At 72.1% G+C, this 115,343-nt stretch carries 79 protein-coding genes, 1 pseudogene and 4 CRISPR repeat arrays (2 of these 84 running past the window's edge); of the genes and pseudogenes, 38 read left to right on the top strand and 42 right to left on the bottom strand.

Features of this window, described 5'->3' with window-relative positions:
- Together WMF31_RS30465 and WMF31_RS30460 are read left to right on the top strand one after the other, a co-directional pair.
- A protein-coding gene (locus WMF31_RS30465) for a protein kinase domain-containing protein (protein ID WP_436605311.1) crosses the window boundary here: on the top strand, positions 1 to 2,004 show its 3' portion. 72 nt of this gene lie to the left of the window's left edge; only the last 2,004 of its 2,076 coding nucleotides appear in the window; its start codon lies beyond the left edge, outside the window; its stop codon occupies positions 2,002 to 2,004.
- A gap of 75 nt (positions 2,005 to 2,079) precedes the next feature.
- Positions 2,080 to 3,348 (top strand): glycoside hydrolase family 113, encoded by a 1,269-nt coding sequence (locus WMF31_RS30460; RefSeq protein WP_436605310.1) that lies wholly within the window; start codon positions 2,080 to 2,082, stop codon positions 3,346 to 3,348.
- Here the strand turns inward: WMF31_RS30460 and WMF31_RS30455 are convergent.
- The 4 genes from WMF31_RS30455 to WMF31_RS30440 form a co-directional block, all read right to left on the bottom strand.
- Entirely contained in the window at positions 3,345 to 4,802 is a 1,458-nt protein-coding gene (locus WMF31_RS30455; RefSeq protein ID WP_436605309.1) for an ATP-binding protein, read from the bottom strand. The two genes, WMF31_RS30460 and WMF31_RS30455, sit on opposite strands and share 4 nt — an antisense overlap.
- Before the next feature lie 94 nt (positions 4,803 to 4,896).
- Positions 4,897 to 5,613: a hypothetical protein gene (locus WMF31_RS30450; protein WP_436605308.1), complete on the bottom strand. Its 717-nt coding sequence runs from the start codon at positions 5,611 to 5,613 to the stop codon at positions 4,897 to 4,899.
- Positions 5,613 to 6,692 carry a nucleotidyltransferase domain-containing protein gene (locus WMF31_RS30445; RefSeq protein WP_436605307.1) on the bottom strand — a complete coding sequence of 360 codons (1,080 nt, stop codon included), beginning with the start codon at positions 6,690 to 6,692 and terminating at the stop codon, positions 5,613 to 5,615. Before WMF31_RS30445 ends, WMF31_RS30450 begins: the two co-directional genes overlap by 1 nt.
- A gap of 28 nt (positions 6,693 to 6,720) precedes the next feature.
- A complete protein-coding gene (locus tag WMF31_RS30440; RefSeq protein WP_436605306.1) occupies positions 6,721 to 7,617 on the bottom strand; it encodes a hypothetical protein in 897 nt (298 codons plus the stop codon).
- 174 nt (positions 7,618 to 7,791) lie between these two features.
- Here WMF31_RS30440 and WMF31_RS30435 point away from each other — a divergent pair, with 174 nt between their 5' ends.
- The gene (locus tag WMF31_RS30435) at positions 7,792 to 8,892 is read left to right on the top strand and encodes a glycosyltransferase family 4 protein (protein WP_436605305.1); all 1,101 of its coding nucleotides are present in this window, start codon (positions 7,792 to 7,794) and stop codon (positions 8,890 to 8,892) included.
- 10 nt (positions 8,893 to 8,902) lie between these two features.
- Positions 8,903 to 10,096 carry a glycosyltransferase family 4 protein gene (locus WMF31_RS30430; RefSeq protein WP_436605304.1) on the top strand — a complete coding sequence of 398 codons (1,194 nt, stop codon included), beginning with the start codon at positions 8,903 to 8,905 and terminating at the stop codon, positions 10,094 to 10,096.
- Positions 10,097 to 10,281: 185 nt separating this feature from the next.
- Here the strand turns inward: WMF31_RS30430 and WMF31_RS30425 are convergent, their stop codons facing one another.
- Positions 10,282 to 11,415 carry a hypothetical protein gene (locus tag WMF31_RS30425; protein WP_436605303.1) on the bottom strand — a complete coding sequence of 378 codons (1,134 nt, stop codon included), beginning with the start codon at positions 11,413 to 11,415 and terminating at the stop codon, positions 10,282 to 10,284.
- A gap of 213 nt (positions 11,416 to 11,628) precedes the next feature.
- Between WMF31_RS30425 and WMF31_RS30420 the strand changes: the two genes are divergently transcribed.
- From WMF31_RS30420 to glgX, 4 genes are all read left to right on the top strand, one after another.
- On the top strand, positions 11,629 to 13,605 hold the full coding sequence (locus WMF31_RS30420) for an AAA-like domain-containing protein (RefSeq protein ID WP_436605302.1): 1,977 nt from the start codon (positions 11,629 to 11,631) through the stop codon (positions 13,603 to 13,605).
- Positions 13,596 to 15,857 carry an AAA-like domain-containing protein gene (locus tag WMF31_RS30415; RefSeq protein ID WP_436605301.1) on the top strand — a complete coding sequence of 754 codons (2,262 nt, stop codon included), beginning with the start codon at positions 13,596 to 13,598 and terminating at the stop codon, positions 15,855 to 15,857. Before WMF31_RS30420 ends, WMF31_RS30415 begins: the two co-directional genes overlap by 10 nt.
- A gap of 309 nt (positions 15,858 to 16,166) precedes the next feature.
- Positions 16,167 to 16,418 carry a hypothetical protein gene (locus WMF31_RS30410; protein ID WP_129346151.1) on the top strand — a complete coding sequence of 84 codons (252 nt, stop codon included), beginning with the start codon at positions 16,167 to 16,169 and terminating at the stop codon, positions 16,416 to 16,418.
- Between the two features lie 73 nt (positions 16,419 to 16,491).
- Positions 16,492 to 18,621 (top strand): glycogen debranching protein GlgX, encoded by a 2,130-nt coding sequence (gene glgX / locus WMF31_RS30405; RefSeq protein ID WP_436605300.1) that lies wholly within the window; start codon positions 16,492 to 16,494, stop codon positions 18,619 to 18,621.
- A gap of 29 nt (positions 18,622 to 18,650) precedes the next feature.
- Here the strand turns inward: glgX and WMF31_RS30400 are convergent, their stop codons facing one another.
- The 4 genes from WMF31_RS30400 to WMF31_RS30385 all read right to left on the bottom strand — a co-directional run bounded on the left by WMF31_RS30400 (position 18,651) and on the right by WMF31_RS30385 (position 26,207).
- Positions 18,651 to 19,970 (bottom strand): GNAT family N-acetyltransferase, encoded by a 1,320-nt coding sequence (locus WMF31_RS30400; RefSeq protein WP_436605299.1) that lies wholly within the window; start codon positions 19,968 to 19,970, stop codon positions 18,651 to 18,653.
- A gap of 5 nt (positions 19,971 to 19,975) precedes the next feature.
- Positions 19,976 to 20,875, bottom strand: a complete 900-nt coding sequence (locus tag WMF31_RS30395; RefSeq protein WP_436605298.1) for a serine/threonine-protein kinase — start codon at positions 20,873 to 20,875, stop codon at positions 19,976 to 19,978.
- Between the two features lie 165 nt (positions 20,876 to 21,040).
- Positions 21,041 to 22,816, bottom strand: coding sequence for a Rieske 2Fe-2S domain-containing protein (locus WMF31_RS30390; protein WP_436605297.1), 1,776 nt, complete (start codon positions 22,814 to 22,816; stop codon positions 21,041 to 21,043).
- Between the two features lie 214 nt (positions 22,817 to 23,030).
- The gene (locus WMF31_RS30385; protein WP_436605296.1) at positions 23,031 to 26,207 is read right to left on the bottom strand and encodes a beta-propeller domain-containing protein; all 3,177 of its coding nucleotides are present in this window, start codon (positions 26,205 to 26,207) and stop codon (positions 23,031 to 23,033) included.
- 294 nt (positions 26,208 to 26,501) lie between these two features.
- On the opposite strand from WMF31_RS30385, the gene WMF31_RS30380 reads away from it, so the two are divergent.
- The 3 genes from WMF31_RS30380 (at position 26,502) to WMF31_RS30370 (ending at position 29,905) form a co-directional block, all read left to right on the top strand.
- The gene (locus tag WMF31_RS30380; protein ID WP_436605295.1) at positions 26,502 to 28,484 is read left to right on the top strand and encodes a D-glucuronyl C5-epimerase family protein; all 1,983 of its coding nucleotides are present in this window, start codon (positions 26,502 to 26,504) and stop codon (positions 28,482 to 28,484) included.
- 129 nt (positions 28,485 to 28,613) lie between these two features.
- Complete coding sequence (locus WMF31_RS30375; RefSeq protein WP_436605294.1) at positions 28,614 to 29,003, top strand: tautomerase family protein; 390 nt, start codon at positions 28,614 to 28,616, stop codon at positions 29,001 to 29,003.
- Between the two features lie 194 nt (positions 29,004 to 29,197).
- A complete protein-coding gene (locus WMF31_RS30370) occupies positions 29,198 to 29,905 on the top strand; it encodes a DUF4336 domain-containing protein (RefSeq protein ID WP_436605293.1) in 708 nt (235 codons plus the stop codon).
- A 130-nt stretch (positions 29,906 to 30,035) separates the two neighbouring features.
- Here the strand turns inward: WMF31_RS30370 and WMF31_RS30365 are convergent, their stop codons facing one another.
- The 3 genes from WMF31_RS30365 to WMF31_RS30355 all read right to left on the bottom strand — a co-directional run bounded on the left by WMF31_RS30365 (position 30,036) and on the right by WMF31_RS30355 (position 35,586).
- Complete coding sequence (locus WMF31_RS30365; RefSeq protein ID WP_436605292.1) at positions 30,036 to 31,052, bottom strand: hypothetical protein; 1,017 nt, start codon at positions 31,050 to 31,052, stop codon at positions 30,036 to 30,038.
- Between the two features lie 540 nt (positions 31,053 to 31,592).
- Positions 31,593 to 32,561: a hypothetical protein gene (locus tag WMF31_RS30360; RefSeq protein WP_436605291.1), complete on the bottom strand. Its 969-nt coding sequence runs from the start codon at positions 32,559 to 32,561 to the stop codon at positions 31,593 to 31,595.
- A gap of 301 nt (positions 32,562 to 32,862) precedes the next feature.
- The gene (locus tag WMF31_RS30355; RefSeq protein ID WP_436605290.1) at positions 32,863 to 35,586 is read right to left on the bottom strand and encodes an RCC1 domain-containing protein; all 2,724 of its coding nucleotides are present in this window, start codon (positions 35,584 to 35,586) and stop codon (positions 32,863 to 32,865) included.
- 638 nt (positions 35,587 to 36,224) lie between these two features.
- Here WMF31_RS30355 and WMF31_RS30350 point away from each other — a divergent pair.
- Positions 36,225 to 36,635: a VOC family protein gene (locus tag WMF31_RS30350; RefSeq protein ID WP_165373060.1), complete on the top strand. Its 411-nt coding sequence runs from the start codon at positions 36,225 to 36,227 to the stop codon at positions 36,633 to 36,635.
- A gap of 30 nt (positions 36,636 to 36,665) precedes the next feature.
- Here the strand turns inward: WMF31_RS30350 and WMF31_RS30345 are convergent, their stop codons facing one another.
- Positions 36,666 to 37,124 carry a thioredoxin family protein gene (locus tag WMF31_RS30345; protein ID WP_436605289.1) on the bottom strand — a complete coding sequence of 153 codons (459 nt, stop codon included), beginning with the start codon at positions 37,122 to 37,124 and terminating at the stop codon, positions 36,666 to 36,668.
- A 119-nt stretch (positions 37,125 to 37,243) separates the two neighbouring features.
- Between WMF31_RS30345 and WMF31_RS30340 the strand changes: the two genes are divergently transcribed.
- Positions 37,244 to 37,513: a hypothetical protein gene (locus WMF31_RS30340; RefSeq protein WP_129346177.1), complete on the top strand. Its 270-nt coding sequence runs from the start codon at positions 37,244 to 37,246 to the stop codon at positions 37,511 to 37,513.
- Between the two features lie 95 nt (positions 37,514 to 37,608).
- Here WMF31_RS30340 and WMF31_RS30335 read toward each other — a convergent pair whose 3' ends face one another.
- From WMF31_RS30335 to WMF31_RS30325, 3 genes are all read right to left on the bottom strand, one after another.
- Entirely contained in the window at positions 37,609 to 38,067 is a 459-nt protein-coding gene (locus WMF31_RS30335) for an SRPBCC family protein (protein WP_436605288.1), read from the bottom strand.
- A gap of 846 nt (positions 38,068 to 38,913) precedes the next feature.
- Entirely contained in the window at positions 38,914 to 40,077 is a 1,164-nt protein-coding gene (locus WMF31_RS30330) for an IS481 family transposase (RefSeq protein ID WP_129346352.1), read from the bottom strand.
- Between the two features lie 555 nt (positions 40,078 to 40,632).
- A CRISPR array of direct repeats spans positions 40,633 to 41,763; the repeat unit is 36 nt; unit sequence CTCTCCGCCGCTGAAAGGCGGCGGCCCCATTGAAGC.
- An 18-nt stretch (positions 41,764 to 41,781) separates the two neighbouring features.
- A protein-coding gene (locus WMF31_RS30325) for an IS5 family transposase (RefSeq protein ID WP_129346188.1) occupies positions 41,782 to 42,584 on the bottom strand; the annotation gives its coding sequence in 2 pieces (ribosomal slippage) (positions 41,782 to 42,260 and positions 42,260 to 42,584; 804 coding nt in all).
- Positions 42,585 to 42,690: 106 nt separating this feature from the next.
- Positions 42,691 to 44,844: direct repeats of the CRISPR family, unit length 36 nt; unit sequence CTCTCCGCCGCTGAAAGGCGGCGGCCCCATTGAAGC.
- Between the two features lie 318 nt (positions 44,845 to 45,162).
- On the opposite strand from WMF31_RS30325, the gene WMF31_RS30320 reads away from it, so the two are divergent.
- The 3 genes from WMF31_RS30320 (at position 45,163) to WMF31_RS30310 (ending at position 49,363) form a co-directional block, all read left to right on the top strand.
- Positions 45,163 to 46,332: an IS4 family transposase gene (locus tag WMF31_RS30320; RefSeq protein ID WP_436606618.1), complete on the top strand. Its 1,170-nt coding sequence runs from the start codon at positions 45,163 to 45,165 to the stop codon at positions 46,330 to 46,332.
- A gap of 425 nt (positions 46,333 to 46,757) precedes the next feature.
- On the top strand, positions 46,758 to 47,927 hold the full coding sequence (locus WMF31_RS30315) for an IS4 family transposase (RefSeq protein ID WP_436606617.1): 1,170 nt from the start codon (positions 46,758 to 46,760) through the stop codon (positions 47,925 to 47,927).
- Positions 47,928 to 48,232: 305 nt separating this feature from the next.
- Entirely contained in the window at positions 48,233 to 49,363 is a 1,131-nt protein-coding gene (locus tag WMF31_RS30310) for an ISAs1 family transposase (RefSeq protein WP_436601070.1), read from the top strand.
- A gap of 67 nt (positions 49,364 to 49,430) precedes the next feature.
- Positions 49,431 to 50,195: direct repeats of the CRISPR family, unit length 36 nt; unit sequence CTCTCCGCCGCTGAAAGGCGGCGGCCCCATTGAAGC.
- A gap of 127 nt (positions 50,196 to 50,322) precedes the next feature.
- On the opposite strand, the gene WMF31_RS30305 is transcribed toward WMF31_RS30310, so the two are convergent.
- The 7 genes and pseudogenes from WMF31_RS30305 to WMF31_RS30275 form a co-directional block, all read right to left on the bottom strand.
- Complete coding sequence (locus WMF31_RS30305; protein WP_129348459.1) at positions 50,323 to 50,592, bottom strand: hypothetical protein; 270 nt, start codon at positions 50,590 to 50,592, stop codon at positions 50,323 to 50,325.
- Positions 50,589 to 51,425 carry an ExeA family protein gene (locus WMF31_RS30300; protein WP_129348457.1) on the bottom strand — a complete coding sequence of 279 codons (837 nt, stop codon included), beginning with the start codon at positions 51,423 to 51,425 and terminating at the stop codon, positions 50,589 to 50,591. The genes WMF31_RS30305 and WMF31_RS30300 overlap by 4 nt, the downstream gene beginning before the upstream one ends.
- An 86-nt stretch (positions 51,426 to 51,511) precedes the next feature.
- Positions 51,512 to 52,921: pseudogene (locus tag WMF31_RS30295) on the bottom strand (IS481 family transposase); the annotation flags it as partial.
- Positions 52,922 to 53,021: 100 nt separating this feature from the next.
- Entirely contained in the window at positions 53,022 to 53,711 is a 690-nt protein-coding gene (locus tag WMF31_RS30290) for a hypothetical protein (RefSeq protein WP_436605287.1), read from the bottom strand.
- A 113-nt stretch (positions 53,712 to 53,824) separates the two neighbouring features.
- Positions 53,825 to 54,232: direct repeats of the CRISPR family, unit length 36 nt; unit sequence CTCTCCGCCGCTGAAAGGCGGCGGCCCCATTGAAGC.
- A 482-nt stretch (positions 54,233 to 54,714) separates the two neighbouring features.
- Positions 54,715 to 56,439: a M16 family metallopeptidase gene (locus WMF31_RS30285; protein WP_436605286.1), complete on the bottom strand. Its 1,725-nt coding sequence runs from the start codon at positions 56,437 to 56,439 to the stop codon at positions 54,715 to 54,717.
- A 3-nt stretch (positions 56,440 to 56,442) separates the two neighbouring features.
- Positions 56,443 to 58,047: a M16 family metallopeptidase gene (locus tag WMF31_RS30280; RefSeq protein ID WP_436605285.1), complete on the bottom strand. Its 1,605-nt coding sequence runs from the start codon at positions 58,045 to 58,047 to the stop codon at positions 56,443 to 56,445.
- 96 nt (positions 58,048 to 58,143) lie between these two features.
- Entirely contained in the window at positions 58,144 to 60,537 is a 2,394-nt protein-coding gene (locus tag WMF31_RS30275; RefSeq protein ID WP_436605284.1) for a lysyl oxidase family protein, read from the bottom strand.
- A gap of 107 nt (positions 60,538 to 60,644) precedes the next feature.
- Here WMF31_RS30275 and WMF31_RS30270 point away from each other — a divergent pair, with 107 nt between their 5' ends.
- Positions 60,645 to 61,430 carry an SDR family NAD(P)-dependent oxidoreductase gene (locus WMF31_RS30270; protein ID WP_436605283.1) on the top strand — a complete coding sequence of 262 codons (786 nt, stop codon included), beginning with the start codon at positions 60,645 to 60,647 and terminating at the stop codon, positions 61,428 to 61,430.
- A 6-nt stretch (positions 61,431 to 61,436) separates the two neighbouring features.
- On the opposite strand, the gene WMF31_RS30265 is transcribed toward WMF31_RS30270, so the two are convergent.
- From WMF31_RS30265 to WMF31_RS30255, 3 genes are read right to left on the bottom strand one after another with little or no spacing between them, the layout of a single operon-like run.
- Positions 61,437 to 63,764, bottom strand: coding sequence for a di-heme oxidoredictase family protein (locus WMF31_RS30265; protein WP_436605282.1), 2,328 nt, complete (start codon positions 63,762 to 63,764; stop codon positions 61,437 to 61,439).
- A gap of 51 nt (positions 63,765 to 63,815) precedes the next feature.
- A complete protein-coding gene (locus WMF31_RS30260) occupies positions 63,816 to 65,396 on the bottom strand; it encodes a DUF1552 domain-containing protein (RefSeq protein ID WP_436605281.1) in 1,581 nt (526 codons plus the stop codon).
- Positions 65,397 to 65,448: 52 nt separating this feature from the next.
- Entirely contained in the window at positions 65,449 to 67,080 is a 1,632-nt protein-coding gene (locus tag WMF31_RS30255; protein WP_436605280.1) for a DUF1592 domain-containing protein, read from the bottom strand.
- Between the two features lie 126 nt (positions 67,081 to 67,206).
- Here WMF31_RS30255 and WMF31_RS30250 point away from each other — a divergent pair, with 126 nt between their 5' ends.
- Positions 67,207 to 68,067 carry a LamG domain-containing protein gene (locus tag WMF31_RS30250; protein WP_436605279.1) on the top strand — a complete coding sequence of 287 codons (861 nt, stop codon included), beginning with the start codon at positions 67,207 to 67,209 and terminating at the stop codon, positions 68,065 to 68,067.
- A 3-nt stretch (positions 68,068 to 68,070) separates the two neighbouring features.
- Here the strand turns inward: WMF31_RS30250 and WMF31_RS30245 are convergent, their stop codons facing one another.
- Genes WMF31_RS30245 through WMF31_RS30235 form a run of 3 tightly spaced genes read right to left on the bottom strand, consistent with a single transcriptional unit; the run spans position 68,071 to position 70,654 of the window.
- Complete coding sequence (locus tag WMF31_RS30245) at positions 68,071 to 69,078, bottom strand: hypothetical protein (protein ID WP_436605278.1); 1,008 nt, start codon at positions 69,076 to 69,078, stop codon at positions 68,071 to 68,073.
- 9 nt (positions 69,079 to 69,087) lie between these two features.
- Positions 69,088 to 70,035, bottom strand: a complete 948-nt coding sequence (locus WMF31_RS30240) for a hypothetical protein (protein WP_436605277.1) — start codon at positions 70,033 to 70,035, stop codon at positions 69,088 to 69,090.
- A complete protein-coding gene (locus WMF31_RS30235; protein WP_436605276.1) occupies positions 70,028 to 70,654 on the bottom strand; it encodes an RNA polymerase sigma factor in 627 nt (208 codons plus the stop codon). Before WMF31_RS30235 ends, WMF31_RS30240 begins: the two co-directional genes overlap by 8 nt.
- Positions 70,655 to 71,455: 801 nt before the next feature.
- Here WMF31_RS30235 and WMF31_RS30230 point away from each other — a divergent pair.
- From WMF31_RS30230 to WMF31_RS30200, 7 genes are all read left to right on the top strand, one after another.
- A complete protein-coding gene (locus WMF31_RS30230; protein WP_436605275.1) occupies positions 71,456 to 72,337 on the top strand; it encodes a hypothetical protein in 882 nt (293 codons plus the stop codon).
- 444 nt (positions 72,338 to 72,781) lie between these two features.
- Positions 72,782 to 73,264 carry a hypothetical protein gene (locus WMF31_RS30225; RefSeq protein WP_436605274.1) on the top strand — a complete coding sequence of 161 codons (483 nt, stop codon included), beginning with the start codon at positions 72,782 to 72,784 and terminating at the stop codon, positions 73,262 to 73,264.
- Positions 73,265 to 73,483: 219 nt separating this feature from the next.
- The gene (locus tag WMF31_RS30220) at positions 73,484 to 75,235 is read left to right on the top strand and encodes a sigma-54-dependent transcriptional regulator (RefSeq protein WP_436605273.1); all 1,752 of its coding nucleotides are present in this window, start codon (positions 73,484 to 73,486) and stop codon (positions 75,233 to 75,235) included.
- 144 nt (positions 75,236 to 75,379) lie between these two features.
- Entirely contained in the window at positions 75,380 to 79,483 is a 4,104-nt protein-coding gene (locus tag WMF31_RS30215; protein ID WP_436605272.1) for a TOMM system kinase/cyclase fusion protein, read from the top strand.
- A gap of 11 nt (positions 79,484 to 79,494) precedes the next feature.
- On the top strand, positions 79,495 to 80,340 hold the full coding sequence (locus WMF31_RS30210; protein WP_436605271.1) for a BMA_0021/BMA_0022 family TOMM bacteriocin: 846 nt from the start codon (positions 79,495 to 79,497) through the stop codon (positions 80,338 to 80,340).
- 25 nt (positions 80,341 to 80,365) lie between these two features.
- Positions 80,366 to 82,585 carry a TOMM precursor leader peptide-binding protein gene (locus WMF31_RS30205; protein WP_436605270.1) on the top strand — a complete coding sequence of 740 codons (2,220 nt, stop codon included), beginning with the start codon at positions 80,366 to 80,368 and terminating at the stop codon, positions 82,583 to 82,585.
- Between the two features lie 54 nt (positions 82,586 to 82,639).
- A complete protein-coding gene (locus WMF31_RS30200) occupies positions 82,640 to 83,821 on the top strand; it encodes an amidohydrolase family protein (protein ID WP_436605269.1) in 1,182 nt (393 codons plus the stop codon).
- Between the two features lie 13 nt (positions 83,822 to 83,834).
- Here WMF31_RS30200 and WMF31_RS30195 read toward each other — a convergent pair whose 3' ends face one another.
- The gene (locus tag WMF31_RS30195) at positions 83,835 to 84,659 is read right to left on the bottom strand and encodes a hypothetical protein (RefSeq protein WP_436605268.1); all 825 of its coding nucleotides are present in this window, start codon (positions 84,657 to 84,659) and stop codon (positions 83,835 to 83,837) included.
- 107 nt (positions 84,660 to 84,766) lie between these two features.
- Between WMF31_RS30195 and WMF31_RS30190 the strand changes: the two genes are divergently transcribed.
- The gene (locus WMF31_RS30190; protein ID WP_436605267.1) at positions 84,767 to 86,452 is read left to right on the top strand and encodes a hypothetical protein; all 1,686 of its coding nucleotides are present in this window, start codon (positions 84,767 to 84,769) and stop codon (positions 86,450 to 86,452) included.
- Positions 86,453 to 86,470: 18 nt separating this feature from the next.
- On the opposite strand, the gene WMF31_RS30185 is transcribed toward WMF31_RS30190, so the two are convergent.
- Positions 86,471 to 87,586, bottom strand: a complete 1,116-nt coding sequence (locus WMF31_RS30185) for a hypothetical protein (RefSeq protein ID WP_436605266.1) — start codon at positions 87,584 to 87,586, stop codon at positions 86,471 to 86,473.
- A 757-nt stretch (positions 87,587 to 88,343) separates the two neighbouring features.
- Between WMF31_RS30185 and WMF31_RS30180 the strand changes: the two genes are divergently transcribed.
- A complete protein-coding gene (locus WMF31_RS30180) occupies positions 88,344 to 89,234 on the top strand; it encodes an FG-GAP repeat domain-containing protein (RefSeq protein ID WP_436605265.1) in 891 nt (296 codons plus the stop codon).
- Between the two features lie 7 nt (positions 89,235 to 89,241).
- On the opposite strand, the gene WMF31_RS30175 is transcribed toward WMF31_RS30180, so the two are convergent.
- Positions 89,242 to 90,066 carry a GNAT family N-acetyltransferase gene (locus WMF31_RS30175; RefSeq protein WP_436605264.1) on the bottom strand — a complete coding sequence of 275 codons (825 nt, stop codon included), beginning with the start codon at positions 90,064 to 90,066 and terminating at the stop codon, positions 89,242 to 89,244.
- A 402-nt stretch (positions 90,067 to 90,468) separates the two neighbouring features.
- Here WMF31_RS30175 and WMF31_RS30170 point away from each other — a divergent pair, with 402 nt between their 5' ends.
- On the top strand, positions 90,469 to 90,801 hold the full coding sequence (locus WMF31_RS30170) for a GNAT family N-acetyltransferase (RefSeq protein ID WP_436605263.1): 333 nt from the start codon (positions 90,469 to 90,471) through the stop codon (positions 90,799 to 90,801).
- Between the two features lie 367 nt (positions 90,802 to 91,168).
- On the opposite strand, the gene WMF31_RS30165 is transcribed toward WMF31_RS30170, so the two are convergent.
- From WMF31_RS30165 to WMF31_RS30155, 3 genes are all read right to left on the bottom strand, one after another.
- Complete coding sequence (locus tag WMF31_RS30165; RefSeq protein ID WP_436605262.1) at positions 91,169 to 91,807, bottom strand: Uma2 family endonuclease; 639 nt, start codon at positions 91,805 to 91,807, stop codon at positions 91,169 to 91,171.
- A gap of 68 nt (positions 91,808 to 91,875) precedes the next feature.
- Positions 91,876 to 92,664 (bottom strand): hypothetical protein, encoded by a 789-nt coding sequence (locus WMF31_RS30160; protein WP_436605261.1) that lies wholly within the window; start codon positions 92,662 to 92,664, stop codon positions 91,876 to 91,878.
- The gene (locus WMF31_RS30155) at positions 92,661 to 93,989 is read right to left on the bottom strand and encodes an AAA family ATPase (RefSeq protein ID WP_436605260.1); all 1,329 of its coding nucleotides are present in this window, start codon (positions 93,987 to 93,989) and stop codon (positions 92,661 to 92,663) included. The genes WMF31_RS30160 and WMF31_RS30155 overlap by 4 nt, the downstream gene beginning before the upstream one ends.
- A gap of 176 nt (positions 93,990 to 94,165) precedes the next feature.
- On the opposite strand from WMF31_RS30155, the gene WMF31_RS30150 reads away from it, so the two are divergent.
- Both WMF31_RS30150 and WMF31_RS30145 read left to right on the top strand, forming a co-directional pair.
- A complete protein-coding gene (locus tag WMF31_RS30150) occupies positions 94,166 to 95,380 on the top strand; it encodes a DNA polymerase IV (RefSeq protein ID WP_436605259.1) in 1,215 nt (404 codons plus the stop codon).
- A gap of 210 nt (positions 95,381 to 95,590) precedes the next feature.
- On the top strand, positions 95,591 to 96,667 hold the full coding sequence (locus WMF31_RS30145) for a hypothetical protein (protein WP_436605258.1): 1,077 nt from the start codon (positions 95,591 to 95,593) through the stop codon (positions 96,665 to 96,667).
- Positions 96,668 to 97,083: 416 nt separating this feature from the next.
- Here the strand turns inward: WMF31_RS30145 and WMF31_RS30140 are convergent, their stop codons facing one another.
- Positions 97,084 to 98,421 carry a YeiH family protein gene (locus WMF31_RS30140; RefSeq protein ID WP_436605257.1) on the bottom strand — a complete coding sequence of 446 codons (1,338 nt, stop codon included), beginning with the start codon at positions 98,419 to 98,421 and terminating at the stop codon, positions 97,084 to 97,086.
- A 139-nt stretch (positions 98,422 to 98,560) separates the two neighbouring features.
- On the opposite strand from WMF31_RS30140, the gene WMF31_RS30135 reads away from it, so the two are divergent.
- Both WMF31_RS30135 and WMF31_RS30130 read left to right on the top strand, forming a co-directional pair.
- The gene (locus WMF31_RS30135) at positions 98,561 to 99,427 is read left to right on the top strand and encodes a HipA family kinase (RefSeq protein ID WP_436605256.1); all 867 of its coding nucleotides are present in this window, start codon (positions 98,561 to 98,563) and stop codon (positions 99,425 to 99,427) included.
- Entirely contained in the window at positions 99,408 to 99,830 is a 423-nt protein-coding gene (locus WMF31_RS30130; RefSeq protein WP_436605255.1) for a DUF3037 domain-containing protein, read from the top strand. Before WMF31_RS30135 ends, WMF31_RS30130 begins: the two co-directional genes overlap by 20 nt.
- Positions 99,831 to 99,922: 92 nt before the next feature.
- Here WMF31_RS30130 and WMF31_RS30125 read toward each other — a convergent pair whose 3' ends face one another.
- Positions 99,923 to 101,512 (bottom strand): FAD-dependent oxidoreductase, encoded by a 1,590-nt coding sequence (locus WMF31_RS30125; RefSeq protein ID WP_436605254.1) that lies wholly within the window; start codon positions 101,510 to 101,512, stop codon positions 99,923 to 99,925.
- Between the two features lie 238 nt (positions 101,513 to 101,750).
- Between WMF31_RS30125 and WMF31_RS30120 the strand changes: the two genes are divergently transcribed.
- Positions 101,751 to 102,464 carry a GNAT family N-acetyltransferase gene (locus WMF31_RS30120; protein WP_436605253.1) on the top strand — a complete coding sequence of 238 codons (714 nt, stop codon included), beginning with the start codon at positions 101,751 to 101,753 and terminating at the stop codon, positions 102,462 to 102,464.
- Between the two features lie 108 nt (positions 102,465 to 102,572).
- Here WMF31_RS30120 and ylqF read toward each other — a convergent pair whose 3' ends face one another.
- On the bottom strand, positions 102,573 to 103,454 hold the full coding sequence (ylqF, locus tag WMF31_RS30115; RefSeq protein WP_436605252.1) for a ribosome biogenesis GTPase YlqF: 882 nt from the start codon (positions 103,452 to 103,454) through the stop codon (positions 102,573 to 102,575).
- 136 nt (positions 103,455 to 103,590) lie between these two features.
- Here ylqF and WMF31_RS30110 point away from each other — a divergent pair, with 136 nt between their 5' ends.
- The 3 genes from WMF31_RS30110 to WMF31_RS30100 all read left to right on the top strand — a co-directional run bounded on the left by WMF31_RS30110 (position 103,591) and on the right by WMF31_RS30100 (position 106,094).
- Complete coding sequence (locus WMF31_RS30110; RefSeq protein ID WP_436605251.1) at positions 103,591 to 104,511, top strand: class I SAM-dependent methyltransferase; 921 nt, start codon at positions 103,591 to 103,593, stop codon at positions 104,509 to 104,511.
- Positions 104,512 to 104,711: 200 nt separating this feature from the next.
- Complete coding sequence (locus tag WMF31_RS30105) at positions 104,712 to 105,176, top strand: GNAT family N-acetyltransferase (protein WP_436605250.1); 465 nt, start codon at positions 104,712 to 104,714, stop codon at positions 105,174 to 105,176.
- Between the two features lie 39 nt (positions 105,177 to 105,215).
- On the top strand, positions 105,216 to 106,094 hold the full coding sequence (locus WMF31_RS30100; RefSeq protein WP_436605249.1) for an NAD(P)H-binding protein: 879 nt from the start codon (positions 105,216 to 105,218) through the stop codon (positions 106,092 to 106,094).
- Between the two features lie 171 nt (positions 106,095 to 106,265).
- On the opposite strand, the gene WMF31_RS30095 is transcribed toward WMF31_RS30100, so the two are convergent.
- The 3 genes from WMF31_RS30095 to WMF31_RS30085 form a co-directional block, all read right to left on the bottom strand.
- The gene (locus WMF31_RS30095; RefSeq protein ID WP_436605248.1) at positions 106,266 to 107,606 is read right to left on the bottom strand and encodes a non-reducing end alpha-L-arabinofuranosidase family hydrolase; all 1,341 of its coding nucleotides are present in this window, start codon (positions 107,604 to 107,606) and stop codon (positions 106,266 to 106,268) included.
- A gap of 239 nt (positions 107,607 to 107,845) precedes the next feature.
- On the bottom strand, positions 107,846 to 109,978 hold the full coding sequence (locus tag WMF31_RS30090; protein ID WP_436605247.1) for a substrate-binding domain-containing protein: 2,133 nt from the start codon (positions 109,976 to 109,978) through the stop codon (positions 107,846 to 107,848).
- Positions 109,979 to 110,348: 370 nt separating this feature from the next.
- Positions 110,349 to 110,918, bottom strand: a complete 570-nt coding sequence (locus tag WMF31_RS30085; RefSeq protein WP_436605246.1) for a hypothetical protein — start codon at positions 110,916 to 110,918, stop codon at positions 110,349 to 110,351.
- A gap of 460 nt (positions 110,919 to 111,378) precedes the next feature.
- Between WMF31_RS30085 and WMF31_RS30080 the strand changes: the two genes are divergently transcribed.
- The gene (locus tag WMF31_RS30080; protein ID WP_436605245.1) at positions 111,379 to 112,383 is read left to right on the top strand and encodes a response regulator; all 1,005 of its coding nucleotides are present in this window, start codon (positions 111,379 to 111,381) and stop codon (positions 112,381 to 112,383) included.
- A gap of 33 nt (positions 112,384 to 112,416) precedes the next feature.
- On the top strand, positions 112,417 to 115,125 hold the full coding sequence (locus WMF31_RS30075; protein WP_436605244.1) for an ATP-binding protein: 2,709 nt from the start codon (positions 112,417 to 112,419) through the stop codon (positions 115,123 to 115,125).
- Between the two features lie 22 nt (positions 115,126 to 115,147).
- Here the strand turns inward: WMF31_RS30075 and WMF31_RS30070 are convergent, their stop codons facing one another.
- On the bottom strand, positions 115,148 to 115,343 hold the final stretch of the coding sequence (locus tag WMF31_RS30070) for an ABC transporter substrate-binding protein (RefSeq protein WP_436605243.1). It continues 1,235 nt past the right edge of the window; 196 of the gene's 1,431 nt are visible here — the last part of the coding sequence; its start codon lies off the right edge, out of view; its stop codon occupies positions 115,148 to 115,150.

The following is a 115,343-nucleotide window of genomic DNA, read 5'->3' as shown; positions in this document are numbered from 1 at the left end:
CTCGTCGCCGGCAGGTACGCGGTGGAGACCCGGATCGGCGCCGGCGGCCTGGGCGTCGTCCAGCTCGCGAGCGATCTCCGGTCGGGCCGGCGCGTCGCGCTGAAGCGGGTGGATCCGAGGATCGCCGAGAACAAGCTCGCCGTCGAGCGGCTGCTCCGGGGCGCTCGCGCCGCGCGCTCGCTCTCGGGCAGGTACGTCGCGCGCATCCTCGACGTGGGGAGCCACCGCGGCGCGCCGTTCGTCGCCAGCGAGTACGTCGAGGGGAGCGATCTCACGAGCTACCTGAGGCGCCGCGGGCCGCTCCGGATCCGGGAGGCGGTGAAGTACCTGCTGCAGATCTGCGAGGCCGTCGCCGAGGCGCACGCGATCGGGATCCTCCACCGCGACATCAAGCCCGAGAACCTGATCCTCGGCTTCGGCGCGGACGGCGCGCCCAGCGTGAAGGTGCTCGATTTCGGCGTCTCGGCCGTGGCCTGCGGCCTCGAGAGCGAGGGGCCGAACGCCGCCTCGGGCGCCATGCGGAGCTCGCTGCTCTACATGGCGCCGGAGCAGATGCGGTCGGCGGGCGGCATCGACGAGCGCGCCGACCTCTGGTCGATCGGCGCGGTCGGGTACGCGCTCGTGTGCGGCGCGAGCCCGTTCGACGCGGAGACCGAGATCGACGTCTGTTCCCGGGTCCTGAACGAGCCGCCCGCGCGCGTCCCCCCGCACATCCAGCTCGGCGAGCTCGAGGCGGTGCTGGTACGCTGCCTCGAGAAGGACCCGGACGGGCGCTTCCCGGACGTCGCGAAGCTCGCGTTCGCCCTCGCGCGCTTCGGCGGCGACGCCGCGGAGGCCGCGGCCGAGCGCGTCTGGGAGGTGCTCCGGGCCGACGAGACCGTGCGTATGGCGAAGCCGAACCCCGACCCTGCCGCCGATGAGTGGGCGCCCGATACGCTGGCCGACCTGCCGAGGATGTCGCCGGACGAGCTCCTCCCGGCCGACCTCGAGTCGACGGCCAAGTGGGACGCGTCCACGATCAGCGGTAGCCATTCCGAGATCACGCTGGTGTCGCACGCGGGCGCGTCATGGGACGGCGGCGAGACCCTCCGGACGAGCCGCCCGCCCCCCGAGGTCGTGACGGTGAGCCCGCCGGAGCTGCCCAGCGAGCGCGCCGCGATGCAGCCGGGGCCGCGGGCGACAGGGGAGGAGCCGGGATCGCCGGCGGCAGAGGACGACCCGGCCGCTCCGCGCGATCGCGCGTCCACGCATCGCGTCAGCGCGCCCGCGGCGCCGCGCGTCACGCCGCCGCCCGAGGCGCGGGGGCCGGCCAGGACGGAGCGGCTCACGCGGGTGCGCCGCGCGCCGTCGCTGTGGGCGCCGCGGCTCGCGGTCGGGCTCGCCGCCGCCGGGTTGCTCGCGGGGATCGGCGGCGTGTGGCTCGTTCAGGCGGGGAACCTCGACGCCGGGGAGCCTGCGCTCCCTGCAACCAAGGGCGTGGCGGATCGCGCGCTCCACGCGGCGCGCTCCCTGGCCGCGACGGTGCGGCCGAGCGAGCCCGCCCCGCCCCCGCCGGAGGAGCCTGTCCAGGCCCCGCCTGCCGCCGCCGCGGGCTCGGCCGGCGCGCTGCCGGACGCGATGGCGCCGGGCGGGTTCCCCCACGAGGTGCGGCCCCCTCCGGGGCTCGCCGAGGCCGAGCGCGAGCGGTTGCGACGCGAGATCATCGAGCGCGAGCGGCAGTGGCGCGAGCGCCTCGAGCACGCGCGGCGGCAGCGTGACGAGCTCGCGCGCGCGCTGAAGCAGCGCGAGGAGGCCGAGCGCGCACAGCAGCAGCCGGAGCAGGACGCGGGCGCGCAGGGCAAGCCCGACGAGAGCGCGGACGCGCAGGACCCGTACGAGGAGAGCGCGGGCACGCAGGGCAAGCCCGGGGCGAGCGGCGGCGCGCAGGGCAAGCCCGAGGCGAGCGGCGGCGCGCAAAGCAAGCCCCAGGCGAGCGGCGGCGCGCAGCGCCCAAAGGCCGAGTGACGCGGCGCCTGGGCGCTGCGTCACGTCTGCGATCCCGCGCGCGGCTCGCCTGTGTATAACGCGCCCGTGCCAGCGATGAGTCGAGAGGGACGTGCGCTCGCCCGCGCGGCCGCCGCGGCGCTCGCCGTGACCGCGGCGGGGGTCTGTGGACCCGCGCGCGCCGCGCTGCCGGGCGCCGCGCCGCCGGGCATCGCGCCGCCGGGCGCCGCGCCGTCGATCGCGCCGGAGCACCTGCCCTACGGGGCGGCAGGGTGGGCCAGGTCGGGCTGGGGCGCCGTGCGCGGCGTGACGATCGGGCCGATCGAGAACCAGCGGCACCCGGGCCGCGGCTACGGCACCGCGGCGAGCGCGCGGGCGATGGATGAGGCGGTGGCCATGGGCGCGACCTGGGTCAGCCTGACGCCGTTCGGGCGCGTGTGGGACGGCAAGGGCACCGGCGTCGACCTCGTCTTCGAGGCGCCGTTCGAGGAGAACCGGCGCAACGTGCTCTCGGCGATCGCGCAGGCGCACGCGCGCGGGCTCAAGGTGCTGATCGTCCCGCACCTCTGGGTCGAGAGCGGCGAGTGGCGGGCGCTGATCGACCCGGGGGACGACGCCGGCTGGGCGCGCTGGGCCGCGTCGTACCGGAGATTCCTGCTCGCGTGGGCCGAGGTCGCGCGCGAGGGCGGCGCCGAGATGCTCAGCGTGGGCGTCGAGCTGCGGAGCTGGGTGACGACGCCGCGGGCCGAGAGCTTCCTTCCGATCATCGAGGCGGTGCGCCGCGTGTACCCGGGGCTGCTCACCTACTCGGCGAACTGGGACGACGTCGAGCACACGATGATCCTCGACGCCCTGGACCTCATCGGCATCAACGCGTTCTACCCGCTCGCGGAGCGGGAGGGCGCGTCGTTCGAGGAGCTCCTGCGCGGCGGGCGCGAGGTGGCGGCCGAGGTGGACGCGGTGGCGCGCGCGTGGGGCAAGCCGGTCCTGCTCACCGAGATCGGCTACACCACGCGGCGGGATCCCGCGGTGCGGCCGTGGGAGTGGCCCGACGGGATGAAGGACGTCGTCGTCGATCAGCGCGCGCAGGCCGAGGCCTACGCGGCGGTGATGGCGCCGTTCCTCGACGCGCGCACCTGCGCCGGGCTCTTCGTCTGGCGGCTCTACGCCGATCCGGACGACGTCTCGCAGGAGGCCGAGTGGGGCTTCTCGCCGCGGGGCAAGCTGGCCGAGCTCGTGCTGCGCGACGCCTTCACCGCCCGCTGGGCCGCCGACGGCCCCCGGCTGCCCGGCGACACGCTCGGCAGGCACCGCGCGCGCACGCCCGGGCTCCTCGGCTGGGAGCTCGACCCGGACGAGCTCTAGGGCCGCGCTGCTCTGGTGCAATAGCCGGTCTCGGTGACGGGGAGGCGGAGGGTGAAGGTCGAGCCCTCGCCGGGCGCGCTCGTCACCTCGATGCGCCCGCCGTGCGCCTCCGCGATGCGCTGCGCCGCCCACAGGCCGAGGCCGACCCCCGCGGCCACCTGGCGCGACGACGGCGCGCGAAAGTAGCGATCGAACAGCCGCGCGTGGTCCTCGGGCGCGATGCCGACGCCGCGGTCCGAGACCGCGATCGCGATCTCGGCGCCCTCGCGCGCGACGGTGACCTGCACGGCGCCGCCGCTCGGCGAGTACTTGATGGCGTTCGCGACCAGGTTGTTGAGCACCTGCCCGATCCGCAGCGGATCGCAGCGGAGCGGCACGGGCTCGTGGGGGAGCGACAGCGTGAGCTCGTGCGAGTCCGCCGTGGGGCGGTAGAGCTCCACGACCTCGCGGGCGAGCTCGCGCGCGTCCCGCTCCTCGTAGCGCAGCTCGAGCTCGCCGCCCTCGATCCGCGCGATGTCGATGAGATCCGTGAGCATGCGGTCGCAGCGCGCGACCTCCTGCCCGATGCGGGCGAACATCGGCCTGAGCCGCTCCTCGGGCGGGAGGGGCCGGTCGGGCTTCAGGCGGTCGACGGTGAGCTTCAGCGCGGTGAGCGGGTTGCGCAGATCGTGCGCGACGCTCGCGAGGACCCCGAGCTGCTTGCGGCGCTGCTCGGCCAGGGCGGCCGCCATCTCGTTGAACGCGACCGCGATCGCGCGCAGCTCGTCGAGCCCGCCTTGCGGCACGCGCTCGTCGTGCGAGCCCGCCCCGTAGCGATCGATCGCCGTGCGGATCGTGAGGAGCGGGCGGTAGATCTGCTTGCTCGCCTGCCACAGCGCGAGCAGGAGCCCGAGGAGCAGCATCGACGCCGACCCGATGCTCACGGCCTCCGAGCGCCTCTTCACCTCGTCGACGCGGACGCGGGCGACCCGCGCCTCGGCGAGCTTGGTCGAGAGCACCTCCTCGAGCGCGGCGTAGGCGTGATCGGCCTCATCCGCGGTCACGGGCGACGACTCGACCGGCGAGAGCGCCTGCCCGTCGGTGTGCGCCTGGTCCGCGCGCACGGCGAGGTAGTGCTCCACCTCGAGCTCGGCCTCCTGGAGGAGGTCGGCGTCCTCTCCGGAGACGGGGGCCGCGCGGAGGTCCTCGAGCCACCGCTCGAGCTTGGCCCTCGCCGCGTCGCGCGCGCGGGCGTGCTCCGGGTGCTGGGTCAGCGCCGCGCGGACGCTCTCGCGCTCGTGGATGAGGAGGTGGACCTCCAGCTCCATGATGGATCGCACCTCGCGGACCATGTCGGAGAGGCGCGTGACCTCCCGGTCCATGGTCGACGTGCTGAGCGTGAGGCCGCTCGCCGTCAGCAGCGACAGGACGGCGAGCGCCGCGGTGCTCGCGGCCGCCAGCGTCTTCAGCTTCATCGTGGCTTCCTTCGGTTCCGGCCCTCAGCGCGACGAACGCGCGAGGAGCGTAGCGCCTCGACGCCCGGGCGCCGTCCTCGCGAGGCGGACCGGCTCAGGCAGGAGGCGCCTCCGCCACGATCGGCGGCGAGAGCGCCGCGCTCGCGATCGCCATCTGCCGCTCCAGCTCCTCCGGCGTGGCCGGCGCCTCCAGGATCAGCGCCGCGTCGCCCGGGACGTGGGCGGCGACCCGCTGGAACGCGTGCGCCGCGCACTGGCTCAGGGCGTCGTGGCGGCTGCCCGCGTTCACCTCGCTCACGTGGAGCTGCCTCAGCCTCGGCCCGTGCTGCTTCACGAGGAAATGGGCCTCCGTCATCGTGCGATCGACCTGGTGCGCGTGGCCGATATCGAAGCAGAACGACGCCTCCGGCAGCGCCTCGAAGAACGCCTTCAGCTCCTCGACCGTGCGGCCGGTCCGCTTGCGCTTGTCCATGTTCTCGATGGCGAGCAGGCCCCCGAGCTGCCGCCACGCCGCGAGATCATGGACGGTGTCGGGGTGCAGGACGACCCGGAACCCGAGCGCGGCCACCTCCGCCATCGCGTCGGCGACGGCGCGCTCCTCCGCCGCGTCGAAGCGGCTCGGCGCGTGGAACGACACGTAGCGGTACCGCGAGAGGTCCAGCGAGCCGAGCAGCCGGAGCAGCGGCCTGAGCTCCGAGATGCGCAGCGCGGAGAGCTCCACCGCGGTCGCGGAGCTGCCTTCCAGCATCGCGAGCGCCCGCTCCACGTCGCTCAGCGCGAGCGCCCCTGTCGAGTACCCTATCGGTCGCATCAGAACACCCCGTACCGCTGGATGAGCTCGCGGAGCTCGTCGTCCTCCTTGAAGAAGAGCCGGTTGAGCCCGTCCTGGAACGCGCGCCCGATGTCGCGCACCCGCTTGAAGGTCGGATCGTGGCCCAGGTGGTCGTCGAGCGGTAGCTGCTTCAGCCGGCCGCGCTCCTCCTCGTTCGACAGGAGCGCGAGGAACGCGTCGTAGCTGTCGAACAGCGCGCGCGCAGTCTCCGCCGAGATCGAGGGCCGGAGCAGCACCTCGGCCAGGCTCTCCAGCGGGGTCACCCGGATGCGATCCCTCAGGAAGCGGACGAGCGCTGGCGTCGAGATGACGCCGTCGCCGGCCCACGCCGCCCGGTCCTTGCCGAACAGCTCGAAGCCGAAGCAGGTGATGAGCCCGCTGACGAAGATGAGCTTCCGCGACATCCTGAGCTTCGCGTTGCGCAGCGCCCAGCCCGAGCTCCGCTCCCGCTGCTTGTAGACGAAATCGACGGCGACCGTGCGCCAGTACCGGACGATGTCGTTCAAGAGGAACATCGGGATGATCTCGCGCTTGCTGCCATAGTGCAGCCCGCGATCGTCCTCCACGTAGCGCGAGAGCACGAGCCGGAGCACCCGCTCGTGCGCGTCCGGCTTGCCGATCGCGAGCGACTCCAGGAGCAGCAGGATGCGCTGGGTCGTGTTCTTGTTCGTGTCCTCCTGCCCGCCGATCTGGTGCAGGATCGGGTGGCTGAACGCCACGTTGCCGAACACGCCCGTCGGCCCCGGCTCGTGGAACTTCGCCTCCCTCAGGATCCTCGTGATGGCCTGGACCTGGCTGAAGTGCCCCTCGTCCGCCTGGCCGTCGATGAGCAGCGTCCAGTCGAGATCGCTGCCGGTCGTGTACTCGCCCCGCGCGAGCGAGCCGAAGACCACGACGCTCGTGTCGCACGGGATCTCCTCGCGGAGCAGCGCCGCGAGCCGCGCCCGGGTCTCCGCGGAGAGCCGCGCGGCCGCCTCGATGCTCGGCCACGCCCGCCCGGCCTTGTCCCCGAGCCGCTCGATGACGCCCCGCGCCGCTCTGCCTTGCTCACCCGTCATCGATCGCCCCCGCCGCGCCCGGCGCGCATCACGCTCCGCCGTCGCCTGGGAGCGAGATCCCGAACCACTGACTCACGAGGTCATGGTGCTCGGCGAGGCGCTCTCGGTAGTGGGGGATGCCCTCGAGCGCGGCCCGCTCGAAATCGACCCAGTACAGGCCGCCCGTCTTCTGCCCGACGATCACGTTGCCGAGCTTGACGTCGAGCGGCGCGACGCCGCGCGCGCGCATCGCCCGGAGGATCTCCTCGACGCGGCCGCAATAGGCGTCGCCGCCGCCCCGCGCGAACGCCTCGATCTCTCGCCGGTCGCGGTCCGGGTCGAACAGCTGCCCGAGCGGCGCGAGGTCGATGTCGAGCACCTTCTGGCCGCCCTCGGCGACCTTGTGCTGCAGCGTCTGGCCGCGCACGAAATCCATGAACAGCGTGCGCGTGGCGAGGTGGAGATCCCGGATCCTCGGGACGCCGGGGAGGTCGCGCAGGCGGAAGAGCGCCGCGGCCTCGTTGTAGAAGAACAGGCCGGCCAGGCTGAACAGGTGCGCGCTCAGCGCGGCGTTCCTCGGCTGGCCGACGAAGCGCTTGCGGACGCAGACGTAGCCCTTGCGCAGCACGACGTGCAGCCGGTAGCGAAGGCGCGGCATCTTCTCGCTGCGGCGGTTGAAGAAGGGGACGTCGGCCGGGTGGATGGCGAAGGCAAAGCCATCTTGATCGATCTCGGCGAGCACCCGGTCCCCCGGGCCGAGCTCCGCGACGGACGGGATCTCGCCCGGGGTCACGGCGTCGGGCACCGGCAGCGGGTGCTCGTCGAGCCGCCGCGCGAGGAGCGCCCGGAGCGTCTCGAGCCGCACGGTGAGCAGCCACCTCGCGGCGTCCATGCCTGGCACGCGGCGCAAACCCTGGTCGAGGGCGCGCCGAAGTTCAGGGGTCATGCTCGTTTAGTACCCGCTTCCGCGCGCCAAATCAAAAAGCGAGGTGGCGGTGAGGCGAGGTGGTAACGTGATCTCCGACCCCCGCGCGGCGCCCGCCGCGCGGGGGACACGGCAGCGTGGTTGACGGTGCCGTTTGGGCTTCAACAAGAGACCCGACTCGGGTAGCAAGCTTCCATGGGGATTTCTACGCTCCGGATCGTCCATGCGGTGAGCAGCCTGAACGGCGGAGGCATGGAGCACTTCGTGCTGCGCCTGGCCGAGGCGCAGCGGCGCCACGGCCACGACGCTTCCGTCCTCGCGTTGAACGGCGGGCCCCTCGAGGACCTGGCCCGGCAGCGGGCGCTGCCGGTCACGGTGCTGCGCGGGCGCGTGCTCGCGCGGGTCGCCCGGGCGTCGCTCGCCTTCGCGCGCCGGCGGCCGCACGTCATCCACGCGCACAACCCCACGTCGCTCCACTACGCCACGGTCGGCAAGCTGCTCACGCGGGCGCGGCTCGTCTTCACGGATCACGCCCAGACGCGCGGCATCATCCGTGTCCCTTCGCGCTTCGAGTGGCGCGAGGCGGACGCCGTCGTCGGCTGCTCGCAGGACACCGCGAACAAGAGCGGCGCCGTGGGCGTGGCCAGGAACATCTCTGTCATCCACAACGGGATCGACATCGCGCCGCCGCGGCGGACGCGCGACGAGGTGCGCGCCGAGCTCGGCCTCGGCGCGGGCGCGGAGCAGGGGGCGGCGGCCCCGTCCGTGGGGATCATGCCGGCGGCGTTCCATCCGGTGAAGGGGCACGACGTGCTGCTCCGGGCGCTCGCGCGGCTCAAGGAGCGCGGCGTCCCGGTCACGGTGCTCATCGTGGGCGACGGGGCCGAGCGCGACCGCATCCACGAGCTCGCGAGGGCGCTCGGGATCGACGGCGGGGAGGCGCGCTTCCTCGGGTTCCGCAAGGACGTGCCCGACCTGCTCCTCGCCGCCGACTTCTTCGTGTTGCCCTCGCGCGACGAGGGGCTGCCGCTCGCGGTGCTCGAGGCCATGGCGCGCGGCCTGCCGGTCGTGGTGACGCCGGTCGGCGGCGTGCCGGAGGTGGTGCGGAGCGAGGAGCACGGCCTGCTCGTCCCGGTGGACGATCCCGAGTCGCTCGCGGGCGCGATCGAGCGGCTCGCGCGCGATCCGGCGCTCGGGCGGCGGTTCGGCGAGGCGGGGCACGCGCGGGTCCGCGATGACTTCTCGTTCGAGGAGATGACGCGCAAGTACGAGCAGCTCTACTTCAGCCTCCTGTGACCGGCGCGCGATGAGAGTCCTCGTCTTCACGCATCATTATCCCTCTCAGCGGCGGCCGACGATGGCGCCGTACAGCTACCAGACGTACCGGGCGCTCGCGCGCCGCTGCGATCTCAGGCTGGTGGCCCCGACGCCGTGGTGGACGCGGGCGCGCGGGGCGCGCCACGAGATCCTCCGCGGCACGCGCGAGACGCACACGGGCATCGACGCGCTCTTCCCGACCTACTGGTCGATCCCGGGGCTGCCGGCCCTGCACGCGCGGGGGGTCCACGCGTCGCTCCGGGGCACGATGGCCGAGCTGCGCCGCGAGTTCCCCTACGACGTGATCCTGGCCGCGTGGGCCTACCCCGACACGGTCGCGGCGGAGCTGTTCGCGCGCGAGGCGGGGGTGCCGATCGTCACGACGGTGCTCGGCAGCGACATCAACGAGCAGCCGAGGAGCGCCGTGCTGCGGGCGCAGATCGCGCCGGCGCTCCGGCGCTGCGCCCGGGTCGTGGCGGTGAGCGGCGCGCTCGGCGACCGCCTCGTGGAGCTCGGGGTGCCGCGGGGGCGCGTCGTCGTGCAGCACAACGCGGTCGACGGCGAGCGGTTCGTGATCCGGGAGCGGGCCGCGCCGCGGCAGCGGTTCGGCGTCCCGGCGGACGCCAAGGTGGTGCTCTACGCCGGCTACCACGTGCCGGAGAAGGGGGTGGACGTCCTCGTGGAGGCGATGGCGCACCTCGACCGGACGGGCCGCCGCGATGTGCACCTCATGATGGTGGGCGGCGGCGAGCTGCTCGAGCCGCTGCGCGCGCGGGTGAGCGAGCTCGGCCTGTCGGGCCGCGTGCAGCTCTTCGGCTGGGTGTTGCCGGCGGAGATCCCGGACTACATGGCGGCGTGCGACGTGTTCTGTCTGCCGAGCCGCCGGGAGGGCTGTCCGAACGTGGTCCTGGAGGCGCTCGCCTCGGGCCGGCCCGTGGTGGCGAGCCGGGTGGGCGGCGTGCCGGAGCTCCTGCGGGAGGGGCAGGGGGGCAATGGCCTGCTGGTCCCGGCCGGCGATCCGGAGGCGCTCGCGGCCGCGCTGGTGCGCGCGCTGGAGACCGCGTGGGAGCCGGAGGCGCTGCGGGGCACGGTGGGGGCGCTCTCGTGGGATGTCGTTGGCAGGCGTTATCGGGCGCTCCTGGAGGAGGTGGTCGGCGCCTCGAACAGCTTGGGAAGCGCGTAGTTGCCCGGCCCGGAGCGGTTGCCCGGCCCGGGGAGGGGTGTTCGTGGAGAGCTTTCGAGGAGGAGAGGTGTCGTGCGCGGGCGCGTGGGGACGGGCCGTGTCTGAGCATACTCAGCCGAAGACTCGCCCGTTCAAGGGCGAGTCTTCGGCCATGCGAGTCCGGCGGGGCCCCGCGCGCGCCCGCGTCAGCTCGCGCAAGGCGGCGGCTTCAGCCGGTGATCCCGGTAATCCCCAGGGTCCCCCGTCTTCCCCTCCAGCGCCGCGAGCGCGATGTTGTACATCTCCCGCGCCGTCACGTAGTGGAGCACCCACTCCTTGCCATCGTTGTACCGGGTGGTGAGCTCCCGGTGCAACGCATGGCCCCCCGCGCCGAGCAAAGACTCCGCCTGGTCCTCCGGCGCCCCGTGCGCATAAACCTTCACGAACACCCACTCAGGCCGCCCCTCGATGTGAATGTTCTGATCCACCCACGTCTTCACCCGCTCCGGCGTCGGCGGATCGATCGCCTGGAGCGCCCCGTACTCCATCCGCACCCGCAGCCGGCTCCCGCGCCGCCTCAGCGCCAGCGCCAGCGGCCCCTCGATCATCAGGATCCTGTCCTCCAGCACCTCGCCAACCCTGGCCCGCTCTCCCACCGTATGGGCCCCCCGGCGCGCCAGGTTGCCCGTCGGCCAGTAAATCTGGTTCACGATGCCGTGCTGCGATTCGTCCGGAGCCGACGGGAACGTGTAGTCGGCGTAACAGCCCGTCTCGAAGAGGAGCGGCAGCTCCGCATCCACCCCGCAGTTGCTCGAGTCCCTCCCCGAGTTCGCCAGACACCAGTTGCCATGAATGAACCCGTAACGCATGCGTCCGTCCGCGCCGCGCGAGAAGTGCCCGTGCTTCCCCAGGATGTCGAGGTATCTGAGGATGTCCGCGCGCAGGTTCTCCAGCGTGTCGTTGTGATGATGCAGGTGCAGCTCCACCTCGCCGAAGCCGCGCCGCGTGAGGTCCGCCAGCGCGTCGAGCCAGCCCGGCGTGTACTGCTCCCCCGGAAAGAAGAAGCTGTGACGCGGAGGCCGGCCGTCCGCGTCGCGATACGCCCCGGCCATCTCCGGATACCGCTCTGACCACGCCCTCACGCGCGCGTCGCCGACCTCGGGTGTGGCGTTCTCCCACCCAGGCTCCCAGTGATCGCAGACCGCGAACAGGAGGTGCCGCGGGCCGCTCGGGCGTGGAGCGCGGGCGTTCTCGAGCCTCTGCCGGGCATAACCGCCAAGCCATTTGTGGATGTTCTTGCTCCTGAGATACTCGAGCTTCGCCTGGAGTGTTCCGATCATGGGCTCTCTCGACCGCAGCGCGCTCGACCGGCGGCTGTCACGGTGAGGCCGATACTAACCTGACCCCAGGGGCGCTGCTACCGCCCCTTGTGACCACGGGAAAAACACCGCTCGGCTCGCATCCCGGAAGCCGAGTCCCGTCTGACATGGGTGGTACGATCCCGAGCGGGCGAGGGGGGCGCTCCGGGCGCCTCTCTCCTCGAGAGAGGTTTCATGGACGGCTGGCTCATGGACGACCCAGGCAACCGGAGAGCGCTCGACGAGCTCGTCGAGGCGCTCCGGCCCGGCGCCGCGCTCGCGCTCGTCGGGGCGGGCAGCAGCGCGCGCGTGGGCTATCCCCTCTGGACCGGGCTCCTCGATCGCATGGCCGCGCGCATCGTCGAGGACGATCCGCTGGCGCAGCCCAAGATCGACGCGCTCGCCGCCGAGGCGGATCTGCTCTGGAAGGCGGAAGAGTACCGGCGATTGCTCGGGGCCGACAGGTACGCCGAGCTCCTGCGGGCGCTGTTCGGCCCGGAGGAGGCCGCCTTCGACGAGCTCCACCGCGATCTCGTGGCGCTGCCGTTCCGGCACGTGCTGACCACCAACTACGACGCCGTCCTCGAGCAGGCCCACGCCGCCGTCTTCCATCGATCCAGGGCGCTCGCGGTGTGCTGGAGCGAGGCCGCGAACCTGCGCGATCTCATCCAGCGCATCGGCGACGCGCAGTTCGGCCGGCGCTACGTCTACCTCCACGGCCGCTTCGACAACCCGGACAGCATCGTCCTCACCGAGCGCGACTACACCGAGCGCTACGTCCGGGCGAGCGACACCTGGCCCAGGCTCTTCGCGCTGCTCGCCGCCCAGCGGGTGGTGTCCATCGGCTTCTCGCTCTCCGATCTCGACCTCATGGGGATGTTCCGGGCCGTCAAGGCGCACATGGGGCCCGGCGAGCCGCGGCACTTCGCGATCCTGCCGCACGACGCCGAGAAGGAGACCGGGACGACGCGCCAGCGGCTGCAGGGCAAGTACGGCGTCCAGCCCGTCTTCTACCGGTGGTCCGAGCGCCACGAGGGGCTGCACGCGGTCGTCCGCGCGCTCAGGGCCGCGCTCGGGCCGGAGCGGCCGGCCGCCCCCGGGTCGTCGGCCCCGCCGCCCGGGCGCGCCTCCGCCCCCCCGCCGGCCGCGCTGGCGCCGACCGCGGGCTACGATCCCGACTGCTACGTCAAGCACGGCGACCTCGAGCGGCGCACGCTCGCCGGCCTCTCCGACGCCGGCAGCCCCGTGGTGCTGCTCGGCCCGGCGCGCTCCGGCAAGACCGCGGTGCTCCGCCACGTGCTCGACGCCGCCCTGCGCGACGACGCCGCCGCCGGCAAGCAGAGCCGCGCCGTCCTCGTCGAGCTCGCGGCGTTCGGGCCCGAGGCCCAGGACTCGTACGAGGACTTCCTCCACGAGCTCGCCTCGCGCGTCGTCGAGGGCGTCGAGGGCGACGACGCCTGGACCGCCGAGGCGTGGGCGCGCCCGCTCACGCCCGCGCGCCGGCTGTCGTGGCTGCTCAAGCACCACGTGCTGCACAGGGTCACCGGGCGGCTCATCCTCGCCATCGAGTCGGCCGACCAGCTCCCGCGCTTCAACTTCTGGGAGAACGTGCTCGGGCTGCTCCGCTCCTGGGCGCAGGAGAGCAACACCCCGCCCTGGGACCGGCTGCGCATCGCGATCGCGGTGTCGACCGAGCCGACGCTGCTCAAGGAGGAGATCCACCGCTCGCCGTTCTTCAACGCGGCGCTCCTCGTGCGGCTCGACGACCTCGGGGAAGCGCAGGTCCGCGAGCTCCAGGCGCTCTACCGGCTGCCGTGGACCGACGAGGAGCGGGCGCTGCTCACCGGCCTCGTCGGCGGCCACCCGTACCTGCTCCGCGTCGCGATGTACGAGGCGGCGCTGCACGGCGCCTCCGTCCGCGCGCTCGTCGAGGGCGCCGCGAGCGGCGGCGGCGTCTACGCGGACTTCCTCGGCCAGCTCCGCCGCAAGCTCAGCCCCGAGCTGCTCGAGGCGCTCTGCGGCCTGCTCGCGGACGGCGGCGCCGAGCTCCACCCGGACGTCGAGGACCGCCTGCGCGGCGCCGGCCTCCTGCGCGGCGGCCCCGGGGCGCACCAGATCCGGTATCCGCTCTACGAGGGCTACTTCCGCGGGGTGTGCGATCGATGCCTGTAGCCCCCGCGAGCGGCGCGCGCGCTCCCCGGCCGGACGGCGGCGCGCCTTCACGACCCGCGCCCGCGGGCAGCTTCCAGCCCGAGGGGCGCGGGATCGTCGACGCGTCGGGCGCGGGGCTCTACGTCGTGCGCGGCGCCGACGACGAGCTCTTCGAGCGGCTCTCCCGCGGCGAGCCGTGCCACGTGCTCGCCCCGCGGCAGATCGGCAAGTCGAGCCTGCGCGTGCGGACCCAGGAGCGGCTGCGCGCGGACGGCGTCCGCTGCGCCTCGATCGATCTCACCAGCATCGGCAGCGGCGCCAGCGCGGACGCGTGGTACTTCAGCGTCGCGTCCGCCGTCGCCGAGGAGCTCGCGATCGGGGACGACCTCGACGCCTTCTGGCGCCGGCACCGCCGCATGTCCGCGGTGCGCCGCTTCCGGCAGTTCCTTCACGATCTCGTCCTCGGCGAGGAGGGCCCCCCGGCGGTCCTCTTCCTCGACGAGATCGACGTCACCCTCTCGCTGCCCTTCTCGCGCGACGACCTCTTCGGCCTGATCCGCGCGACGCACCAGGCGCGGAGCGAGGGCCCGCGCTGGTCCCGGCTCACGTTCTGCCTCATCGGCGTGGCGGCGCCGCTCGATCTCGTGGCCGATCCGGAGCGCACGCCGTTCAACACCTCGCTCGCGGTGCGCCTCGACGACTTCACCCGCGACGAGGCGCACACGTTCCTCCCAGGCCTCGCGCGCGCCGGCGGCGATCCCGCGCCGCTGCTCGACGCGGTGCTCGACTGGACCGACGGCCACCCGGCGCTCACGCAGCGGCTCTGCTACTGGCTCACGCGCGAGGGCCCGGACGAGCGCGGCCTCCCGGCCGGCGAGCGCGTCGCGGCGCTCGTGCGGCGGCTGTTCCTGTCGAGCGGCCGCGTCGACGATCCCATCCTGCTCGACGCCGAGCGGCGCTTCGCGGGCGACCGGCCGGACGCCCGCATCCCGGTGATGCTCCACCTCTACCAGCGCCTGCTCGACGGCGAGCCCGTGCCCGTGGACGGCAACAACCCGCGCCAGCTCGGGCTGCGCATCGCGGGGCTCGCGGCCGAGCGGCGCGCGGGCGACGCCGCCGTGCTCCGCGTCCGGTGCCGCATCTTCGCCGAGGTGTTCAACCGCGCCTGGGTCGAGGAGAAGCTCGCCCGGCGCTTCCTCACGGAGCCGCTCCAGATCTGGAAGGACTCGGGCAAGAAGGACGACCACGTGCTCCGCGGCGGCACCCTGGAGATCGCGCTCGCCTGGGCGACCGGGCGCGACGACGTGACCCCGGACGAGCGCGACTTCCTGCAGGCGTCGCAGGCGGTGTGGAGCCGCGAGCAGCAGGGGAGGCAGCAGGCCGAGCTCGATCGGACCCAGCGCGAGCGCGCCGAGCAGCAGGTGCGCGCGCAGCGCCGCATGGTCTCGGTCCTCGCCGCGAGCGTGGCCCTCATGGCCGGGTCGCTCATCGTGGCGCTCGTCCTCTACCAGCGGCTGCAGCTCGCGCTGGAGGAGGAGAGCGCGCGGCGGGATCGGGACCAGCAGGTGATCGAGCGGCTGGAGCAGGGCAACGAGGCGCGCCTCGCGGCGCTGGAAGAGGCGCGGCGGCGGGCGGAGCAGGAGCTCGCCGAGGCGATCCGGGGCCGCGACGCGGCCGCGGCGCTCGCGCGGGAGCGGCGCTCCCAGGCGGACGCGGCGCAGCGCGCGGCGGAGGACGCGCGCAGGCGGGCGGGCCGGTCGGCCGGGCGCGCGCGGCGGGCGCAGCAGCTCGAGAGGGCCGCGACGAGGATGGCCGACGAGGCGGCGGCGCTCGAGGTCAAGGCGCACCACGCCGCGGCGGCGGCCGAGCTCGCCGCCCGGAAGCTGGAGGGCGCGCGCGCGGCGGCACACCAGGTGTCGATCCCGACCCAGCGCCCAGCGCAATCGGTGCTCGGCTCCGTGGAAGATGCGCTCAGGGCGGAACGCGCCGCCACGGCGCGGTTGCAGGACGAGCTGCGCCGGACGAGCGCCGAGGTCGACAGGCAACGAGCCGAGGTGGAGCGCCTCACGGGAATCACGGCGCAGCTCCAGGAGAAAACGGACCAGCTCACCCCAATGCGGAACGCGGCGCCGGAGCAGGCCGCGAGCGCTCGTGCGCCCGTCCGCTTGCCCCAAGGCGGAACATCGGCCACGGCCGATGGAGGCGAGCTCCTCCCCGACAGACCGCTTGATTCGCACAAGGACGGAATTACGCCTGACCAGGACCGGCGATGAGCCGCCCTGGACTGGAAATGGGCCCGCCCTGGACTGGAAATGGGCCCGCCCGGGACTGGAAATGAGGGCCACTGGCCGTCCGGCGTGTGCCGTGGGCCCGGGCGGATGCTGGCCCTCCGGACGGACCTGCGGACTGGTCCTGTGGGGGGACAGATCGCCCCACCTGTGGCGGCTTTGCGACGGCGCCTTTCCGGAGCCGTGGCGCCCTGTTGCGTCCGCGATGGGTGGTCGCGCTGGAGCTACTCTGGCATGATGCCTGCTCGTCGCGGTAGCGGACTGTAGGCATCACTGATATCGAAGGAGCCAGACATGATTTCAACCACGATGACGCCGACCGACGATCTGGTCTCCCACGCCTCGCGTAGGACCCCCCTCGATGCATCACCCTCCATGGCGGAGGCGTGCGAGCTAGCCCGGCGGCTTGCGGACACGATCGAACGCCTGCGGGTGTGCTCCCCCGATGGCGACCAGGCGGATACGCTCCGGGTCGCGGAGGGCATGGCGCGCAGCGTGGCGGACGCGGTGACCGACGTCATGCACAGCCGGCGCGCTCGCGCCTAGCGAGCGCAGCATCCCACATCGCTCACCTCTGGGGGCCGACGAGGGGGGGACCGCAGTCGGCCTGGAGTCCACCATGATCTACAAGCGCAAGGGGTTGCGACCGGGGGACCCGTACCCGCTCGGCGCGACGTGGGACGGCGTCGGGACGCAGTTCGCGCTCTACTCGGAGAACGCGGAGGCCGTCGAGCTGTGCCTCGTCGACGACGAGGGGAACGAGCAGCGCCTCCCGGTGCGACACCGCACCTCCTTCGTCTGGCACGTGTACGTGCCGGAGATCGGACCAGGCCAGAAGTACGCCTACCGCGTCCACGGGCCGTGGGCCCCGGAGCGGGGGCTGCGCTTCAACCCGCGGGTGCGCCTCCTCGACCCGTACGCGAAGGCGCTCGCCTCGCGAGTGCAGTGGGACGCCGACGCCTTCGCCCATCGCATCGACGAGCCGGACGGCGATCTCCTCGCGTCGGAGGGCGAGGCGCTCGGCGCTCCCCTCGGCGTCGTGGTCGATCCCTCCTTCGACTGGGGCAACGACCGGCGCCCGTGCATCCCGTTTCACCGCAGCGTCCTCTACGAGGCGCACGTCCGCGGCCTGACGATGCTGCACCCGGAGGTGCCGGAGGAGCTGCGCGGCACCTACCTGGGCGTCGCGCACCCGGCCATCCTCGGGTACCTGCGGTACCTGGGCATCACGGCCATCGAGCTCCTGCCCGTGCACGCGTTCGTGCACGAGAAGCTCCTGCTCGACAAGGGGCTCCGCAACTACTGGGGCTACCACACGATCGGCTTCTTCGCGCCGGAGGTCGGCTACCGGGCGGGCGCCGAGGTGGCCTCGGAGGTGCGGCAGTTCAAGGAGATGGTGAAGGCGCTCCACGCCGCCGGCATCGAGGTCATCCTCGACGTCGTCTACAACCACACGGCGGAGGGCAACCACCTGGGCCCGACGCTCAGCCTGCGCGGCATCGACAACCCGACGTACTACCGGCTCGTGCCCGGCAACGAGCGCTACTACTTCGATTACACCGGCACGGGGAACACCCTCAACGTGCGCCACCCGCAGGCGCTCCAGCTCATCATGGACTCGCTGCGGTACTGGGTCCTCGACATGCACGTCGACGGGTTCCGGTTCGACCTGGCGGCGGCGCTGGCGCGCGGCCTCCACGACGTCGACCAGCTCTCGAGCTTCTTCACCATCGTCCATCAGGACCCGGTGCTCAGCCAGGTGAAGCTCATCGCCGAGCCGTGGGACGTCGGCCCCGGCGGCTACCAGGTGGGCAACTTCCCGGTGCGCTGGGCGGAGTGGAACGGCCGCTACCGGGACACGCTGCGCGACTTCTGGCGCGGCTCCGGCGGCATCGCCTCGGACCTCGGGTTCCGGCTCACCGGGAGCAGCGACCTCTACGAGAACAGCGGGCGCAAGCCGTACACGAGCGTCAACTTCGTCACGTGCCACGACGGCTTCACCCTGGCCGACCTGGTCTCGTACAACCACAAGCACAACGAGGCCAACGGGGAGGGCGGCTGCGACGGCGCGGACGACAACCGATCCTGGAACTGCGGCGTCGAGGGCCCCACCGACGACCCCGAGATCCTCGCGCTGCGCGCCCGGCAGATGCGGAACATCATGGCGTCGCTCCTCTTCTCGCAGGGCACGCCCATGATCCTCCACGGCGACGAGCGGGGGCGCACGCAGCACGGAAACAACAACGGATACTGCCAGGACAGCCCGCTCACGTGGCAGCCGTGGGCCTGGGACGAGCCGGCGCGGGCGCTCCTCGAGTTCACGCGCAAGTGCATTCGCGTCCGGCACGAGCACCCCGCGCTCAGGCGCTCGACCTTCTTCAAGGGGCGGCCGATCCGCGGCGGCAAGACCTACGATATCCAGTGGTACCGCCTCGACGGCGAGCTGATGACCGACGAGGACTGGGCGAACCCGTGCACGCAGAGCCTGGGCGTGTTCCTGTCGGGAGAGGGGCTGGACGACGTGGACGAGGCCGGCGATCGCCTGGTCGACGACGATTTCATGCTGATGCTGAACGCGTCCCCGGAGGACCTCCCCTTCTGCCTGCCCTTCGGCGAAGATCCCAGGCCGTGGCAGCTCCTCGTCGACACGTCCGACGACCTCGCCACCGAGGCGCGGCGCGGCGGGGAGGCGACGCGGCTGAGCTCGCGCTCGCTCAAGCTCTTCCTCCGGAGCCGCCGCGTCGGCTGAGCGCCGCGCCCCGTCGCGCCTCGGCGCGCTCAGAACCCGTTGAAGGCGCCGAGGAACAGGGGAGGCCCGGAGAACGCGGCGTCGAGGAGCGCGGCCGCCTTGGCGCTGCCCACCACGAAGCCCTGGCTCAGGAGATCGCGCGCCGAGGCGGCCCCGAAATAGATCTGCGTGAGCCGCTCGATCGACAGCGAGAGCCGGTCTCCCGCCGCGCTGCCGGGCGTCGTCTGGACGCCGCGCGCGGCGAAGGTGACGTCGAAGGCGCGCGGCGCGTCGGTGAACACGGGATCCTCGACGTCGAGGCCGATGGTGCCCCGGACGCCGTGCCGCCTCGGCGAGGGGTGCAGCGCGAGCGCGGCGGCGACGTCGACGATGCGCCCCATCGCGCCGGCCGCCGTCAGGCCGAGGACGTTGCGGCGGCGCGTCACGGGCGCGGGCGGGCACAGGCCGGGGTGCCGCGACGCGCCGTCGACGAGGAGCGGCTCGTCGCGGACGCCCGGCTCGTCGAGCAGGGGCGCGCCCTGGCCGCGCGGGAGCATGAGCTCCACGACCTCGTACTGGTCGCCGAGCGCGCCGAGGAAGCCGATGAGCCCCCGGTACGCGCCGGGCGTCGGCGCGCGCAGCTCGCGGACGAGCAGGTGCTGGACGCCGTAGGCGTCGCCCTCCGGCACGTCGAAGAGCAGGTAGCCGGCGATCGCCTTGGAGCCGGGGTCGACGTAGACCGCGCCGCTGGAGGAGCGCTTGAACACGCGCACGTCCCACCAGTAGTCGCTCCTCTTGAGCTGCCCCGTCGTGTCGGCGCGCGCGAGATCGTAGGCCTGCTTGACGAGCGCCTCGTCCCGCGGGCGGGAGAAGGCGCGCACGTGGCGGCGCAGCACCGAGTCCGGGAGCCGATCGGGCGAGGTGCGCACGACGTCCCTGAGCTCGCAGACGCCGTAGCCGAACCTGCGGTAGAACGAGAGCCGGAAGGGGTGGAGCAGCGTGAGCGCCTCGCCGCGGCGGCGCATGCGGCGGAGGCTCTCGCGCACGAGCCGATCCGCGATGCCGCGGCGGCGGAACTCCGGCAGCACCGCGACCGAGGCGAGGCCCTGGAAGGGCACGTCCGCGCCCGCGAAGCTCATCGTCAGGTCGAGCGAGGTGGCGTGCCCGACGAGCTGACCGTCGGTCTCGGCGACGATCACGTTCTCGATGGCGAGGTGCGCGTGCTCGGTGAAATGACGCAGCCAGGCCTCCGGGTCGCCCGCCTGGAACGCGCGGTAGGCGACCGTGGCGAGCGTCCCCTCCTCGCCCTTGCGGGCGCTGCGGAACACGAGCTCGTGGTTCGACCGCCTCGGGATGCGGGCGCGCGCCATGAGGACTAGCCCGCCTCGCCGGGCGCGCGCGCCGGGACCGGCGCGCCGGCCGGCTGCCCGGAGGCCGCCCGGCGCAGCGCGTCCGCCATCTGCTCGGCCGTGTCGAAGCGGTCGGACGGCTTGCGGGACAGGGCCTTGATGAACCACGCGTCCACCGCAGGCGTGACGTCGGCGCGGCGCTGGCTCGGCAGCGGGAAGGTGCCGACCCGGATGGCCTCCAGCAAGGCCTCGAGCCCCCTCTGCTCGAACGGCGGAGCGCCGGTGAGCGCCTCGTACGCCATGACGGCCACGGACCAGAGATCCGAGCGGCCGTCGACCTCCTTCGGGTTGAAGAACTGCTCGGGGCTCATGTAAACGATGCTGCCGACGACCGCGCCCGTGGCCGTCAGCGTGGTCCCGTCCGGGTCGACCTCGCCCCTGGCCACGCCGAAATCGAGCAGCTTGACGCAGGGGCCCCCGCCGGCGTCGGCGAGGAAGACGTGCTCGGGCGTGATGTCCCGATGGATGATCCCGAGTCGGTGCGCCTCGGCGAGCCCCTTGCAGAGGCCCTCGACGAGGGCGGCCGTCTCCTCGAGCGAGAGGCGCCCGGCGCGCGCGAGCCGGTCGGACAGCCCCTCCCCGCGGAGCAGCTCCATCACGATGTACGGGAGGCCGTCGTCGGTGACGCCGTGCTCGTGGACCTCGGCGACGTGAGGGCTCTTGATCCTCGCCATGAGCGCGCCCTCGCGGTGAAACCGCGCGACCGCGGTCCGGTCGGTCGCGAGCCACGCCGAGATGAACTTGACGGCGACCTCCCTGTCGAGCCCGAGGTGGTGTGCCGTCCAGATGCTCCCGTCCCCCCCCATCCTGAGGAGGCTGACGAGCGTGAGGTGCGGCGCTACGTGGGATCCAGGCTCAAGCCGCATCGGTTGTCCGTAGCATGAAGGATCCTCTCCTGGCCACAAGGCGAGGCGCCGGGCGGCGCCTCGCGGCGAGCGTCGATGACGTCGTGGCATCGCCATCGCGCGCCTCGCGCGTGGCGCGCCTGTCACGCCGGCGCGCCGGCCCCACCTCGCGTGTCGTCGCGCGGCTCAATACAGCCCCTCGGGCGGCCGCCCATCGCACATGAACTTCCTCGCCACGGCCGCCATCCGGCGCACGCGGAGCTCCTGCCGGGCCGGCACGATCGTGGTGAGCAGCGCCTCCAGGTACGCGCCGTCGGGCGCGGGATCGGCCGCCTCCAGCCGGTGCAGCGCCTCGAGCGTCTTCACCGCGTGCGCCGTGGAGATCGGCCGGACCGCGGCGTCGAACGCGGCGAAGGGGGCGAGCTCGGCGTAGGCGCGGCGGCGGCCCTCGGGGTCGAGCTCCCGCGCGACGGCGATCGCCGCCCCGACGTCGCGCGCCGCGGCCGCCTGGAGCAGCGCGCCGCCCCCCGGCCGGGCGGGCGGCGCGGGCGGCACGGCGGCGTCCGCCTTGCGGAGCTTGCCCACGAAGGCGGCCGCGAGCACGGCGAGCTGCGCCGCCTCCCGCGGGAGCGCCTCGCGGCCGAGCGCGATGGCCGCCTCCGCGAACGTGACCGCGTGGGTGACGTCGAGCACCCCGACCTCCGCGTCGAGGCGCTGCTCCCAGGCCGCGTCGAAGCGCGCGAGGCGCACGGCCGCGGCGTGCCCGATCGCGCCGAGCAGCGCGAGCGGGGCCGCGCCGCGCGCGAGCCGGTCGACGGTCGCCTCGGCGGCCGAGCGCTCCCCGGCGAGCACCTCCGCCTCGAAGGCGGCGCGCTCCGCCGCGTCGAGCGGCGCCGCGCCAGCGCCCTCCGCCGCGGGGCGCTCCCCGGCGCGCGCGGGCAGCGAGAGCCCGGCGAGGCGCGCGAGCGCGGCGCGCGTGGCGGCGAAGGGGGGGAGGCTCGTGTCGACGGTGGCCCAGGCGAGGTGCACCGTGGAGGCGGCGAGGACCTCGTCGGCGGCGGCGGAGAACCGCCCGGCCAGCTCGAGCGCCTTCGCGAGGAAGATCGCGCCGTGCCCGTAGTCGTAGAGGTGCCGCGCGACGAACGGCATGAGCGCCCGGCGCGCGCCGGCGGCGCCGCGGACCTCGACGAGCTCGCGCATCCGCGCCTCGGCCTCGTCGCGCCGCTCGGCCGCGAGCGCCTCGCTCACCTTCGCGGGCTCGTCGTGCTCGAAGTCGGCGATGCGCGCGAGCGGCGAGCCGCCCCCGGCCCTGCCGGCGCCCTTGCCGCGCGGGCCGAGCCGCGCGGACGCCTGGCCGACCGCGTGGGCGGCGACCACGAACGCCTCCTCGGGGGGGACCCAGCCGCGCTCGATCCAGGCGCAGAGGTCCGCGAGCAGCGCGAGGCCGTGGTCGAAGCCGTGCTCGGCGCGCTCCGCCCCGTCCTTGGCGAGCACCTCGAAGGCGAGGTGGAGGGCGCCGAGCCCGCCCTCCGCGTGGTGGAGCGGGAGCGCGCCGAGCCGGAGGCCCTCGCGCAGGGCGCGCTCCGGCTCGTCGCGCAGGATCGCCTCGCGGAGGCCGGCGACGAGGCGCCGCACCTCGGCCGCGGTGTCGACGGCCCGGTTGAGCAGCACGCGCCCGCCGTCGACGCGGGTGGCGTAGCGCCGCACCGGCTCGCCGCCGAACGTGCACGCGCCCGAGGCGACGTCGAACTTCCAGTTGTGCCACGGGCAGGTCAGCACGCCGCCGCGCAGCGCCCCCTCCGAGAGCGGGTACCCCTGGTGGGGGCACCGATCGTCGAGCGCGTGCACCTCGCCGCCCCGGCGGACGCAGGCGAAGCGCCGCCCCTCGCCGTCCTTGCGCAGCACCGGCTGCTCCTCCGCAAATCCGGAGAGGGGCCCGAGATCGATCCAGTCCGATTTCATCGCTGCTCCGCGCGGCGGCGCACCCCGCTGCCTGGCGTGCGTCGCGCCCGCGCCGCGTAGGGTAGCCGAGAGCGGCGAGGGAAGCCTCCTCCGGGCGGGTCCACGGCTCGATATCGACGTTCCTGCCCTGGATCGGCGCGGGGGCCAAGGCGGCAGGACAGCGCGGCGCCGGGCGCCCGCGGCGCCCGGCGCGCATCAGCCCGCTGGGCGGCGCCTACTCGGCCGGGCCGAGGAGGTTCGACGCGTCGAGGTCGAGCTGGAAGAGGCCGAAGCGCCGCGCGGGCATGAGGACCTCGCCCCGGTCGATCAGGAAGTCGCCGTCCCACGACCAGAAGAAGGCCTGCGACGCGGGCCGCCGCGGGTCCTCGATGTCGACCATCAGCGTGCCGGCCTGCGACTTGAAGAACGCCCGCCGCGCGGCGGTGATGGGCCGCAGCGACATCACGTGGTCGATGGGCGTCTCCGAGAGCACGTCGAACCCGTTCGGGGTGCGCACGTACTCCGGCTGGAGGATCGCGAGCTTCCGGCCGGAGCCCAGGCTGCCGGGCCATCCGGCGTACGCCCAGACGGGGCCGTGCGTGAGGAGCGTCCTCCGGTGCTCGTCGACGGCGATGTTGCCGACGCTCTTGTCCGGGAACCGGTGGACGTTGTTCAGGTGCGCGGCCCCGTTGTGGAGCGTGATCCTCGCGAGCGCGGTCTCCATGAACTGGCTCCCCCACACCCGGTCGCGCGTGATGAGCTTCGCGCCCTTCACGTCGAGGACCTCGCCGGGCACGTTGATCGCGGGGCCGACGGCGGGCGCCGCCGGACGGGAGAGGTCGATGCGCCGGAAGAAATAGCGCGCATGGGGGCGCGGGTCGTCCGGCACCGTCGTCGGCTGCTTGACCGTGACGTACAGGTCGCCGTGCTGCGCCAGCGCGCTCACGCCCTCCTCGCCCGCCGGGAGCGTGATCGCGGGCGAGAGGCGGGGGTGATCGGGGTCCGAGAGATCGATGACGTGGATCGCCAGCTCCTCCGTCGCGCGGCTGCCCTGCTGATCACGACAGAACGTGGAGAGCTGGCCCTCGATCGCGGCCTCGTCGACGACGGGCGTGCAGACCACCTCGGCGCCGGGGCGCTTCACGCACTCGGCGAAGCCGCCGACGCAGTACTCCGGTCCGCCGTCGAGGGTCCTGCAGGAGCGACGCCCGACGATCTGCGTGCAATCGCCCGAGCTGGGGCAGGCGGGATGACGCGGGACGTACGTTTCGCACTGGGTCATCGGGCCGTGGTTGTCCCATGTCTCGCGGCGCCGCACGGCGGCGAGCGACCGGTTCGTGACATGGTACGACGGCATCTCGTAGCCGTCGCCCTGGGAGGCGAGCTCCGTCGTGACGAGCTGCCCCGCCGGCCGCGGGCGCGTCGGATCGGAGAGATCGAACACGCGGACCGTGGTCTCGAACACGGGCCAGCCCACGGCCCGTGTGGCCACGACGGCGAGCAGGTCGCCCACCTGGAAGTAGGACGCGTCCGGCGCCACCTCGAAGCTCGCCACCGGCGTCGCGATATCGGCGATGTCGGTCGCGGCGATCACCTCCGCCATGGCCGTCCTGTCCTGCTTCGGCACCCAGGCGTCCTCCTCGGGGCCCCGGATGCGCACGCGGTGATCGCCGTACGCGAAGACCTTGACGTAATCCGGCGCGAGGTAGAGCCGGCCGAGCCGCGCCGGGCTGTCGAGATCGGTCCGATCGTAGAGGCTCAGCTCCATGTCGGACAGGTTCGCGGCGACGGTCGGGCCGGCGGGGAACGCGCGGCGCACGGGCGACCCGTGGGGCATCACGCCGCGGCGGGTCACGGTCGTGCTCGAGAAGGTGAAGATCTGCACGGCCGACACCCAGGCCCGCCGTCCATTCTGCTGGCTCCATCCGGAGAACGGCAGCAGCACGAGCCCCGTCTCGGTCTCACCGCCCGGCGCCGTCACGCTCACCGCGTCGTCGAGCACGGTGAACGCCCGGTGATCCCAGCTGGCCTCCGACCAGTTCCAGTCGCCGTCGGCCCCGGCCACCTCGCGGCGCGTGATCAGCGGGCTCGGGTTGGTCAGGTCGGTGATGTCGTACAGGCTGACCGCGAGCTTGCGCCCGTTCTCGTCGTTCATGCCGATCCCGATCAGGCGGGTCGCACCCAGCACCGGCCGGAAGAAGTCGTTCCAGCCGGAGACGATGAACTCGCTCTTCTCCTCGACGTGCCCGTCCGGATCGATCGAGAACGCGTGGAACGGATCGGTGCGCTCGTAGGTGACCGCGAACGCCCGGTCGTCGAGGAAGACGGCGCCGAAGAGCGACTGGCCGGCGCCGAAGTCGTCCTGGTCGATGGGCGTGAGGCGGTGGCGATCGGAGGCGTCCCACGTCTGCAGGTAGCTCGATGACCCGTCGTTCCACTCCGGGCCCGAGAAGACGCGCAGCTGGTCATTGCGGAAGTCCATGTGGAATTGCGAGCGCACGTGCCGGGCCACGGAGACGGTATCACCCAGCGTCATGCTGCCGTCGAGCTCGGCGATATCCACGATGGATACCTTGCTGTTCTGCTCGTTCCACTCCATGGGGGCCTGCGCCACGAGCAGGACGTCCTGCTCCGCGTGGATCGCCGTGACGTAGCCGCCGAGGTCGAGCTGGCTGCGCTCGAGCAGCGCGCCCGTGGTCACGTCGAAGCTCGTGACGAAGGCCCGGTTGATCCAGCGGTGTTCGCCGTCCGTGTCCTCGCCCCAGCCGTTGTAGGACGCGGCCACGTAGAGGGCGTCCCGGTCCGCGCCGTTCGCGTACCGGCTGGTCGTGATCCGCCCGGGCACCTCGACCCGTGAAAGGAGCGTGGGCGCATGCCGGTTCGAGACGTCGAAGACGAGGACCGACCCCCCCTCGTCGCGCGACACGGCGAGGCTGCCGGGGGTGGCGCGCATACCGCCCCACCCGTTCATCAGCACGATCGCGCGGTCACCATCCACGTACATCTCGACCGGCGTCCCGGCGATGGGCGCCCGCGCGACCAGCGTCGGGGCTTCCAGGTCATGGATATCGATGACCTGCAGGCCGCGGTACGCGTTGAGGTTCAGGAGATGCCCGTCGCCGAGGACCCGGTAGATGTCGCCTTCCTCGAGCTCGCGCTCCTCCTCCTCTTCTTCTTCTTCTTCTTCCTCCTCCTCGCCATGGTAGTACGACGGATACCAGTCGTCCGCCGATACGAAGGACGTGCCGGAGAGGGCCTCGCCGCTCTCCGCCGTGTCCTCGAGCGTGTCTCCCTGGGCGCTGTCGCTCTCCGGGCCACTCGCGCCGGGCGCGCATCCTGGGGCGAGCACGAGGAGCGCCGCTCCGAGCCAGCATGGGAACGCCACGCCGCGTTCGAAGAATAAGAATCTCATACCACCTCCGTGTGTTGCATCGACTCCAGCCAAGTGGTGGAGCCTACATTCTATGGGGTACAGGCTACCCCTGGAACAAGGTGAAAGCGCCGTGAACGGCGAGCAAGCACGGGGCTCGCGATGCGCACAATCGCCGGCCATGTGGGCGGCTGGCGTCTCGATGGACGCATTTCTCCGCGCGCGCCACACGCCCTGGCCGAGCTCGCCGCGCGGGGAGGGCGGCGCCCCGTTCGCGCTTGCGGGGCCCAGGGGTTGCTGATACGCGTCGAAAGCGCTTCTTCCAGGGGACTTGCCATGCGTTCCGCGCGCGCTCTCTCCCTCTCGTCTCTGGCGATGCTCGCCGCGATCACCGGGGCCCTCACGACGGCCTGCGAGCGCCGCACGCCGGGCGAGGCGCCCGCCGCCGCGCAGTCATCCGCCGCGCCGTCCGCGGCCGAGAGCGCGAGTCGCAGGGCCCCGGGGGTGACGAAGATCGCCGCGCCCCGGGGCGACGGTCGCTTCGCCGCCCAGATCGCGGCGAACCTGTCCCGGGTGCCCGACCCGGCGATCCAGGTCCCCGAGGGCGGCGGCGCGGGCGCCGAGCTCGACAACGGCGTCTTCCGCGACCGCGTGATCGCCTTCGTCCGCCAGGTGGCCGCGGGCGGCGACAAGGTGAGCTGCGATCTGCCCCTCTCGTCAAAGCGCCCATTCCGTGCCGTCGTGTGGGGCTATCAGGACGGCAAGCAGATCGCGCGCGGCGAGGCGTCGGACGCGGGGCTGTGCGTGGCCTTGAAGGACGCGACCCGCCGCGCCGTGGCCGCGGCCGGCGGCGCGCGCGAGGCGCTCGCGGGCGCGCGGCTCGTCGTGGAGCTGCCGGACCACCACGAGGCGATGGTCGAGCACCAGGGCAAGGGCGTCGAGCTCACCCACGGCCTCGTGCCGGTCCGCGTCCTCGACAAGGCCCTCCTCCAGCGGCGCATCGAGGACGGCAAGCGCTATCTCCTGCGCGTCATCGATCCGGCGCACAAGGGGGTTCACAAGTACTACCACGCTCCCGTCGACCGGTTCGAGCCCGAGCTCCACACGATCTACAGCGCGTCCACGGCGTTCACGCTGCTGAAGCTCAACGCGTACAGGCCCGACGAGCGCCTCCTCCGCGCCGCGAAGGACGCCGCCGGCTTCATGATGCGCATGCAGAGCCACGAGCAGCGCGATCGCACGGCCGGCGCCTTCTTCTATGCGTTCGACCTGGAGCGGCAGCGCCCCGAGCGCCGGCTGGTGGTCGGCACGGCGTCGAAATCGATCTTCACCCTGCTCGAGCTGCACGCGCTGACGAAGGAGAAGAGGTACCTCGAGTCGGCCGTGCTCGCGGCCACCTGGCTCGTATCGATGCAGCGCCCGGACGGCAGCGTGCGCTCGGTCCTCACCGGGCAGGCGGGGGGCGCGTGGAAGGTCCAGGGGAAGGAGTCGATGCTCTACACCGGGCAGGTCCTCTCCGCGCTGTCGCGCACCTACCGGGCCACGAAGGACCGGAAGTTCCTCGACGCGGCGGCCCAGACCGCGGGGTACTTGCTCGGCAAGATCTCCACGAAGGGCTGTTATCTCGGCGACGACTACCGGAAGCCCAACCCGATCTCGAGCTCGTGGGCGGTGCTGTCGCTGCTCGACTTCGCCAGGGCGAGCGGCGAGGAGCGCTTCGAGCAGGCCGTCTTCCGCTGCGCCGATGATCTCCTCCGGCGGCAGTGGCGCCGGCCGGAGGACGTCTACCGCTATGGCCGCTGGCAAAGGTCGCTGTCGAGCAGCGGCAACGGGTGGCTCGCCGAGGTGATGTCGGAGGTGTACCTCTATTGCCGCGAGGAGGGCAGAGGCGGCTGCGCGCCGTACAAGGACGCGACGATCGCGGCCATCCGGCTGCTCCTGCAATACACCTACGGGCCGGACAACGCGTTCGTGGTCAAGAACCCGAAGGCGGCCGAAGGAGGGGTGTTCTGGAGCGTCCGGGACCGCTACGTGCGCACCGACTCGGTCTGCCACGCGATGAACGCGTACCTCAACCTGGTCGGCGAGCTGGGCGACGGCCCGCTGCTCGAGCTGCCCGAGCGGCCGCTCGCCGAGCGGATGGCGCTCGCCGCGGAGGCGGCGAGCGCGGCGGAGGCCGCCGGGGTCGCCGAGGACGAGCGCGAGGAGCGCGACGAGGCCGCCGCCGCGCAGCCGTCCGGGGGGCCCCCCGGGCCGCGGGGCGAGGACCCGGACGACGAGGAGTGGAGCGACAGGGGGCCGGCGGCGCGGCAGCCCTGAGGCGAGGGCGCCGCGCGGGGCGGGCGAACATCTCGGGTTGCGACCGTCGTGCCCGGCCGGTAGAAGCGGCGGGCGCCGAGGCGCGGCGGAGGCCTCGTTTCGAGCCGCTCTCACACCAGGAGAACCGTCATGTCTCAAGTGAAGATCTACGGGATCAAGGACAAGCTCAACCCCGTGAAGGAGAAGCTGTCGGGGGTGATCCACGCCTGCGTCATGGAAGCGCTGCAGTTCCCGGCGGACAAGCGGGCGCACCGCTTCTTCCCGATGGAGCGGGAGGACATGCTGGCGCCGGGCGGGCGCACCGACGCGTACACGATCATCGAGATCTCGATGATGACGGGGCGCAGCGTGGAGACGAAGAAGAAGCTCGTGCGGCTCCTGTTCGACCGGATCCGGGATGAGGTCGGCATCAGCCACCAGGACATCGAGATCTGCATCTCGGAGTCACCGCCCCACGACTGGGGGTTCCGCGGCATGCACGGCGACGAGGTCACGCTGAATTACAAGGTCAATATCTAGATCGGCGGTCACCCGCTTCGGATACGGGCCCACCTCGACGTTTTCGGTGCTCAGCGCACCTGAGCGCGCTCCCGTGCGGAGAGCGTCGATCTGGGCTCGCCTCCTGTCGATCGGAGCGCGAGGCGCGCGCCACGGGCGGCCGGCGGCCGTCGAGGTGCCTTGACGCCGCGGTCGGGCGCACCTTGCATGAGCGCATGCTCCGGGCGATCGCTGGCGACGTGTGGGCGTACGAGAGGGACCTCCGGCTGCCGGTCGGCTTCCTGCCGTCGCGCACGACGGTCGTGAGGCGGGCCGATGGCGGGATCATCATCCATTCGCCGCTCGCGTTCGACGACGCCACAGCCAGGGCGATCGACGCGCTCGGCGAGGTGCGCGCCCTCGTCGCCCCGAGCTGCCTCCATCACCTCTTCTTGAAGGCCGCGACCGAACGCTGGCCGCGCGCGAGCGTGCTCGGGGCGCCCGGGCTCGAGAAGAAGCTGTCTGGCCTTCGCTTCACCCCGCTGCCTCGGTCCGGCGTGGCGCCGGAGATCGGCGAGGATCTCGCCGTGCGCCTCGTGGAGGGCGCGCCGTACATCACGGAGCACGTGTTCCTGCACGCGCGCTCGCGGACGCTCCTCGTGACGGATCTCCTCTTCAACGTGCACGAGGTCCGCGGCTTCGGCATGAAGGTCTTCCTCTGGCTCGGCGGCGCTTGGAAGAAGACCGCGCAGGATCGCGTGTGGCGCGTGCTCATCAGGGATCGCGCCGCGACCTCGCGGAGCGTCGCCGACATCCTCGCGTGGGACTTCGAGCGCGTCGTCATCGCCCACGGCGATGTCATCGACAACGACGCGAAGGACCGGACGCGCGCGGCGCTCGCGTGGCTCGGCGGCGGGGCTGCCCCGCTCCCGCCGGCGGGATGAGCGCTCGCGGGAGATCTCGGCCGCTGGCGCGCGTGGTCTTCCGCCGGGTTTGCCTGGCTGCCCTCGTCCGCCATCCTCGTCCGCTCCGCCTGGTTCGAGGCCAGGGGGCAGCGTGCCGCGAGGGCGCCGCTCAGGATCGCGACGCGCTCGCCGGCCGGGGGCGGCCGGGCGCGCGGGGGCGAGCCCTCGCGCCCGGGGTCCTCGTCCCGAGCGCCTCGCGCACGGACGTGGCCGTGACGGCGCGCGCGATCCACCGATCGAGCTTCGCCGGGTCGGTGCAGGCCCGGATGCGCGCCTCGTCGTCCTGCGAGGGCGAGAGCCCGCGTGCTCGCAGCAGCGTCATCAGCGCTTCTTGCCGTCCCTCGGCCCGTCCCTTGGCCTCGCCCTCGGCCCGTCCCTTGGCCTCGCCCTCGGCCCGTCCCTTGGCCTCGCCCTCGGCGCGGCCCTTCTTCCGTCCCTGCGCTTCGAGAAAGAGGCGGAGCTTCCTGGCAGCGGGGGTTTCGGGGATCTTGTCGGGGTTCATCGAGGCCTCCCTGAGGAGCGCCAGCATGCGCTCGCTGAGCACGGACAGGATCGCACGCTGCTGCGCGCGTCGCAACGCGGGGGGCAGCCGCTCGGTCAGCTCGAACGCCCGCTCGACGACGGCGCGCGCCCTGGGCCCGTGGCGGTGCTGCATGGCCCACGCCGCGAAGAGCGCGAGCTCCGGGTGGCGCTCGTCGAGGAGCGCCTTGCTCTCGGCGGCGCCGAGGTGCAGCACGACCGGCTTGAGCTGGAGCACGGTGCCGAGGCGCGTGCGCACGCACGCCACGCGCTCGGCCCAGCGGGCGACGGCGCGGCGGGCGGTGATGACGAGCACGTCGCCGGCCACGCCGGTCTGATCGTGGAGCAGGCTGGCCGCGAGCGGCCATCGGCGGCGCTTGGCCGGGTCGACGCTGCGCTGCAGCTCGACCAGGACCCAGCGCCGCCGGCCCCCGCGGTAGACGAGATCCAGCCGCAGCTCGGCGGGCTTGACGAAGCGGAGCGTGGCGTCGGACGGCTTGAGGCTCCGCGGCAGCTTCACGCCGGTGAGCGTGGAGACGAGCGCGCCGAGCAGCCCGGGCTGCTCGCGCAACGCGACGATCAGGACCTCGTGCGACGTGCCCGGCACGACGCTGTGACTACGACGGGAGGAGGGGAGTCGGCCAGTTTTTTTTCTTCAACCTCATCGCGTGCGGACATGGCCTGTTGCGCCTCGCCGCATGCAGAAACCGAAATGGATGATGAGGTCTGCCCGGAATAGGGTGTTCCGGGCCCGGCGGAGTGTTCTCGTTTCCTGCCTTGTTCTGCATGTGGATACCTCCCTCGTGAACGGGGCGACCGTACGGGGACCGAGCGAGCACCCGACGCGTACGCGTAACTCCGCGTCCAGTCCTTGATTTTTCGGAGTCGTAGGCGCCGGCGGCGGAGTCGCATGCGCCGGCGGCGGAGTCGCATGCGCCGGCGGCGGAGTCGTATGCGCCGGCGGCGGAGTCGCATGCGCCGGCGGCGGAGTCGTGTGCGCCGGCGGCGGAGTCGCATGCGCCGGCGGAAATGTCCTCCCTGGCGCTGCCTCGGAAGGCCGAGGCGACCGCGGAGAGCACCATGGCGCCCGCAGAGGGCGCTGCGACGGCGACGACCCGCGAAGAGGGGCGGGCGCGGTGGAGACTCTTCAGGATCGCGACGCGCTCGCCGGCCGGGGGCGGCCGGGCGCGCGGGGGCGAGCCCTCGCGCCCGGGGCCCTCGTCCCGAGCGCCTCGCGCACGGACGTGGCCGTGGCGGCGCGCGCGATCCATCGATCGAGCCTCGCCGGGTCGGTGCAGGCCCGGATGCGCGCCTCGTCGTCCTGCGAGGGCGAGAGCCCGCGTGCTCGCAGCAGCGTCATCAGCGCTTCTTGCCGGCCCTCGGCGCGGCCCTTGGCCTCACCCTCGGCGCGGCCCTTCTTCCGTCCCTGCGCTTCGAGAAAGAGGCGGAGCTTCCTGGCAGCGGGGGTTTCGGGGATCTTGTCGGGGTTCATCGAGGCCTCCCTGAGGAGCGCCAGCATGCGCTCGCTGAGCACGGACAGGATCGCACGCTGCTGCGCGCGTCGCAACGCGGGGGGCAGCCGCTCGGTCAGCTCGAACGCCCGCTCGACGACGGCGCGCGCCCCGGGCCCGTGGCGGTGCTGCATGGCCCACGCCGCGAAGAGCGCGAGCTCCGGGTGGCGCTCGTCGAGGAGCGCCTTGCTCTCGGCGGCGCCGAGGTGCAGCACGACCGGCTTGAGCTGGAGCACGGTGCCGAGGCGCGTGCGCACGCACGCCACGCGCTCGGCCCAGCGGGCGACGGCGCGGCGGGCGGTGATGACGAGCACGTCGCCGGCCACGCCGGTCTGATCGTGGAGCAGGCTGGCGGCGAGCGGCCATCGGCGGCGCTTGGCCGGGTCGACGCTGCGCTGCAGCTCGACCAGGACCCAGCGCCGCCGGCCCCCGCGGTAGACGAGATCCAGCCGCAGCTCGGCGGCCTTGACGAAGCGGAGCGTGGCGTCGGACGGCTTGAGGCTCCGCGGCAGCTTCACGCCGGTGAGCGCGGAGACGAGCGCGCCGAGCAGCCCGGGCTGCTCGCGCAACGCGACGATCAGGACCTCGTGCGACGTGCCCGGCACGACGCTGTGACTACGACGGGAGGAGGGGAGTCGACCAGTTTTTTTCTTCAACCTCATCGCGCGCGGACATGGCCTGTTGCGCCTCGCCGCATGCAGAAACCGAAATGGGCGCCGGGGTCTGCCCGGAATATCTCTGGCGCGGGAAGTTGCCCCAGATCAGCAGAGAGACCGCCACGGCGCCAGGGCCGCCAAGAGGAGAGGGGAAGAGACGTCCCGGCATCTGGGCCTGCAGTCCCCCTGGCTTCTTGGCGCCTTTGGCGTCATGGCGGTTCGCTTCCCAGCCCGACTCCCCGCCGAAGAGCTAGTCCTCGAAGCCGAGATCGACGACCTTGAGGCTGTCGCCCATCTCGAAGTGATCATCGCCGCAATGGGGGGTGGCCCCGCCGCAGCCGGGGGAGCCGAGGCCGCCGCTCAGGTTCTCGCCCCAGCACTTGATCTGGTTCGTGTCGAGGAGCGCGCAGGTCACGGGGCTCGTGACGGAGGTCACGACGGCCCTGGCGGTGCGGCCGAAGCCCAGGTCGACCCTGGGAAGCAAGCTCCCCATCTGGCCGGTGCCGATGCCGCGCGGCGAGGTGTCGTGGAGGCCGAGCTGGCCCCTGTCGTTCCTCCCCCAGCACTTGATCGTGTCGTCGTCGAGCAAGGCGCACGTGTGATCCTCGCCGGCGGAGACGGCCTTGGCGGTGCGCCCAGGGCCCAGGTGAACCGTGGGGAGCATGCTCATGTCGTTGGGCCCGTCGCCCATGTCGTTCGTGTGGCCGAGGCCGAGCTGGCCGTAGCCGTTTTTCCCCCAGCACTTGACCGCGTTGTTGTCGAGCAGCGCGCAGGTGTGGTCGTACCCGGCAGAGATGGCCTTGGCGGTGCGCCCGTCGCCCAGAGGGACCGTCGGGAGGCTCGCGCCCATCTCGCCGAGGGCGTCTCCCCGGTCGCTCTCGTCACCGAGGCCGAGCTGGCCATGATTGTTCTCGCCCCAGCATTTGACCGTGTCGTCGTCGAGCAAGGCGCACGTGTGCCCCCCTCCGGCAGAGACGGCCTTGGCCGTGCGATCGGGGCCCAGATCGATGGCGTCGAGCGCGTCGCCCATCTCGCCCGAGCCGTCACCTCGATTGTCCTTGTCGCCGAGGCCGAGCTGGCCGCTACCGTTGAACCCCCAGCACTTGACCGAGCCGTCATCGAGCACGGCGCAGGCGTGGCCGTTGCCGACGGACGCGGACGTGACCGTGCGCTCCGCGCCCAGGTGGATGAAGTCGAGGCTGGCCATCTCGCCTGCGTTGTCGCCGAGGGTGGCCGCGTTGCCCGTGCCGAGGCTGCCGACGTAGTTGGCGCCCCAGCACGTGATGCCGGTCTGCGACGACGAGGGGAGCAGCTTGAGCGCGCAGGAGAAATGGCTCCCCGCCATCACGGAGGTCACGTCGCCGATGAGGGTGTTGGAGAGGTAAACGCCCATCTCGTAGGGCTGGTCGCCTCGGCTGACGTTGTCCTCCAGGCCGAGCTGGCCGCTCGCGTTGTATCCCCAGCACTTGACGCCGCCCGTCGTCAGGTGCGCGCAGGCGTGGTTCCTGCCCACGCTGAGCCCTTGCGCCGTCTGGCTGCCCGCGGGGGTGTAGGGGAGCGCGTTGCCCATCTCGCCGCTGTCGTCGCCGCGGCGGCCGTCGTCGGTGGGGATGCCGACGCCGAGCCTGCCGTCGTGATCGGAGCCCCAGCATTTGATCCACCGCTTGCCGGAGTCGATGACGCATGTGTGGTCGCCGCCGGCGACGATCGACAGGGGGATCAGCGGATCCTCGCTGTCGATGTCCGTCCCGACGTCGACGTACGGCAGCCCGTCACCCATGCTCGCGGCGGTGTGGCCTCGCTGGTTCCAGTCCTCGTAGCCGAGCTCTCCGCTCGAGTTGCTCCCCCAGCACTTGATCCGATCGTCGTCGAGCACGACGCACGTATGGTTGCCGCCGGCGGCGATCGCCTTCGCGGTGTGGTCCCCGGTGAGGGATAACCCCAGGTCGACGGTCGCGAGGGTGCTCATCTCATTGGCGTCATTGCCCCGCTCGTTGGTGTCGCCGAGCCCGAGCTCGCCCGCCTCGTTGCCCCCCCAGCACTTGACCTCGTCCGTGTCGAGGATGACGCACGTGTGATTGTAACCGGCGGTGATCGCCTTGGCGGTGCGGTCCAACCCCAGGTAGACGACCGGGAGGTCGTCGCCCATCTCGCCCGGCGCGTCGCCGCGGTCGGTGGTGTGAGCTGGGGAGCCGGGGTCGCCGGACATCAGGCCGAGGTTCCCGTCCTCGTTGTCGCCCCAGCACTTGACCTCGCCCGTGTTGAGCAGCGCGCACATGTGGTCGTTCGCGATCGCCACGCGCGTGGCGAAGAGGCCCGTGCCGAGATCGACGGCCGGGAGATCGTCGCCCATCTCGCTGGACCGGCTCCCCACGGTGGTCCAATACGGGAGGCCGCGGCCGAGGCCGAGCTTGCCGTAGTTGTTGCTCCCCCAGCACTTGAGCGCGTCGTCCTCGAGGAGGGCGCACGTGGCGTTGTGGCCGGCGAAGATGGCCTTCGCCGTGTGAGGCGCGCCGAGGCCGTTCGTCCCGAGGTCGACGGTCGGGAGGTTGTCGCCCATCTCGTACGGCTGATCGCCGATGTTCAAGTAGCTCTCGAGCTCGAGGCCGAGCTGGCCCGAGGAGTTGTAGCCCCAGCACTTGACCGTGTCGTCGTCGAGCAGGGCGCACGTGTGATCGCTGCCGGTCGCGATCGCCTTGGCCGTGCGCCCCGTCCCGAGGTTGACGAACGGGAGGTCATCGTAGGTCGTGGCCGCGGAGACGCCGCGGTCCAGCGTGTCGCCGAGCCCGAGCTGGCCGTAGGCGTTGTCTCCCCAGCATTTGACGAACCCCCCCTCGAAGATCGCGCAGGTGTGGCGCCCATCGGTGTCGACGCTGCCGGGCCCCAGGACCCGGAGCTCGGCCGGCGCGATGGACGTGAGCTCCCCGAGGTCCTCCGCCCCGTGGTCGGCGGTGCACGCGGCGACGAGGCTCACCGCGAGCGCGGCCCCGGGAGAGACAGGGCGGCGGCGCCTCCGAGAGGCGCGGTTCTTGTCGGTCAGATTCGGTTGTGCAGGGAGAGATGTCACAGAGCCGTCCTTTCGTGGCTCGCCGGTCGCAGCGAGCTTGTCGCCGAGGCGGTCAGAGCGCAACTCGGCTGCTGCCCGTCTGCCTCGCGGGTCGCGGGCGCCACGGACGCAACGCGCATACCAGCCAGCGCGGCGCGGCCAGCGCACCTGCCGGTGTTCGAACCCGGGGCGGCGAGCGCTGGCCGGCGCCAGGACCTGGGTTCGAGGCGCTCCGCGGCGCGCGATGGTCACGTGACATGTCACGGTCGCCGCGCGCGGAGGTCACGTGACATGTCACGGTCGCCGCGCGCGGAGGTCACGTGCCATGTCACGGTCGCCGCGCGCGGAGGTCACGTGCCATGTCACGGTCGCCGCGCGCCTTGCTCTCGGCGGCGCCGCGGTGGAGCGCGACCGGCTCGCGCTGGAGCGCCGTGCCGAGGCGCGCCCGCGCGCACGCCACGCGCGCGGCCCGGCGGGCCCTGGCGACGGCGCGGCGCGATCGGCTAGTCTCCGCCCTCGCGCGCCACCCCGTCCGGCACGGCGCGGTCGACAGAGGAGCTCCGCCCATGTTCAAACGCATCGCGCACGTGTGCCTGAACGTCCGAGATCTGCAGCGTTCGGTCGACTTCTACGGGAAGCTCGGGTTCACCATCAAGTTCCGCTTCACCCGCGGTGGCGCGCCGTTCGGGGCCTATCTCGAGATCGCCGACGGCAACTTCGTGGAGATGTTCGAGGACCGCACGCTCGGCGAGGTGGTGAACACCGGGATCGCCCATTTCTGCCTCGAGACCGAGGACATGGATGCCGTCATGGCCACGCTGAAGCGCCGCGGCGTGCCCTTCACGGAGAAGAAGCTCGGCTGCGACAACACCTACCAGATCTGGCTCACGGACCCGGACGGCAACCGGTTCGAGGTGCACCAGTACACGCCCGCCAGCACGCAACATACCGGCGGGGTGATCGAGGCGGACTGGTGATCTCGGCGCGCGCCTGATCCGGGATCGCGCTCAGGGGTGGCTCGCGCGCGCGGGCGGCTGCCCGGTGTGGCTCGCGATCCAGCGCTCCAGATCGGCGCGTGACGCCACGCCGGTGCGCCGGTCGAGCTCGCGTCCGCCGTGGAAGAGCAGGAACGTCGGCACCCCCTGGATGCGCCGACGCCCGGCCTCGGCGGGATCGGCGTCGGTGTCCAGCTTCAGGACCAGCATCTTGCCCGCGTGGTTGCGCCCCAGCGCGTCGACGATCGGCGCCACCGTGCGGCACGGGCCGCACCAGGTGGCCCAGCAATCGACCAGGATCGGAACGGGAGAGCTCGCGATCGCCTGAGCCAGCGCGGCCCCGTCCACCGGCTGCGGAGCGCCCGCCGTGTCGAGCTGGGCCTTGCAGCGGCCACAGCGGGGGCGATCCCGCACCCGCTCGTCCGCCACCCGGTTGATCGAGCCGCAGCGGCCGCAACGGTAGATAGCCATGCTCCTTCTCCTTGCTCTCGCCGCGCGCGCGGCGCTGCCCTGTCCATGAATCTTGGATCCGATGCTTATCCTGGCAACCAGGGGCTTTACACGCCGCCGTCGGGCTCCAGGGGCAAATCATGGAACCCACGAAGGAGCCCACGAAGATGTCCGAGCAGACCGAGCAGGCCAAGCCGCATGTCGGCGGCGAGCAGCAGGAGCCGGGGGCGCCGACGCGGCACCTGGAAGACGACGAGACCACGCAGGGCGCGAGCGACGTCGAGCAGATCGCCCGCCAGCAGGGCGTCTCGCAGCGGGGATACACGGCGGACGGTCCGCATAAGGACCGTCCGGCGCAGTTCGATCCGGCCCACCCGGGCGGGCGGCCCGAGGGCGATCCGCGCCGCTGACGAGGAGGGCAGGGGCCGCGGCGCGGGCGCGCGGGCATGGCGAGGCGGCGCGGGCGCGGGCGCGCGGGGCATGGCGAGGCGGCGCGCGGCGCGGGCTACTCCGCCGGGGCCTCGCACGCCCGCCGCGTCACCTCGTGGCGGTAGTCGAACATCCGCTCGAGCTTGCGGCGAACGAAGCGGGCGCCGCCGAGCCGGCCGATGGCGCCGAACGGGAGCTCGTACTCCACGTGATCGGTGAGGTAGCAGCCGCCCGCGCCGTCGGGGTCCATGCGGTGCGTGTGGACCCAGCGCCGGAACGGCCCGCTGCGCTGCGTGTCCTCGAACAGCCGACCCGGCTCGTAGCGCGTGTGCTCCGCGATCCAGCGCAGCGAGACGGGGCCCACCCGCGTCTCGACGATCGCGCGCGCGCCGACCTGGAGGCCGCCGGTCCTCTCCAGGACGCGCATCCGCTCCCAGGGCGGCGTGAGGCGCTCGAGCGCGTCGGGCTGCTCGTGGAAGGCGAAGACCCGCTCGGGGGGCGCGGCGATGCGCGTGCGCTTCTCGAAGATGGGCATCGCCGCGAGCATGGATCGCCGCGTGGGGGCGCGCCCGTGCGGCCCGGATCGGAGGCGGCGCGCTGGCAGGGCGTCGCGTGCCGGCTGACCGTTCGGGCCGGTGGCGCGTGGAGCTGTGTGGAGCTGGGTCGAGAGCGCGTCGGAGGGGCCCATCGGAGCGGCCACGCGGAGGGAGCCGATCGGAGCGGCCGTGCGGAGGCGCCGTGCGGAGGCGTTGTGCGCGACGAGCGCCGCGGCGTCGTCGGTCATGCGGTGTCCTCGGTCGTGCGGCGTCCCGGAGGGAGCAGGGGCACCCGCTCGACCTTCTGACCGGCGACGAGCGCCGGCGTGCTCGGCCGGCGTGCGATGGGCGCGCTCCCACGGGAATCGGGAGAGCAACGCCGAGGCGGTGAGGCACGGCGGGGGGCGTGGAATGGGGGGGCCCGGCGCGGGTGAGCGCGGAACCGGGGCGGAGGACGGGAGAGCCGGAGCGGAGGAGCGGATCCCCTGGCCGGCGGGCACATCCCCCGGCCCGGAGGGCGAACGCCCCGCGGAGGAGAAGGCCCGGGAGGCGGCGGGGGACCGCGGCGAGGTGGGGGATGAGTCCGGCGAGGTGGGGGATGAGTCCGGCGAGGTGGGGGATGTGTACGAGCGGAGCCCTGGTAACAGTTCTGACCGGGAGCAGCGGTGACACTTCCTTGAGCTACGGGCCCCTGCTCCGGGAGGACTGGGAACAGGGGCCGGATCCTCGTCGACGCGACACGCTCACCGCGCTCTCTCGGACCGCCAGGATCTATACACGAACCGCTTCCCGCGGTCTCGGTACACGCGAGCCTCTCCTCACGTTCCGGCGTGAGTGCGCGCAGGTCACCGTGCCTTGGCGAGCTGCAGCTCCTTGTTCTTCAAGGTGACCTGCGCGAGCAGAACCGGCCCGTAGTACAGCTCCCAGACGTCGTCGGCGATCGGAAGCAGCCCCACGGGTTCGTTGGCGATCAGCTTGGAAACGAAGGTGTTCGCGCCACCGAACTGAAGCCGACCCATGTCCCCCACGCGTCGCACGGCCATCGTGTCCGGATACTCCGGCGAGGAGGGCTTGCTCGGCATCGTCCGCCGCGACGGCGTGTAGCGCGAAGCCGGCGTCCTCTGGCCGAGCGCCTCGTGAGGCCGCTGGTCATTGTACTCGTGCCGGAAGCGGTCGAAGACGCGCTGCTGCGCCGCGAGCGTGGCTTCGGGCGGCGATGTCGCCTCCGCCTTCAGCGTCTTGTGCATGCGCTCGTGCCGGCCGTTCTGCTGCGGTTTGCCGGGCTCAATGCGCTCGGGAACCACGCCGAGCTTGATCCAGCTCACCGACAGCGCCGAGAGCCCTCCAATGCCCTGCGTGGCGAACGGCGGGCCGTTATCGGAGCGGATACGATTCGGCAGCCCAAACTCGCGGAACGCGCGCTCGAAGTGCGGCCGCACCGAGGCCTCGTCCGGCTTCGCTACGCCCTCGCATTTGAGCAAGTACCGCGACGCCTGGTCCGTCAACGTCAGCGGGTGGCACCGGGTCTTGTCGCCAAGCGCGAAATGCCCCTTGAAATCGGCGCACCATGTGTCATTAGGCTGCTCCGCTGGAGCCAGCGTCGACGGCATCGCTGACGTCGGCATCACCACGCGGCGCCGCCGGGGCCGGATCAGCCCGTGTTTCTTGAGCAGCTCGCCGATGGTGCTCGTCGCCGGCAGCCCCTCAAGGCCCATGCTCTCCAGCCGGGCGCGCAGCTTCTTCGGACCCCAGGTGGGTCGCTCCTTCCGCAGCTCGACCAGCGCGTTGACGATCGCCGCTGGCGTCGCATGCGGGAACGTGTGCGCCACGGGCCGCCGCTCCTCCAGACCACGAGGTCCGGCTTGCTCGTAACGCTCCACCCACTTGTACCCCGTCTTCCGGCTGATGCCGAACCGTCGGCACAGCTCCGCGAACGTCTCGTCCGACTCGTTGACCTGCGCGATGAACTGAAGCCTCTCGTCCACTGAACATGTCTCTTTCCAGGGCACCAGCGATCCTCCGTCGCCGACCCTCTACGACATGTGTCACCCAGGCTCCCGGTCCGTCCGGGTGCTACCCAGGCTCCCGGTCTGAACCGTTACCCAGGCCACCGGTCCGTACCATGAGTCCGGCGAGGCGGGGATGAGGTCGGGCGAGGCGGGGATGAGGTCGGGCGAGGTGGGGGATGCGCGAGCGGAGGCGGGGACGATGTGGTCCGAGGTGCAGGGCGAGCGCAGCCCGCCGGCGAGGGGGCGCAGGAGGTCGCATGGCGAGCGGCGGAGGCAAAGGAGAGGGCGGCAAGATCCCAGCGGAGAACGGAAGGGGCTGGGCAAGGAGAGGCGGAGGCATGTAGAAGGAGGAGGGCGGACCCGCCGCGAGCGGTGGAGTGACGCGAAAATCCCGGGGGGCGCTCGCAGAGCAGGTAGGTGTTTGAAATAATGTAGGAATTCGAGATGACGCGAGGGGTCGCGGGGTGCCCCCGGTCGCCGGAGCGGGGGGCGAAACGGGAACCTCTCGCAAACCGGGTTGTAAGTGTGCGAAATGTCTCGTAGGCTGCGAGACCTCTCTCCGCCGCTGAAAGGCGGCGGCCCCATTGAAGTTGGACAAGAACCGCGGGGCCAAGACGGGTAAGGTTGGCCTCTCCGCCGCTGAAAGGCGGCGGCCCCATTGAAGTAGAATCTTGCGCAGGTCGTCCGAGATGACGTGATTTGGGCTCTCCGCCGCTGAAAGGCGGCGGCCCCATTGAAGTTGCCTGATCCAGCAGGCGCCCGCGGGCGCGCACATCCTCTCCGCCGCTGAAAGGCGGCGGCCCCATTGAAGTACCGAAAGCGGCGAATCCCGGATCGACAGGGAGAGACCTCTCCGCCGCTGAAAGGCGGCGGCCCCATTGAAGTCGGACGAAGCGCCCGGTCGAGGCGTTGAACAGCGCGCTCTCCGCCGCTGAAAGGCGGCGGCCCCATTGAAGTATCGCTTGTAAAACGCCCCGAATCGACGCGCTTTCCCTCTCCGCCGCTGAAAGGCGGCGGCCCCATTGAAGTGATGGCCGCGCGGCCGCGCCACGCCTCCGGGATGCCCTCTCCGCCGCTGAAAGGCGGCGGCCCCATTGAAGTGTCATCGTCCACGTCACGCCACGGCTACCGAACCGCACCCTCTCCGCCGCTGAAAGGCGGCGGCCCCATTGAAGTGGTCTTTCGATCTCGATGGCGATACCCTCCAGATGGAGCTCTCCGCCGCTGAAAGGCGGCGGCCCCATTGAAGTTAAAAGTTGAGACGGGCCTCGAAGAGCCCGTTTCGGGAGCTCTCCGCCGCTGAAAGGCGGCGGCCCCATTGAAGTCCCATCTCTTCCTCCTATCGCGCATCGGCGCGCGCTCCCGCTCTCCGCCGCTGAAAGGCGGCGGCCCCATTGAAGAGATGCGGATGACGGCCACTGCTCCGCGCCGGTCGAACTCTCCGCCGCTGAAAGGCGGCGGCCCCATTGAAGATCGAGCGGCCGCGCCCACCCGCCCATGCGGCCAGCTCTCCGCCGCTGAAAGGCGGCGGCCCCATTGAAGCAAGATCTCGATAAACTCATCGTCGGCACCTCCGCTACTCTCCGCCGCTGAAAGGCGGCGGCCCCATTGAAGCCTTCGTCGCAGCGCGACGCGCCACCGACTCCGCCACTCTCCGCCGCTGAAAGGCGGCGGCCCCATTGAAGCTAGCGATTCTTAGAGCGCCTAACAAAACCCGGCCTGGATATGGCAGAGGCAGATCAGGCACACGGCGAGCTGGAGGAACGCTCGGTGAATATCGGCACGGCGTTCATACCGCACAGTCAAGCGCCGAAAGCGGCGGAGCCATGCGATCGTCCGTTCGACGACCCAGCGGTAACGGCCGAGCTTCTCCGACGACTCGATGCCCTTGCGAGCGATGCGGGGCACGATGTGGCGCAGATGGCAAGCCAAGCGCAGGGCCGGGTCGTCGTAGGCCTTATCGGCGTGCAGTTTCTTGGGGCGGCGCCGCGGTCGGCCGCAAGGCCGCGCGATCGTCGGTACCGCATCCACCATAGGCGTGAACATCTTCGAGTCATGGACGTTCGCCGGCGTCATCTCGACGGCGAGCGGGATACCATTCTGATCGACCAAAATGTGATATTTCGTGCCCGGCCGGCCGCGATCTGTGGGGTTCGGGCCAGTCTCTTCACCCCCCTTTTTGCCGGAACCAGCGAGGCATCCAGCGCAGCACGCTCCCAGTTGATCTTGTCGGCCCCGCCGAGCTCATCCAGCAATGCCTTGTGGAGCTGACCCCAGACGCCAGCCTGCTGCCAGTCGCGCAACCGGCGCCAGCACGTCATGCCGCTGCAGCCGAGCTCTTGCGGGAGATATTCCCAAGGAATCCCCGTTTTCAGCACGAACAAGATCCCCGTCAGGGCGATTCGATCAGGCGTGCGCGGCCGGCCGCCCTGCGGCTTCGGCTCCGCCTTCGGCAATAGAGGTTCGATTCGCTCCCAGAGTTCGTCCGGCACCAACAGCTTGCCCACGCGTGCAATCTAATGCGCGTACCGTTTGTCTCAAGCGAGCGGGCGCTCGAGCGAGGTCGGCGGGCTATTGTTAGGCGCTGTTATTCGTTGCATGTTGCCTCCCAGAACTCTCCGCCGCTGAAAGGCGGCGGCCCCATTGAAGCGTTGTCATGCTCCCTCTCAGAGCGCCTTCACGCTCTTCTCTCCGCCGCTGAAAGCCGGCGGCCCCATTGAAGCGTTGATCTCGATGAACCGGGCGATATTGATTCCTGGCGGCCTCTCCGCCGCTGAAAGGCGGCGGCCCCATTGAAGCCAGAACAGCTTCGTCGCCGAGCCCACCGGGGACGGGCTCTCCGCCGCTGAAAGGCGGCGGCCCCATTGAAGCCTCCAGGCGGGTTGCCACCCCATAGCGAACTGCCGCTCTCTCCGCCGCTGAAAGGCGGCGGCCCCATTGAAGCTTCTCGCTGCTCTTGCTGTTGCTCACGCCGCCAGGCCTCTCCGCCGCTGAAAGGCGGCGGCCCCATTGAAGCAGAAAGCGCGCTTATGTTGTGCTGCTTAAGGCCGCTCTCTCCGCCGCTGAAAGGCGGCGGCCCCATTGAAGCTCGGAGGCATCAAACACGCGGATCTGTCCGCCTCGACCCTCTCCGCCGCTGAAAGGCGGCGGCCCCATTGAAGCATCATCGACAAGACCACGGCGCAGGTCGCGATCATCGTCTCTCCGCCGCTGAAAGGCGGCGGCCCCATTGAAGCTCCGTGGACACCTGGATCAGTCTGCCGCTGTCGCGCAGCTCTCCGCCGCTGAAAGGCGGCGGCCCCATTGAAGCCGGTCGAGTTCACGTTCCGCGAGGACAGCGACCTCTACTCTCCGCCGCTGAAAGGCGGCGGCCCCATTGAAGCTAGTCATAACGCCGCCCTAACCCTCACGTCCACCCGCTCTCTCCGCCGCTGAAAGGCGGCGGCCCCATTGAAGCGCTGCGACTTCACCCTGTGTGCGTTCGACGCGTCGAACTCTCCGCCGCTGAAAGGCGGCGGCCCCATTGAAGCAACGCGCCGTCCTGCTCCACCCCGCACGAGATGTGCTCTCTCCGCCGCTGAAAGGCGGCGGCCCCATTGAAGCGATCGGCAGAGCTTCAACCGCTGGCTCGACGAGAGCCTCTCCGCCGCTGAAAGGCGGCGGCCCCATTGAAGCTACGGAGCGTCGATCCGCCAGCACGCGAACCGTCGATCTCTCCGCCGCTGAAAGGCGGCGGCCCCATTGAAGCGACATCATCCGCGACCGCTGGCTGGATGGCCTGGGTATCTCTCCGCCGCTGAAAGGCGGCGGCCCCATTGAAGCGCTAGGCCTTCTGGCGTCAGAGGCGTGACCAGCTCCTCTCCGCCGCTGAAAGGCGGCGGCCCCATTGAAGCCCCACCGATGGCGTCGCATCGGCGAGCTGTGCCAGCTCTCCGCCGCTGAAAGGCGGCGGCCCCATTGAAGCGTCGAGCCACGCGAGCGGCCCGTAGTTGCCATCGCCGTCTCTCCGCCGCTGAAAGGCGGCGGCCCCATTGAAGCAGCAACGCCGGATCAGTCACCGGCACCGCGGAGGGCTTGGCTCTCCGCCGCTGAAAGGCGGCGGCCCCATTGAAGCTGCCATGCTTGCGCTCGTCCCGCCTGGACAGAGCGCCTCTCCGCCGCTGAAAGGCGGCGGCCCCATTGAAGCGTTCACCGCGGCGGGCGGCTTGACTCTGGGAAACGCTCTCCGCCGCTGAAAGGCGGCGGCCCCATTGAAGCAGCCACTCCTCTTTCAGGACGAACATCTCCCCGCAGCTCTCCGCCGCTGAAAGGCGGCGGCCCCATTGAAGCCTCTCCCGTCGCCCACGCGCCGGCGCCGATGCCGAGCACTCTCCGCCGCTGAAAGGCGGCGGCCCCATTGAAGCTCCGGCGGCCGCTCCCCGGGTGGCGTCCACCCGAGATCTCTCCGCCGCTGAAAGGCGGCGGCCCCATTGAAGCGTCGAGCGGCACCACTACAGTGCGAGCTACCCAGCTCTCCGCCGCTGAAAGGCGGCGGCCCCATTGAAGCATGGCTCTGTCAGTCGCCCTGATCTGGCCCGACAGGGCGCTCTCCGCCGCTGAAAGGCGGCGGCCCCATTGAAGCCACGCTATAGCAGAACCGCATCGAGAAGCACACCGCGCTCTCCGCCGCTGAAAGGCGGCGGCCCCATTGAAGCTTGCAGCGCACGCCGCCCCGCGGGGCGTGCGTCGCGTCTCTCCGCCGCTGAAAGGCGGCGGCCCCATTGAAGCGTACACATGGAAGCCGTAGATCAGGCCCGCGCCTACCACTCTCCGCCGCCTGACAGATCCCCTCATTTTATACGGCAAATTCGTCGATTCCCGCGCCGCTGGCACACCGCTTCCACTGAGCACCAATGTGGGACAGTTGTTTGCATGGGCCCACGAGGCTCAGGTGTTTCGGGTGAGCCTACGACGAATACGTGAGAATCTGCGGTCGCTGGCCGGAATAGTATCAGTATGAGGCAATCGGCGGGCGTCGACGCGTGCACGGAAGGCAAGGCGAAGGGGAACTTGACGACGACGCGCTCGGAGGAGCGGTCGCATTCGATGAGGGCTCGCAGGCAACTCGAGCGCGTAGGGCTCAGCGCGAGTAGCATCGAGCGGTTCCTTCACGCCGCTGTGAAAGTCGACCTGCACGTCAAGACCGTGCTGTCCTTGTCGCTGGCAACCCTGGGCGTTCTGCACTCGGTCTCCCTTTGCATTCACGTGATCGGGCGAGGGATGGCGTGGGCAAGAGACGGTAGCCCCAAGCACGCGACCAAACAAGTTGATCGCCTGCTGAGTAACAACAATGTGTCCCCATGGCTTCTGTTCGACGCTCGGGTCCGCTTCGTGGTGGGGCCGCGAGAGGAGCTGCTGGTCGCTCTCGACTGGACGGAGTTTGATGTCGATGACCACGCCACGTTGGCGTTGTACTTGATCACTCGTCACGGGCGAGCAACGCCGCTTATTTGGAGGACGGTCAAGAAGTCGTCGTTGGCTGGCAAGCGCAACGCCTATGAAGACGAGGTCATTGAGCGGCTGCACGAGATTCTTCCGAAAGCAACTCGAGTAACACTCCTCGCGGACCGGGGCTTCGGCGACCAGGAGCGGTACGCACATCTCGGCAATCTGGGCTGGGACTACATCATTCGGTTCCGTGAGTGCATCATCGTCACCGATGCTGATGACACTGCGCGTCCTGCAGGCGAATGGCTCACATCTACCGGACGGGCAAAGATGCTGAAGAACGTCCGGGTCACGCAGGACAAGACGGCCATCGCGGCGGTCGTGCTCGTTCACGACAAGCGGATGAAGGAGCCATGGTGCCTCGCAACCAGCCGTGCCGACCTGACGGCGAGCCAGGTGACCAAGCTCTACGGCCGTCGCTTCTGCATCGAGGAGACGTTCCGCGACGTCAAGAACGTTCATTTTGGCATGGGTCTCTCCGCCACACATATTGGCGACACTGCCCGACGCGACCGACTTCTGCTTATAGCTGCCTTTGCGCACGTGCTCTTGACGCTCCTTGGGGAGGCAGGAGAACGGGCCGGCCTCGATCGCCTCCTGAAGACCAATACCGTGAAGCATCGAACCTTGTCGCTCTATAACCAGGGATGCTACTGGTACACAGCCATTCCCAACATGCGGGAAGAGCGGCTTGTTCAACTCATGACAGCGTACGGCGAGGTGCTCCGTGAGCACGCCGTAACCCGTGAAATTCTTGGGACTATATGAGGGGATGCATCAGCTCCGCCGCTGAAAGGCGGCGGCCCCATTGAAGCAAGGCGAGGAGCAGCGAGCGGGAGCGCGGCGGCACGCTCTCCGCCGCTGAAAGGCGGCGGCCCCATTGAAGCTGGAGGCGGCCTCCTCCAGGGCGCGCGCCGAGGCGCCCTGACAGATCCCCTCATTTTATACGGCAAATTCGTCGATTCCCGCGCCGCTGGCACACCGCTTCCACTGAGCACCAATGTGGGACAGTTGTTTGCATGGGCCCACGAGGCTCAGGTGTTTCGGGTGAGCCTACGACGAATACGTGAGAATCTGCGGTCGCTGGCCGGAATAGTATCAGTATGAGGCAATCGGCGGGCGTCGACGCGTGCACGGAAGGCAAGGCGAAGGGGAACTTGACGACGACGCGCTCGGAGGAGCGGTCGCATTCGATGAGGGCTCGCAGGCAACTCGAGCGCGTAGGGCTCAGCGCGAGTAGCATCGAGCGGTTCCTTCACGCCGCTGTGAAAGTCGACCTGCACGTCAAGACCGTGCTGTCCTTGTCGCTGGCAACCCTGGGCGTTCTGCACTCGGTCTCCCTTTGCATTCACGTGATCGGGCGAGGGATGGCGTGGGCAAGAGACGGTAGCCCCAAGCACGCGACCAAACAAGTTGATCGCCTGCTGAGTAACAACAATGTGTCCCCATGGCTTCTGTTCGACGCTTGGGTCCGCTTCGTGGTGGGGCCGCGAGAGGAGCTGCTGGTCGCTCTCGACTGGACGGAGTTTGATGTCGATGACCACGCCACGTTGGCGTTGTACTTGATCACTCGTCACGGGCGAGCAACGCCGCTTATTTGGAGGACGGTCAAGAAGTCGTCGTTGGCTGGCAAGCGCAACGCCTATGAAGACGAGGTCATTGAGCGGCTGCACGAGATTCTTCCGAAAGCAACTCGAGTAACACTCCTCGCGGACCGGGGCTTCGGCGACCAGGAGCGGTACGCACATCTCGGCAATCTGGGCTGGGACTACATCATTCGGTTCCGTGAGTGCATCATCGTCACCGATGCTGATGACACTGCGCGTCCTGCAGGCGAATGGCTCACATCTACCGGACGGGCAAAGATGCTGAAGAACGTCCGGGTCACGCAGGACAAGACGGCCATCGCGGCGGTCGTGCTCGTTCACGACAAGCGGATGAAGGAGCCATGGTGCCTCGCAACCAGCCGTGCCGACCTGACGGCGAGCCAGGTGACCAAGCTCTACGGCCGTCGCCTCTGCATCGAGGAGACGTTCCGCGACGTCAAGAACGTTCATTTTGGCATGGGTCTCTCCGCCACACATATTGGCGACACTGCCCGACGCGACCGACTTCTGCTTATAGCTGCCTTTGCGCACGTGCTCCTGACGCTCCTTGGGGAGGCAGGAGAACGGGCCGGCCTCGATCGCCTCCTGAAGACCAATACCGTGAAGCATCGAACCTTGTCGCTCTATAACCAGGGATGCTACTGGTACACAGCCATTCCCAACATGCGGGAAGAGCGGCTTGTTCAACTCATGACAGCGTACGGCGAGGTGCTCCGTGAGCACGCCGTAACCCGTGAAATTCTTGGGACTATATGAGGGGATGCATCAGGAGGCGCCCTCTCCGCCGCTGAAAGGCGGCGGCCCCATTGAAGCGGACCGACAAGCGTCCGGCCTTGCGCGAGATGCTCGCTCTCCGCCGCTGAAAGGCGGCGGCCCCATTGAAGCACCTCGAACTCCTCTACAGCTTCCTCCGTGATCCCCTCTCCGCCGCTGAAAGGCGGCGGCCCCCAGGGCGGGCGCATCAAAACTAACATAAAAACAATGACTTAAACTCGCTCGTGGCCGGCTGGTCGGGGCTGGCGGCCGAACACAGCGACATGTCGTGTGGCAGATCTCGGGGCATGGCACCGTTCATCGAGCACTTCGCATCGCTGCCCGACCCGCGCGTCGTCGGGCGATCTGACCACAAACTGCTGGACATCATTGCCATCGCTATCCTCGGCACGATCTGCGGGGCGGAGGGCTGGGACGACTTCGCCGACTTCGGTGAGTGCAAGCATGGCTGGCTGAAGACGTTTCTGGACCTGCCGGCAGGCATCCCGAGCGCTGATACGTTCCGTCGGGTCCTGAGCGCGCTCGACCCCGAGGCGTTCAGCGCTTGCTTCGTGGCCTGGATGCAGGCGCTGGTCGGCTCGCCCGACGGTAAGCTGGTGGCGATCGATGGCAAGACGGCTCGCCGATCGTTCGACCGTGCCGCCGAGCGCTCGCCGCTGCACCTGGTCAGCGCCTGGGTTCAGCAGAACAGCCTGACGCTCGGTCAGGTGGCGACCGACCCCGAGTCGAACGAGATCACGGCCATCCCGAAACTGCTCGGCATGCTGAATCTTCGAGGTGCCACGGTGACCATCGACGCCATGGGAACCCAGAAGGAAATTGCCCAGGGAATTGTCGACAGGGGAGCCGCCTATCTGCTCGCTCTCAAAGCGAATCAGACCAAGCTCTATGAGCAAGTCGCTCAGATCTTCTCCGAGGCCGGCACCGGCTTCTTTTCGCTTGTAAAGCACACGGTGCACGAGACGGTCGAAGAGGGACACGGGAGGCGTGAGCGGCGGCGCGTCTGGACCACGACGGACCTGAGCCGGATCACGGAGGCACCGAAGTGGCCGGGCCTGCGGAGCATCACGATGGTCGAACGGGAACGCCAGGCCGGCCCCGGCGGTGAGCTCACGTCCGAGAGGCACTATTTCATCAGCTCGAGCGCACGCACTGGAGCCAAAGCGATGGCATCGTTGATTCGTGCGCACTGGTCGATCGAAAATCGATGCCATTGGGTGCTCGATGTCGCATTCCGCGAGGATGAAAGCCGCGTTCGAGCCGGGCAGGAGAACATCGGGCTGCTGCGCAAGATTGCTCTCAATCTCCTGAAGCAAGACCAGACCACCAAGCGTGGGATTGCCGCAAAACGAAAGAAAGCTGGATGGAACCACGACTACCTGCTGCGCGTCCTCTCCGGAACCATTCCTCCAGGTTAGACGCGCCCGCCCTGCGGCGGCCCCATTGAAGCCAGATCAAGCCAGCCGACAAGCCGCCGTCCCGCGCCCTCTCCGCCGCTGAAAGGCGGCGGCCCCATTGAAGCAACGAGGGCACAAGCGCGAGGCCGGCCGATGCGCCGCTCTCCGCCGCTGAAAGGCGGCGGCCCCATTGAAGCAAAGTGGACCACTGCCGGACCTCCCCGAGGCCGAGGCCTCTCCGCCGCTGAAAGGCGGCGGCCCCATTGAAGCACCTTCGACGGCGTGACACGCCCGCTCGTGCGGTGGGCTCTCCGCCGCTGAAAGGCGGCGGCCCCATTGAAGCAAAGTCATCCGGTCGGTTGCGTGTGTCGTGTCGTACCTCTCCGCCGCTGAAAGGCGGCGGCCCCATTGAAGCGCCCAGGTGCTCGAGGAGCAGCTCATGGACGGTGTGGAGCTCTCCGCCGCTGAAAGGCGGCGGCCCCATTGAAGCGTAAACGAGACACCGCACCTGATGAATGGTCTCATGATCTCTCCGCCGCTGAAAGGCGGCGGCCCCATTGAAGCGTCGCGCTCTGGCGCGGCACTCCAGCCTTCAACAGCTCTCCGCCGCTGAAAGGCGGCGGCCCCATTGAAGCGTAAACTCCTCGCTCCCGCGCATGCGGGAGTTGACGTCACTCTCCGCCGCTGAAAGGCGGCGGCCCCATTGAAGCTTTTGCCAGAACACGCGGCGCGCCTGCAATTCACCCTCTCCGCCGCTGAAAGGCGGCGGCCCCATTGAAGCCCCGTGGCTTCCTCGAACGCGGACATGCGCGCCGGGCTCTCCGCCGCTGAAAGGCGGCGGCCCCATTGAAGCGCGGCCTCCACGGAGGCGTACCACGTATCGGCCCACTCGCTCTCCGCCTGAGCATAACCACGAGAATTGAGGGGCTCTTGCGCACGGAGCTTGAGGGACGCGGAGCGTCAAGCGGGTAGCTTGCGCGTCAGAAGGGGATGCCGTCATCGTCGGGTTGTTCGAGGACGCGGTGGACGGCCGAGCGGTAGGAGCGGATGGCGCCGCGGAGCGAGCGGATCTGGACGAGCAGATGGCGTGCCGCGCACAGCGTAGGCGGCTCCGTCGGCTCGGCGAGCGTGTCGAGGGTCGGGTGCTCGAGCCGGAGCGCGGTGGAGACGGCATCGAGCGCAGCGGAGAGCAGCCGCAGCTCCAGGAGCTCGCGCGCGGCGTAGAGCCTGCGGCGGACCGAGGGGCTCATCGCTTCTTCGTCGATGCTTTCGGGCGCTGGGGCGGAGAGAAGACCTCGAGGTAGAGCTTCTCGTCGAGCCGTGGCAGGCCGCGGTCGGCGCCGGCGGCGAGCAGCTCGTCGCAGAGGTTCATCAGGATGCGGTAGTTGCCAGCGGCGTGATCGACGAGGGTGGCCTTCAGCTCCGGGGTCATCAAGGCGAGGTTGCCGGCGGCCTCGAGGAGATGGTCGAGACAGGCGGTGAGATCGTCGCGGGAGGCGTAATCGAGGTGGAGGCGGCGGCGGATGCGGCTGCCGAGGGGCAAGAGCTCGGGGGTACGCAGCCGCTCGGGCAGGCGGCCGTCGCCGGCGAAGATGACGCAGAGCAGCTGGCGAGCGTCGAAGTCCTTGCTGGCGAGGATGCGCAGCTCGCAGAGCACCTGAGTGAGCGCCTCCTGCGCCTCATCGAGGATGAGCACGGGGCGGCTGCGCGTCGTGCTGATGTGCTCGCTCCAGCGCGTCCGCAGCGCCTTGAAGCCGCCCCAGCGGTTATGGGCGCTCAGGGGCACGCCGAAGAGCTCGCCGAGCTCACGATAGAAGTCGGGCACGCGGCTCTGCGGGTGCTCGATGGTCCCGACCGTCACGTCAGGCAAGGTGCCGAGGTGCTCACGCACGAGCCTGAGCGCGACGCTCTTGCCGGTGCCGGGGTCGCCGGTGACGAGCGCGAAGCCGCCGTCGGTGACGCCGCTCTCGACGCGCCGCAGGAAGGTGTGGACCTGTGGCGTGACGTGGAGCGCCTCGACGGGGAGGTCGGGTCGGAAGGGGTTGAAGATGAGACTGTAGAGGGACAGAATCTTCGAGGTCATGAGAGGGCCTCCTCCGTCGATTCAAGACAAGGATCTTGGTTCGCTGGGTCGAGCGCGGCGCCATCCTCGGGAGCGCCGTCCTGCCCGCCGTCGTCGAGCGCCAGGTACGCAGGCGGCAACCCGGTGGCGGCGTACTCGGCCATCAGCGCCTTGAGGTGCGGCGCGATCCCGGAGCGCCGCGGCGCCGGCGCGGGCTCGGAGAGCGCGCGGCGCGCGCGATCGGCGTTCTTGACCTTGTCGAGCGGCCGGAGCGTGGTGAGGTGAGCGCCGGTGCGCGGGTCGACCAGATCGACATGGCTGAGGTCCCAGCGCGCCACGCGAAGGCGGAGCCGGTTCAGGGTGCGATAGGCAGAGGGGACCTCGTAGCGCACGCCGCACGCCGTCACGGTCCCATCGCTTTTGCGCTGGGTACGCGTGATCTCCATGCGAAAGGCGCGGCGCAGCTCCTCGGAGCCAGGGCTGGGCCGGCCGACGTCGGGACCGCGAAGGTAGCGTTCCAGCGGCGCCTCCTTGAGCTCGCTATGGACAGCGCGGTGGTACTCCTGCTCGATCCATGCCTGGGTGGCCTGGTTGAGCAGGCTGAGGGTCAACCCCTCGACGCCCTCGAGCATGGCGAGCAGGCGCTTTTCGATCGGGCCCCAGAAGGACTCTTGTTTGCCGTTCTGGGCGGGCGTGCGGGGCATCGTGTTGAAGTTGACGATGCCGAGGCGCAAGAGCCCCTCCGTGGTCTCGGCGGCGACCATCTGCGAGCCGTTGTCGTCGAGCAGGGCGCGCGGCAGTCCTCGCTTCTGGATCCCCTGCGAGAGCGCATGCACCAGGGCTTGCGTGTTCTCCTTGTAGTACCACTGCCCGTGGCAGCAGACCCGCGAGGCATCGTCGAGTACGCCGAGCATGACCGGCTTCACCCACGCGCCGGACGGGTGGAGCACCTTGAGCGAGCCCTTGTGGAAGTCGAGGTGCCACAGCCCGTTGACATGCTCGACCTCGAAGGACCTGACCTCGCGGGGCACGTAGCCCTCGCCCCGGGCGATACGGGTCTGCCGCTTCTTCTTCGTCAGGCCCTGGTCCTTCATGAAGCGGCAGATCGTCGCGTAACCGGGGAGCTTCCCGAGCGATGGATCCTGCTTCGCGCTCGCACAGAGGTTGTCATAGTGGAGCTGGTAACTCCAGGTCTCGTGCTCGGCGTGCTGCTTGCCGAGCGCGGCGGCGAGAGCCGGCGTGACGCTCGGATGGGTGCCGGCGTGCTTGGGCACCTTGCGTGCGAGCGCCCGAAACGGGTCGAGCTCGCTGCGCGCGGCGTAGTACCACCGCTCGATCGTCTTGGCGGAGAAACAGACCGTCTCGCCGGTCGTCGGGTGATGCCAGGGGCGGCCGGAGAGCTCGGCGATGGTCTCGCCGAGCCGCCCCCGCACCGCCGGCGAGGCGAGCAGCGGTCCGATGATCGAAAGGCGCAGACGTGCCCATCGCACGCGCGCTGGCGTGTCTTCGTGGCTCATGGGTCCTCTCCGCGGGCAGGGTCATCTGTCCGTGCGCCGCGAGGGAAACCCTACGCCAACCTGCGAATCCCTTCATTTTACATCTTCTGCGTGCCCCTCATCAGGCCCCAGCGCTCCTCAGAAATCGTGCGCCGTCAGCGACAGACCCCGTGCTCAGCGGCGCCAGCAGCTTGAGCAGCGCCGTGACCTGCTCGACGGCGCTGCCGGTCAGCCGCTCGAGCAGCGAGCAGGGCAGTCTCGCCGCGTCCACGGGCGAGGCGAGCAGCCCGCGCAACGCCACGAACAGGCCCGTGACCGGCAACTCCGTCTGCCACCACCTCGACCACCGCCCGAGCGTCCGCGCCGGGACCTGCGTCGCCGGGGTCCGTCTCGGCGAGGCCTGCGCCGGCGCGACCTCTGCCGGCGGCACGTCTGCCGGCGGGACCTGCGCCGGCGGACACGCCGTCGTGCGCCGCAAAAGCGCGCTCGCGCTCGCGACGATGACGACCGCGCCGAGGTAGACGCGCCGGCCCAGAAAGACGACCGACGGCGGCGTGCGCCGCCGCCGGCACCCCTCCCGGCGGCAGCAGTAGCTGATCCTTCGCACCGGCGGCTCCGCGGTCGCCGCGATGAAGCAATCGCCGCGGGGCTTGCGGTCATAGTCGCTACGATCCAGCGGGCCGCCGCACCGCGGGCACCCCGCCCGCGCCACCTGCCGCGCGATCTCCTGGTCGATCTCCTGGAGGCATGAGAAAAATTTGTCCCCGAGGACAAAGGCGAGCCAGCATGCATCCTCTCCGGTCTTCCACACCCGGAGCGGGCCCTCTCGGACGACTTATGGCAAGTTTTCTGAGGGGGCTTCGTCTTTTGTTCCTCGGCAAACCTGATCGGAATCGAGCGAACGCCCCTCCATCTTGAAGGCGCTGCTCAGCCGCTGAAAGGCGGCGGCCCCATTGAAGCCTTCTCGACGAGCGCCTCGACAGCGCGTCGCTGCTCCGCTCTCCGCCGCTGAAAGGCGGCGGCCCCATTGAAGCTCGTCGGTGTGCACGTCCTCGTCGGTACCAAGCACCTCCCTCTCCGCCGCTGAAAGGCGGCGGCCCCATTGAAGCCACCGGTTCTCGAAGTTCGCGGCGGCCGGCGCCCTGTCGCCTCTCCGCCGCTGAAAGGCGGCGGCCCCATTGAAGCTCCTCCCCGAGGCTCCTAGACTCGAACCCACCGTCGGCCTCTCCGCCGCTGAAAGGCGGCGGCCCCATTGAAGCACATGCTCATGGACAGCAGCGGCGCCTTCATGCACCCCTCTCCGCCGCTGAAAGGCGGCGGCCCCATTGAATCACCTTCAATGCGGTGGTCGATGAAGACGGGCCGGACCCGCACCGACCCGCCTGCCACGAGCCCGGGCGGCAGCGGCCCGACACCCGCTTGATCGGTTGCGCGAGGCCGGTCGACAGCGCCGCCGCCTCCGCTCGATCAGTGTCGTCCTGAACGCCCGCGCGTACGGGCGATAGATGCCGGCGGTCGCGAGGGAATTGCCCTCAGGGCGTACTCGCTGCCGAGGAGGAGCAGCGTGCCCACGGCAGCGCTGGTGAGGTCGCTGGCGAGGCCGACGGGCTCGTTGCGCTCCTCGCTGGACGCGGCGCCCCACGTCGAGCGGCGCTGGGAGCAGATAGGTCGGGAGCGAGGCGACGCTGGCGGCGGCGCTGCCACCTCGCCGCCCGGCCCCCCGAACGCCCGGTCAGGCGCCGCCGCGCCCCCCCTGCGCTGCGGCTCCCGTGGTCCACGCCAGCACGCACAGGCAGGCGCGCGGCGCGGCGCGCCTACGGTGTCTTGGCCGCGGGCGGCTTGGCCTGCGGCTGCGCGGGCGCCGCGGGCGCCGCAGCCTTGTCGGCCTGCTGCGCAGGCCCCGCCGGCGCCGCCGCCTTGCCGGCCTGCTGCGCGGGCGCCGCGGGTGCGGCGGCCTTGCCCGCCTGCTGCGCGGGCGCCGCCGCCTTGCCCCGCTGGCCCGTCAGCGGCGGCCCCGCCGGCACCCCCGGCGCCTTCTGCACCGTGACCGGCCCGAGCCCCAGCGCCGTGAGCTGCTCCCCGACGGCCCCGGCGTCGCCCACCAGCACCACCCGGAGCTGCTCGGGCACCAGGTACTTCTGCGCCACCCGCTGCACGTCCGCGGGCGTGATCCGCTGGATCCTCGCCGGCCGCGTCGCGAACTCGTCGAGCGGCAGACCGTAGATCGCGAGGCCCGCCAGCGTCGACGCGGTCGCCCCCGCCGTCTCGAAGCGCGCCGGGAGCTGGCGGATGAGGTTCGCCTTCGCGTCCGCGAGCTCCTCCGGCGTGACCGGCTCCTTCCGGATCCGCTCGATCTCCGCCAGGATCTCCTTCACGGCCGGGCCCGTGTTCTCCCGCACGATGGCCCCGCCCGCCGAGAACGGCCCCGGCCCGTGGCGCATGTCGAAGCCCGAGCGCGCGCCGTACGTGTACGCGTGCTTCTCGCGCAGGTTCAGGTTGAGCCGGCTCGAGAACTGCCCGCCGAAGAGCGTGTTCATCACGAGCAGCGCGTCGTGGTCCTCCGTCGAGCGCGGCACGCCCGGCAGCGTCACCGTCACCGTCGACTGCGTGAGCCCGGGCCGGTCGACGATCACCACGCGCGGCGCGCCCGCGGCGAGCGCCGGCGGCGCGGCCGGCACCTCCGCCTTGGCCGGCGCGGGCGGCGCGCCCGCCGGGCCCTTCCAGGCGCCGAAGACCCGCTCCACCTCCTTCACCGCGTCGGCCCGGGTGATGTCCCCGGCCACCGCGATCGTCGTCAGCTCCGGCCGGAACTGCGCGGCGTGGAACTTCACCAGCGCCGCGCGCGTCACCCTCTTCAGCGCCGCCTCGGTCCCGAGCAGCGGCGCGCTGTACGGGTGGCCCTCGGGATACAGCGTCATCCCCTGCGCGATGGAGAGCAACGACGCGGGGCGGTCGTTCATCTCGGCCAGCCGCGTGATCCGGCGCGACCGCTCCCGCGCGATCTCCGCCGGGCTGAACGCCGGGTTCATGTACGCGTCGCCGAGCAGCGTCAGCAGCTCGCCGAACCGCGGCGTCACGCTCTGCCCCTGCACGCCGCCGCCGTCGAAGCCGACCCACGACGAGAAGCTCGCGCCGAGCTTGCCGAGCGCGTCGCTGAACTGCAGTGCATTGCGCGTCCTCGTGCCCTGCGCGAGCATCGCGCCCGCGAACGCCCCGACCCCCGGCGCGGCCTGGTCGGCGCCCCGGACCGTGGTCACCTCCACCGCCACGATCGGCAGCTCGTGCCGCTCCACCACGAGGACGCGGATCCCGTTCGCGAGCTTCGCCTCCTCGATCCGCGGCGGCACGAAGACCACCTCGGGCCCTGGCGGCGGCGGGGTCTTGCGGAACGCGTCCGTCGGCTCAGGGGCCGGCGCCGCGGCGGGGGGCGGCGCCGCGGGCGCCTTCGCGGGCGCCGCGGGCGGCGGCGGCGGGCTCGAGGAGCAGGCGGCGAGCGCCGCCGCGGCGAGGGAGACGGTGACGATTCGTTTCATGCGCATGGCTCAACCCCCCTTCGGCGCGGCCGCGCCGGCCGCAGGCTTCTCGATCGCGGGCTTCGCCCCCGCGGGCTCGTCGACCGCCGGCGCCGCCGCGGCCTTCCTGGCCGCGGGCGCCGGCGCCGCGGTCTGCTTCACGAGGCGCCCGGCCTTCGGGGCGCCGGGCTTCGGCGTGACGAGCGCGATCACGCGCCGGTCCCGGGGCAGCAAGCCCGCCACCGCCTTCTGCAGATCGGCGGCCGTGGCCCGCTCGTACCGGGCCACGTCCTTCGGGAAGTAGCCAGGATCGCCCGTGAGCTGGTTGTAATAGTTGATGGCGTTCGCGCGGGCCGTCACCCGCTCCATGCTGAAGACCAGGTCCGACAGGAGCTTCGCGCGCGCCCGCTCGTGCTCGTCCCTGGTCGGCGGCGCCTTGCGCAGCCGGTCGAGCTCGGCGTCGATGAGCCGGAGCGCCTGCTCGGGCGACTTGCCCTTCTTCAGCGTGGCGGTGATCTGGAAGGTGCTGGCGAGCTGGCTCGACTGCTGGCCCGCGTGGACGTCCTGCGCGATCTGGAGATCGTAGACCAGCTTCTTGTAGAGCCGGCTCGTCTTGCCCGACGCGAGGACGTTGGAGACCAGGTCGAGCTCGGCGTCGCCCGGCGCGAAGCCCGGCGGCGTCACCCAGCTCATCGTCACGCGGGGCAGCTCCACGTCCGCCTCGATCTCGAGGCGCTTCTCGGTCGCGAGATCGCCGGGGTCGGGCTTCGACACGACGGGCGGCGCCGCGCCCTTCGGGATCGGGCCGAAGTACTTCTCGACGAGCTCCTTCGTCCTCGCCCGGTCGATGTCGCCCGCGATGACGAGCGTCGCGTTGTTCGGCACGTAGAACGTCCTGAAGAAGGCCCGCACGTCCTCCATCTGCGCGGCGTCGAGGTCCTCGGGGGTGCCGATGGTGAGCAGGTGGTAGGGGTGGCCCTCCGGGAACAGCGCGGCGCGGAGGAACTGCGGCACGAGGCCGTAGGGCGCGTTCTCGTAGTTCTGCCGGCGCTCGTTCTTCACGACGCTGCGCTGGCTCGTGAACGTCTCGTCGTTGGCGTGATCGAGCAGCCACCCCATCCGGTCGCTCTCCAGCCAGAGCACGAGCGCGAGCTCGTTCGCGGGGACGGTCTCGAAGTAGTTCGTCCGGTCGGTGCTCGTGGTCCCGTTGCGGTCGCTCGCGCCGGCCCGCTCCAGGTACTTGAAGAACATGTCCTCGCCGACGTGCTTCGAGCCCTGGAACATGACGTGCTCGAACAGGTGCGCGAAGCCGTTCTTCCCCTTCGGCTCGTCCTTGGAGCCGACGTGGTACCAGAGGTTGACGGCCACGACGGGCGTGCGGCGATCCTCGTGCAGGACCACCTCGAGGCCGTTCTCCAGCGTGTACTTCTCGACCGGGATCATGACGCTCACGCTGCCCGTGGCCGGCGCCGCCGCGGCCTGCGCCGCCGCGGCGGGCGCCCCGGGCTGCGGCGCCGCGGCCGGGGGCGGCGCGGCGTAGGCGGGCAACGTCAGTCCGAGCGCGGCGACGATCGCGCTGGACAGGCACGAGAGCGCCCGGAGGCGCCTCCGTTCGGACGGATGGGTGGCTCGCATGCGCGCGGTTTTACCGCAGATCGCGCGGGGCGGAGCCAAAGTTCGCCGTGAAATGAAGCGTCGCCGCGCGCAGATCACCGCCGGCGGCGCGCGCCGTCAGTACAGGACGAAGATCCGGTACGGCCCGAAATCCACTGGAGTTCGACCACTCACGGTGACGGCGCCGAGGCTCCCTCCCGGTTGTTGCGTCTCGAGCGTGACGCTGGCCGCGTCGGGATCGTCCGCGCACCCGCTCTGCGGGGCGGAGCACCGCGGGCGCTGCGTGTGGCAGGCGTCGTCCGCGGCCCGGAGCCTCATCGGGAACTCCGACAGGCCGCACGAGGACAGCGTGACGGGGCGATCGGGGCAGAGGGGGACATAGTAGCTCTCCTCGGGGCTGCTCGCGCCGCACGGGGACGCCACGGGGATCGGCGCGCCGGTGGAGTCGCCGCGGAGCAGGCCTGTGCTCTCGATGATCCCCGCCGCGTCGCCGAGGCACGACGCGCGCTCGAGCTTGAGGCGCACCGTGCCGGTGGCCCCGGGGCGCACGGCCTTGACGACCACCGTGTAGCGCCCCGCCGGGAGCCTGGCCGCGAGGTTCGCGCCCGGCCTCGCGGCGCCGCAGGTGTCGCGCGCGCAGCGGAGCGGGACGCCGCCGCAGCCGTCGCCCTGGAGCAGCGCGAGCGCCGTGTCGAGATCGGACTCCAGCGTGCTCAGGTACACGACCTCCTCGGACGGCAGCGTGAAGCGGAAGAACACCTCGCCCCCCTCGCCCCCGCACGGCAGCGCCACGTCCGGCGCGTTCGCCGCCGTGATCTCCGCGGCGTAGTTCATCGAGCCCGTGAGCTCGCCCGGCGTCTCGCAGCGATCGGCGCCCCGGATCGGGGCGCAGCCGTCGTCCGGGATGCCGTTGCAGTTCTCGTCGGCGCCGTTGCCGCACACCTCGGTCCTCGGGGAGGCGCACGCCGGACGCGCGCAGCCGTTGTCCGCGATCCCGTCGCAGTCCTGGTCGACGAGATCCCCGCAGATCTCCGGCTCGGCCACGCACGGCGCGAACGCCGGGACGCGCACCGGCACCTCGACCACGTTGTCCGCGGTCGATCGCTCGGCGATGACGCCGATCGGGTTGACGGCGACGCGGAGGACGTAGTCCCCCTCGGGCACGTCCGTCACGTCGATCCACTGGCACGGCGTGCCGACCTCGTAGACGTCGGCCCACCCCGCGCTCAGGAAGTTGCACCCCGTGCTCCCCGGGCCCGGCGCGCCGGGCGGCGCCGGGGCGTCGGGGTCGAGCGGCGCCACGTCGAGCAGGCAGAACGCCTGCTTGTGGCCCTGCGCGACGACCTCCCCGTCCGCGCCGAGCAGCCGGTACTCGGTGAAATCCTTGAAGTGATAGTGCTGGTGGCACTGCGCGTACTCGAAGAGCGGGTTGTCGCGCTCGGGGCCGGCGTCGAGGTGGCCAGGCCCCGTGTTCTCGATGCGCCCCTCGAACTCGAGGAGGTGCCGCCGGCCGGGGCCCCCGACGCACCGCTCCAGGATCTCGCAGGCGTCCGCGGGGAACGTCCGGTAGGAGAACCGGAGCGTGTCGACGATGCGCCGCGCGCTCGGGCGCAGGTCGGGCAGCTTGCAGACGCCGTCCTCGCACGCGTGCCCGGCGGGGCAGCACGCGCCGCCGCACATCGCGCCGTCGCAGGCGGTGTAGTCGACCGGGAGGACGAGCGTGTTGTTGTCGTAGCGCGCCTCGGCGAAGGCCCTGTCCGGGTTGACGGTGATCTCGAGCGCGTAGCGCCCCGCGGGCACCCCGGTCACGTCGAGGGCGTTGCACACGGCGGTCCCGGGCTGCGCGACGTGCTCCCCGGGGGCGAGGCCCTGCGCGTCGCAGCCGAACCGGCCGCCGCGCATGGCGATGCAGCGCGCGTCGAGCGCGCCCTCGGCGAGCACCGCGTCGCCGCGCGTGAGGCGCGCGCGGAAGAAGCGCGGGACGACGTAGCTGCCCTCGCAGAAGTTCGGCGTGAACACGCCGCTCTCCGACGGCGCGCCGAGCGTGAACGACACGTCGCCCACGTTCTTCAGGGCGACGTCGAAGCGCAGGAGCATGCGCCGGCCGCTCCCGCCGACGCAGCCCTCGAGCGCCTCGCACGCGTCCGCGCCCACGTGGACCGCGGCGAACGTGACGGCCTCGGCGCCCGCGAGCGGCTCGAGCGCGAGGTCGGCCGAGACGCAGCGGCCGCGCAGGCACGCGGCCCCGGGGCTGCAGCACGCGGCGTCGCCGCAGGCGCGCGCGTCGTCGCAGGCCGCCGCGCAGCCCGAGGGCTCGCCCTCGGCGTCGATCTGGCACCGCGCGCCCCCGGGGCACACGAGGTCCGAGCCGGCGCACAGGACGTCCCCGGGGCGCCCGCCCCCTCCCGAGCCGCCCGCGCCCGAGGGGGGGCCGGCCAGCGTCCCGCAGCCGCCCGCGGCGACGGCCACGAGCCACGATCCCATCCACAGCGTCTCGGCCACGTTCTTCATGAGCACCTGATGCGGGGCGAGGGGCGCGCGCGCGCTCGCGCCCGTCGCGCGCGGGCGCCGATGCGGTTTTTTCTCGGTCCAACCGCGGAGCGTATACTCTCGCCGCCATGGCGTTCGTGGTCGTCATCACCGGTGCATCCAGCGGGATCGGTCGCTCGCTCGCGCTCGCCTGGGCGAAGCGCGGGGCGAGCGTGGTGCTGAGCGCGCGCGGGCAGGAGGCGCTCGAGCGCGTCGCCGCCGAGGTGCGCGCGGCGGGCGGCGACGCGCTCCCGGTGGCGGGGGACGTGACCGTCGAGGAGCACCGCGCGGCGCTGTGCGAGCGGGCGCTCGGCGCGTACGGCCGGCTGGACGTCCTGGTGAACAACGCCGGGCGCGGCTACTACGCGCCCACGCTGGAGATCGAGCCCGAGAAGCTCGAGGAGATCTACCGGCTCAACGTCGTCGCCCCGGTGCGGCTCGCGCAGCTCGCGATCGAGCCCCTCACGGCGGCGAAGGGCACCATCGTCATGGTCTCCTCGATCGCGGGGCTCGCGGTCGCGCCGAGGATAGGCCCGTACGCGTCGTCGAAGTTCGCGCTGGAGGCGCTCTCCATGACGCTCCGCGCCGAGCTCGCCTCGCGCGGCGTGCGCGTGCTCGTCGTGCGCCCGGGGCCGGTCGCGACGCCGTTCCACGAGCACGCGGTCGTGATCGACAACGACGTGGGGTACCGCCCGCCGGGCCACAAGGCGCAGAGCCCCGACGAGGTGGCCGGGAGGATCGTGCGCGCGGTCGACGCGGGCAGCGAGGTGCTGGAGACGAGCCTGTTCGTGAAGGCCGCGAGCCTCGCGGTCCGCGTGGCGCCCGGCCCGGCGCGCTGGTTCTCGAAGCGCATGGCGCGGCGCTCGGGGTTCTGAGCGAGCTCAGAGCGAGCGCAGGAAGGCGACGACGGCGTCGCGATCTTCCCTGGGGAGCGCCATGAAGCGCCGCTTCGGGGCCTCCGCCTCGCCGCCGTGCCACAGGATCGCCTCGACGACATCCCGCGCCCGGCCGTCGTGCAGGAGCTGGGTGTGGCCGTTCACGGCCTCGAGCAGCCCGATGCCCCACAGCGGCGGCGTTCGCCACTCGCTCGGCCCCGCCAGGTGATCGCTCGTCGACGTGTCCGCCAGCCCTTCCCCCAGGTCGTGCAGGAGCAGATCGGTGAACGGGTGGATGATCTGATCGCGCAGCTCGACGAACGGGTGATGGCTGCCCGTCTTCATCGTGGGGACATGGCAGCTCGCGCACCCTGCCTGGTTGAACAGCGCCTCGCCGCGCTGGACCGCCGGGTCCGCCGTGTCGCGGCGCGGCGGCACGCCGAGCATGCGCATGTAGGCCGAGAGCCGGTCGAGATCCTCGTCGGCGAGCTCCGGACCCGCGCCCGTGCCACCCTGGCAGCCCGCCTGCTCCTCGCCGCACTCCTCGATCGGGAACAGGCGCGTCGTCACGCCCATGTCCACCACCAGCGCGTCGGCGACCTGGTGGGGCACGCTCACCTTGCCCGCCTTCCAGCCGAAGCGCCCGAGCCGCAGCTCCCCGGAGACCGGATCCGGGATCAGGTTCGGACGGCCCGAGATGCCATCCCCGTTGCAGTCCATCCCGTCCGCGCGCTCGAGCACCGCTTCCTCCGCGATCGCCTCGAGGAGGCCCATGCCCACGACCTGGCGGGCGACGCGGACCGAGTAGCTCGTGATCGGCCCCGCGGAGAGCCCGTCGAAGCGGAACGTGGGCCTCCGCAGGACATACGGCGTGCCGTCGGGGAACTGCCCAGGCTCCTCCGTGTACGCCACGGTGGCCGTGCCCTCGCCGGGGCTCCCGCCCGGCGCCCTGTCCTGGAGCTGCCGGCCGTAGCTCGGGTGGACCGCGGGCGCGCCGTTCGCGCTCGCCCCGGCGCCGAACAGCCGCACGACGGTGGTCGCCATGGCCTCGCCGGGCTCGGGCGGGGCGCCCCGGCCGTTGTGGAGGTGGCAGCCCACGCACGCGCCCTGGTTCGAGAGCGGCCCCGCCTTGCCGGCGTGCTCGTCGAAGACGGGATTACCGCCCTCGCTGTGCTCCCCGGTGGCGAAATCCGTGTGGAACAGGCGGCGCCCCTCGAGGAATCGCTGGATCGAGCCCTGCTGGATGTTGAGCGCCATCTGCTCGTAATAGAGATGAGGCTCCTCGTAGATGTACGGGATCGTCCCGTCTCCGCCCGACAGGGCGGCCTCGTTCGGCGCGTCGAACGGCGTCAGCTCGCCGCTGCCGACGCGGTAGCGGAACGTGTCGCTGTAATAGCTGGTCCTCCCCTCGACGGTGGCCGGGTCGAGGAACACCCCGAACTCGAACTCGAGCAGATCGCCCTCGCGGATCTCCCTGTTCTCCCTGGCGTTGCGCTCCACGACGAACTCCCAGTGGGTGCTCGAGATGCGCTCCATGCCGTGGTTCGCGTGGAACACGTTGCCATCGCCCGTGTACCAGCAGCGAAAATTGATGACCTGGTCTTCGGACGCGTTCGCGATCGGGAGCCAGGTGACCTTGATCGTGCCGCCGCCCGCCGGGATCGCGTCCTCGATGACGAACTTGTAGCTTCGGTTCTCGAAATAAAGCGGCTGGAACGGGCTGAACTCCTCCTCTCGCTCGTGCCGGCCGCGCACGCGCCCCGCCGCCTCCAGCGTGATCGTCCCGTCCGCGGCCCTCGTCGTGATCGCCTTTCCTCCCGCGGCTGCGGGGAACAGGGGGGAGACCTTGCCGCTCACGCCGGAGCACGCGCCGGGCGCGACCTCGCCGCCGTCGCAGGTCGCGGCGGGCGGCGCTCCCGAGGCGAAGTAGGCGTAGATGGCCTCGAGATCGCCCGCCGCGAGCTCCTGCTCGTCGAAGGCCGGCATGCGGTCCGTGCCTTTGCGCACCTGCTCCGTGAACTCCGAGAGGGGGCCGTCGAAGGCGAACAGATCGGGAAACTCGCCGGTCGGCTCGCCGTGGGCGCCGTGGCATCCGCCGCAATGGAGCGCGAACGCCTGCGGCGGCGCCGGCCCGTCGCTCGCCTCCGCGCAGGGCGCGCCGGGTTGCCCGCCCCCGCCGCCCGGCGTCTCCCCCGGCGGCGTCTCCCCCGGCGGCGTCTCCCCCGGCGGCGACAGGTCGCCCGCGCACCCGAGCCCTGCCGCGCCGGTCGCGAGCAGCCCGAGCACGATGTCGAGACCCCCAAACACCCATCGACGTGAGCGGCGTTCGACCATCTCGCTCGACCTCCGACGTGAGCCCATCCATCGAGACCGTGATTCACCGCGCTACCGCAAGATCTCCTCGAGCAGCGCGTTCGGCTCGCCGCGGCGATCCTCGCCGAACGACGAGACGCCCAGGCCGTAGTACTGGTTCATGATGGTGAACCACAGATCGCGGAGCTGGCGATCGCTGCCGAGGGCGCCGTAGGCGACGTGCGCGTCGTTCAAGAACACGCCGTCGCCGCCGAGGAGCACGATGGGCAGGTCGTACCCGTCGTGATCGTGCGAGCGCATCTCGCTCATGTGCACCATGACGCAGTGATCGAGCACCGTGCCGTCGCCCTCGGGGATCGCGTCGAGCCGCTGCGCGAGCTGCGCGCTCTTCTGGGCGAGCCAGCAGTTGATCGCCGCGAAATCGAGGTTGCTCTGCTGGACGATCTTGTACTGGCCGTCCTGGGTCGCGCGGTCCAGGTTGCCGGGGCCGTGCTGGGAGCCGTGGTAGTGCAGGCTGCTCTCTCTCCTGTACGCGAGCCCCACCTGGGCGCGGACGTCCTCCGGGATGCACCGGTACTCGAACTCGGAGCGAGCGTCGTCGAGCATGTGGGTGATCACGCGCGTCACGTCGCATTGAATGGCCATGACGATGAGGTCGATCATGACCTTCGCGTGATCTTCGTGCTTGTACTGGCCGGCTTCCGTGCTGTCGTTCTCGTTGAGCCCCTCCGCCTGGCCCGGCGGCTCGGGGACCACGCCGGGCTTGCCGATCGGGCTGCAGCCCAGGCCCGCCGGGGGGGTCATCGTCGACTGCACGCGGGTCGCGTTCTTCTCGATCTCGCGCAGCGAGTCCAGGTATTGCTGGACGATCTTGCGATCGTCGGAGCCGACCCGGTTCATGAGCGAGTTCGCGTCGGCGAGCACGCCGTCGATGACGCTCTTCTCGGTCGCCGCGCGGCGCTCCGCCTCGATCCTGGCCTGCTCGTCGCTCTGCCCTGGCACGGCCCCCCCTTGCGCCGCGCCCGCGCCGACGAGCGCGTCGAACACCGCTCTCGGGTTGACCGAGCGCTTCAGCGGCTCGCGCGGGCTCTTCCAGGAGATGGCCTGGTTGTAGGCGTAGCTGCGCTGGTCGAAGAAGCCGGGCTTGACCCCGAGCCCCGTCTGCAGCGACGGGATGCGGGTCGCCTGCTCCGGGCCCGCTTTCTGGACGATGAGCTGGTCGACCGAGACGCCGTTGCCCACCCACTCCCCGAGGTCCTGGCGCGCCTCCCTCCCCAGCCGATCGGCGTCCACGCAGGTCGAGAGCGCCGCGTTGAGGCGCGAGTGGGAAGGCTCGATGTAGGGGTGCTGCTCCGTGCTCCACGTGTAGTTGCCAAGGCGGCTGATCATGAGCATCTTCGACTTCACCGGCGCGAAGTGCTGGAGCACCCTCGGCAGCTTGAAGTCGGCGCCCTTCAGCGTCTTCCCGAACGCGGGGGCCGTCTCCCACCAGTGATGGGGCGCCCCGTTCGGGAAGGTGCAGAGGATGAAGCGCTTCGGGGTGCCGAGCTCCCCCGCGCGCGCCCCGCGCGGCGCGAGGCTCTCGAGCCACGGCAGCGCCAGGCAGACGCCCGCGCCGCGCAACAGGTTCCTGCGTGTCATCAAGCGTTTCATGTGCGCATCGCTCCTTCGTGCCTCGTCTCGTGCAGAAACAACCCGCGCGGCCTCACCGCGCCTCGTCCTTCGCGCGAAGGCGGAACGCCTCGCTGGTCACCACCTCCTTCACCAGATCCGCGATCGTCCCGCCGCCCCAGCGCGCGGTGATCTCCTCGATCCTGGCCCTGTCCCCGCCGCTCGGGCGCCGGCGCACGGCGTAGCTGAAGAGCTGCTCGGTGGGGCACTTCTCCTGCCGGGCGGCCTCCACGAGCACCGGCAGGAGGCCGGAGATGTCCTCGAACGCCACGCCCTCGTACACCCCCGTCGCGTCGATCGGGTCGCCGTTCGGGTATGCGGTCCGGTAGGCGCCGATCGGGTCGAAGATCTCCAGGCTCAGCCCGATCGGGTCGAGCACGTCGTGGCAGCTCGCGCAGTCGGGCGACGCGCGGTGCTTCTCGAGCTCCTGGCGCACGTTTTCGATGGGGCCCTCGTCCCCGCCCGCGGCGCCGAGCTCCGGGATGTCCACGTTGGCGGGCGGCCCCAGGGGCACGCAGAAGAACTGCTCCAGGATCGTCTTCGCGCGGGACGTGGGAGAGGTCCGGTCCGCGCGCGACGACAGCGTCAGGAACGCTGGGAGCGTGAGGAACCCCTCGCGCACGCCCTCGGGGTCGTTCGCGTAGATCGGCTCGAGCAGCCGGCTCTCCGGGTGGGGCGCCGTGAGGAACTCGGACCAGGGCCGCCCGCCCGTCGTGAAGCTCGCGAAGTAGGCGTTGACCTGGTCGAGCATCGCGCCCTTCACCTCGTCGTTCCAGACCGGGAACCGGGTCGCGTCGGCGTTGTGGCTGGGGAGCGTGCGCGTGCCGAGCCACTGCCCGAAGAAGTTCTGGAAGAAGGCGGCGCTCTTCGGATCGGCCAGCATGCGGTCGACCTGCCGCCGGAGCTCGTCCTCGGTGGCGAGCTCATCGCCCTCCGCCGCGTCGAAGAGCGCCTCGTCCGGCATCGAGCTCCAGAGCAGGTACGAGAGGCGCGACGCGATCTCGTGGCCGCTCAGGGCGCCCGGCGATCTCTCGGAGTCGGGCCCCACCTCGATCCGCAGGAGGAAATTCGGCGACGTCAGCAGGGTCCGGACGACGTGCTGCACCGCCTCGACGGGGGACATCTCGAGGGTGGCCAGCGCGTGGGCGTACTGCGCCGCGTACCGGTCGACCTCCGCCGCCTCGAGCGGGCGGCGGAAGGCGCGCAGCCCGAAGCGCTCGATGATCTCGCGCGCGCACCCGTCGCCCGCGCCCTCCGCCGGGTCGCACACGAGGATCGCGGCGCGCTGCGCCTCGTTCGAGAAGGCGTCTTCGGCGAGCGTCTTGGCGGCGTCGTAATACCCCTGGACCAGGACCTGCGAGAGGTTCGAGAGCGCGTTGACGTTCGCGTCGAAGCCCTTCGCGCCGAAGGCGGGGAAGCCATCCGCGGGCCTCAGGCGCGTTCCCAGGAGGTGGGCGACGGTGTTGTTGTACTCCGACGCTGTCATGTGATGCAGGGGCATCCTGTCCGGCGCGACGGCGGCGCCTCGCTCCGGATCGTCCTGGCTTCCATCGTCCTGGCTTCCATCGCCCTGGCTTCCGAGGGTGCCAGTGCACGAGATGCCCAGGAGACATCCCCCGGCGACGAGCCACGGACTCGCGAACACTCGGTCAAGTCTGAACGTCATCGTCGTCTCCCGCGTGTGGAATCGGCAGTGAGACCCTCGTGACCGGAGCGCGCCGATTTCGTGATCAAATCGACCACGCGGCCGCGATAAGATCAGGTCGTGCCCTGTGCGCAGAAAACTGTGGTGATGGTGTTGCTCCTCGGGCTGTCCGGGTGCGGGGCGGACGTGGAGATCGCGGTGGGCCGCATGAATCCGGCGTCAGCGGCGAGCGGCAGCGGCGGTCAGGAGGGCAGCGGCGGTGAGGCGGGCAGCGGCGGTGAGGCGGGCAGCGGCGGTGGAGGGGGTCATGGTACGATCTCCTGTGATGTATTGCCGTCGCCGATCCATCGGTACACGTTCGACGGTGTGGGAGATGTCGTCGCCGATCTCATCGGAGGTGCTGACGGCGTGATCCTCGGCGGCGCGAGCCTCGATGGCGGAGGGGGGCTCACCCTCGACGGCGAGGACGACTACGTCGATTTGCCGGCGGGGCTCCTGGCGGGATTGCGCGACGTGACCGTCATGGTCTGGGTCGTCCGCGACCGCGGAGGGGCCTACCTGCGCATCGTCGATTTCGGCCTCGCCACCGGAGGCGAAGATCCCGTCGAAGGCGAGGGGGGGGTGGGAACGTCCTACCTGGTGATCACCCCCTCGACGGGGTTCGAGGTGCGGGGGGTCTCCGCGCTCGCGAGCGACAGCGGCGTGAGGGGCGAGGTGGCGATCCACGCCGAGCCGACGCTCGAGGATGGCGAGGTCCATCAGGTCGCCGTCGTCTTCGACGGCGCGGCGGCGACCCTGGCCCTCTACCTGGATGGCGCGCTCCTCGGCAGCGACCCTGTCGGCTTTCCGCTCTCGGCGATCGAGGACGTGAACAACTGGCTCGGGCGGTCCCAGTTCGATGCGGACCCGTACTTCGGTGGGCGCTACGACGAGCTGCGGATCTACCGCGAGGCGCTGGCCGGCTGCGCGGTCGAGGCCGCCTTCCGCGCCGGCCCGGATCGGCCCTGAGGCTCAGAAGGCCAGCGCGAGGCCGAGGCGGGCGCTGAGACCTGCGGCCGGAGGGCGATAGACGGCCCCCTCGAGGTTCTCGACGACGAAGCGGGGCCGCCGCAGGGGGGCGACGGCGTGCAGCGCCCCCTCGACCCTCAGGGGCCCGGCGAAGCGCCGCCCGACAAGCGTCCCGAGCCCGGCCGCGAAGATCGGCGCCGTGCGGGCGAAGGCTTCGTCGACCTCGCGTCCCCGGGCGAGGAGCCAGTGCTGGCGGCCGAGCGCGCAGACGTACACGGAAAGGGGGCGCTCGAGGGCGCGCGCGCACGCGTCGACCTCGAGGAACCAGAGCTGGAACTCGGCGCCGGCGGCCATCCCGGCGATGCGGCTCGAGCTCGACGGCACCACGCCGGCCGCCCCGTCGGCGCGGAACCAGCCGCTGCGGATCCCGCCGCCTGCAGCGAGCCCGATGCCGACCGCCGGGACGAGCGCCTGCTCGATATGCGCGCTCAGCCAGAGCGCCCCTTCCAGGTCGCGCTCGGATGCCGCCGGAGGCCGGGCCGCCGCGGCAGGCGGCGGACGCGGCGCGCCGGCGACGGGGGCGGCGACCGCCGAGGGCGGGGCGGGCTGGGCGGCGGGTTGCGCGGCGGCGTTCCGCGCGACCGCGTCGGGATCGATCGACATCGCGACGATCAGCGCCGCCGCCCGCGACATCGACGCGCAGTCGTCGCCGCGGATCACGCGCTCGCCGGGCGACGGCGCGCGGATGCGCAGATCGAGCCGGAGGCGCGCGCCGCCTGCGCGGGCGACGGCGATCTCGACCTCGATCGGCTGGTGCTGCTCCGACGCGCCCAGGAGCCGGACGATCTCGCTCCGGACCTCGTCGGCCGGCGGGCACCCGTCCGGCGCTTCCCAGCGGAGGTCGACGGCGCGCGGCTCGGCGGGCGCCGCGAGGGCGCTCGCGGGCAGGACTGCCGCGACGATCAGCGCCTGCAGGGCCGACGGGGCCCGGGCCCACCTGGAGACGTGCACCCGGGCACTTTACTCCTCCTTCCCGCACGCGGCGCGCACGCGCGTCGCGAGGGGCGAGTCCGGGCTCTTCGCGAGCAGCCTCGCCGCGATCGTCCTGCCGGACGCCGCGCGGCCGGAGCGGCAGAGCGCGATGGCGCGCGACGCCTCGCGCTCGGTCGAGAGCACGCCCCTCGGGTACCGGCTTGCGTGCTCGTTCAGCTTCGCGAGCGCCTGCGCGAACTGGCCCGCCTGCAGCGCCTGCTGCGCGTCGCGCAGCAGCGCGATCTCCGCGTCGAGCCCCTCGGCGCCCGGCCTCGCGGCGGCGGCCGCCGCGGGCGCGGGCGCGCGCGGTGCAGGCGCGCGCCGCGCAGCGCCCGTCGCGGGCGCGGCGCTTGCCTCGGCGGGGCCGCTGGCCTCGGCGGGGCCGCTGGCCTCGGCGGGGGCGCTTGCCTCGGCGGGGGCGCTTGCCTCGGCGGGCGGAGGCGACCCGTCGCTCGGCGCGCTGGAGGGCGCGGCGGCGCGCAGGGCACGGGGCGTCGGGTCTGCGATCCTCGCCGCTGCCACCGCCCGCGGCGCATCGAGCGGGTCGCCCGATGCGGGGAGGTAGACCGCTGCGCCCGTCGCGAGCCCCACGACAATCGTCGCGAGCCCGATCTTCAGCGGGGCGCCGAGCAGCGTGACGGCCGTCCCTGTCGCGACCGCCGCGCTCGCCGCGCCGGCGGCCCCGGCGCTCGCGGCGCCGGCGCTTCCGGCTCCCGCGGCGCCGGCGGCCCCGGCGGCCCCGGCGGCCCCGGCGCCGGCGGCCCCGGCTCCCGCGGCGCTCGCCGCGCTCGCTGTCACGGCGGTGGCCGCCGCCCCGGCGAGGCCGATCCTCGCCCACACGGCCGCGCGCATCCGGCGCCTGTCGTCGTCGGTCGGCTCGTCCGCGTCGCGGAGGGCGTTCAGGAGCGCCCGCTCACCAGGTCTCAGCTCATCCATGGCGGCCTCCTCGGATCCTGGCGTGGTGGCGGCGCACCGCGTCGGAAAACGCCTGTCGAGCGGCCCTCAGCCGCGCATACACGGTGTTGATGTTCACCCCGATCCCCTGCGCGATCTCCGTCGCCGGCATCTCTTCCAGCTCGGCGAGGAGGAGCACCACGCGCTTCTCCTCGTCGAGCGACGCCAAGAGCTCGCGCGCGACGCGCGCGGCCTCCGCCCTCGTCATGGCCTCGTAAGGACTGAGGTCGCTCGGCCCGGCGAGCAGCTCCGGATCCACGGTCTCTCCGTTCCCGTGGTGGGCCGGGCTCTTGCGGCGCAGCGACCTCCGGTGCGTCTGCACGACGTTGACCACGATCCCGAAGACCCATGTCTTCAGCGACGAGCGGCCCCGGAACTCCGGGAGCCGCCGGTGCACGACGACGAACACCTCCTGGCACACGTCCTCGTGGGCCGAGGCGTCCACGCCGAGGCGGCGGACGGTCCGCCAGACGAAGGGGAAGAGCTCCTCGTACACCTCGGCGAAGTCGAGCGGCGCGGACTGCACGCCGGACGCGGGGGCGGCGGGGGCCGCGCCCGCGGGCGGAGGCGAAGGCGGTGCGACCGCCGCGCGGGCGGTCACGGGCTGCACCCCTCCGCGCGGGGGCCCGCGTCACCGTCGCTTGCGCAGGTGGTTTCATGGTCGTCTCCAGGGTCGCCGTGGGCCATCGCGCCAGGATGCAGAGCTCCCTCCACGCAGGAAGCGGACAGGAGGAGCCCGGGGACGGGGCTGATGCCGCAGAGGGGGGCTGTCGGGGTGCGACGCATGGCTCGAGGGGTCTGGTGACCGGTTCCGCCCCGTTCCGTGACGGAAAGTGGAGGAGGCCCGGGGGCGCGGGCGCATCGGGCGGGTCGCCGGTGGGATGATATCCCACGGCATGCGCGGGATCGTGCGCCGCCGCGCACCGCGGCGGGCAGCTCGCGCACGCGCGCGCTTGACGGCCGCGACGAGCGCGCCGAGAAAAAACGGGTGACCTCCTCTCGCTGGCTTGCCGCGCTTGCGGCGCTCACCGTTCCGTTGGCCGTCTCGGCGACGGCCCTGGCCCAGGACGATTCTCCCCACCCGCCGTCTCGTCCTGCGCCGGTTCCGTCCGACTCCGCGCAGCAAGCACCGCCGCCTGCGCCAGCGCCCACGCCGGAGCCGCCCGCGCCAGCGCCCACGCCAGAGCCGCCCGCGCCAGCGCCAGCGCCGGAGCCGCCCGCGCCAGCGCCCACACCAACGCAGCCCGCGCCCACGCCGGTGCAGCCCGCGCCAGCGCCCACGCCGGAGCCGCCCGCGCCAGCGCCCACGCCGGCGCAGCCGGCGCCCGCACCCACGCCGGCGCAGCCGGCGCCCGCGCCCACGCCGGTGCAGCCCGCGCCCACGCCTGCGCCGCCCGCACCCGTGCTACCGCCCGCGCTGCCGCCGGTGGCGCCGCCCCGTGCGCCCGCGCCCGTGCAGCCGGCCACGCCGCCCCGTGCGCCTGCGCCGCCTGCGCCCGTGCAGCCGGCCACGCCGCCGCGTGCGCCCGCGCCGCCTGCGCTCACCCCGCCGCCTCCCGGCGCCCCCGTGCCGCCGCCCCCGCCGCGGAGCCAGCCCGCGCCGCCGAGCCCTGCGCCGCGCCGGGCCGAGGTCCCGCCGGAAGCGGCCGCCCCGGTGCCGCCGCCTCCTCCAGTCGAGCGCGAGGAGCCCGAGGAGCGCGAGGAGCCCGAGGAGTCCGAGGAGCTGGAGCAGCCCGAGGAGCCCGAGGACGACGACGGCGACGGCTTCCGGTTCCGCTTCGGCAGCACCCTCGGCGGCGGGATCATCGAGTCACCCACGGGCACGGGCGCCGTCTTCGCGCTCTCGGCCCGGCTGGGCTTCCAGTTCAACCACCATCTCGGGATCTATTACCAGAACACCCCGATGGTCACGCTCACCCCCGAGAGCACCGCGAACAGCGCGGGGTTCGAGGCGGGGTTCATCGATTACAACTCGCTGCTCGCGAGCTTCACGGTGTTTCACGTCATCGATCTGGGCGCGGGGCCGTCCCTCGATTACGTGGCCGTCGCGAGCTGCGGCACGGAGATCCCGGGGATCTCCCTGGAGATCCCGGAAGCCGGCTGCGAGAGCACCTCGGCCTGGTACTTCGGGGCCCATGCGCGGGCCTCCCTGATCCTGGGCGGCCTCTCCGGGAGCGGGCCGCGGCGGAGCGGGTTCGCCATCAGCGCCGATCTCCACCCGGTCTTCCTGCCCGAGGGGCCGACCATCACCTTCACGCTGGGGCTCGGCAGCGAGTGGTATTGAGTCCGTGAGCGCGGCGGCCGAGCGGCTGCCGCGCCGCTCCGGCCGCCGCTCGACCCGCCGGGGCGTGCCGAACCGCTCGGGGCCTTGCGTCTCGGCAGGACGCGGCGCGTCCCCGGACGCAGGCCCGGCTGACGAGCGCTGAGCCTCGCGGCGATCGGAGGCTCGCGTCTCGGCAGGACGCGGCGCGTCCCCCCCGGACGCAAGCCCGGCTCGCCATCTCGATCACGTATCCACGCCTCGACGCGTCGACGGGCGCCGATCCGTGGGCGTCCATCTCTTCGAAATACCCGCACGCCCGGGCCCGTGCGCGCTGGCCTCGATGTTGCTCTAGGTGCCTCGCGTGCGACGGCGCGTCGGCCGCCGGCACGCGCGCGGGCACCGCCACCTGGCTCGCCCCGTTCTCTTATCGCCTGACGTCACCCCTAGTCGAATCGAGGTCAAGACATGTCGAACATCAACGGAATCGCGGCCTACAGCGGCAGCTATCAGGAGCACAAGCACCCGACCACCGGGAACAAGGCGCCGCTGCTCACCGTCCACCACAAGCTCTGGACGCAGACGGTCACCACGAACTCCGGCTCCTACATCCAGGCCGAGGTCTGGGTGTCGAACGACGGCCAGACGATGCTCCGGAACGTCAACGTGACGGTCACGATCCAGGGCGGCGACGGGATCTGGGCCCCCCAGTTCTGCGACTCCGCAGGCAACCTGCAGCCTGGTACCTTCCTGCCGCCGTTCGAGATGGGCGACCTGCAGCCCGGCCAGACGTCGGCGGTCCACAAGTACTGGTGGAAGGCCGTCAAGCCCAACGTCCCGCAGAACGGGGGGGACTTCGACGCGCAATTCACGGTGATCCCGGACTTCCAGGTCGTCTACTCCGACACCGACGACTACTTCACCGACAAGTCCCACGTGAAGATCGGCTGACGTCGATCCCGACCACCGCCGGCGACCGGGAGCGAGGCCGCGCGCATCACGTGACCGCATTCGGTCGCGCGCGGCGCGCCACGGCGCCGGCGGCGGCTCGGGGCCGAGGTTCGCGTCCAGATCCGGGGGGCATGGCCGTGATTGTACCGCGACGCCCGAGGCCCGCGACGAGCGGGCGCCGAGCACGTCGCGAGGGCCATGATACGGTACGATGGGGACATGCTCGGACACGATGTGCTCCCCACGTTGATCACCCGCCTGATGGCCGCCACGCACTTCGAAGGAGCCGCGACGGCGGCGCTCGAGGCGATGCTCGACTGCGTCCATGCGGCGCTCGCCGAGAGCCCCTTCGCGACGAGCGCGCGCCTGCTCCGCGCCATGGTGCACCTCCGACCGAGCGATGGATATCAGCGCCTCTTCGGCGTCGAGCACCGCACCGGCGCCCAGGTCGAGGGCACGGGTTACCTCACCTCTGCCAACGTGTGGCGATGGGTCAGCGAGCATCGCTGCTCGGTCTCGATCGACGTGCAACGCGGCGTCCTTCATGCGTGGGTGCCCGAGGGGCGCGTGGAGCGGCGCGAACCCATCGACGCGGCCGGCGTGCCTGGGCACGAGACACGCGAGCGCATGCTCGGCCGCGACGCGACGCACGTCCACGTCGTCCCGCTCCGTACGCCCGGCGAGGGCGTGAGCGGCATGATCGCGATCGAGGCGAGCTGCAAGGCCGCGGCTGGGCAGGAGTTTGTCTGGGGCGACTGCGAGGAGCAGCTCGAGCTCATCGCGACCGCCGCCGTGGCTTACCTCGGGGCGCTCCCCCCGCGCCCGAGCTGCGCCGCGCGCACGGATGCCCTCTTGCCGGTCGTCGGCCGGGCGACGACAGGGCTCATCGAGCTCCTGCGCGTCTTCGCCCAGCAAGAGGAGACGGTGCTCATCAGCGGCCCGACCGGCTCGGGGAAGTCCAGGCTCGCGCGCTGGTGCCACGAGCAGTCGCAGCGCGAGGGCAAGCGCTTCGAGACGCTCGATCTGCTCAGCGTGCCCGAGGAGCTCCAGATGGCCGAGCTCTTCGGCTGGAAGCGCGGCGCGTTCACCGGCGCCATGAGGGACGCCGCCGGCGCCATCGCGCGCGCCGCGCAGGGCACGCTCTTCATCGACGAGATCGACAAGCTGTCGCTGAAGGCCCAGGCGGGCCTCTTGCGGGTGCTCGAGGAGCGGCGCTACAGGCCCCTCGGCGACGAGGGCTCCGACAAGCACGCGGACGTGCGGTTCATCGTCGGCACGAACGCCGATCTCCGGGCGCAGGTCCGCGCCGGCAAGCTCCGCGAGGACCTCTATTACCGGATCAACGTGTTGCCCGTGCGGCTGCCGCCGCTCTCCGACCGGCTCGACGAGCTGCCTCTGTGGGCCGAGTACATGCTCGGCCGGCGGCACGAGGAGGCCGGTGGCGGCGGGGCGGTGCGCATCGCGCGCGAGGCCGTCGATCTCCTGATGAGCACGCCATGGCCCGGGAATCTGCGGCAGCTCGACAACATGGTCCGCCGGGCCTACGCGATCGCGCTCTCGGATCGAGGCGGCGCGGGCAGCGAGCTCTTGCTCGCGCGGCGGCACGTCGAGCGCGCGCTCGCCTATGACGGCGCGCCCGAGGCAGGCACGCTGTTCGAGCAGCTCCTCCGCACGGCGAGGGCGTTCGTGCAGGAGGCGGAGCGGCGCGAGGGCAGCGCGAGCCCGCTCTCCCTCGATCTGATCGACGCGCAGCGGGGCCTCGTGCTCGCCGTCGCGGTGCAGCGGCGGGGCCGTGACGCGGCGTTCGCGCTGCTCGGGCAAGAACAGCTCCTCAGGAACCGCAACCACCACCGGGCGCTGAAGCGGGAGCTCGATCGGGTACGTGAGCTCCTGCACGTGATCGGCGGCGAGATCGATCCGGCGCTCGCCACGGTGCTGGATTCGGCCGACGCAACGGCCGAAGGGCGTTGAGGCGACGCGCGCGTCGCAGGGTGGTCATCTGTAACATGCGGCACATGTCGGGCCACGCCGCGCAAGCGCCGGTCCTCCATCAGCCTTGACACGAGAGCCGTATGGATACTTACATCACCCGCGCGATGTGCGGGGGGAGCCGGTATGAGCTCATACAATACACGTCTCTCTCCTGGGTCCACGTTCGAAGAGCGGTACGAGATCCTCGCCCTGCTCGGTGAGGGGGGGTTCGGGAGCGTCTACAAGGCGCGGCAGCGTACGACGGGGCAGAGCGTCGCGCTGAAGCTACTGCGTCTCGAGCAGGAGAGCGGCGCGCGGACCGAGAAGCGGATCGCGCGGTTCCTCCGGGAGGCAAGGGTCTGCGCGCAGCTCCACCACCCGAACATCGTTCAGCTCATCGACTCCGGGCGGTCGAGCGAGGGAGTTCTTTACTCGGTCTTTGCGTTCGCCCCAGGAGAGACGCTCGCGGACGTCATCGCGCGCGAGGGCGCGCTCGCCCCCCGGGAGGCGACGCATTTGATGCTGCAGGCGCTCGACGCGCTCGCGTGCGCGCACGCCCAGGGCGTGGTGCACCGTGATCTGAAGCCCCGCAACATCATGGTGATCTCCTCCGGGGCGCGGAGGAACGCGCTGGTGCTCGATTTCGGCATCGGGGCCATCCTCGGCGGGATGGCCGCCGACGGCCCGCCGGCGCGCTTGACGGGCACGGACGAGGCGCTGGGCACGCCCGGCTACGCGGCGCCCGAGCAGCTTCGCGGGCTCGACATCACCACGCGCACGGATCTCTTCGCGTGGGGCCTCGTGTTCCTGGAGTGCTTGACGGGGAAGATGGTTTATGACGGCACGTCCGCCGCCGAGGTGCTCTATCGCATGCTCGGGCCGGATCCCGTCCCGATCCCGGCGGAGATGGAGCGAACGGCGCTGGGCTCCCTCCTGCGCCGGGTGACGCACAAGGACGTCGCCGCGCGCGACCTCGACGCCCGAGAGGTCCTCCAGGCGCTCGAGGAGCTCCATCCGGGCTCGCCGGGGCAGCATCCATCCGGTCGTGCGGCCATGAGCCCTGGCGCGCGTGCTCCTCTCGACACCGTGGCGCTCCTGGAGCCCGGAAGAGTCCAGGCGCCGGGCGAGCGGCGCCACGTCACCGCCGTCTGTTGCGTCCTCGATCCGGTCCTGGAGGCAGGGAGGCCAATGGACGACGAGGACCTCGACGAGCTCGTGCGCCGGGCGTCCTCGACGTGCGCGGACGTCGCCGCGAAGCATCGAGGCCACGTGATCGCGGCCTTCGGGCACGAGGTGATGCTCTATTTCGGCCTGCTGTGCGCGGAGGAGGATGACGCGCAGCGGGCCGCGCGCGCCGCGCTCGCCATCGTGGAGGCGATCCAGGGCGAGCGCGAGGGCCTCGGCCGCGCGCACGGCGCGCGGATCGAGGTGCGGATCGGCCTGCACAGCGGGCTCGTGCAGGCGAGCGGCCTGCGCGAGGGGGCGGCGGCGGGGCTCGCCCTCGGGGCGACGCCGCGGCTGGCCGCGTGGGTCGCTCGCGAGGCGCCGCCTTCGGCGATCGTGGTCTCGGCCGAGGCGCAGCGCCTCCTGCGCGCGCGCTTCGAGCTCGAGGACGACGGCGCGCGCTGCGCCGAGGGGCGAGATGGCGCCCTGGGAGCGTTCCGGCTGCAGAGAGCGCGCGCCGATCGTAGGCCCCCCCCGACGCCGGACGGGACGATGGGGCCCCTCATCGGTCGATCCCAGGAGATGGAGCTCCTCCTCGACCGCTGGCAGCGCGCGCGCCGGGGCGCCGGGCAGTGCGCCTTGATCACGGGCGAGCCTGGCATCGGCAAGAGCCGGCTCGCGCGCGAGCTCCGGGGCAGGCTGGTCGGCGACGCGCACGTCTACCTGGAGGGGCGCTGTTCGCCCGATACGCGGAACAACGCGCTCTACCCCGTGATCGATGCGCTCGGGCGCGCGCTCGAGCTGGATCAAGAGAGCTCGTCGCGCGGGAAGAGCGCGCGGCTCGAGGCGCAGCTCGCCCGGCGCGGGCTCGCCCCCGCCGAGGCCGTGCCGCTGTTCGCGCCGCTCTTCGGCCTGCCGATCGAGCCGCCGTACGCGCCGCTCCAGGCGGGGCCGCAGCGGCAGAAGGAGCTGACCCTCAACGCGATCCTCTCGCTGCTCTTCGGGATGGCCGAGGAGGCGCCGGTCCTGCTCCTGATCGAGGATCTGCACTGGGCCGATCCGACGAGCCTCGCGCTGCTCGGCCAGCTCGTGCGCGAGGTCCCCTCGGCGGCGGTGTGCCTCATGGTCACGGCGCGCCCGGAGCTCGTGCCCCCGTTCCCGACCACGGGGATGCAGCAGATCCACCTGGGCCGGCTGGAGGCCGCGCAGATCGGCGCCCTGATCGCGGAGCTTTTGGGCAAGAAGCCGATGCCTCGCGACGTCGTCGAGCAGATCGCGCTCCGCACCGATGGCGTGCCGCTCTTCGTGGAGGAGCTGACGCGGACGATGCTCGAGGCGGGCGTGCTGCTGGAGCGTCAGGATCGGTACGATCTGTCGAGGCCGCTGTCGGACGTCGAGATCCCGGGCACGCTGCGCGGCCTCTTGCTGTCGCGCCTCGATCAGCTGGGGCGGGCGAAGGAGACCGCCCAGATCGCGGCCGCGCTCGGGCGGGAGTTCAGCGAAGAGGTGCTGCTGGCCGTGAGCCGGCTCGAGGGGGCGGCGGTGCGGGAGGACCTGAGCCGGCTCCTGGGCGCCGGGCTCGTCTTCCGGAAGCGGCGGCTGAAGGGGTCGGGCTACACCTTCAAGCACGCGCTCGTGCAGGACGCGGCGTACGAGTCGCTGTCGCGCGCGGCGCGGCGGCAGGTGCACGCGCGCATCGCGCGGACGCTGGAGGAGCGGTTCGCCGGGATCGTGGAGGCGCGGCCGGAGCTCCTGGCGCGGCACCACGCGGGAGCGGAGCAGAAGCTGGAGGCGATCGCGTACGCGCAGATCGCGGCGCAGAGGGCGCTCACGCAGTCGGCGTATGCGGAGGCGAGCGGGCACGCCCGCAACGCCCTCGAATGGCTCGGGGCCACGCCGCCGGATCGGCGACGCGCCGAGCTGGAGCTCGCGCTGAACGGCGTCCTCACGCAGGCGCTCATGTCCACGCGGGGCTGGGCCGACCCGGAGGTCAAGTCCACGATCGACCGCTCCGGCGCGCTGCTGGAGCAGCTCGAGCGGGACAGCCCGCACAGGCTCCCGACGCTCTGGTCCCTGTTCACCTACCATCACACGGCGAGCAATCGCCGGGCGGCCCGCGACGTCGCCGAGGAGCTGGTGAGCGCCGCGGAGCGGTCCAGCGACGCCGGGCTCCGCGCGGCCGCGATGGCGCTTCGAGGCATCACCTGCTACTGCGACGGCGAGCACGTGGAGGCGAGGCAGGCCCTGGAGCGCGCCATCGCGCTGTACGACCCTGCCCAGCACCAGGATCATGGGCTCAAGTTCGGGCTGGATACCCAGGTCCTCGCCAAGACGCTCCTGGCCCACCTCCGCTGGTACGCCGGCGACTCCTCGGCCGCCTTCCAGCTCGCACAGGACGGCATCGCGTGGGCCAGGGAGGTGCGCCACGTCCCCTCGGTGGCCATCGGCTTGCTCTACGGGTGCCAGATCTACCAGTTCCACGGAGACAGGGGCGCGGTGGAGGGGATGAGCGGCGAGATCCTGTCGCTGGCCAAGAAGCACGGATTGCCCGCCTTCGAGGGGTACGCGGCGTTCCTGCACGCGTGGGCGAAGGGAGATGCCTCGCTCGCCAGGGGGATCGTGGAGCAGCTGGAGCGGCTCGGGTGCAGGGTCGGTCTCTCCTACTGGGGCTCCCTGCCCGCCGCGATCGACGCGGCGAGCGGCCGGCTGGACGCGGCCATCGCCTGCGTCGAGCGCTGCCTCTCGCTGTGTCGGGCGATCGACGAGCATTTCTACGAGCCGGAGCTCTACCGGCTGCTGGCCATGTACCGGCTACGGCGCGAGGCCAGCGACGAGGGGGCGCTCGCCGCGCTCCGGCGCGCGGCCGAGCTCGCGAGGCGGCAGGCCATGCACCTGGTGGAGGCGCTCGCCACGGTCGAGCTCCTGCGGCGCTCGGGCCGCGACCCGTCGAATCGCGCGCGGCTCGCCGAGCTCCTCGAGTCCTGTCCGGGCCTCCGGGCGCAGCTCCCCCCTGGCGAGATCGATCCGCTCGCCGCCGGCGGAGACAGCGAAGTCCAGCGAGGGTTGAAGGGAGATTGCGTATGATCGACCATGGCTTGATCGAATTTCGGACCGCGTACCTGCGGGCGATCGCCCGCGTGTGGCGCGAAGGAGAGACGAGCGACTTCGCGAAGGACCTGACCTCGGGTATTCAAAGCAAGATCGACCAGTGCCTGTCGGAGTGCGGGTTCTCGGCCGATTGCTGGCCCAACCTCTGCGTCCAGTTCGTCAGGAACGGCGGCGTCCAGTGGAACCCCGGGGACACAGGGGGCTGGTTCAGCCCTGTGAGCAAGCATGAGTCCCTCACCCTCCGCCTGCCGCTCGACAAAGCAAAGGTGCTGCATGGCGTCGACCAGAGATACTGGGCGCAGGCGCTGGCCGAGTTCTACCAGCTATTCCCCACGCCGTTCGGGCCGATCGCCGATCCATCCCAGTCCGGCACGAAAGAGTCCACGCACCAGTCGCTGATGGCCTACCCCACGAAACTCGGGGATTTTCATTCTTTTCTCGAGCTCGGCGGCGTCATCGCGCGGGCCATCGCCCTCGCCTGGAGACAGCAGGCCTCGGGAGACATGTCCTTCACCCATGATCTCATGACCCGTGCGGCGGGCGCCCTCCAGAGCTGGCTGGGGTACATCTCACCATGGGGGATCGACCTCAGGGTCGAGCCCGCGCCCGATGGGGTCCGCTGGATCCCGCCGACCGACGACGCTTCGGCGGGCGCGTGGGCTTGCGGCGCGACGCGCGAAGGCGAGAGCTTGCCGCTGGAAGACTATCTCAGGAACACCCTCACCCTCTGTCTCCCCGACCGGCCGGGCAAGGACGCGACCGTGTGGCCCATCGCGCTGGCGGCCTACAACAACACGGGGCCCGCATACCCCTTCACCTGCTGCCCCGCTTGACCTCCGCTGCGCCGCGTTCGCGCTCATGGCTCCTCTGACGCTCGACCGGGTGCTGGCGCTCCGTCCCGATCTTCGCGTCGAGGTGCTCGACGGAGGCCACGCCTTTCTCCTCGGCGAGCGCGCGCGGTTCGTCCTCTCTGGACCGCGCGCGGCCGCCGTCCTCGCGCTCGTGGATGGGCGGCGCACGGTGGACGAGATCCTCCGCGCGGCGCGCGGGCAGGTCTCCGAGCCCGAGGTCTTCTATACCCTGGAGGAGCTCTGCGCCGGCGGATACCTGATCGCCGCCACCCCCGATCTGCCGCGGGAGAGCGCGGCGTTCTGGTCGGGCGTGGGGCTCGACGCGAGGGCAGCCGGCGAGGCGCTCCGGCGCACGCCCGTCTCGGTCCACGCGATCGGCGCAGGGGTCGGCGCGTCGTGGCTCGTCGAGGCGCTCGCGCAGGCCGGCGTCGCCGTCTGCGAGGCGGGCGTGGCGCGGGTGATCGTCACCGACGACTACCTGTCGCCGGAGCTCGTGCGGCTCCACGCCGAGGCGTCGCAGCGCCGTGCACCTTGGTGTCCGGTCAAGCTCGTCGGCATGGCCCCGCTCATCGGGCCGGTGCTGAAGCCGGACATCGGCCCTTGCTGGGACTGCGTCGCTCACTGGATCCGCGCCAATCGACCCGTGGAGGAGCTCGTGCGCCGGCACCGGAACGACGCCGCCCCTCCGTCGCCGCCCGCTGCCGGCGTCGAGGCGAGCGTCAGGGCCGCGTGCGGCATCGCCGCCCTCGTGATCGCCCGCGCGCTGGCCGGAGCGGACGCGGCGCCTCCGCGAAGCGCGGAGGTGCTCGCCCTCGATCTCGCGGCGCTGGAGCTCACGAGGCACGCCGTCGTCAAGCGCCCGCAGTGTCCGACGTGCGGCGATCCCGGATGGATGCGCGCCGCCGGTGAGCGTCCGATCGCCCTCAGGCCGGTGGAGAAGGCCTACCGGGACGACGGGGGATACCGCCGCGAGGCGCCGCGGCGGACCTATGCGCGCTACCGGCACCTCATCAGCCCCATCACGGGCGCGGTGACCCACGTCGTCCCCGTGCCGGGGCGCAGCTCCGATCTCCGGGCGGTGTACGCCTCGGGGTACCTCGTCTGCCCGCGCCACGGCGTGCCCCGGAGCAACGCGTTCGACAAGCCCTGCGCGGGCAAGGGGCGCACCGCGGAGCAGGCCCGGGTGAGCGCGCTCTGCGAGGCGCTGGAGCGTTACAGCGGCGTCTACCAGGGGGACGAGGCGCGCGTGCGGGCGAGCGCGGCGGAGCTCGGGCCCGCCGCGGTGCCCCCGGACGCGCTGCTGGGCTACAGCGACGCCCAGTACCGGGAGCGCGAGCGGCACAACGCGAGCACCCGCGATCGGAGCCGGTGGGTGCCCGTGCCCTTCGATCCGGCCGCCGTCATCGACTGGACACCAGGCTGGTCCCTGAGCCAGAACGCGCGGCGCTACGTTCCGCTGGCCTATTGCTACGCGGAGGCGCCGCCGGAGAGCGGCGTCGCCACCTGCCCGACCGACGGCAACGGCGTGGCCGCAGGGAGCTGCCTGGAAGAGGCCATCTTGCAAGGGCTGCTCGAGCGCGTCGAGCGCGACGCCGTCGGCATCTGGTGGTACAGCCAGGCGCGTCGCCCGGCCTGGGATCTGGAGAGCGCCGGCGAGCCCTATTTCGCCGCCCTGCGCGACGAGTACGCGCAGCTCGGCTGGGCGCTGTGGGCGCTCGATTTGACGCACGACCTCGGGATCCCGGTGTGCGCCGCGCTCGCCCGGGACGCGGAGGCCGATCGCTTCGCGATCGGGTTCGGCTGCCACCTCGAGGCGCGCCTCGCCGTGCAGCGGGCGCTCACGGAGCTCAACCAGCTCTTCGATCCCGCGGGCGCGCACCGGGCGCCCTGGGACCACGCGCGGCTGCCCTCGCGTGACTTCCTGTTCCCGGATCCCGGGGCGCCGTGCACCCGCATCGGGGCGCGGCCCCAGCTCGGCGGCGCGGACCTGCGCGCGGACATCCAGGCCATCGTCCAGCGGCTCGACGAGGACGGCCTGGAGGTCATCGTGGTGGACAAGACCCGCCCGGATATCGGGCTCTCCGTCGCCCACGTCATCGTCGCGGGGCTCTGCCACTTCTGGCCGCGCTTCGCGCCGGGGCGGCTCTACCGCGTGCCTCACGCGCTCGGGTGGGTTCGCGCGCCGCTCGTCGAGGGCGCGCTCAACCCGGTGCCGTTGTTCGTCTAGTCTCGACAGCGTTGGCGGAGCGTGGGTATGCGAGATGGATTTTGGATTCTGGACGTGGACCGTCACGTCATGGAGCCGATCAGCCTCTGGCCGGAGTACTTGCCGGCGGACAGGATGGATCTGGCGCCTCGGCTCACGTCATGCGTCCCGGAAGGCGAGACGCTGGCGTCGCGGCTGGACAGGCTCGGCGAAGATGCGCTCTTGCCCGTCCCACCCCTCCTCACGGTGGCGGGCAGGCCCGTCATGCGCGAGGTCCCCGAGGTGGCCCACATCGAGATCGGGCTCGCCGCGGCGCGGCGCCACGGCGCCCTCCGCGCCGCGGAGCGCCCGGAGGGGCACCTCGCCGAGATGGACCGGTCAGGCGTCGACGTCGCCCTCCTGCTCCCCACGTTCGCGTCGTGTCTGGTCTACAACGACGAGATCGACGCGGGGCGCTCCCGGGCCTACGCGCGGGCCTACAACCTGTGGCTGCGGGATTTCTGCGCGGTCGCGCCGGCGCGGCTGAGGGGCGCGGCGCTCCTCTCGCGCCATGATCCGGCGTCGATGGTCGCCGACCTCGAGTGGGCGCTCGGTCAGGGCTTCGGCGTGGTCGTCCTCCGGCCCAACCCGGTCCTGGGCACGACGCTGAGCTCGCAGGTCTACGGGCCGTTCTGGCAGGCGTGCGCGCGCCACTCGGTTCCGGTGTTGTTCCACGAGGGATCGCACACCCGCGTGTCCGCCGCGGGGGCGGACCGCTTCGAGAGCTACTTCGGGCAGCACGCCTGCTCGCACCCCATGGAGGCCATGATGGCGCTGCTCTCGCTCATCGAGGGGGGCGTGCTCGAGTCCCACCCTGCGCTGCGCGTGGGCTTCCTGGAGGCCGGATGCGGCTGGCTGCCGTACTGGCTGTGGCGGCTGGACGAGGTCGAGTACGCGCGGCTGGCCCGGGAGGTGCGCGTCCGGGTGCGGAGGCGGCCGTCGGAGTACTTCCAGCGGCAGTGCTGGATTGCGCTCGAGCCCGGCGAGGCGATGCTCGATCGCGTGGCGGCGGAGATCGGCCCCCAGCGGCTCGTCTTCGGGACGGACTTCCCTCATCTGGACCACGACCTCGACGTCGTTGATGCGCTGTTCTCCCTGCGGGAAACGCTCGGCGACGCGGCGCTGCGCGCCATTCTCTGGGACAACCCGTCGGCCCTCCTGGGGCTCCCTCCGGCCGAACCGTCCGACCCCGGCGCAGCGCCTCGTCAGCGCGCCTGAGCCGGCGCCCGGGTCACGGCCAGCGCCGGTCGCGCTTCAGGTGGTCGCGCAGGGCGCCGAGCTCCGCTTCCTCCATGGCGTCGAGCGCCGCGGCGCGCTCCGGCGAGAGCGCGATGCCGAGCAGCTCGCACACGTCCCGCACCCAGGCCCGCAGCGCGGCGACGCGCTCCTGCCGGCGCCCCTCCTCCTTCACCGCGTCGAGGCCGGCGTACCCCTTGCGCTGGAGCAGGTTGCGCAGGGCCGCCTCGTGCGCGGCCTTGCGGTCGTAGAGCGCCTCGACGGGGACCGGGTTCTGGAGGACGCCCGGCGCCACGAGCTCCTCGCCCGGATAGGCCACGCGCGAGGGACGCGGCGGCCGCCGCGCGGGCGAGGCGACCCCCGCCGCCCGCGCCGGCGCCCTCCGCCGCGGCGCGGGCGGCGCCTCGTAGACCTCGACCCGCCGCGCGCCGTGCAGCCGCACCACCCACAGGAAGCGCGTGCCCGCGGCCAGGAGCTCCTCGATCTTGCGCTGGAGCTCCGCCTCGTCCTGGCCCGTGTCCGCATACTCGACCGCGAGCGGCGGCGCCGCCGTGGCCCACCCGGGCTCGTCGGGGATGTCGCCCACCGAGATGTCCGGCGCCCGCAGCATCTCCGGCCGCGGCGAGACGCCGACGTCCACGCCCGCGGCCTCCACCGCGGGATCCGTGTCCAGCACCTCGCCGCCCACCAGGTTGCCCCGACCGCCGCGCCGGCCGGTCGGCAGGCACTCGACCACGCGTCCCTCGGACAGCTCGTAGGGATCGCCCGGCCGGATCTGGTCGGCGGTCGTGGGGGTGGGGGAACGGGGCGGTGCGCTCATGGGATGTTTCATACCTATAAATTCCGGAGCGGCGCTGGTCCCGATTTGGGTTTGTTATCCTCCGCCCGCCGAAACCTTTGCGGACCGCCCGTGTCCGAGGAGACGTGATGCGCTCGATCCTCCGTTCGATGTCCACCGCCGCGATGGGGCTCTCCCTCGCCGCCTGCGCCGCTGCTCCTCCGCCCGCGACGCGCGCCCCAGGTCCGCCGGGCGACGGCCGCGCGGCGCCCGCGCCCCCGCCGCCGCCGCTCCCCGAGGAGCAGGCCTTCGCCGTCCACGGCCCCCTCAAGGACGAGTGGCTGCCGATGCTGAAGCCGGCGCCGTTCGATCCGAAGTCCGCCCTGGTCCCCCCTTCGCCGATCGGCGTGCCCGCCCCGCCGGCGGCCTGCGACGCCTTCGCGCGGCGCGCCGCCGCGCCCGCGCCGGCCTGCGGCGACGCCCAGGGCGCCCTCGCCGCGCTCGACGCCGCGCTCGCCGAGGGCGACCCGGCGCGGCGCGACGCGCGGCTCGCGGGGCTCGAGGCGTGCGCGGGCCTCGAGGCCGGCCTCGCGCGCGCGCTCCGGGTCGAGCTCGCGCCCGCGGCCTGCGGCGACGCCCTCACCGCGCCGCTCCTCGAGGCGCCGCCCGCCGGGCTGCGCGGCGATCTCTACCAGGTGCTGCTCGGCCAGACGCTCGCCGCCCGGCTCGCGCGCACCGCGATCGAGCCGCCCACCTTGCGGCCGCCCTACGACGTCCAGCGCGTCGTCGCGTTCACGAAGGGTCCGCTCTTCGCGTGGGTGACCGAGCAGGCCCGGGCCATCGAGGATCTCGGGCGGCTCGGGGTCGCGCTGCCGTTCTACGCGAAGGGCATCGTCGCCGTGGAGGCCGGGCGGGCGGACATGCGGCTCGTCGAGGCCGTCCGCTCGGCGCCGCTGCCGGACGCGATGCGGAAGGACGCGGAGCTCGGCAACGTCTACTACGGCGAGCTCGATCAGCTCCTCGAGCCGTGGAAGCAGCGTGGCCGCGACGCGGCGCTCGTGGGGCTGCGCGAGCTGTCGTCGGTCGGCGTGCTCCGCGACGCCCGCGTCGAGGGCGCGCGCGCGATGCTCTCGCGCCTCTACGGCGGCCGGCGCGTCGACGCGCTCGACGCGCTCGCGCTGCCCGAGCTCCCGCCGGCCGCGCCGTCGTCGCTCGAGGAGCGGCTCGCGGGCGCGCTGCCGACGTACTACGCCGGCCGCCTGCTCCCGCCCGAGGCGGCGGCGCGGCCGGGCACGCTGCGCATGTTCCTCGAGCGGGGCGTCCCGCTGCCGCACCGCGCGGCGCTGCGCGCGGCCGAGCTCTCGCCCGAGGCGCGGCTGCTCTACGCGCGGGCGCGGCTCGAGCTCGGCCGGCTGTACTGGCGCGCCGTCGATTTCGACCAGGCGACCGCGCTGCTCACGGCGTGGCCCGAGGGCGCCGCGCGCCCCGCCGAGGCGACGATGCTGCTGGCGCTCGCCCTCGGCCTGCGCAACGGCCCCGAGGACGCGGCGCTCATGATGCGCCGGGCGCCGCTCGCGGGGCTCGGCCTGGGCGAGCTCGCGGCGCTCGACTGGGTGGCGCGCGCGAAGCCGGCCTCGCCGTATGCGGGCATCGCGGCGTACGACGCGGCCTTGATCAAGCAGATCGCCGCCCCTCAGGGCGCGGACGCGGGCTACTGGTCCGACGTGGCCGCGCGTTTCCGCGAGGCGCAGGCGCTCCTTTCGGGGCCGCTCGCGCGGGCGGCGGAGGAGCGGGCGCGCGCCGCCGACGAGATCGCGCGGGCGGCAACGCGGTAGGCGGCGGGGTCGCCGGCGTCATCCCCCGCCCGCGCCGCCTGCGCCGCCCGTTCCGGCGACGCCGCCGCCCGTTCCGGCGATGCCGCCGCCGGTGCCGCCTGCGCCGCCTGCGCCGCCGGTGCCGCCCGCGCCGCCTGCGCCGCCTGCGCCGCCTGCGCCGCCTGCGCCGCCCGCGCCGCCCGCGCCGCCCGCGCCGCCCGCGCCGCCCGCGCCGCCGGTGGTGTCGTCCGCTCCCCCTGCGCCAAGGCCGCCACCCCCATTCCCTTCGTCGTCAACGGGGGCCAGGACGGGGCCGGGGCTGATCACCCCTCCTCCCATCGAGGCTTGGTCGTAGATGCGGTATGTCGAAAAATAGATCCCGATCGGCTTGAGCACGACACCGGAGCCCACGACGACGCTCATTGGCGCGCCGGTTTCCCAGCCAAAGCCGCTGGTGCTGACGATGTCCCAGGTGATCTTCTGGAAGACGGGGTAGGCCGAGACGCGCGCGTACGCAGCCACGGGGACGAAGTACACCGAGCTGGCCTGAAGCGTGATGGTCTCGCTCACGCTGAATCCGAGCGCCCCGGAGAGATCTGCGCTTGTCAGCGTGCAGTTGCCCGGCAGGCTCCACGAGGGCTCCCCGCTCGAGGGCATGCCGTTGCCCGGCACGCCCCATGGAGGCTGGCCGCTCGAGGGCATGCCGTCGCCCGGCACGCCCCACGGAGGCTGGCCGTTCGAGGGCATGCCGTTGCCCGGCATGCCCCACGGAGGCTGGCCGCTCGAGGGCATGCAGTCTGCTGGCATGCTCGACGATGGCTGGCAGTCTGCGGGGGAGCGGCTCCCCGTGGTGCTCAGCGTTCCCGGCGCGCCAGGTGTGCCCGGCGCGCCGGGGGTGAACGGTGGACCGGGAAAACCGGGGATGCCGCTCAGAGGAGGCAGGCCCGGGATGATCGGCATGCCCGCCGTGCCCATCGAGGGCTGCGCGCCCGTGGGCCCGAAGGTGCCCGTGACGGTCCCCGTGAGGGTCACGGTGGGCTGGACGCTCGCTGCCACCGTGACTTCGAGCGTCCGCGGGCCGAACCCCTCCGACACGCTGAGGAGGTGGGCGGGATCCTCCCAGTGGTAGGTCTCCGGGAGAAAGGTCACGTTCACGATCTCATGACCGTAACAGAGGGATCTGCGGGCCTCGCCGGTCGTTGGGTGTCCGTCGCCGCCGTCCGTGCTTCCCGGCGTATCCCGCGGGTCCACACAGGCGAGGGGCGGAACGAGCGCCATCGCCACACATAGCGCGAGCCTTACGTCAAGTGCAAACATCTACGCTCCCTGGGTTGCAGTCAGCGCCGCAGTGAGTTCGAGCCTTCCTGGTGTCGAGGGCGCGGGCGGACGGATCGTCGTTCTGGGCCTCCCGGTGTCCTGAGCGGCCTCTTCCCCTGGAGGCCGCGATCAGGGACCGGGGGGCCACCTCGTGAAACGAGGTGGGCGTCCGGAGTCCTCGCGGGCGATCTGCTCGATGAGCATGGAAGGCCTATGCGGCGATCGGGCATGCAAGAAGCGGGGAACGGCCGAACAAGCCTGCATGTGGGCGTCGCGCCGAGGTCCGGCGCGAAGGATGATGTCGATGGATCGGCGTTTGCCGTCCCTTCCAGGCGCGTGCTCGGCGCGCTCATGGGGCCGGAGCGGAGCTGCCCGATCCGTCATCCATGACCGCACACGAGGCGCGAGCGGGGCCCGTGTGAGAGAGCGTGCTGCTGTCGTGAATGCCGTGTGTGCGGTCGCTGCGATCCTCACCCTCCTCGGCTGTGCGCAGGGCCTCGATCCGTGGCCCGAGGGAGAGGCCGTCGGCGCCCCGGGCCCGCCTCTGGGCGTCGCGGCGCAGCGGGCGAGCGAGTACGGGTGGGAGGCCGTCCAGGTGCTCGACGTCAACGCTGACGGCCTGGGAGATGTGTTCTGGCGCGACCCCGAACGGGGCCTCGCCGCCACATGGCTGATGGAGGGAAATCGGCTGCTCGCGCCGGGGCCGACCATTCCGTGCCCGCTCGGCGGCGGCTGGGCTGCCACCACGGCCGATTTCGACGGCGATGGCCTGGCGGATGTGCTCTGGAATCACGTCGAGCAGGGCCTCGTCGCTGTCGAGCTGGTGGAGGGCGTCCAGCCGCTCGCGCTGGGGCCGGTGATCCCGGGGCCGGGCGGCGGCGGCTGGCACACCATCCCGTCCGACTTCAACGGCGATAACATGGCGGACGTGCTCTGGGGCCATGCGGGACAGGGCGCGATGGCGATATGGCTGATGGAGGGGACCCGGCTGCTCGCGCCGGGGCCGGTGATCCCGGGGCCGCCTGGCGACGGCTGGGATGTCGTGTCGGCCGGGGAACTCAACGTCGACGGGCTGGCGGATATGGTCTGGGCTCACGCCGAGTCGGCGCAGATGGCGATATGGCTGATGGAGGGGACCCGGCTGCTCGCGCCGGGGCCGGAGATCCCGGGGCCGCTCGGCGATGGCTGGGTGTTCACCTGGACGGATGATTTCGACGCCGATGGCATCGAGGATGTGCTCTGGAACCACCCTGAGCAGAACCTGATGGCGGTGTGGCTGATGGAGGGGACGCGGGTGCGCGTGCCGGGGCCGGAGATACCGGGGCCGCCCGGCGATGGCTGGAGGGCGCGCACCGCCGGCGACGTCAACGGCGACGACATGGCGGATGTGGTCTGGCAGCGGGGGGATACGATGACGGTGTGGCTGATGGAGGGGACTCGGGTGCTCGCGCCGGGGCCGTTGATCCCGGGTCCCTACGGCGGCTGAGCCGACATCACGGCACCGCGGGCGGCTTGTACTCCGTGATCCGTCCCGTCGCGACGAAGCCGACCCGCGCGTAGACGCCCGCCCCGTCCTCCGAGGCCTGGAGGACGGCCGCCCGGAACCCGGCGGCGCGCGCGTCCAGCAACGGCCGCAGCGTCATCGCGCTGCCGATGCCCCGACGCCGGTAGGGCGCGAGCGTCGAGATGTTGTACAGGCCGACGACCCCGCCCCCCACGGTGAGCTCGGCCGTCGCCACGGGGGTATCCCCGAGATAGCCCACATAGAGCCAGAGCGGCGACGCCTCCGACAGGAGGGCCGGCGTCGCCATCTCGTAGAACTGCATCACGTAAGGATCGGGCGGCGTCCAGTTGGCGGCGTTGAGGCGCGCGAAATCCCGCACCTCGGCGGGGGTCCGCGCGCGCCGGATCTCCAGGTCGCGCGGCGCTGGAGGGGGCGCGCGGAGCGCCTCGAGATCCGCGGCCATGCCCAGCTCCGACTCGGCGGCCTCGAGCCCCGCGGCGCACAGGAGCTCGCCGAGGTGCGCCGGCTCGTCCGCGGGCCCGACCCACCAGGAGAACGGGCGGCCGGCGCGGCGGAAGTACGCGATCGCCTGCTCGGCGCGCTCGCGCGCCTCCGCGGCGGGCAGGCGGGCCCGAAGGACGAAGTTGAACGTGTCGCACGGGAGCCCGGAGTCGACGAGGACGAGCCCGCCACCGCGCGCGACATGGGCGCCGGCGAGCCGCTCGTGCACCCAGCCGGCGTGGACGACCAGGTTGTCATCGGCCGCCGCGGCGAGCGCAGGCGCCGTCATGCCCGCGATCGACGTCGAGCTCATGATGCTTCCCCGTGATGAGGGTAGATGTCCCTGTCCATCGATGTCGTGGCCTCCTTACCACGGCGGCGTCACTGCCACGCTGACGTCGCTGCCGTGCCCAGCCGCCTCCACGCGCGCCGATGCGGAGGTGTCGCACTTCGCCCGGCTGGCCCGCCGCTTCGAGTGGAAGATCGATCGCCACGACCGCCCCGCGGATCTCGGCGCGCGGCTGCGGGCCGCCGGGCTCCAGCCGGAGCCCGCCGAGGCGCTCGTCATCGGGGCCGTCGAGGAGGTCGTGGCCGCGACCGCCGACATGGCGCCACCCCCCGGGATCACCCTGCGATGCCCCGACCGCGGCGAGCCGCTCGACGGGATCGCCGCCTTGCAGTCCGCGGTCTCCTGGGCGGGGACTGGGCGTGGCTCGTGGCCGAGCTGGAGCACGAGCTGCACGCCGATCCGACGGCGCTCTCCATCCACGTCGCCGAGGCGGGGGGGCGGATCGTCGGCGCCGCGTGGGTGCGCTTTCATCGGGGCACCGAGTTCGCGAGCCTGTGGGGCGGCAGCACCCTGCCGGCGTGGCGCCGGCGCGGGATTTACCGCGGCCTCGTCGCACGGCGCGCCCGGCAGGCCCACGGGCGCGGGCTGCGCTACCTGCAGGTGGACGCCTCGCCGGACAGCCGCCCGAGCCTGGAGCGGCTGGGGCTCCGCGCCGTCTCCACGACCACGCCGTATGTGTGGTGCCCGCCGTCCTCGTGAGGCCTGACAGGCTCGACCCGCGCGCCGGTCGCCGTTTCCGGTGCGGCGAGGGCAGCCGAGCTGCTCCGGGGCGACCGTTTCCGGTGTGGGGGGAGCAGCCGAGCTGCTCCGGGGCGACCGTTTCCGGTGTGGCAGGGCCAGCCGAGCTGCTCCGGGGCGACCGTTTCCGGTGTGGCGAGGGCAGCCGAGCTGCCCCGGGGAAACCGTTTCCGGTGTGGCGGGAGCAGCCGAGCTGCTCCGGGGCGACCGTTTCCGGTGTGGCGAGGGCAGCCGAGCTGCCCCGGGGAAACCGTTTCCGGTGTGGCGGGAGCAGCCGAGCTGCTCCGGGAGACCGTTTCCGGTGCCCGGGGGGCGGGCGGCGGACGGGCTAGCGCTCCGCGGTGCCGGCCTGGCCCTCGTCCTCCTCCTCTGGCAGCTCATCCAGCTCTCTCCAGAGCGCGTCGAGGTCCAGCGAAAGCCCCTCGCAACCGGGCGCCTCGTGGACCCCTTCCGAGGCCGAGAGCGCGACGGCATAGCGCCCATCCCGGCCGAGCTCGAAGATCTCCAGCCCGCGGACCTGAGGATCCAGGATCCAGGTGAAGCGCACCCCGAACCTGGCGTACTCGCCCAGCTTCTCGATGCGATCGCGGCGCGCGTCCCGCGGTCGCGGCGAGGTGACCTCGATCACGACGCCGGGCGGCCGGTTCGCCTTCGCCATCGGGCTCCCTCGCGCGGGGAGCCGGGCGCCCGGCAGGTACATGGAGACGTCCGGTTTGCGGCCGCGCTCCTGCGCCCTCATGCCGAGCTTGAGCTCCGAGCCGAAGACGCGTCCACCCCGCAGGGAGGCCCACACGCCGAGGACGCGCATCAGCCACGCGACCACCGCCGCATGGAGAACGCTCGGTATCTCTTCCTCCTCGACCCGGCCGTCGACGAGCTCCCCCGCCTCGTCCTCATCGAGGTCAGCCCAGGCCTCGAGCGTCAGCCTCGCCGGCTCGCCCGCGCCGGACGCGAACCCTGTCGCCATGACCGGAGCGTAGCAGGATGATGGGGCCTCCCTGATCGATGGCAGGGCTCGCCCGCGCCGATCGCCTTTCAGGCGTGCGTGCGGGCGAGGGCTGCGCAGAGATCAGCGCAGTCCAGGAGCCCGATCACGGCGGCTGCATAGGATTTGTTCGCCTCGAAGACCTCGTCCGCCGGGAATGCGCGCTGCGCCAGGTCCAGGTGGTGCTCGGAGCCCAGGCAGAGCTCCGCCTTGGGATCCTCCAGCTCGTCGAGCGCCCCGCGGTCCGCTGCCCACCCGTCGATCTTGGCGACATGCCGGCCACATGCGACCTGGCACAGCCTGCGCGCCTCGGCGGTGTTCTGGTAGAGCCATGCCTCGATGCTGCGGAAGGGAGTGAGCCGCAGCAGACGCGCGACGGCTGCTGCGGCGGCCCGGGCGATGTCCTGGTCCGATGTCGTGAGCGCGTCGCGGGCGCGCTGGCGGCGCAGCGCGTTGTCGATACCGGGCTGCACGTAGGTGCTCACGAACTCAGCGAACTTCGGGACGTTCTCGCTCGAGGCGCGCTCGGCCCATCGGCGATCGCCGTCCACGTGGAAGGCGACGAACCCGATCGGATCCTCGATGAGCTTCGCGGCGATCGCCCGGCCGAGGAGCACGATCTTCTGGCGATCGAACGGGTTTCTGCTCTTCCACAGGTTGCCGCGCATGGCGCGCTGCGCCTGCTCATCCTGCGGCTCGAACGCGATGAGGTGGGTCCGACACGCGGAATCCATGAGCAGCAGCATCTTCTTCACGAGCGCTGCGATGGTCTCGCAACTGCCCGCGGCGCTGTCCTCCGTGAGGACCAGAATGGACAGGCGGGCCTGCTCCCGGGTCACCACAGGCCCTTCGTCCTCAGGATCTCGCTCACCTGGAGCGCTTCGGTCCGGTACGCACGGAAGAAGGCGTTCGCGCTCTCCTCGTCCATGTTGGCCCAGACCGTTCGGCGGCGCCCTTCATGGCGCTCGCGGCGGCAGAGGATGAAGCACCGCCGGACATCCTCGGCGGAGGTGAAGGGGAGGAAGTCGAGCAGGAGGGGATTTTGGCTGGTCAGGAACGATTGCCGATCGACGAGCCGCCCGAGGCAGGCCTCGATCCAGTCGTAATGAAGACCGTTCACCAGCTCGTCGGCGATGACGATGTCCTCGCTCACCGCGAGGTAATGGAAGAACGACAAGAGCCGCTTCTGTCCGTAGCTGAGCGCATCGTGGGTGATGACGGAGCCGTCTTCCAAGGTGAAGGTGAAGGCGAGGCCCGCATAGAGCAGTTCCTCGCCTGCGGGCGTGACCTTCTTCGAGTGGAGGAGCAAGATCAGGTCGGAGGCAGAATACTGGAACAGCTCTGCCGCATCACGAAGAAAGGGCAGCTCGGTGTGCGGCAGGCTGGGGTTCTTGGCCTCGAGCAACGTGGGGTTGCTCTCGATGAGGCGTGTTATCTCGGGAGGGATCCGTGGCGATATCTTGACGCTCACATCCCCGACGCCGGTCCTCAAGATGCTGAGCATGGGAGATTCGATGCAATCGCCAGACTCCTCCGCGAGGGACTCTCCCGTCATTTCCTCGAAGGCGCGTAACGCCTCGTCGAACCTCCCCCTCCCGCGAGGGTTGAGGATCTCATCCCACATGGCGTCGAACCACTCAGGGCCGAGATCCATGGGTGCTTCATAGAAGACGTCCTGAAGTGCCCAGAGCAAGAAACCCGGCTGGAAAGGATCGGACACCGGGATCTCTGTGTCAGGAACGAGGGTGTCGTCGACAAAGCGTTCGCTTTTCAAGGGCGTCACCGAGACGCGGTGTGTTGGTGTTGCGTGATGAAATCGGACCCGTGCCTCGTAGGACCACGCTGGGCTGCTGCTCTCCGCGAGGTGCTTCGGAAGCCGACCTCGTGCGGGGCGCGGCTCGGGGGTCGATCTCTCGGACAGGTCGTTTCGAATCGAGACCAGGAGGCTCACGCCGACCGATTCGATCTCATACTCCAGCGCGAAGTCCTCCCCCTCCAGCGCTGCGAAATTCGACGCCAGCGCCATCGCGATGAGCTTCAGCAGCGTCGTCTTCCCCGTTCCGTTCTGGCCAAGGAGCACGTTGAACGTGTCGTTGAAGACGAGCTCCGTTCCTGGCACCAGCCCCCGGAACCTCTCGATCCGCAGCCGCTTCAGCTTTGCCATACGCCTCGTCTGGGTGTACCGCGCCCCCGCACACCCGAGCAAGCTCGGCCTGCGGCGGGGATCCGTCCGCGAGCGCGCCCGCCGCCGGCGCGATCGCCCGGCCGGCGCACCCGCTCTCCGCCCTCCGGGATCGGTTGATCCCGGCGCGCATCTCGAGTGCGATCCTCGCCCCCGCGATGCGCCAGATCCTCCACATCGACATGGACGCGTTCTTCGCGTCGGTCGAGCAGCTCGACGACCCGTCGCTGCGCGGCCGCCCGGTCCTGGTCGGCGGCGCCTCGCGGCGCGGCGTGGTCGCGGCCGCCTCGTACGAGGCGCGCCCCTCCGGCGCCCGCTCGGCGATGCCCATGGCCGAGGCGATCCGCCGCTGCCCGCAGGCGGTCGTCGTGCCGGTGCGGCACGCCCGCTACGCCGAGGTGAGCGCGCAGATCTTCGCGATCTTCCGCCGCTTCACCCCGCTCGTGGAGGGGCTGTCGCTCGACGAGGCGTTCCTCGACGTGACCGCGAGCCGCGCGCTCTTCGGCGACGGCCAGGCGATCGCGGCGCAGATCAAGCGCGCCGTGCGCGGCGAGATCGGGCTCACGGCGTCGGCCGGGGTCGCGCCGTGCAAGTTCGCCGCGAAGATCGCGAGCGATCTGCAGAAGCCCGACGGGCTCGTCGTGGTCCCCGAGGACGTCGCCGCTTTCCTCGCGCCGCTGCCGCTCGAGCGCATGTGGGGCGTGGGCCCGCGCGCCGCCGAGCGCCTGCGCCGCGCGGGGCTCGCGACGATCGGCGATCTCGCGCGCTGCCCGGCGCCGCGCCTCCACGAGCTCCTCGGCCCCGCGTGGGGCGAGCACGTCCGGCTCCTCGCGGCCGGGATCGACGCGCGCGAGGTCGTCCCGGGCCGCAAGGCGGAGTCGATCGGCGCCGAGGAGACGGTCGAGGAGGACCTCCTGGGCAGGGAGCCGATCGAGCGCTGGCTGCTCGAGCTGTCCGGCCGCGTCGCGCGGCGCCTGCTCAAGGCGGGGCTGTCCTGCCGCGCCGTGACCGTGAAGCTCAAGTACGCGGACTTCACGCTGCGGACCCGCCAGACCTCGCTGTCCGAGCCGGTTTGCGACACGGACTCGATCCATGCGTGCGCGAAGGGGCTGCTGTCGCGGTTCGACCTGTCGCGCCCCGTGCGGCTCGTCGGCGTCGCCGCGGGCGATCTGACGACCGAGACCGCCGGGCCGACCCTGAGCCTGTTTCCCGTCGCCTCGGAGCGCCGCCGCCGCCTGGAGGGCGTCGTGGCGGAGGTGGCCGAGCGGTTCGGGGGAAAGGGGCTCACGCGCGCGGCGCTCCTGGATCCGCCGGGGTCGGGGGATCGCGGCGCGGTCGCGGGCGGGCGCATAGGGGCGCGGGAGAGGAAGTAGGCGCACCGCCCCGGTCCTGCGCCCGCACCGCGGGGCGCGTGGGACTCTTGCTCTCACGGAGTTGCCGTTGAGAACATTTTTACTTCCGGATAGCGTCTCGGGCGGGCGCGGCTGGTTCGGAGAGAGCTCGGGTACGGGAGTACGGCAAGAGCAGGTACGGCGAACGGCGCTCGGCCGCGCAGCCACGCGTGGAACAGAAGAGAGGGTAGTATGAGGTCGTTTCTTTCGTTGGCGATGTGCGGGGTGCTGGTCGGCTCGTTCGCCCTGGCGGGTTGCGGTGACGATGACGAGGGGACCGGCGGCAGCGGTGGGGCCGGCGGGGAGGGCGGGAGCTCCACCACGACCACCGGGGTTGGCGGCGAGGGCGGCGGAGGCGAAGGCGGCGCGGGCGAAGGCGGCGCGGGCGAGGGCGGCGCGGGCGAGGGCGGCGCGGGCGAGGGCGGCGCGGGCGAGGGCGGTGGCGACACCGGTATCGGCCCGGACGAGAGCTGCTCGGGCTGCGCCCGGCTGTCGGTGCCGCTCACCGAGAGCGGGCAAGCAACGCAGTTCCTCGTCACGTTCGACGAGCCGGTGGACCTGACCGGCGCCACCATCACGTACCGCGTGAAGACGTACGCCGGCACCAGCGGCGGCGTGCAGCCGTACGTGCAGAACGGGGATGCGCTGGCGTGGGCGACCGCGGGCTGGGGGTGGAATCCCGTCAGCGAGCTGAAGGAGTGGACGGACATCACGATCGACGTCGATGCCGCGGTCGTGCCCGAGGGGTCTGCCCCGTTCGACAAGTCGCAGGTGCTGATGTTCGGGCTTCAGATCACCGCGGGCGACGAGGGCCCCTGGACCAACCCGACCGTGGTCTACGTCGACTCCATCACCGTTACGAGGCCCGCCAGCGCGGGCGGCGAGGGAGCCGGCGGGGCCGGCGGCGCGGGTGACGGCGGGGCCGGCGGCGCGGGTGACGGCGGGGCCGGCGGCGCGGGCGACGGCGGGGCCGGCGGCGAGGGAGCCGGCGGGGCCGGCGGCGAGGGAGCCGGCGGGGCCGGCGGCGCGGGCGACGGCGGGGCCGGCGGCGCGGGCGACGGCGGGGCCGGCGGCGCGGGCGGCGGCGGGGCCGGCGGCGCGGGCGGCGGCGCGGGCGACGGCGGGGCCGGCGGCGCGGGCGGCGGCGAGCCGAGCGTCGAGGTGATTCACGTGGTCGGTCCGTTCGAGTTCACGGCCGACGCGGAGCCGCTGGAGATCGGCTCGTACATGCCCGTGTCGGGCTCGACGCTGCTCCACCTCGCCGAGTGATGCAGGCCGGCCTCGGGCGCTCGCTCTCGCGCTGCCGCGCGGAGCGGCGCCCGGGCGCGGCGCCCGGGCGAGCCGCCACCCTCGTCAGGGCGACTACCCGTGATGGGACTTGCCCTGACCGCGGTAACGCTTCCAGTGATGTCGCTTGTTCTTGTTCTTCGGCCTGCTGTTGTTGGAGAGGCCGATGGACGTCTTCTTGGTCGATAGCGGCATGATCCCTCCCTGGCGCCGGTGCGGCGCCAGCAACAGGGGGTCGGAGGCCGACGACGCGACCCCGCGGAGCGCCGCTCCACACGACGCCGGCCGACCGGACGCCCACCCCCCAGGCCGGCGCTCGCAGGCGGGCGCGCTCGTCGCGCGCGACCCCCGCGCGGCGAGCCGCCGGGCCGGAGCGCAGGATGGCACCTAGATGGCGCCTACCGGATCGCGGGCGGGGGGAAGAGGAGCCCGCCGAAGAGCAGGAAGGCGATGAGCAGCGTCCAGACCAGGTTGATGAGCTGCGCGCCGATGAAGGCGAGCGCGGGGCGGCCCCCGTCCATCTTGAGCACGGAGCCGAAGTGGGTCTCCAGCCCGATCGAGGTGAACGCGAGCGCGAACCACGTCGTGCGCAGGCCGCCGATGGTGCCCTTGGTCTCCGTGACCACGGCCGGATCGACCAGGAACGAGAAGAGGAGCGACGTGGCGAGGAACCCGAGGACGAACTTGGGAAAGCGCTCCCAGATGAGGCGCGCGGTCGGGCGGGGCGCGCCGGCGCTCGCGTTGCGCAGGGTCCACCAGAGCGACAGGATGAACGCGGCCACGCCGAGCAGGACGTTCTGGGAGAACTTGACGATGGTGCCGGCCTTGAGCGCCCGCTCGCTGATGAGCGCGCCCGCCGCGACGACGGAGCCCGTCGTGTCGAGCGTCCCGCCGAGCCACGCGCCGCCGACGAGATCGGGGATGCCGAGCGCCTTCACGATCCAGGGCTGGAGGAAGATCATCGGCAGCGCCACGAGGAGCACGAGCGAGCTGACATACGACAGCTTCCTGCGATCGCCCTGGATCGCGCCGCAGGCCGCGATCGCGGCGGAGACGCCGCAGATGGACACGGCGGTGGAGAGCATCACCGCGAACTCGTCGTCGACCCGCAGGCGGCGGGCGAGCCAGAAGCAGGCATACCAGACGACGAGCACGACGAGCAGCGATTGCAGGATGCCGAAGGCGCCGGCCTTCAGGATCTCCTGGAACAGGATGCCTGCGCCGAGGAGGACGAGGCCGGTCTTGATGTAGTACTCGGTCTGGACCGCCTCGCGCAGCCAGCCGGGGAGACCGATCACGTTGCTGATGAAGAGCCCGAGGAGCAGGGCGAAGATGACGTACTCGACGCCGTAATGGTGCACGACGGCGTTGCCGGCGAGCACCTGGGCGAGCCAGCTCAGGCCGTAGACGACAGGGAAGCCGAGCGCGTAGCGGGCGAGGTCGCGGCCGAGGAGCACGACGCCGACCGCGGAGACGGCGAGCAGCGCGAGGCCGACCTGGAGAGAGCTCCAGAGGTTCGCCGCGGAGAGGACGGTGGAGGTGAGCTCGGCGGCGCTGCCCCACTTGAGGGTGGGGAGCGCGGGCCGGAGGCCGGCGAGGAGAGGGAGGAGGGTCAGCGCGCCGAGGACGACCGCGATCCAGTCCTCGTTGCGCCAGAAGGGGAGGGGGGCGGCGGCTGGAGGACCGCTGTCCGGGGTCGATGGCGTGTCTGGGACGGGGGCTGCTGGCGTTGTCATGAGGCGCGACAGTATCGAGATCAGAGGAAAGGGTCCACCCGCGTGTCCTCCCGCGGTTCCCGCCGTTTCGTGGGCCATCCGCCGATCCGCACTCCGCCGGCGACGTGCGGCGCGCCGAGATGCGCTATGTTGCCGCGGCATGATCCGGACCGTCCACACCACACGCTACGTCACCCCCCTCCGGGAGGGGGGATCGACGCCCGCCCTCGTGGAGGCGGATGACGACGGGCTCTACGTGATGAAGCTCCGCGGCGCGGGCCAGGGGCCGAAGGCGCTGATCGCGGAGCTCGTCGCGGGCGAGATCGGGCGCGCGCTCGGGCTGCCGGTGCCGGAGATCGTGTTCATCGAGCTCGATCCGGAGTTCGGGCGCGCCGAGCCGGATCCGGAGCTGTCCGACCTCCTGTCGGCGAGCGCCGGCCTGAACCTCGCGCTCGACTTCCTCCCCGGCTCCCTCGCCTTCCATCCGCTCGTGGGCCCGGCGCTCGACCCGGCGCTCGCGTCGGCCGTCGTCTGGTTCGACGCCTTCGTGAGCAACGTGGACCGGACGCCCAAGAACCCGAACCTGCTCCTGTGGCACCGCCGCCTCTGGCTGATCGACCACGGCGCGGCGCTCTACGTGCACCACGCCTGGACCGACACGACGGATCCGCGCGCCGACGCCGCCGACCGCTTCCCCCTCATCCAGAACCACGTGCTGCTGCCGTTCGCCGGGGATCTCGCCGCCGCCGACGCCGCGCTGAGCGCGCTGCTCACGCCCGAGCGGATCGCGGAGATCGTCGCCGCGATCCCCGACGCGTGGCTGGTCGAGCAGGAGCCCCCGGTCCGGCTGTTCGGCGAGCGGCGCGCGGCGGCCCCGGCGAGCGCGTTCGAGGAAGCGCAGCCGCCTCCGGCGCCCCCGCCGAGCGCAGCGGCGCGGCGCGCGGCGTACGCCGCCTACCTGACCCACCGCCTCGCGTCCCCGCGGGGCTTCGTCGAGGAGGCGCTCGATGCCCGAGCCCGACGCTAGCCCGCCGCGCGCCGGCGGCGCCCGCGAGGCGTTCGACTACGCCGTGCTCCGCGTGGTCCCGCGGGTGGAGCGCGGCGAGCGCATGAACGTCGGGGTAATCCTCTTCTGCCGCGCCCAGGGCTTCCTCGACGCGCGCGCCGAGCTCGACGCGCGGCGCCTGCTCGCCCTCGCGCCCGACCTCGATCTCGAGGCGGTCGGTCACCACCTCGACTTCGTCCGTCGCGTCTGCGCCGGGGATCCGGCCTGCGGCTTCGTCGCGGGGCTCCCGCAGGCCGAGCGCTTCGGCTGGCTGGTGTCGCCGGCCAGCACCATCGTCCAGCCCTCGCGCGTCCACGCGGGCCTCTCTGCCGATCCGGCGGCGGCGCTCGAGCGGCTGCTCGCGGAGCTGGTGCGGCTGGGATAGAGCGGGCCGGGACGGCAGGAACGTGACGCGCGTAACTCGACCGGCTGCAGACGGGGATCGAGGCCTCGTGGCGCTGCCGCTCGCGCAGGCGCTCATCCGGCGAGGGCGGCGCTGTCCGCCCGGCGGGCGCCGGGCATCACGCCCGCGAGCAGGCCGCGGCGCGGCACCGACCAGAGGGGCTCGCTCTCGACGCGGAGGCGCGCGAGGAGGGTGTTCGCCGCGAGGATGCCTGAGCTCGCGGCGCGCTCCATGAGCGCGGTGGGGAAGGGCAGGCGGACGAAATCGCCGGCCACGGCCACGCCGGGCGAGGGCGTCTCGACGCCCGGTCGCTCGGCGCTCGACCCTGGAGCGAAGGCGGGACAATCCTGCCGCCACAGCCAGCGCTCGTGCAGCACGCGCGCGCCGCTCGTCTCCGGATAGAGCCCGTGCAGCCCGGCGAGCAGGTCGGCGCGAATCGCTGCCTCGTCGATCCCCGGCGGGACCGCGTAGGCGTGGAGCTCCACCACGGAACCGCGGGTGCGCTCGGCCCAGCGGCGGCACTCGCCCTGGAAGAGGTGATACAGCGAGATGTTCTCGAGCGGCCCGAAGCCGGCCGTGCCCACGAAGGGGGGCCGCCCCGGCGCGGTCGGTCGATCGAGCCAGAGACGCCAGACCACGAAAGGGCGGGTCAGCGCGAGGCGGGCGACACGCGCGCGCCACGCGGCGTCGCCGAGCGCCGGCGAGCCGGCGACGATCGCCTGCAGCGCGGGCACGGTCACGGCCAGCACCACCGCGTCCGCAGGCAATGGCGCGCGGCCCCCTGCGAGGTGTACCTCCCAGCCGCCCGCGCCGGGCAGGATGCGCGTCGCCTCCGTACCGAGCCGCATGCGCGCGCCGAGCGCCTCGAGGCGGCGCTCGAACGGCCCCCAGAGCGCGACCGAGAACGGCTCGTTCAGCACATCGAAGGGCAGCCCCTCCGGGTTGCCCAGAAAATAGAAATGAAACATGGCAACGAGCTCGGCTGCCGACATCTCGTCCTCGGGATTGAAGAACGAGTGCGCGAAGACATCGAAGAGCATCCGGCGCGCCGGGGGCGGCAGGCGGAGCCCGTCGAGAAACGCCCTCGCCGACTGCGCGTCGAGCTCACGGTAGGTGCGTTCGCCGTCGAAGGCCAGCATCTGCACGCCCGTGCGGAGGTCCGCGCGAACGATGTCCCGGAGCCTGAGCGAGCGCGAGCGCGCCAGCAGGGCGAGGAGGTTCAGCGGGGTCCGGCGGGGCAGCCCTCCGACGGATTCGCGCGCGCCGCCAGGGCCGAGCAACGGATAATCGGAGAGCGGCGTGAGCAGGCGGCGCGCGGGATCGAGCCGCGCGAGCAGCGATCGCAGGTTGTAATACTGCCGGAAGAACGCGTGAAACCCGCGCTCCATCTGAAACGCGGTGCCGTCCGGGAGGTGCTCTGTCCAGGCGCTGATCCGGCCGCCCAGCACCGGCTCGCGCTCGATCAGGGTGACGGAGACGCCGCGCTCGGCGAGCACGGTCGCGGCCGACACGCCGGCGAGGCCGCCGCCGACGACCACCGCCCGGACGGGCGCGGGCACGCGCGAAAAGCCCCGGGAGACGAGGGGCGCGACGCGCTCGCGCCCGCGCGAAAACGGCCACGCCCTTGCCCCCTCCGAGGCGCTCCCCCCACATCGCCTGCGCATGATGGTTCTGTAACGTACTACAATCCACGCAGCGCAGGAGCGGACTCTCCTGACGCTCACCAGAGACGGAATAGGCCGTCCGCGGTCGGTTCGTTACGAACGGAGAGGGAGAGGAAGATCGATGTCGGAAGCAGTGCACACCGGCGGCTGCCTCTGCGGCGCCATCCGCTATCGCCAGGGTTGACGCGCCCGGGCCGCTCGGCGAGGAGCGTGGGACACCCCGTCGGGGCACCCCGTCATGGAACACACGAATTCTCTGATGCAGCCCATCGGTCCCCCTCTCCCCGGCTGGACGCCGCGGCCCCGGCCGCCGCGCGAGGCCATGGTCGGGCGGACCTGCCGGGTCGAGCCGCTCCAGCCCGACCGGCACGCGGCGGACCTCTATGCGGCCAACAGCGCCGACGCGGAGGGGCGAGGCTGGACCTACCTGCCCTACGGGCCGTTCGCGACCCTGCACGACTACCTCGCCTGGATGGAGGCAAAGTGCCTGGGCGACGATCCCCTGTTTCATGCGATCGTCGACGGCGCGACCGGCCGGGCGGTGGGCGTCGCGAGCTACCTGCGGATCGACCCCGGCAACGGTGTCATCGAGGTCGGCCACCTCCGCTTCTCGCCGCTCCTCCAGCGGACGCCGGCCGCGACGGAGGCGATGTACCTGATGATGCGGCGGGTGTTCGAGGAGCTCGGGTACCGGCGCTACGAGTGGAAGTGCGACGCGCTCAACGCCGGCTCGAGGGCGGCGGCGGCGCGGCTCGGGTTCCGGTTCGAGGGCGTGTTCCGGCAGGCCACCGTGTACAAGGGGCGCAGCCGCGACACCGCGTGGTACTCGATCATCGACAGGGAGTGGCCGGCGCTCAGGGCGGCGTTCGAGCGATGGCTCGATCCATCGAACTTCGACGCATCGGGCCGCCAGCGTCAGCGCCTCTCCGCGCTGACGGGGGCCGCCGGGTGACCCCCCGGCAGGGGAGACGGGGCAGGGGGCGCCGAGCGAGCGTCGACGCTGGCGTTGACGCGGACGCTGGCGTGGGGGCCCGGACCGCTCGGGCGGGGGGAGGCACGCTCAGGCGCTGTCGGCGGGCGCCGGCGGCGCCTCCAGGCTGATTCGCCCGAGCCGGCCGGCGCGGAAGTCGTGGACGAGGAGGTCCGACGCCTTGTGCAGGTCCACCGCCCCGCCGCTGCGCAGGCAGCCACGGCGGCGGCCGATCTCGGTGATGAGCTCGAGCGCCGTCGCCGGGAGCTCCTTCAGCTTGTAGCGCTCGACGAGGCGCTCGGGATAGCGCTTCAGGAAGTACCTCGCCGCGAACAGGGCCACGCTCTCGTAGTCGATGGCCGTGTCCGGGATCGCCCCGCCCACGGCCAGACGGTACGAGGCGGCCTCGTCGCCGATCTTGGGCCAGAGGATCCCCGGGTTGTCGGAGAGGACGATGCCGCTCTTCAGGGTCACGAGCTGCTGGCTCTTCGTGACCGCGGGCTCGTCGCCGACCTTGGCCACCTTGCGCTCCATGAGCACGTTGATGATCGTCGACTTGCCCACGTTGGGAATGCCCACGATCATCGCCCGCACCACCCTGCCAGGGCCGCTCCTCTGGGGCGCGAGGCGCTTGCAGAGCTCGGGGATCCGCGTCCGCGCCTCGGACGACTGGGTCGCGGAGAGCGCCAGCGCGAGCACCTTGCCGCCGGGCGTCGCCCCGTCGGGGGCTGCCGGGGGCTCCGCCTCGAGGTGACGGAGCCACGCCCGGGTGACGGCCGGATCGGCCAGGTCGCTCTTGTTCAGCACCTTGATGCACGGCTTCTGTCCGCGCAGCTCGGCGACGACGGGGTTCTCGCTGGACCGCGGCATGCGGGCATCGAGCACCTCGATGATGACGTCCTGGATCGGCATCGACTCGGCGATCGCGCGCCGAGCCCGGGTCATGTGGCCGGGGTACCACTGAATCGACATCAGGAACGAGCTCTATCACGCGCGGGCGCCGGCGCACCGGGCCGCGCGCGGGAGGCGCCGGCGCACCGGGCCGCGCGCGGGGGGGCGCCGGCGCCGCGGCGTTCTCCCCGTCGCGTGGTAGTACCTGGCATTCGCCATGTCGCACGAGCGCCCGAGCCGGACCGCCAGGAAGATCGCGCGGCTCGTGATCCTGATCGACGCGGTGCCCCGGCTCGCCGGGCTGCTGCCGGAGGGCGAGGCCGCCATGGTGGAGGCGATCCTCCACGGATCCGGGGTGGTCAGCCGCCGTGAGATCGCGCTGATGCGCTCGCCGTGGGGCCGCCGGCTCTACAGGGTGTCGGAGGCGTTGACGGTCCGGGGGCAGCTCGTCTGGCTCGGCCTGCGCAAGCGGTGGGTCGCGGATGCGGTCTCCGAGGCCATCGCCGCGGGGGCGACGCAGCTGCTCGTCGTGGGGGCCGGGCTCGACGCGCTCGCGGCGCTCGTCGCTCGCCGCCACCCCGGGGTGACCTGCGTGGAGATCGACGCGCCGGCCACGGCCGAGCCCAAGCGCGCGGGGCTGCGCGCCGCAGGCGCGGAGCGCGACAGCCTGCACCTGTGCGCGGCGGACCTCTCGACCCGACCGCTCGCCGAGGCGCTGCGGGCCACCCCGTGGCGGAGCGACGCGCGCAGCGTCGTCGTGGCCGAGGGCCTGCTCATGTACCTCGACGCGGCGGTCGTGAGGGGGCTGCTCGCGGCGGTGCGCGGCTGCGCGGGTCCTGGCAGCCGCCTCGCGTTCTCCTCCATCTTTGCGGACGACGCCGGCCGACCTCGCGTGGGCGGCGTGGGCGTGCTGGACAGGCCGATGCGCGCGGCGCTGCGCCTCGCCGGCGAGCCCATGCGCTGGGGCATCCGCCCCGAGGCGGTGCGCGCCTTCGTCGAGCCGGCCGGCTACCGGGTGCTCGAGCAGCCCGACCTCGCGGCGCTGCGCCGGCGCTACCTCGCCCCCCTCGGGCTCGCCGACGAGCCGGTCGCGCCGTACGAGCACCTCGTGCTCGCCGAGGTCGCCCCGCCCGCGTGAGGTCGAGTCACGCGCGAGCGCCGGCGGGCGCTCGGCGCTCGAACCCCGCGGGCGGGCGCTCGGCGCTCGAACCCCGCCGCCGGGCGCTCGGCGCTCGAACCCCGCCGCCGGGCGCTCGGCGCTCGAACCGCGCCGGCGGGCGCTGTATCCTCCCGCGCGCGGCGCCGGGCGGGCCGGCGACCGGGGCACGAGGAGGTGTGATGGCCAGCGAAATCCGCGCGATCCGCAGCGACTCGCCGCTCTATGCCGGCGCGCTCCGCCTCCGGTACGAGGTCTTCGTCCTCGAGCAGGCCGTGCCCGAGGCGATCGAGGTCGACGAGCACGACGCCGAGGCGCAGCACTTCGTGATCCAGGACGGCGCGGAGGTCGTGGCGACGATGCGCCTCGTGCCGTACGGGGACGCGCTGAAGGTGGGTCGCGTGGCGGTCCGGAAGGAGCTCCGCGGCCGCGGCCTCGGCCGGCGCATGATCGAGGAGGCGGTCCGCGTCGCGGAGGCGCAGCGCGCGCGCGCCCTGGTGCTGAGCTCCCAGGTCGTGGCGGTGCCGTTCTACCGCAAGCTCGGCTTCGTCGAGGAGGGTCCCGTCTTCGACGAGGCCGGGATCCCGCACACCCGGATGGTCAGGCTCCTCCGTCCGGGGGGCGAGGCGGGTCAGAAGAAGCAATGAGCTCGATCGCTGGTCGCAGATGAAAGGCGCGCCGAGCCCATGACCTCCCCGCGAATCCTCCTCGCCGGCGCCACGGGGGCGGTCGGCATCGAGCTCCTGCGCCTGCTCCGCGGCCAGGGGCTCTTCGTGCGCACCCTCTCCCGGACGGAGGAGAACGCCACGCGCCTCTCGGGCCTCGCCTCGGAGATCGTCGTCGCCGACGCCGCGGCGCGCGGGGCCGCCGCGGGCGCGGCCCACGGCATCGACACCGTCGTCTCCTGCCTCGGCGCCAGCGTCTCGCTGACGCTGCGCGAGCGCCGGGGGTATCACGACGTCGATCTGGTCGCGAACACGGGCCTGCTCGAGGCGGCGAAGCGGGCGGGGGCGCGGCGGTTCGTCTACCTGTCGGCGCACCCCGGCCCGGGCTACGCCCACACCCATTACCTCTGCGCCCACCTCCAGGTGGAGGAGCGCGTCCGCGCGTCGGGCCTGTCGTTCTCGTTCGTGCGCCCCACGGGCATCTACTCGGCGCTCGCCGACCTGATCGCGATGGCGCGCGCCGGCCTGGGCACGGTCGTGGGCGACGGCCGCGCGAGGACCAACCCGGTGCACCCGCTCGACGTCGCCGAGGCGCTGGCCGAGGTCCTCGCCGAGGGCCCCGAGGTGGTGCCGGTGGGCGGGCCCGACGTCATGACCCGGGACGCGGTGATGCGCCTCGCGTTCGAGGCCGTCGGCAAGGAGGCGCGCATCGCGCACGTCCCCGCGGGGTTGCTCCGATCCACGAGCGTGCTGCTCGCGCCCGTTCACCCGCGGCTCTCGGATCTGCTCGAGTTCGTCGCCGCGGTCATGACCTCCGACTCGGTGGCGCCCGCGCGCGGGAGGCGCCCCCTGCGCGCCTGGTTCGAGGAGCTCGCGGCCGCGAAGCCTGCTGAGATGTGAGCGATCACATCGGCTCGTCGGGGGCTCTTCCGCCTCGCCTTGGACAGGCCGTCATGCGCGCCGGGCTGCTCGTCCTCCTGCGCGTTCACCAGGGCGCTCGCCGGGGGGGCGCAGGCGGGGAGGTCGCCTCTTCCGCCCGGAGATCCCGCCCGAGAGGGGAGGGGAGCGGGGTTATTTCTCGAGCGTCAACAGCCCGAGCCGGTAGGGCAAGCGGCCGTAATCCCCTCCGACGTTCGGATCTCTCCCCTGGTAGAGGAACTGCAAGTTGCACGGGTCGATGGTCATTCGCTCGTCGTACCCGGAGCGGATCAGCTCGCCGTGGCTGATGTCGTCGGTCCAGTCCGCGCCCTCGAACGTCACGTTGGCGGGGCCGGCGAACGGGTTCTGCTTGGTGTCGGCCAGGGGGGTCCAGGGGCCATCCAGGCTCTCGGAGGTCCACGACCTGAAGAAGCGAGGGCTGTTGTCGAACGCCTCCACGAGGAGCAGGTACTTGTTCGAGCCGTCCACCTTGTAGACGTTGCTCGCCTCGAACAGGAGCCCTGCGCTGGGCGCCGTCATGACGACCTCGTAACCGTCGAACTTCGGGAAGTCGTCGATGCTGACCTTGGAGCGGTAGAGCTTCCCGTCGTCCCGTGAGAAGAAGAGGTGGCAATAGTCGTCGTCGCAGATGAGCCAGAAGTCGAGCGCGCCGAGGACGTTCCCCATGGCGCCTGGCTCGCCGCGGAGCAGCGCCTGGGGCCGGCTCCAGCCGTTCATGTTGTTGATGTCGTCGTTCGTCGAGTACCTGCCGTTCCACTGGTAGATGAGGTACCACTTGTTGTGCGGCCGGAAATAGAAGACCTGGGGCGCGACCGTGCTGCCGGTGGGCCAGCCCGCCATGTAGTGCTGCTGAGCGGAGTTCGCCTGAGAGAAGTCCGGGAAGTTCAGGTACACCGACTGCCACGAGCCATCGCCCGTCGTGGTGTCGAACACGGTGGCAAATACGTGGTACTTGTCGTCATAGAACACGATCGTCGGGTCCTTGACCGACGCGAAGGTGCGGCCGGCGGGCGGCTTGGGGCTGATCACCGGAGGCCCCGACTTCCACCTGAACGTGGTGGGCAAGTCGCAGGTCACCGCCGGGCCGCCCCCGCCGGCCCCCCCGGTCCCCGGAGCGCCGCCGCCCTCCCCGGTCCCCGGAGCGCCGCCGTTCCCTCCGGTCGTCTCGCCGCCGCCCGTGCCCGAGGCGCTCCCCCCGCCCGTGCCGGGGGTCGATCCGCCCGTGCCCGTGACGCTCCCCCCGCCCGTGCCGGAGGTCGACCCGCCCGTGCCCGCGCCCCCCACGCCCGCCGTGCCGCCGGCGCCCGACGTCGGATTCTCCGTGCCGCCCGTCCCGGCGGAGGGCTGCGGGTCGTCCGTCGCCTCGCTGGCGCAGCCGGCGAGCGCCGCGAGCACACAGCCGAGGACAGAGAGATGAAGGATGGAACGGCGCGGAGCCATGGATTGACGGGGCAAATCGAGGTGAGTGTTCATGCCAGTCTCCAGAGGAATGCCCGATCGGGTCGGCGAGCTCCTCGGAGCCCGACCGTCACGGTGAACGCGCATGAGGACGCAGGGCCCGGTGCACATGCCGGCCCATCCGAGGCCGGCAAGGGCAAAGCGGAAGAATCCCGGAGCCCAAATTGTGATCGTTCACATGGCCGGAGTCAATCAAAAACCGGCGCGCGGCCATCCTCGATCCCGGGGGGTGGCCGAGCTCGCCCCCGTCTTCGTCAGGCGCGGGGCGCCCGGGGCTCGGACCCGGGTCTTCGCCTGTTGCGCAGCGCGGTGAGCGCCTTGCCGAGGGTCGGATAGAGCGTCATGCCGTGAAGATCGATGCCGAGCTGGGTGAAGCCCTGCGCGACCTGCGGCCGCATCCCCACGACGATGACCTCGGCCCCGAGCAGGACGGCGGCGCGGGCCGTCTTGAGCAGCGATTGCGCCACCTGGGGGTCGGCGACCGGCACGCCGGTGATGTCCATCAGGAGCACCTCGGCCTCCTGGCGGCCTATCTCCGCGAGCACCACCTCGAGCACCTGGCCCGCGCGCCCCGCGTCGATCGCCCCGATGAGCGGCACGAGCAGCACGCCCTGGTCCAGCGGGATGACCGGACACCCGAGCCGGCGCACGGCGTCGGCCAGGGCGCGCTCGCGCTCGTAGGCGGCGCGCGCCTGGCCCTCCTGCGCGATCAGCGACTCGATGAGCCGCGCGCGCTCGAGCGAGGTGCTGAGCATCGCCACCCACATGGCCATGTCCCTGTGATCCAGCCCCAGCGGGCTGCTCACCGGCGCCGAGATCGCGAGCAGCCCGCGCTCCCCGTCCTCGCCGCGCAGCGGGAGCAGCCGCATCACGTGATCGTCCTCGGGATGCGCGGAGGCAGGGAGCCACGCCCGCGGCGGGAACTCCTCCGCGGCGATGCGCGTGCCCGCCGGCGGCGAGGCGGCCTGTCCGCCGGGGCAGGCGCTCTCGACGATCCTCAGCACCGGGCCGGACTCCGACGGCGTATCCCACACACCGAGGCAGCCCCAGCTCATCTGCAGCGCGGACAGCCAGCTCAGCTTGCTCCCGCCGCCGTCCGCGTCCTCCAGGAGCGTCTTCCGGACGACCAGGTTGATGTCCAGGAGGCCGTTCAGGTAGTCGGCGCGCGCCCGCTCGATCGCCACCCGACAGGCCATCACGTCGCGCCGGGCCTGCCTCACGTAGGCGGCCACGCGCTCCTCGGCGGCGGCGTCCCCCTCGGCCCGGAGCAGCGCGCGGCCCGCCCGCTCCAGCCGGTCGACCAGCAGGAGGAGCGCGTCGACGTCGGGCATCTGGTGCACGGCCTGCCGCCATGCCCGCGCCAGCGCCGCGCGCGGAGGCGGCGGCGCGCCCCGGGCGGCCGCCTCGAGCCCCTCGATCACCTCGGCGACCTCGGGCCAGGTGTGGGCCTGCGGCGCGCCCCGGTCGCTCGCCGCCGAGAAGCTCATGAGCTCGAGCAGCTCCCCGGCGAGCGTGTCCTTCCAGTCCGCGGCGCCCTCGGGCGGCCGCGAGCGCCGATCGCGCCGGGCGCCGCCGGGCACGCAGCCGCAGGAGCGGCGCGGGATGAGCGTCGTCGGCGCGACGTGGCCGGCGCCGGGGACCGCCACGCCCGCGAGCCGATCGATGAGCAGCTGCGCGGCGGTCCTGCCGATCCAGTCGAACTGCTGGCGCACCGTGGTCAGCGGCGGCGCGGCGTACCTGGCCGACTCGATGTCATCGAACCCCACGAGGGCGATGTCCTCGGGGATGCGGCGGCCCGCCGCGAGGAGCGTGTCCATCGCCCCGAGCGCGCCCTGGTCGGTGGCCACGAACATCGCGGTGCACGGCGCGCCCGAGGCGAGGAGCCGCTTTGCGGCGAGCTGCCCGCTCGCCCTCTCGTTGTCCGGGATCTCGATGACCAGCCCGGGGTCGAACGGGATACCGCGCGCCGCGAGCGCGTCCTGGTAGGCCTTGAAGCGCTGCCGGATGTCCCCTTGCGCCATGTTGCCGGCGAAGACGATGCGCCTGTGGCCGTGCTCGATCAGGTGATGGATGGCCGAGAGGGCGCCACCGTGGTTGTCGGGCAACACGCAAGGACAGCGCGCGTCCCTGGAAGGTGCGCTGAGGGTCACGACGGGCTGTCCGGCGTCGAGGAAGAGCTCGATCCCCGTCGGGTCGACCGCCGCGATCCACCCGTCGATCAGGCCCCGCGCGAGCTTCAGCCGGTGGACGTCCCGCGGGGACGACCGGATCGCGATCACCCGGTATCCGAAGCGCCGGGCGGCCGACTGGATGCCGCCGAGGACCTGGCAGAAATACGCCCCCCAGATGTCGGGGCACATGATGCCGATGGCTCTATCGCGCGACATGGTGGCACAGTCCTCGGTCGTCCTCGGCCCCGGCTCCGGCCGTGGCGCCATGAGAAACCGCATGTGTAGCACGGGACACACGCGCGGTCGTGGCGCCGCGGCGGGAGCGAGAGCGCTTCAGCACGCGGCGATACTATCGGCCAGCGCGCGTTGCTTGTCAGCTGCGTTTCTCGGGAGATGTGTGGCGGAGGACCCCGCGCGCCGCCGGCCCTCCTCGCCGCTCGCCCGGCGGGGACCGGACAGCGTCGCACGACAGAGCGCGAACGCCGAGCGCTCCGCGCGCCTCCGCGCTCGTGCTCTCGCGCGTTCGCGCCCCGCGGAACTCGCCCTTTGCGACAAGCCCCTTGTCCCGTCCCGGTGTCCGGCGTCTTCACGAGCCTGGCGCGGGGCGCTCTCCGGCGTCGCGCGTGAACGAGAACGCCTGCTGCTCGAGGGCCACCCGCGCCTTGCGCCTCGGCCGGCGCGGCGGCGTCTCCGCCTCGGCCGGCTCACCCCCGGCCCGCTCTCCGCAGCGCGGGCAGGCGGCCTGCGGCGGCGCCTCCGGCGCCGGCCGGGGCGCCGCGGCCTCGGGCGGAGGCGGCTCGTCCGCCGCCTCCGCCTCGGTCTCCAGGTCGGCGCGGCCGCGCGCGTGCTCGGCCATGACGAGCGCGCGCAGGGCGCGGGCGGCGGCCCGGTGCTCGGCCGCGGCCCGGCGCAGGCGCGCGACGAGCTCGGCCGCGCCCCGCGGCGGCGCGTGGAGGCGGGCCCGCTCGCGGTGCGGGCAGCCGTCGTACGCGCCGCTGCTGCTGCCGCAGTCGATGCAGAGGCGCTCGGTCGAGAGCGGCTCGCCGGCGAGGGACATCGCCTCGTCCGCCGCGTCGTCCGGCGGGATCGCATCGGGGGTGTCCTCATCGGGCGGCAGCTCTTCGATGACCCTGGCGGCGGCCTTGCGGGGGCGCATGCCTCTCGGCTAGCAGAGATGTGAACGGATGTACAGCGCCAGTCGATCGTGGCCGTGGCGCGGCGGGCCGCTCCCCTTGCGCCGCGCGACGGGCGGCGCCTCCTCGAGCCCCCGCGCGCGGAGGGGCGGGACATCGCCTGGCGCCCCCGCGCCGCTCCATTCCCGTCTCCTCTCCGCGCGCCGCGACAGGACAAGGCGCTTCGAGATACCGATTCAGCGTGACATGACGGGCTCTGCCGTCCCGCCGACGCTCCACGGGGCCCGACCCCGTCCCGCGCGGCGCCGAGGCGCGGCCGCGCACACGGTCATGAACTCCCGCAGATCGTCAGCCCGGTGTACATCGATGATCTCATGAGGACTGGAGACCAGCGGCCTGAGCGGCCAGTTTTTCGTTGATCCGGGAAGATCGTTCGACTAGGTATCGGATTCGACAGGCGGGGGCAAACGGTCAGGGGAACCGATGGATCGAGCGGAGAGAGCCGACCTGGTGCTCGTCGTGGATGACAACCCAGTGAACCTCGGTGTGATCTCCAAGGCGCTCACCGACGCCAACATCGATGTTGCCGTGGCGACCGACGGTGAGATGGCGCTGAGCGTCGTCTCCCGTGATGAGCCGGATCTCGTCCTCCTCGACGTGATGATGCCTCGCCTCGACGGGTTCGAGACCTGCAGGCGCCTCAAGGCAGACCCCGCGACCGCGGGGGTCCCGGTCATCTTCATGACGGCGCGGAGCGAGGCGAGCGCCATGGTCGAGGGGTTCGAGGCGGGCGCCGTCGACTACGTGACGAAGCCGTTCCACGGCGGAGAGCTCATCGCGCGCGTGCGGACCCAGCTCTCGCTCCGGCGCGTCACGCGGGCGCTCCTCGACAGGAACGCGCGCCTGGAGGAGACGCTCCGCGAGCGCGCGTCGGCCGAGGTGGAGCGCGAGGAGCTGACCCGGGAGCTCGTGCGCCGCACGGAGGAGCTGCGCCAGGCCAACGACCGACTGACGCTCGAGCTCGCCGAGCGCGAGCGGGCCGAGGCGGCCAGGGCCGACCTGCAGGAGCAGATCATCGCCGCCCAGCGGGAGAGGCTGAAGGAGCTGTCGACGCCGCTCATCCCCATCACGGACAGCATCGTCATCATGCCGCTCATCGGCACCATGGACGCCGTGAGGATCGAGCGCGCGACGGAGACGGCGCTCAAGGGGGTCAGCGAGCGCGGCGCGTCGTTCGTGATCCTGGACGTCACCGGGGCGCGCGGGCTCGACGTGGACGCGGCGCACAGGCTCATCCGGGCCGGCGACGGGCTCCGGCTGCTCGGCGCCCAGGCCGTGATCACCGGGATCGGCCCCGAGATGGCGAGGGCGTTCGTCGATCTCGATATCTCACTCGGCACCATGGTGACGGCCGGCGCGCTCCAGGAGGGGATCGCCTACGCGATGAGAGCGCAGGGCAGGCGGAGCCATCGCCTTGGCCTCCAGTAGCCGCGCGCTCCCTCGGGGCGAGGTCGGGTCGGCGTGATCAAGAAGCTCTGGAAGCGCAGTCTCCTGGTCCAGCTCGTCAGCTATTTCTCCGGGCTGTCGCTCATCACGGTGTGCGTCGTCGCGTTCGCGGCGGACCACCTCGCGAAGGGCGCCCTCCAGAAGGCCATCGAGGGCCGGCTCACGGTCGCGACGTCGCTCAAGGAGTACGAGCTCGCGGAGTGGCTCGCGGTGGCGCGCAAGGACGTGCTCCTGCTCAGCCAGCTCCCGGCGATCCGGGAGCCGCTCGCCACGCTGCTCACGGGCGCCGAGGCCGCCGATCGGGGCGAGGCGTACGAGCGGCTGCGCGCGAACATCTCCGGCGTCGTCGCCTTGATGCCGGAGATCAAGAGCGTCCTCATCACGACGAACGGCGGCTTCGTCGTCTTCTCGTCGGCGGACCGCGCGCTCGAGGGGCGGTTCCGGCCGATCGGGTACCCGAGCACGTTCTTCCTGCGCGAGGGCGCGGGCTCGGTCGTCCCGAATTACTATCAGACCACGAGCGGTGACAAGGCGCTCACGTTCGCGACGCCGATCCTCGATCACCGCGGCGTGCGCATGGCCGCGGTCGTGGTCGACCTGCACCTCGGCGGCATCGACGCCCTCATCCGCGAGAAGACGGGGCTCGGGGCCACGGCCGAGACGTACCTCGTGGGCCGGGTCTCCAACAGGAACGTCCTCATGGCGAGCGACTCGCCGGGTGAGGTCGGCGGCACAGGGGTCCATAGCCACGGCATCGACGCGGCCATCTCCAGGGTCAGCGGCCAGGGCACCTACGTCAACCACCGGGGGGCGCCGGTCATCGGCAGCTATCGCTGGCTCCCGGAGCAGAACCTCGCGCTCCTCGCCGAGGTGAGCCAGGCGGAGGCGTTCGCGCCGGCCAACCGGCTGTCCCGGTCCATCCTCCTCATCGGGCTCGCCTCGTCGGCGCTCCTGCTCCTCGCGGTCTACCTCCTCTCGCGCCGGATCACGCGGCCCATCCTGGCCATCACGGACGCCGCGACGGAGCTCGCCGGGGGAAAGCTGGGCCGCGCGGCGCCCGTCGTGACCGAGGACGAGATCGGCAAGCTGGCGACGGCGTTCAACCGGATGGCCGCGCAGCTCAAGCAGTCGTTCGAGGAGCTCGAGCTGCGCGTCGAGCAGAGGACGGTCGAGCTCCGGGAGGCGAAGGACGCGGCCATCCTCGCCAACAAGGCCAAGAGCGAGTTCCTGGCCAACATGAGCCATGAGCTGCGCACGCCGCTGAACGGGATCATCGGCTATTCCGAGCTCCTCCAGCGCTCGAGGTCGCTCGGGGCGGAGGAGCGCCGCTTCGTCGACATCGTCCGCCAGTCGGGCTTCCACCTGCTCCACCTCATCAACGACGTCCTCGATCTCGCGAAGATCGAGGCGCGGCGGCTGGAGCTCTGCCCGGCGCCGCTCCATCTCCCCTCGTTTTTGCGCGAGCTCGTCGACGTCTGTCGCGTCCGCGCGGAGCAGAAGGACATCCGCCTCCTGCACGAGCTGGACGCGGACCTCCCGGCCGGCGTCCACGCGGACGAGAAGCGCCTGCGGCAGGTCCTGATGAACCTGCTGAGCAACGCGATCAAGTTCACCGACGCCGGCGCGGTCACCCTCCGCGTCACGGTGCTCGGGGCGCCGGGGGACGACGCGAGCGCGCCGCCGCGCGGCCAGGAGCCCGAGGCGGGAGCGCCGGGGAGGGGAGCGCGCGTGCGCATCCGGTTCGAGGTCGCGGACACGGGGGTCGGGATCAGCCCGGCGCACCTCCAGAAGATCTTCCTCCCGTTCGAGCAAGCGGAGCACGGCACGCAGCACGCGGAGGGGACAGGGCTCGGGCTGTCGATCAGCCGGAGGATCGTCGAGGCCATGGGCAGCGCGATCCGCGTGAAGAGCGAGCCGGGGCAGGGGAGCACCTTCTGGGTGGATCTGGAGCTGCCGCGCGCGGCCGTTGGGGCCGCCTCGGCCGGCGACGCCGAGCCCTGCGTGCCCGCCGGCTATGGCGGGCCGCGGAGGACGATCCTCGTCGTCGACGATCGCCCCGAGAACCGGCTGCTGCTGGCGAGCCTCCTCGAGCCGCTCGGGTTCACCGTCGCGCAGGCGGTCGACGGCGAGGACGCCCTCGCGCGGGTGGCCGAGGCGAGGCCCGATCTCATCATCGCGGACATGCGGATGCGCAACGTCGATGGACTGGAGCTCATCCGGCGGTTGCGCGAGTCCCCCGATCGCCGAGGCATCCCTGTCCTCGTGTCCTCCGCGAGCGCGTTCGAGCGCGATCTCAGGGTGAGCCTCGAGGCCGGGGCGGTCGGCTTCGTGTCGAAGCCCGTGCAGATGTCCGCGCTGCTGAAGGCGCTCGAGGAGCACCTCGGGATCACCTGGACTCCGGGGCCGGCGGGCCGCGGGGCGCCGGCCCAGCAGGCCGACGGGCCCGCGACCGCCCCGGCGCGCGCGGACAGGCCCGCTCCGGGCGGCGGGGGCGCGGCGCCGCGCCCCGCGGCGCCGCCGGAGGAGGAGCTCGCCGCCCTCGAGGATCTCGCGGGGCGAGGGCGCGTCGACGCGATCCGCGCGCGGGCCAGCGAGCTCGCGCGCGCCGACGCGCGGCTCGCCCCGTTCGCCGACGAGCTGACGCGGCTCGCGCAGGGCTTTCAGGTGAGGGAGATCTTGACGTTCCTCGGGTCGTATCGGAGCGAGGCCCCGAAGGGCTCGTGAGGAGCGGCGTTCGCGCGCGGCCTCAGTCCCAGGTCCGGAACGTCTCCTCGATGTGCGCGATCGCCCAGTCGGCCGCCTGCTCGGCAGACGCCTTGTCCTGCAGCACGCTGAGGAGCGCCTTCGCCCAGACGTTCTCGAACTGGACCTCCGTGTACGCGGCGCTGTACGCCTCGTAGCCCGGGCGGGTCGGCCCGAGCGCCATCCGGAGCGCCGAGGAG

It is taken from the genome of Sorangium sp. So ce1036 (assembly GCF_051369805.1).
GTDB lineage: Bacteria > Myxococcota_A > Polyangia > Polyangiales > Polyangiaceae > Sorangium > Sorangium cellulosum_F.
Note: the sequence above shows the minus strand (reverse complement) of the source record. Positions and strands in the feature narration are given on the sequence as shown.

Coding starts and splice junctions, on each gene's coding strand:
- WMF31_RS30305 (WP_129348459.1), bottom strand. CDS start 50,592: ATGAGCCCCTCGGTCCGCCGCAGGCTCTACGCCGCGCGCGAGCTCCTG.
- WMF31_RS30125 (WP_436605254.1), bottom strand. CDS start 101,512: ATGCGCAGGCGATGTGGGGGGAGCGCCTCGGAGGGGGCAAGGGCGTGG.
- WMF31_RS30285 (WP_436605286.1), bottom strand. CDS start 56,439: ATGCGCATGAAACGAATCGTCACCGTCTCCCTCGCCGCGGCGGCGCTC.
- WMF31_RS30275 (WP_436605284.1), bottom strand. CDS start 60,537: ATGAAGAACGTGGCCGAGACGCTGTGGATGGGATCGTGGCTCGTGGCC.
- WMF31_RS30250 (WP_436605279.1), top strand. CDS start 67,207: ATGGTGTTGCTCCTCGGGCTGTCCGGGTGCGGGGCGGACGTGGAGATC.
- WMF31_RS30270 (WP_436605283.1), top strand. CDS start 60,645: ATGGCGTTCGTGGTCGTCATCACCGGTGCATCCAGCGGGATCGGTCGC.
- WMF31_RS30455 (WP_436605309.1), bottom strand. CDS start 4,802: ATGAAGCTGAAGACGCTGGCGGCCGCGAGCACCGCGGCGCTCGCCGTC.
- WMF31_RS30225 (WP_436605274.1), top strand. CDS start 72,782: ATGTCGAACATCAACGGAATCGCGGCCTACAGCGGCAGCTATCAGGAG.
- WMF31_RS30410 (WP_129346151.1), top strand. CDS start 16,167: ATGATTTCAACCACGATGACGCCGACCGACGATCTGGTCTCCCACGCC.
- WMF31_RS30240 (WP_436605277.1), bottom strand. CDS start 70,035: ATGGATGAGCTGAGACCTGGTGAGCGGGCGCTCCTGAACGCCCTCCGC.
- WMF31_RS30370 (WP_436605293.1), top strand. CDS start 29,198: ATGCTCCGGGCGATCGCTGGCGACGTGTGGGCGTACGAGAGGGACCTC.
- WMF31_RS30080 (WP_436605245.1), top strand. CDS start 111,379: ATGGATCGAGCGGAGAGAGCCGACCTGGTGCTCGTCGTGGATGACAAC.
- WMF31_RS30140 (WP_436605257.1), bottom strand. CDS start 98,421: ATGACAACGCCAGCAGCCCCCGTCCCAGACACGCCATCGACCCCGGAC.
- WMF31_RS30380 (WP_436605295.1), top strand. CDS start 26,502: ATGCGTTCCGCGCGCGCTCTCTCCCTCTCGTCTCTGGCGATGCTCGCC.
- WMF31_RS30120 (WP_436605253.1), top strand. CDS start 101,751: ATGGAACACACGAATTCTCTGATGCAGCCCATCGGTCCCCCTCTCCCC.
- WMF31_RS30340 (WP_129346177.1), top strand. CDS start 37,244: ATGGAACCCACGAAGGAGCCCACGAAGATGTCCGAGCAGACCGAGCAG.
- WMF31_RS30415 (WP_436605301.1), top strand. CDS start 13,596: ATGCCTGTAGCCCCCGCGAGCGGCGCGCGCGCTCCCCGGCCGGACGGC.
- WMF31_RS30400 (WP_436605299.1), bottom strand. CDS start 19,970: ATGGCGCGCGCCCGCATCCCGAGGCGGTCGAACCACGAGCTCGTGTTC.
- WMF31_RS30130 (WP_436605255.1), top strand. CDS start 99,408: ATGCCCGAGCCCGACGCTAGCCCGCCGCGCGCCGGCGGCGCCCGCGAG.
- WMF31_RS30195 (WP_436605268.1), bottom strand. CDS start 84,659: ATGAGCGCACCGCCCCGTTCCCCCACCCCCACGACCGCCGACCAGATC.
- WMF31_RS30435 (WP_436605305.1), top strand. CDS start 7,792: ATGGGGATTTCTACGCTCCGGATCGTCCATGCGGTGAGCAGCCTGAAC.
- ylqF (WP_436605252.1), bottom strand. CDS start 103,454: ATGTCGATTCAGTGGTACCCCGGCCACATGACCCGGGCTCGGCGCGCG.
- WMF31_RS30110 (WP_436605251.1), top strand. CDS start 103,591: ATGTCGCACGAGCGCCCGAGCCGGACCGCCAGGAAGATCGCGCGGCTC.
- WMF31_RS30430 (WP_436605304.1), top strand. CDS start 8,903: ATGAGAGTCCTCGTCTTCACGCATCATTATCCCTCTCAGCGGCGGCCG.
- WMF31_RS30135 (WP_436605256.1), top strand. CDS start 98,561: ATGATCCGGACCGTCCACACCACACGCTACGTCACCCCCCTCCGGGAG.
- WMF31_RS30205 (WP_436605270.1), top strand. CDS start 80,366: ATGGCTCCTCTGACGCTCGACCGGGTGCTGGCGCTCCGTCCCGATCTT.
- WMF31_RS30265 (WP_436605282.1), bottom strand. CDS start 63,764: ATGGTCGAACGCCGCTCACGTCGATGGGTGTTTGGGGGTCTCGACATC.
- WMF31_RS30165 (WP_436605262.1), bottom strand. CDS start 91,807: ATGGCGACAGGGTTCGCGTCCGGCGCGGGCGAGCCGGCGAGGCTGACG.
- WMF31_RS30255 (WP_436605280.1), bottom strand. CDS start 67,080: ATGACGTTCAGACTTGACCGAGTGTTCGCGAGTCCGTGGCTCGTCGCC.
- WMF31_RS30220 (WP_436605273.1), top strand. CDS start 73,484: ATGCTCGGACACGATGTGCTCCCCACGTTGATCACCCGCCTGATGGCC.
- WMF31_RS30190 (WP_436605267.1), top strand. CDS start 84,767: ATGCGCTCGATCCTCCGTTCGATGTCCACCGCCGCGATGGGGCTCTCC.
- WMF31_RS30145 (WP_436605258.1), top strand. CDS start 95,591: ATGAGGTCGTTTCTTTCGTTGGCGATGTGCGGGGTGCTGGTCGGCTCG.
- WMF31_RS30095 (WP_436605248.1), bottom strand. CDS start 107,606: ATGAACACTCACCTCGATTTGCCCCGTCAATCCATGGCTCCGCGCCGT.
- WMF31_RS30315 (WP_436606617.1), top strand. CDS start 46,758: ATGAGGGCTCGCAGGCAACTCGAGCGCGTAGGGCTCAGCGCGAGTAGC.
- WMF31_RS30460 (WP_436605310.1), top strand. CDS start 2,080: ATGAGTCGAGAGGGACGTGCGCTCGCCCGCGCGGCCGCCGCGGCGCTC.
- WMF31_RS30335 (WP_436605288.1), bottom strand. CDS start 38,067: ATGCCCATCTTCGAGAAGCGCACGCGCATCGCCGCGCCCCCCGAGCGG.
- glgX (WP_436605300.1), top strand. CDS start 16,492: ATGATCTACAAGCGCAAGGGGTTGCGACCGGGGGACCCGTACCCGCTC.
- WMF31_RS30090 (WP_436605247.1), bottom strand. CDS start 109,978: ATGTCGCGCGATAGAGCCATCGGCATCATGTGCCCCGACATCTGGGGG.
- WMF31_RS30085 (WP_436605246.1), bottom strand. CDS start 110,918: ATGCGCCCCCGCAAGGCCGCCGCCAGGGTCATCGAAGAGCTGCCGCCC.
- WMF31_RS30440 (WP_436605306.1), bottom strand. CDS start 7,617: ATGACCCCTGAACTTCGGCGCGCCCTCGACCAGGGTTTGCGCCGCGTG.
- WMF31_RS30320 (WP_436606618.1), top strand. CDS start 45,163: ATGAGGGCTCGCAGGCAACTCGAGCGCGTAGGGCTCAGCGCGAGTAGC.
- WMF31_RS30150 (WP_436605259.1), top strand. CDS start 94,166: ATGCGCCAGATCCTCCACATCGACATGGACGCGTTCTTCGCGTCGGTC.
- WMF31_RS30105 (WP_436605250.1), top strand. CDS start 104,712: ATGGCCAGCGAAATCCGCGCGATCCGCAGCGACTCGCCGCTCTATGCC.
- WMF31_RS30390 (WP_436605297.1), bottom strand. CDS start 22,816: ATGAAATCGGACTGGATCGATCTCGGGCCCCTCTCCGGATTTGCGGAG.
- WMF31_RS30350 (WP_165373060.1), top strand. CDS start 36,225: ATGTTCAAACGCATCGCGCACGTGTGCCTGAACGTCCGAGATCTGCAG.
- WMF31_RS30375 (WP_436605294.1), top strand. CDS start 28,614: ATGTCTCAAGTGAAGATCTACGGGATCAAGGACAAGCTCAACCCCGTG.
- WMF31_RS30395 (WP_436605298.1), bottom strand. CDS start 20,875: ATGCGGCTTGAGCCTGGATCCCACGTAGCGCCGCACCTCACGCTCGTC.
- WMF31_RS30300 (WP_129348457.1), bottom strand. CDS start 51,425: ATGACCTCGAAGATTCTGTCCCTCTACAGTCTCATCTTCAACCCCTTC.
- WMF31_RS30345 (WP_436605289.1), bottom strand. CDS start 37,124: ATGGCTATCTACCGTTGCGGCCGCTGCGGCTCGATCAACCGGGTGGCG.
- WMF31_RS30215 (WP_436605272.1), top strand. CDS start 75,380: ATGAGCTCATACAATACACGTCTCTCTCCTGGGTCCACGTTCGAAGAG.
- WMF31_RS30310 (WP_436601070.1), top strand. CDS start 48,233: ATGGCACCGTTCATCGAGCACTTCGCATCGCTGCCCGACCCGCGCGTC.
- WMF31_RS30420 (WP_436605302.1), top strand. CDS start 11,629: ATGGACGGCTGGCTCATGGACGACCCAGGCAACCGGAGAGCGCTCGAC.
- WMF31_RS30280 (WP_436605285.1), bottom strand. CDS start 58,047: ATGCGAGCCACCCATCCGTCCGAACGGAGGCGCCTCCGGGCGCTCTCG.
- WMF31_RS30155 (WP_436605260.1), bottom strand. CDS start 93,989: ATGGCAAAGCTGAAGCGGCTGCGGATCGAGAGGTTCCGGGGGCTGGTG.
- WMF31_RS30445 (WP_436605307.1), bottom strand. CDS start 6,692: ATGACGGGTGAGCAAGGCAGAGCGGCGCGGGGCGTCATCGAGCGGCTC.
- WMF31_RS30175 (WP_436605264.1), bottom strand. CDS start 90,066: ATGAGCTCGACGTCGATCGCGGGCATGACGGCGCCTGCGCTCGCCGCG.
- WMF31_RS30100 (WP_436605249.1), top strand. CDS start 105,216: ATGACCTCCCCGCGAATCCTCCTCGCCGGCGCCACGGGGGCGGTCGGC.
- WMF31_RS30425 (WP_436605303.1), bottom strand. CDS start 11,415: ATGATCGGAACACTCCAGGCGAAGCTCGAGTATCTCAGGAGCAAGAAC.
- WMF31_RS30385 (WP_436605296.1), bottom strand. CDS start 26,207: ATGAGATTCTTATTCTTCGAACGCGGCGTGGCGTTCCCATGCTGGCTC.
- WMF31_RS30260 (WP_436605281.1), bottom strand. CDS start 65,396: ATGAAACGCTTGATGACACGCAGGAACCTGTTGCGCGGCGCGGGCGTC.
- WMF31_RS30450 (WP_436605308.1), bottom strand. CDS start 5,613: ATGCGACCGATAGGGTACTCGACAGGGGCGCTCGCGCTGAGCGACGTG.